Annotated in this window: 84 protein-coding genes and 2 tRNA genes (2 of these 86 cut by a window edge); 48 read left to right on the top strand and 38 right to left on the bottom strand. The window is 37.1% G+C overall.

Annotation, left to right across the window (positions count from 1 at the left end; all coding sequences use genetic code 11):
* The 3 genes in view from SFA27_RS23205 to SFA27_RS23195 are tightly spaced (at most 10 nt apart) and all read left to right on the top strand, a layout consistent with a single transcriptional unit that may run on beyond the window.
* Positions 1-228, top strand: the 3' end of a protein-coding gene (locus SFA27_RS23205; protein ID WP_264519429.1) for a prolipoprotein diacylglyceryl transferase. Its footprint begins 516 nt before the window's first position; the window shows 228 of its 744 coding nt (coding positions 517-744); the start codon falls outside the window, past its left edge; its stop codon occupies positions 226-228.
* Positions 225-461: a hypothetical protein gene (locus tag SFA27_RS23200; protein WP_047377907.1), complete on the top strand. Its 237-nt coding sequence runs from the start codon at positions 225-227 to the stop codon at positions 459-461. Before SFA27_RS23205 ends, SFA27_RS23200 begins: the two co-directional genes overlap by 4 nt.
* Positions 462-471: 10 nt before the next feature.
* Complete coding sequence (locus SFA27_RS23195; RefSeq protein WP_047377905.1) at positions 472-1,875, top strand: radical SAM protein; 1,404 nt, start codon at positions 472-474, stop codon at positions 1,873-1,875.
* 57 nt (positions 1,876-1,932) lie between these two features.
* On the opposite strand, the gene surE is transcribed toward SFA27_RS23195, so the two are convergent.
* Both surE and SFA27_RS23185 read right to left on the bottom strand, forming a co-directional pair.
* Positions 1,933-2,721, bottom strand: coding sequence for a 5'/3'-nucleotidase SurE (surE, locus tag SFA27_RS23190; protein WP_047377904.1), 789 nt, complete (start codon positions 2,719-2,721; stop codon positions 1,933-1,935).
* Positions 2,722-3,124: 403 nt separating this feature from the next.
* Positions 3,125-3,295 carry a lmo0937 family membrane protein gene (locus SFA27_RS23185; RefSeq protein ID WP_047377903.1) on the bottom strand — a complete coding sequence of 57 codons (171 nt, stop codon included), beginning with the start codon at positions 3,293-3,295 and terminating at the stop codon, positions 3,125-3,127.
* A 343-nt stretch (positions 3,296-3,638) separates the two neighbouring features.
* Here SFA27_RS23185 and SFA27_RS23180 point away from each other — a divergent pair, with 343 nt between their 5' ends.
* Entirely contained in the window at positions 3,639-5,768 is a 2,130-nt protein-coding gene (locus SFA27_RS23180) for a carboxy terminal-processing peptidase (protein WP_047377902.1), read from the top strand.
* Between the two features lie 52 nt (positions 5,769-5,820).
* Here the strand turns inward: SFA27_RS23180 and SFA27_RS23175 are convergent, their stop codons facing one another.
* Complete coding sequence (locus SFA27_RS23175) at positions 5,821-6,324, bottom strand: superoxide dismutase family protein (protein WP_047377901.1); 504 nt, start codon at positions 6,322-6,324, stop codon at positions 5,821-5,823.
* A gap of 238 nt (positions 6,325-6,562) precedes the next feature.
* Between SFA27_RS23175 and SFA27_RS23170 the strand changes: the two genes are divergently transcribed.
* The 15 genes from SFA27_RS23170 (at position 6,563) to SFA27_RS23100 (ending at position 64,617) form a co-directional block, all read left to right on the top strand.
* Positions 6,563-7,201 (top strand): 4'-phosphopantetheinyl transferase family protein, encoded by a 639-nt coding sequence (locus SFA27_RS23170; protein WP_407295236.1) that lies wholly within the window; start codon positions 6,563-6,565, stop codon positions 7,199-7,201.
* 173 nt (positions 7,202-7,374) lie between these two features.
* A complete protein-coding gene (locus SFA27_RS23165) occupies positions 7,375-7,941 on the top strand; it encodes a hypothetical protein (RefSeq protein ID WP_407295234.1) in 567 nt (188 codons plus the stop codon).
* Positions 7,942-8,236: 295 nt separating this feature from the next.
* A complete protein-coding gene (locus SFA27_RS23160; RefSeq protein WP_407295231.1) occupies positions 8,237-10,012 on the top strand; it encodes a hypothetical protein in 1,776 nt (591 codons plus the stop codon).
* A gap of 363 nt (positions 10,013-10,375) precedes the next feature.
* Complete coding sequence (locus SFA27_RS23155; protein WP_407295229.1) at positions 10,376-54,544, top strand: non-ribosomal peptide synthase/polyketide synthase; 44,169 nt, start codon at positions 10,376-10,378, stop codon at positions 54,542-54,544.
* Positions 54,545-54,556: 12 nt separating this feature from the next.
* Positions 54,557-55,279, top strand: coding sequence for a thioesterase II family protein (locus tag SFA27_RS23150; protein WP_264518991.1), 723 nt, complete (start codon positions 54,557-54,559; stop codon positions 55,277-55,279).
* 37 nt (positions 55,280-55,316) lie between these two features.
* Positions 55,317-56,531: a TCR/Tet family MFS transporter gene (locus tag SFA27_RS23145; RefSeq protein ID WP_407295222.1), complete on the top strand. Its 1,215-nt coding sequence runs from the start codon at positions 55,317-55,319 to the stop codon at positions 56,529-56,531.
* 214 nt (positions 56,532-56,745) lie between these two features.
* A complete protein-coding gene (locus tag SFA27_RS23140) occupies positions 56,746-57,648 on the top strand; it encodes a GyrI-like domain-containing protein (protein WP_407295220.1) in 903 nt (300 codons plus the stop codon).
* A 93-nt stretch (positions 57,649-57,741) separates the two neighbouring features.
* Positions 57,742-59,988: a TonB-dependent receptor gene (locus SFA27_RS23135; protein ID WP_407295218.1), complete on the top strand. Its 2,247-nt coding sequence runs from the start codon at positions 57,742-57,744 to the stop codon at positions 59,986-59,988.
* A 51-nt stretch (positions 59,989-60,039) separates the two neighbouring features.
* Positions 60,040-60,699 carry a hypothetical protein gene (locus SFA27_RS23130; RefSeq protein ID WP_047375886.1) on the top strand — a complete coding sequence of 220 codons (660 nt, stop codon included), beginning with the start codon at positions 60,040-60,042 and terminating at the stop codon, positions 60,697-60,699.
* Positions 60,700-60,840: 141 nt separating this feature from the next.
* Positions 60,841-62,154 (top strand): 2TM domain-containing protein, encoded by a 1,314-nt coding sequence (locus SFA27_RS23125; RefSeq protein ID WP_264518986.1) that lies wholly within the window; start codon positions 60,841-60,843, stop codon positions 62,152-62,154.
* Positions 62,155-62,158: 4 nt separating this feature from the next.
* Positions 62,159-62,464, top strand: coding sequence for a 2TM domain-containing protein (locus SFA27_RS23120; protein ID WP_047375890.1), 306 nt, complete (start codon positions 62,159-62,161; stop codon positions 62,462-62,464).
* 54 nt (positions 62,465-62,518) lie between these two features.
* A complete protein-coding gene (locus tag SFA27_RS23115) occupies positions 62,519-63,088 on the top strand; it encodes an isoprenylcysteine carboxylmethyltransferase family protein (protein WP_264518985.1) in 570 nt (189 codons plus the stop codon).
* A gap of 124 nt (positions 63,089-63,212) precedes the next feature.
* The gene (locus SFA27_RS23110; protein WP_047375895.1) at positions 63,213-63,509 is read left to right on the top strand and encodes a 2TM domain-containing protein; all 297 of its coding nucleotides are present in this window, start codon (positions 63,213-63,215) and stop codon (positions 63,507-63,509) included.
* 28 nt (positions 63,510-63,537) lie between these two features.
* Positions 63,538-63,813 (top strand): 2TM domain-containing protein, encoded by a 276-nt coding sequence (locus SFA27_RS23105; protein ID WP_185097817.1) that lies wholly within the window; start codon positions 63,538-63,540, stop codon positions 63,811-63,813.
* A 60-nt stretch (positions 63,814-63,873) separates the two neighbouring features.
* Positions 63,874-64,617 (top strand): LytTR family DNA-binding domain-containing protein, encoded by a 744-nt coding sequence (locus tag SFA27_RS23100; protein ID WP_255813272.1) that lies wholly within the window; start codon positions 63,874-63,876, stop codon positions 64,615-64,617.
* A 125-nt stretch (positions 64,618-64,742) separates the two neighbouring features.
* On the opposite strand, the gene SFA27_RS23095 is transcribed toward SFA27_RS23100, so the two are convergent.
* The 3 genes from SFA27_RS23095 to SFA27_RS23085 form a co-directional block, all read right to left on the bottom strand.
* Positions 64,743-65,969: a DUF6051 family protein gene (locus tag SFA27_RS23095; protein WP_407295213.1), complete on the bottom strand. Its 1,227-nt coding sequence runs from the start codon at positions 65,967-65,969 to the stop codon at positions 64,743-64,745.
* Between the two features lie 164 nt (positions 65,970-66,133).
* Entirely contained in the window at positions 66,134-66,331 is a 198-nt protein-coding gene (locus tag SFA27_RS23090) for a hypothetical protein (RefSeq protein WP_047375900.1), read from the bottom strand.
* Positions 66,332-66,462: 131 nt separating this feature from the next.
* Positions 66,463-67,359 carry a hypothetical protein gene (locus SFA27_RS23085; protein ID WP_047375902.1) on the bottom strand — a complete coding sequence of 299 codons (897 nt, stop codon included), beginning with the start codon at positions 67,357-67,359 and terminating at the stop codon, positions 66,463-66,465.
* A 133-nt stretch (positions 67,360-67,492) separates the two neighbouring features.
* Here SFA27_RS23085 and SFA27_RS23080 point away from each other — a divergent pair, with 133 nt between their 5' ends.
* Together SFA27_RS23080 and SFA27_RS23075 are read left to right on the top strand one after the other, a co-directional pair.
* Positions 67,493-68,227, top strand: coding sequence for a hypothetical protein (locus SFA27_RS23080; RefSeq protein ID WP_047375905.1), 735 nt, complete (start codon positions 67,493-67,495; stop codon positions 68,225-68,227).
* Positions 68,228-68,239: 12 nt separating this feature from the next.
* On the top strand, positions 68,240-68,590 hold the full coding sequence (locus SFA27_RS23075; protein ID WP_047375906.1) for a hypothetical protein: 351 nt from the start codon (positions 68,240-68,242) through the stop codon (positions 68,588-68,590).
* Positions 68,591-68,662: 72 nt separating this feature from the next.
* On the opposite strand, the gene SFA27_RS23070 is transcribed toward SFA27_RS23075, so the two are convergent.
* Both SFA27_RS23070 and mnmA read right to left on the bottom strand, forming a co-directional pair.
* Complete coding sequence (locus SFA27_RS23070; protein ID WP_047375909.1) at positions 68,663-68,863, bottom strand: hypothetical protein; 201 nt, start codon at positions 68,861-68,863, stop codon at positions 68,663-68,665.
* A gap of 134 nt (positions 68,864-68,997) precedes the next feature.
* Positions 68,998-70,185, bottom strand: a complete 1,188-nt coding sequence (gene mnmA / locus SFA27_RS23065) for a tRNA 2-thiouridine(34) synthase MnmA (RefSeq protein ID WP_047375911.1) — start codon at positions 70,183-70,185, stop codon at positions 68,998-69,000.
* A 194-nt stretch (positions 70,186-70,379) separates the two neighbouring features.
* Here mnmA and SFA27_RS23060 point away from each other — a divergent pair, with 194 nt between their 5' ends.
* Positions 70,380-70,907: a hypothetical protein gene (locus SFA27_RS23060; RefSeq protein ID WP_047375914.1), complete on the top strand. Its 528-nt coding sequence runs from the start codon at positions 70,380-70,382 to the stop codon at positions 70,905-70,907.
* A gap of 120 nt (positions 70,908-71,027) precedes the next feature.
* On the opposite strand, the gene SFA27_RS23055 is transcribed toward SFA27_RS23060, so the two are convergent.
* A complete protein-coding gene (locus SFA27_RS23055) occupies positions 71,028-73,565 on the bottom strand; it encodes an ATP-dependent Clp protease ATP-binding subunit (protein ID WP_264518980.1) in 2,538 nt (845 codons plus the stop codon).
* Between the two features lie 151 nt (positions 73,566-73,716).
* On the opposite strand from SFA27_RS23055, the gene SFA27_RS23050 reads away from it, so the two are divergent.
* Genes SFA27_RS23050 through SFA27_RS23035 form a run of 4 tightly spaced genes read left to right on the top strand, consistent with a single transcriptional unit; the run spans position 73,717 to position 76,476 of the window.
* The gene (locus SFA27_RS23050) at positions 73,717-73,941 is read left to right on the top strand and encodes a hypothetical protein (RefSeq protein WP_047375919.1); all 225 of its coding nucleotides are present in this window, start codon (positions 73,717-73,719) and stop codon (positions 73,939-73,941) included.
* On the top strand, positions 73,941-75,035 hold the full coding sequence (locus SFA27_RS23045; protein ID WP_264518979.1) for a glycosyltransferase: 1,095 nt from the start codon (positions 73,941-73,943) through the stop codon (positions 75,033-75,035). The genes SFA27_RS23050 and SFA27_RS23045 overlap by 1 nt, the downstream gene beginning before the upstream one ends.
* Positions 75,036-75,082: 47 nt before the next feature.
* Positions 75,083-75,502, top strand: a complete 420-nt coding sequence (locus tag SFA27_RS23040) for a SufE family protein (RefSeq protein ID WP_047375924.1) — start codon at positions 75,083-75,085, stop codon at positions 75,500-75,502.
* Between the two features lie 50 nt (positions 75,503-75,552).
* On the top strand, positions 75,553-76,476 hold the full coding sequence (locus SFA27_RS23035) for a glycosyltransferase family 9 protein (protein WP_052184659.1): 924 nt from the start codon (positions 75,553-75,555) through the stop codon (positions 76,474-76,476).
* Here the strand turns inward: SFA27_RS23035 and SFA27_RS23030 are convergent.
* The 4 genes from SFA27_RS23030 to SFA27_RS23015 form a co-directional block, all read right to left on the bottom strand.
* Entirely contained in the window at positions 76,466-77,587 is a 1,122-nt protein-coding gene (locus tag SFA27_RS23030; RefSeq protein ID WP_407295206.1) for a hypothetical protein, read from the bottom strand. The genes SFA27_RS23035 and SFA27_RS23030 overlap by 11 nt on opposite strands.
* Positions 77,588-77,706: 119 nt before the next feature.
* Positions 77,707-77,781: transfer RNA gene (locus SFA27_RS23025), tRNA-Val, on the bottom strand.
* A 33-nt stretch (positions 77,782-77,814) separates the two neighbouring features.
* Positions 77,815-77,889 (bottom strand) — tRNA-Val (locus SFA27_RS23020).
* Between the two features lie 42 nt (positions 77,890-77,931).
* Positions 77,932-79,176 carry a bifunctional folylpolyglutamate synthase/dihydrofolate synthase gene (locus SFA27_RS23015; RefSeq protein WP_407295203.1) on the bottom strand — a complete coding sequence of 415 codons (1,245 nt, stop codon included), beginning with the start codon at positions 79,174-79,176 and terminating at the stop codon, positions 77,932-77,934.
* A gap of 188 nt (positions 79,177-79,364) precedes the next feature.
* Here SFA27_RS23015 and SFA27_RS23010 point away from each other — a divergent pair, with 188 nt between their 5' ends.
* From SFA27_RS23010 to SFA27_RS22990, 5 genes are read left to right on the top strand one after another with little or no spacing between them, the layout of a single operon-like run.
* Entirely contained in the window at positions 79,365-80,687 is a 1,323-nt protein-coding gene (locus SFA27_RS23010; RefSeq protein WP_407295200.1) for a TolC family protein, read from the top strand.
* A 1-nt stretch (position 80,688) separates the two neighbouring features.
* Positions 80,689-81,282, top strand: a complete 594-nt coding sequence (locus SFA27_RS23005) for a SprT-like domain-containing protein (protein ID WP_407295197.1) — start codon at positions 80,689-80,691, stop codon at positions 81,280-81,282.
* A gap of 2 nt (positions 81,283-81,284) precedes the next feature.
* Positions 81,285-82,367 (top strand): mannose-1-phosphate guanylyltransferase, encoded by a 1,083-nt coding sequence (locus SFA27_RS23000; protein ID WP_047375939.1) that lies wholly within the window; start codon positions 81,285-81,287, stop codon positions 82,365-82,367.
* A gap of 32 nt (positions 82,368-82,399) precedes the next feature.
* Positions 82,400-83,062: a hypothetical protein gene (locus SFA27_RS22995; protein ID WP_264518973.1), complete on the top strand. Its 663-nt coding sequence runs from the start codon at positions 82,400-82,402 to the stop codon at positions 83,060-83,062.
* A complete protein-coding gene (locus SFA27_RS22990; protein ID WP_047375943.1) occupies positions 83,031-83,564 on the top strand; it encodes a GNAT family N-acetyltransferase in 534 nt (177 codons plus the stop codon). The genes SFA27_RS22995 and SFA27_RS22990 overlap by 32 nt, the downstream gene beginning before the upstream one ends.
* 79 nt (positions 83,565-83,643) lie before the next feature.
* On the opposite strand, the gene bcp is transcribed toward SFA27_RS22990, so the two are convergent.
* Positions 83,644-84,093: a thioredoxin-dependent thiol peroxidase gene (gene bcp / locus SFA27_RS22985; protein ID WP_047375944.1), complete on the bottom strand. Its 450-nt coding sequence runs from the start codon at positions 84,091-84,093 to the stop codon at positions 83,644-83,646.
* 33 nt (positions 84,094-84,126) lie between these two features.
* On the opposite strand from bcp, the gene nth reads away from it, so the two are divergent.
* From nth to SFA27_RS22955, 6 genes are all read left to right on the top strand, one after another.
* Positions 84,127-84,747, top strand: a complete 621-nt coding sequence (gene nth / locus SFA27_RS22980) for an endonuclease III (RefSeq protein WP_047375946.1) — start codon at positions 84,127-84,129, stop codon at positions 84,745-84,747.
* Positions 84,748-85,053: 306 nt separating this feature from the next.
* Entirely contained in the window at positions 85,054-85,833 is a 780-nt protein-coding gene (locus SFA27_RS22975; protein ID WP_407295193.1) for a GLPGLI family protein, read from the top strand.
* Between the two features lie 23 nt (positions 85,834-85,856).
* On the top strand, positions 85,857-87,473 hold the full coding sequence (locus SFA27_RS22970; protein ID WP_407295190.1) for a vitamin K epoxide reductase family protein: 1,617 nt from the start codon (positions 85,857-85,859) through the stop codon (positions 87,471-87,473).
* A gap of 80 nt (positions 87,474-87,553) precedes the next feature.
* A complete protein-coding gene (locus SFA27_RS22965) occupies positions 87,554-87,736 on the top strand; it encodes a TIGR04149 family rSAM-modified RiPP (RefSeq protein ID WP_047375950.1) in 183 nt (60 codons plus the stop codon).
* 66 nt (positions 87,737-87,802) lie between these two features.
* The gene (locus SFA27_RS22960) at positions 87,803-88,633 is read left to right on the top strand and encodes a DUF6625 family protein (protein ID WP_047375952.1); all 831 of its coding nucleotides are present in this window, start codon (positions 87,803-87,805) and stop codon (positions 88,631-88,633) included.
* A gap of 30 nt (positions 88,634-88,663) precedes the next feature.
* Positions 88,664-88,843: a TIGR04149 family rSAM-modified RiPP gene (locus SFA27_RS22955; RefSeq protein WP_047375954.1), complete on the top strand. Its 180-nt coding sequence runs from the start codon at positions 88,664-88,666 to the stop codon at positions 88,841-88,843.
* 56 nt (positions 88,844-88,899) lie between these two features.
* Here the strand turns inward: SFA27_RS22955 and SFA27_RS22950 are convergent, their stop codons facing one another.
* The 5 genes from SFA27_RS22950 to SFA27_RS22930 are packed head-to-tail and all read right to left on the bottom strand — an operon-like array spanning position 88,900 to position 93,029.
* Positions 88,900-89,517 (bottom strand): hypothetical protein, encoded by a 618-nt coding sequence (locus tag SFA27_RS22950; protein WP_407295186.1) that lies wholly within the window; start codon positions 89,515-89,517, stop codon positions 88,900-88,902.
* A gap of 40 nt (positions 89,518-89,557) precedes the next feature.
* A complete protein-coding gene (locus tag SFA27_RS22945) occupies positions 89,558-90,160 on the bottom strand; it encodes a hypothetical protein (RefSeq protein ID WP_407295183.1) in 603 nt (200 codons plus the stop codon).
* 54 nt (positions 90,161-90,214) lie between these two features.
* Entirely contained in the window at positions 90,215-90,661 is a 447-nt protein-coding gene (locus SFA27_RS22940) for a DinB family protein (RefSeq protein WP_264518967.1), read from the bottom strand.
* 7 nt (positions 90,662-90,668) lie between these two features.
* On the bottom strand, positions 90,669-91,226 hold the full coding sequence (locus SFA27_RS22935) for a hypothetical protein (protein WP_407295180.1): 558 nt from the start codon (positions 91,224-91,226) through the stop codon (positions 90,669-90,671).
* 6 nt (positions 91,227-91,232) lie between these two features.
* On the bottom strand, positions 91,233-93,029 hold the full coding sequence (locus SFA27_RS22930; RefSeq protein WP_407295178.1) for a DUF885 domain-containing protein: 1,797 nt from the start codon (positions 93,027-93,029) through the stop codon (positions 91,233-91,235).
* A gap of 169 nt (positions 93,030-93,198) precedes the next feature.
* Here SFA27_RS22930 and SFA27_RS22925 point away from each other — a divergent pair, with 169 nt between their 5' ends.
* The 4 genes from SFA27_RS22925 (at position 93,199) to SFA27_RS22910 (ending at position 95,870) form a co-directional block, all read left to right on the top strand.
* Entirely contained in the window at positions 93,199-93,660 is a 462-nt protein-coding gene (locus SFA27_RS22925) for a hypothetical protein (protein ID WP_264518964.1), read from the top strand.
* Between the two features lie 174 nt (positions 93,661-93,834).
* A complete protein-coding gene (locus tag SFA27_RS22920; RefSeq protein WP_047422081.1) occupies positions 93,835-94,539 on the top strand; it encodes a MotA/TolQ/ExbB proton channel family protein in 705 nt (234 codons plus the stop codon).
* Positions 94,540-94,551: 12 nt separating this feature from the next.
* Complete coding sequence (locus SFA27_RS22915; RefSeq protein ID WP_213277581.1) at positions 94,552-94,950, top strand: biopolymer transporter ExbD; 399 nt, start codon at positions 94,552-94,554, stop codon at positions 94,948-94,950.
* A 35-nt stretch (positions 94,951-94,985) separates the two neighbouring features.
* Entirely contained in the window at positions 94,986-95,870 is an 885-nt protein-coding gene (locus tag SFA27_RS22910; protein WP_047422083.1) for a hypothetical protein, read from the top strand.
* Between the two features lie 15 nt (positions 95,871-95,885).
* Here SFA27_RS22910 and SFA27_RS22905 read toward each other — a convergent pair whose 3' ends face one another.
* From SFA27_RS22905 to SFA27_RS22860, 10 genes are all read right to left on the bottom strand, one after another.
* Positions 95,886-96,278: a hypothetical protein gene (locus SFA27_RS22905; RefSeq protein WP_105700338.1), complete on the bottom strand. Its 393-nt coding sequence runs from the start codon at positions 96,276-96,278 to the stop codon at positions 95,886-95,888.
* Between the two features lie 41 nt (positions 96,279-96,319).
* On the bottom strand, positions 96,320-96,685 hold the full coding sequence (locus SFA27_RS22900) for a four helix bundle protein (protein WP_407295173.1): 366 nt from the start codon (positions 96,683-96,685) through the stop codon (positions 96,320-96,322).
* A gap of 57 nt (positions 96,686-96,742) precedes the next feature.
* Entirely contained in the window at positions 96,743-98,146 is a 1,404-nt protein-coding gene (locus tag SFA27_RS22895) for a nucleoside recognition domain-containing protein (protein WP_407295171.1), read from the bottom strand.
* A gap of 301 nt (positions 98,147-98,447) precedes the next feature.
* Complete coding sequence (locus SFA27_RS22890; RefSeq protein ID WP_407295169.1) at positions 98,448-98,957, bottom strand: DUF6973 domain-containing protein; 510 nt, start codon at positions 98,955-98,957, stop codon at positions 98,448-98,450.
* Positions 98,958-99,011: 54 nt separating this feature from the next.
* Positions 99,012-99,866 carry an acetyl-CoA carboxylase, carboxyltransferase subunit beta gene (gene accD / locus SFA27_RS22885; RefSeq protein ID WP_047095043.1) on the bottom strand — a complete coding sequence of 285 codons (855 nt, stop codon included), beginning with the start codon at positions 99,864-99,866 and terminating at the stop codon, positions 99,012-99,014.
* Between the two features lie 90 nt (positions 99,867-99,956).
* Positions 99,957-101,027 carry a class II fructose-bisphosphate aldolase gene (fbaA, locus tag SFA27_RS22880; RefSeq protein WP_047422087.1) on the bottom strand — a complete coding sequence of 357 codons (1,071 nt, stop codon included), beginning with the start codon at positions 101,025-101,027 and terminating at the stop codon, positions 99,957-99,959.
* A 70-nt stretch (positions 101,028-101,097) separates the two neighbouring features.
* On the bottom strand, positions 101,098-101,964 hold the full coding sequence (locus SFA27_RS22875; RefSeq protein WP_047375982.1) for an NAD kinase: 867 nt from the start codon (positions 101,962-101,964) through the stop codon (positions 101,098-101,100).
* 1 nt (position 101,965) lies between these two features.
* Positions 101,966-102,619 carry a CBS domain-containing protein gene (locus tag SFA27_RS22870; RefSeq protein ID WP_047375984.1) on the bottom strand — a complete coding sequence of 218 codons (654 nt, stop codon included), beginning with the start codon at positions 102,617-102,619 and terminating at the stop codon, positions 101,966-101,968.
* 187 nt (positions 102,620-102,806) lie between these two features.
* Positions 102,807-103,337, bottom strand: coding sequence for an RNA methyltransferase (locus tag SFA27_RS22865; protein WP_047375985.1), 531 nt, complete (start codon positions 103,335-103,337; stop codon positions 102,807-102,809).
* A gap of 5 nt (positions 103,338-103,342) precedes the next feature.
* The gene (locus tag SFA27_RS22860; RefSeq protein WP_407295164.1) at positions 103,343-103,963 is read right to left on the bottom strand and encodes a toxin-antitoxin system YwqK family antitoxin; all 621 of its coding nucleotides are present in this window, start codon (positions 103,961-103,963) and stop codon (positions 103,343-103,345) included.
* A gap of 55 nt (positions 103,964-104,018) precedes the next feature.
* Here SFA27_RS22860 and SFA27_RS22855 point away from each other — a divergent pair, with 55 nt between their 5' ends.
* On the top strand, positions 104,019-104,618 hold the full coding sequence (locus SFA27_RS22855; RefSeq protein ID WP_047376645.1) for a hypothetical protein: 600 nt from the start codon (positions 104,019-104,021) through the stop codon (positions 104,616-104,618).
* Between the two features lie 12 nt (positions 104,619-104,630).
* On the opposite strand, the gene SFA27_RS22850 is transcribed toward SFA27_RS22855, so the two are convergent.
* Complete coding sequence (locus tag SFA27_RS22850; protein ID WP_264518957.1) at positions 104,631-105,527, bottom strand: bestrophin family protein; 897 nt, start codon at positions 105,525-105,527, stop codon at positions 104,631-104,633.
* Positions 105,528-105,617: 90 nt separating this feature from the next.
* On the opposite strand from SFA27_RS22850, the gene SFA27_RS22845 reads away from it, so the two are divergent.
* Together SFA27_RS22845 and SFA27_RS22840 are read left to right on the top strand one after the other, a co-directional pair.
* Positions 105,618-105,782 (top strand): hypothetical protein, encoded by a 165-nt coding sequence (locus tag SFA27_RS22845; RefSeq protein ID WP_156118374.1) that lies wholly within the window; start codon positions 105,618-105,620, stop codon positions 105,780-105,782.
* Between the two features lie 136 nt (positions 105,783-105,918).
* Entirely contained in the window at positions 105,919-106,794 is an 876-nt protein-coding gene (locus SFA27_RS22840) for a cupin-like domain-containing protein (protein WP_047375990.1), read from the top strand.
* Positions 106,795-107,061: 267 nt separating this feature from the next.
* Here SFA27_RS22840 and SFA27_RS22835 read toward each other — a convergent pair whose 3' ends face one another.
* Positions 107,062-107,592 (bottom strand): GNAT family N-acetyltransferase, encoded by a 531-nt coding sequence (locus SFA27_RS22835; protein WP_047375992.1) that lies wholly within the window; start codon positions 107,590-107,592, stop codon positions 107,062-107,064.
* Between the two features lie 124 nt (positions 107,593-107,716).
* Between SFA27_RS22835 and mutS the strand changes: the two genes are divergently transcribed.
* Entirely contained in the window at positions 107,717-110,308 is a 2,592-nt protein-coding gene (gene mutS / locus SFA27_RS22830; RefSeq protein WP_407295159.1) for a DNA mismatch repair protein MutS, read from the top strand.
* A 30-nt stretch (positions 110,309-110,338) separates the two neighbouring features.
* Here the strand turns inward: mutS and SFA27_RS22825 are convergent, their stop codons facing one another.
* The 4 genes from SFA27_RS22825 to SFA27_RS22810 form a co-directional block, all read right to left on the bottom strand.
* On the bottom strand, positions 110,339-110,506 hold the full coding sequence (locus tag SFA27_RS22825) for a hypothetical protein (RefSeq protein WP_156118375.1): 168 nt from the start codon (positions 110,504-110,506) through the stop codon (positions 110,339-110,341).
* A 158-nt stretch (positions 110,507-110,664) separates the two neighbouring features.
* The gene (locus tag SFA27_RS22820) at positions 110,665-110,823 is read right to left on the bottom strand and encodes a hypothetical protein (RefSeq protein ID WP_156118376.1); all 159 of its coding nucleotides are present in this window, start codon (positions 110,821-110,823) and stop codon (positions 110,665-110,667) included.
* Between the two features lie 42 nt (positions 110,824-110,865).
* Positions 110,866-111,027, bottom strand: coding sequence for a hypothetical protein (locus tag SFA27_RS22815; RefSeq protein ID WP_156118377.1), 162 nt, complete (start codon positions 111,025-111,027; stop codon positions 110,866-110,868).
* Positions 111,028-111,139: 112 nt separating this feature from the next.
* Positions 111,140-111,970: a hypothetical protein gene (locus tag SFA27_RS22810; protein ID WP_407295157.1), complete on the bottom strand. Its 831-nt coding sequence runs from the start codon at positions 111,968-111,970 to the stop codon at positions 111,140-111,142.
* A 137-nt stretch (positions 111,971-112,107) separates the two neighbouring features.
* Here SFA27_RS22810 and SFA27_RS22805 point away from each other — a divergent pair, with 137 nt between their 5' ends.
* The 3 genes from SFA27_RS22805 (at position 112,108) to SFA27_RS22795 (ending at position 113,732) form a co-directional block, all read left to right on the top strand.
* On the top strand, positions 112,108-112,596 hold the full coding sequence (locus SFA27_RS22805; protein ID WP_264518954.1) for a TlpA disulfide reductase family protein: 489 nt from the start codon (positions 112,108-112,110) through the stop codon (positions 112,594-112,596).
* A 10-nt stretch (positions 112,597-112,606) separates the two neighbouring features.
* Positions 112,607-113,260, top strand: coding sequence for a thioredoxin family protein (locus SFA27_RS22800; RefSeq protein ID WP_407295154.1), 654 nt, complete (start codon positions 112,607-112,609; stop codon positions 113,258-113,260).
* Between the two features lie 70 nt (positions 113,261-113,330).
* Positions 113,331-113,732, top strand: a complete 402-nt coding sequence (locus SFA27_RS22795) for a DUF2809 domain-containing protein (RefSeq protein WP_047376004.1) — start codon at positions 113,331-113,333, stop codon at positions 113,730-113,732.
* A gap of 17 nt (positions 113,733-113,749) precedes the next feature.
* On the opposite strand, the gene SFA27_RS22790 is transcribed toward SFA27_RS22795, so the two are convergent.
* The 3 genes in view from SFA27_RS22790 to SFA27_RS22780 are tightly spaced (at most 5 nt apart) and all read right to left on the bottom strand, a layout consistent with a single transcriptional unit that may run on beyond the window.
* On the bottom strand, positions 113,750-114,670 hold the full coding sequence (locus SFA27_RS22790; protein WP_407295152.1) for a YARHG domain-containing protein: 921 nt from the start codon (positions 114,668-114,670) through the stop codon (positions 113,750-113,752).
* Complete coding sequence (locus tag SFA27_RS22785) at positions 114,667-115,305, bottom strand: DUF2306 domain-containing protein (RefSeq protein ID WP_052184624.1); 639 nt, start codon at positions 115,303-115,305, stop codon at positions 114,667-114,669. The genes SFA27_RS22790 and SFA27_RS22785 overlap by 4 nt, the downstream gene beginning before the upstream one ends.
* A 5-nt stretch (positions 115,306-115,310) precedes the next feature.
* Positions 115,311-115,343, bottom strand: partial view of a hypothetical protein gene (locus SFA27_RS22780; RefSeq protein WP_407295149.1) — the 3' end only. The gene runs 381 nt beyond the window's last position; only the last 33 of its 414 coding nucleotides appear in the window; its start codon lies beyond the right edge, outside the window; it ends in the stop codon at positions 115,311-115,313.

The raw sequence follows: 115,343 nt of genomic DNA, 5'->3' as shown, positions 1-115,343 counted from the left end.
ATTTTTCTTTGGATAGGATTAAAATATATTCAAAATCTTAAAAAGTATCCTTCCGGTTTTATTTTTCAATTGTTTATGCTCAGCTATTTTACTTTCAGATTCTTTTTAGATTTTATAAAACCAAGAGTTGAGATCGTAGGAAACCTTGGGATGATTCAAATTGTCTGTATCTGTGTTATTATTTACTATATTTATACTGTAAACACCAAAACTTTATATTTAAAATGAAAACCTTAACTATTTTGGAAGTAGGAAATCTGGCGGGTGTAGTCATAATGATTATTGGAGTGATTATTTTGGTAGCCGTGGTTTTTTCCCTTATCGTTACTGTTATCACAAAAATGATATATGAAAGGAAGGGAGACAGAAAATTCACTAAAAAACAATTTATCCAAACAATGCTTATCTGCCTTCTGGTCTGTGGATTGATCAGTGGTTATATTTGCGGAGGAGGAATTTAAACTTTTTGCTATGCCAGTAAGAAATTACACCTATTACGATTATACAATCAGTCTTTGTCCGGAATGTCTTAAAAGAGTCGGTGCTAAGATTATTATTGAGGATGAAGCTGTTTTTATGACCAAAAGATGTCCCGATCATGGTTTTTTTAAAACAAAAATAGCTTCTGATGTACCTTATTATAAAAACATAAGAAACTATAATAAAGCCTCAGAAATGCCTCTTCATTTCGGAACTGATGTAGAATATGGATGTCCCTATGATTGCGGGCTTTGTGTAGACCATGAGCAGCATAGTTGTCTTTCTATCGTAGAAGTTACAGATCGTTGTAATTTGACTTGTCCTACCTGTTATGCGATGTCTTCTCCGCATTATGGAAGTCATAGAAGTCTGGAAGAAATTGAAGCCATGTTTGATGTTATTGTAAAGAATGAAGGTGAGCCGGATGTAGTTCAGATCAGTGGGGGAGAACCTACGATTCATCCGGAGTTTTTCAAAATTATGGATATTGCAAAGTCGAAACCGATTAAACATCTCATGCTGAATACCAATGGAGTCAGAATTGCCAATGATCCGGGATTTGCTGAACAGTTGGCGACCTATGCTCCTGAGTTTGAAATATACCTTCAGTTTGATTCATTTAAACCGGAGGTACTGGAAGACTTTAGGGGAAAGGATCTTACTGCTGTAAGAATGAAAGCGTTGGAAAAACTCAATGAGCTTAATCTTTCCACTACATTAGTTATTGTCCTTCAAAAAGGCAAAAATATTGATGAAATTGGAAAAATTATAGAATTTGCCCTGAAACAGAAATGTGTGAGGGGAATCACGTTCCAGCCTGTTGAAATTGCGGGAAGAAACCGGGAAGATTCTGCTCATGAAAAGATTACTTTAACTGAGGTGAGACAGGAAATAATCAATCAGTTTCCTTTACTAAACTCTGATGATATTATCCCGGTTCCATGTAACCCGGATTCCCTGGCTATGGGATATATTTTAAAATTACAGGACGAGACGATTCCTTTGACCAGGTATATAAATCCTGCAGATCTTCTGAATAATGAATCAAGAAATACCATCGTTTACGAACAGGATAAAGGACTGCATATGCAGCTGCTGGATATATTCAGTACCGGGATTTCTGTAGATAAGGTACAGCCCAAAGTAAATCAGTTACTATGCTGTCTTCCGGAAGTTTGTGCCCCGGATCTTGATTATGATAACCTGTTTAGAATTATTATTATGAACTTTATGGATGCTCATGATTTTGATGTACGGGCAGTAAAAAAGTCCTGTGTGCATATTGTGAATAAAGACTTGAAGTTAATTCCTTTTGAAACCATGAACCTTTTCTATAGGGATGAAAAAAAGGCTTACCTCGAAGAACTTAGAAAAGAAGATAAAGTATTATTTTAATACATAAAAAAGCGTGAAATCAAATTTCACGCTTTTTTTACTTTTAATTTCTGATATTTATTTTTCTTCTTTCACATTTTCAAAGGTCATCACCTCTTCTAATGTTTTCATGTATTCGTATGCCGTAAGGTCAAACTTTACCGGAACAATGGAAATATATCCGTTAGCCAAAGCTGTTTCATCAGCATCTTCAGAATCATCCATATTGTTAAAATAACCAGTTAGCCAGTAATATTTTTTACCATGTGGGTTTATTCTTTCATCAAAGCTTTCTTCCCATTTTGCGTGAGCCTGTTTACATACTTTTACTCCTTTTATTTCTTCAGCCGGAAGTTTAGGAATATTCACATTCAGTACAATACCTTTTGGCATTGGGTTTTCCAGGGTTCTTCTTACGATATTCTGAATAAATTCTTTAGCCTGCGTAAAATCAGCTTCCCAACTGAAATCCAGTAATGAGAATCCAATTGCAGGAATTCCTTCTACCCCCGCTTCTACAGCAGCTGACATCGTTCCCGAATAGATCACATTAATAGAAGAGTTGGCTCCGTGGTTGATGCCTGAAACTACAATATCAGGTCTTCTTTTCAGAATTTTATCAAGAGCCATTTTTACACAGTCTACAGGGGTTCCGCTGCATGAAAAATCAATCTGCGGACCTTCCAGGGTAACTTCTTCGTAGCTTAGGGTAGAATTAATGGTAATAGCGTGGCCTTTTCCACTTTGAGGAGAGTTGGGTGCTACAACAACTACTTCTCCGATTTCATTCATAAAACTGATAAGATTTCTGATACCAGGAGCTGTAATTCCATCATCATTAGTAACCAGAATAAGCGGTCTTTCCATAAATTATCTTTAATATTTTTTATTCAAATAGGGTGAATTTGTTCATGTTAGAATTGAACAAATAGATTTTCAACACATCAAATGTAGGTAAAAATAAGACGTAATAAAACAGCTGTTTTATTATTAATTTTTCTGGATTCAGAATAGAGGCTGCCTTGTTTTTATTATAAAATGGGGCTGTGGGAATGGAAAAAGGAGAATTAAAGTTTAGAAAATAAATTAGGAATTAAGAAAAATTAATGCATTGATTTAATTTCAGGTTCCCCAAATTGCAATTTCTGTTTCATTAATAACCTCAGTACTTTACAGATGCTTTTTCAAACAGAATCTGATACCGTTTAGCTTAAAAGCACCTGCTAAGCCTGATGGTTGTTTAATTTAAGTGGTTGTACAAAATAATAAACTAATCAAGAGGTTTTCTGCCTGTAATGATGTTATAAAGAATAACAATAATGGCAATGACCAGTAGAACGTGAATCAAATAACCCGTGCTGATGCCCGGAACTATTCCTAACATTCCTAAAAGCCAAACAACGATGCAGATGACTGCAATTAACCATAATAAACTTCTCATGACGTTACATTTTAAAGTTATCTGGTTAAATATCAGCATATTTTGTGCCTTTATGCCTTGAAATTCATTTTTGTGGTATCTGTTTTTAGTTTTCAGTGAGAAATAAAATTGGGGATCTTCCTTGAAAACAGAATGATAATTACTGCATTTTGGAGCTAAACTGCCTGATAATAGGAAATGGCTAACACTGTTATTATTATTTGCGAATCTATTTAATAAAAATGTTCAAAACTTTCTGATAATTGCAAATAAGGTATTAAATTTGATCATTTGTAACAGTACCAAACTTACTGCTACTAATTATTATACTTATTTTAAAAAAATTAATAAATAAAGACAGTTTATGTGGAAAAATTTCAAACTGAATAAATTTTTACTTCTTATTCCATTAACCAGTCTGATGTTTTGTTTCAACTCGCCAAAGAATGACGATGAAAAGATGCAGACGATAATGGTGAGCGTAAAAAACACACTTTCTTATCTGCATTATAGCCCCAAATCTATCAATGATGCCTATTCGAAGGACGTTTATAAGCATTATTTCGAATTGGTAGATCCAGCGAAAAGATATTTTCTGCAATCTGACATGGATGAATTCAACAAGCATGAAACAAAGCTTGATGACTATATCAGCCAGGGTGATCTTACATTCTATAAGCTTACGATTGACAGACTATACCAGAGAGTGGATGAGATTGATAAAATAACACAGGATATTTTCAGTAAGCCAATCAATCTTCAGGAAGATGAAACCCTTACCCTTGAGCCGAAACTCAAAAAGGTACCAGCCAATAAGCAGGAACAGTATAATGAGTGGAAAAAATTCATCAAGTACAACATCCTACAGGAAGTAGAGTCGATGAACAGTAAAGAAGAGGCTCAGAAAGAAAAGAAAGACTCTGTTCAGAAATATAAGCTGAAAGATACAATCAAGTTTAAGCCTCTTACTCAGGACGAAAAGATCAAAAAAGCGACTGATGAAGTAAAAGATCTTGTAAAAGATACCTTTACCCGATTCAAAAAGAGAAAGAAAATGGATTGGTTTACCGTGTATATGAACGCTTACACAGAAGTATTCGATCCACACACCAATTATTATTCACCAAAAGATAAAGAAGATTTTGATACTCAGTTTACAGGAAAAGTAATCGGTATTGGTGCTTTGATCCAGGAGAAAAAAGGAAATCTTTATCTGGGAGCTCTTACCATTGGTGCACCGGCGTGGAAATCTAAACAGCTTTCAGAAGGTGATAAAATCCTGAAAGTAAGATCTAAACCGAAAGAAGATGCTGTAAATGTGGTAGGAATGCTTTCTGATGAAGCAGTACGATTGATCAGAGGTGAGAAAGGAACTCCGGTAACACTGACGGTTCAGAAAAAGGACGGAACGATCAAGGATGTAACAATGATCCGTGAAGAAGTCGCTATTGAAGATACTTTCGCAAGAAGTATTGTAGTAAATACTCCAAATGGAAAGAAATATGGTTTCATCAACCTTCCAAGCTTTAACGCTGATTTTGAAAATGCAAAAGGAAGAAATGCTTCGGATGATATTAAGAATGAGATCATTAAGCTGAAAGAACAAAATATTCAGGGAATTATTCTTGACCTTAGAAATAATGGAGGGGGTTCTTTAACTGAAGTAGGTGATATTATGGGGCTTTTCATGGAAGCAGGTCCTTACGTTCAGGTGAAAGACGGAAACGGGAAAATTCAGACTCTTAAAAATAAAAATGAAACTCCTATCTGGACAGGTCCATTGGTGATTATGCAAAACGAGCTTTCTGCTTCAGCTTCAGAAATCCTTGCAGGCGTAATGCAGGATAATGGAAGAGCAATGATTATCGGATCTCCGCAGTCTTTCGGAAAAGGAACCGTGCAGACTTTTGTTGATCTGAACAGATTCCTGAACACGGAGGATGATTTCGGATCTTTAAAACTGACTATCCAGAAGTTCTACAGAATTACCGGAGAATCTACACAGAGAAAAGGAATTGTTTCTGATATCCAGATGAAAGACTTCTTTACCTATGCTGAAGTAGGAGAGCGATATGATGACTATGCTTTGGCATGGGATAAAATTCCACCTACAAAATTCCAGAAACTGAACTATTTCAACATTCAGGCGCTGGAAAAAGCAAGTGCAGACAGAATGGCTAAAAACAGCAATTATCAGTTGTTATTAGAGTCTGCTCAGTGGAGAGAAAAACTGGACAAGGAAGAAAATATTACTTTGAATATCACTAAGTTCAATGAACTGATGAAGAACAGAAAGTCTCAGATTGAAAAGTTCAAGGCTTTAACTAAATTTGAGAACGGACTTCAGTTCATCATGTATCCAAGTGAAGTTGAAAGAGAGAAAAAAGATGAAGCTTTCAAGAAAAAATCTGAAATGTGGATCAAGAATCTGAAAAAAGATCTTTACCTGCAGGAAGCAATGAATATTGTATCAGATATGGGAGCTAAATCCTAAACATAAAAAAACCGCTAATAAAAATTAGCGGTTTTTTTATTGAGTAACGGGATTATTTAATTTCTACACATCCCACTCTTCCTCCTGCATTTCCGGTTGGCTGAGTATGGAAATCATCTGCAGCAGCATGTACAATAAGACCTTTTCCGATGATGTTTTTAGACTCATCTGTACAGCCCAGACACCATTTGTCTGTCTTGAAGGTCAATGTTGCAGTTCCGCTCTCATCAGCAACCAGGTTTCCTATATCTCCCATATGGAAATGTTCAGCACCCCATTTACCATGATCATTCTTGGAAGGATTCCAGTGGCCTCCGGTAGAAGTTCCGTCTGCTGCAGAGCAGTCTCCTTTTTCATGAATGTGTACTGCATGGATTCCAGGAGTAAGATTGGTGATATCCAGCTTCATGGTTACCTCATTTCCATTTTGGGTAAACTTCGCTGTTCCTCCTGTTTGTGTTCCGCTTTTGGCGTTTACAGAATACATTTTTGTAGTTCCGCATGAAGCGGCTAAAAATGCACACCCTGCCAATAATGCTAATGTTTGTACTTTCATTTTTTAAATGATTTATAGTGATTTTACCCCTAAATTATGAAAGATTTTTCAAAGCGCTTTATGATTTCAGTCTTTTTTCAAAAACATACTGCGCAGTAAATCCGAAATTCCATACGTTTCAGCCTCAGATTCTGCAATTTTTGAACGGGAAAGGGTAATTGCTTTAAAAAGGGTAAAAAAACTTATTTTTAACGTGAAAGTAATTATTACTCTCACGTATTAAAAGAAGAAATAGAAAATGATTATTCTATATACACTCATCAGCGAAGAAAAGCACCAGTCTCTCATTGACCGGTATCTGCCTGTTTTTTCTGAGGATATTAAAAGAGATATTCTGAGATACAGAAGATGGCAGGATGCACAGCTTTCTTTGCTTGGAAAGATTTTGTTACTGCAGGGTTTGAGAACCTATTATGATATTTCTGATGCAGAAATTATGGTTAATTCCAATAATAAACCTTATTTAAAAGGGAATCCTGTATACTTTAACATTTCTCATTCCAAAGATCTTGTTGCCTGTATCATTGCTGAATTTCCTGTGGGAATTGATGTTGAGTTTTTCGATACTTCTATAAACTACCTTGATTTTGAATTTCAGATGACCACTAATGAGTTTAAAAAAATTAATGAGGCAGAAGACGGGATCAAGAGTTTTTTTGCCTATTGGACTGCAAAAGAGGCTGTTATAAAAGCACATGGTGATGGAATGATGATCCCTTTAGATTCCTTTGATGTCTCAAATAATGAAGCTCTCATTAACGGTGAAAAATTCTTTACAAAAGATATTTTTATTGATAAAAATTACTGTAGTTGTATTGCTTCAAATGACATCAAAATAAATAACATAGTGCCTTTTATTGAATATCTTGAAATTTAAATGGGTTAAATTTTTTTTACTATATGTGCTTGTATTACAGTATTTTTTTAACCTAATAAAATCATTGTGTGGTGATTAATGTTGTTTTTTTTGTGCATTTTTCTTTGGAGAATCCAAAATAACATATATCTTTACTCGCAGAAAAAAAATTATTTTAAACACACAAGACAAAAATGAAAAAAAATGTATTTCTGCTGGTTACATGCTGTTTCAGTGTGCTTTCTTTTGCACAAGTGGGTATCAAAAAAGACAACCCCAATGCCAGCACTGATCTTGAATTGGGATCAAACAACAAAACACTACTTTTAAACAGAGTTCCCAACACCAGTTCAGTTGCAAATCCGGTTAATGGTATGATGATCTATGATTTGTCCGAAGAATGTGTAAAAGCATATCAGGCAGGCAAATGGTCCAAATGCCTGGGTAAAGGGTTAAGTGGAAAAAAAGCTCTTAATAGCCTTGTTTCTTTATCTTGTACCTCCGCTACTATTTCTCCAAGTCCTGTTGCCGGACAAGCTTTCAATGGTACACTGACGATTCCCTACACAGGTGGGAACGGAGAAACTTATGAGGCACAATCTATTAAGGCCAATGGACTGAGCGCTGCTTTACCCACTGGAAGATTTGCCATGGGAAGCGGAAGTTTACTATACCATATTACAGGAACTCCGGACCGGACCGGCAATATTACATTTAATGTAACTGCTGCAGGAACTTCTTGTTCTGTTACTTCAAAATAATATATTAGGTATTTCCAGATGACCAGTTTCAAACCATTGCAGCGTATTTCTTAAGTAATTTCTGTGTATTCTATGGTAATTGGAATTCATAACAGTTTTGTTTATCAATTATAAATTAAACTGTTATAAAAACCGCCAATACTCTAATTTATACAAGGTTTCTCTATTTTATCTTGCAACTATACAGACACTTTTTGAATCTGCTTACTGGAATTTGCTGTTCTTTATTTTTATTACAACTTCAATAAAGAATATTTATATAGACAAATTTTATTAAACACAACAAAAATTTAAAATGAAAAAAAAGTTATTATTACCTATCTATCTTAGTATTAGTACTTTTTCCTTTGCTCAGGTAGGGATTAATCAACCTAATCCTAATTTAAGTGCAGATCTCGAACTGGGATCTAAGAATAAGAGTTTATTATTAAACAGAGTTCCCAATACAGGGGCTATTAATAATCCGGTAAACGGAATGCTAATCTATGATGTATCAGAGCAATGTGTAAAAGCTTTTCAGGGAGGTGCCTGGTCACAATGTTTCTGGAAAGAAAGCTCTTCTTTTACATTAGTATGTTCATCTGCGGTATTTAATCCTGCTTCCGCAACTCAGAATCAACCATATACAGGGACATTAACAATTCCTTATACAGGAGGTGACGGAAGTGCTTATACTTCACAAGTTTATCAGGCCAATGGATTAACTGCTACATTAGCTCCGGGTAATTTTGTGATAGGAAATGGCACTTTACAGTTTAATGTATTAGGAACTCCGGTGAGTGCAAGTCCTGCAGTATTTAATATTACTGTAAATGGAAGTACTTGTTCTGCAATTTCTCTTCCGGTCAATAACGGAACTCCGGTAATTCCTCCCACAATTACTGTCCAGGAAGGAATATATTTTATAGGTTCAGTATATGATAATGATTATGCTCCTTATACAGAGCCTACAGGACCTGCTACAACTGCCAGACCTGTAGCGGCAGATGGTGTTCTGGATAAACTGGCAGATTATCAAGGTTTCATTCCTACGTCAGGACTGGACATTTTTATTCCTGTTACCACTACAGGAACTGGTTCTCTTAGCGCGTGGAGTTCAACAACAACGGTTCCTGCTAATCTTACAGAAGATGGAATTTCCAGACAACTTACACTTTCATGGGCAGCACAGACTTATGATTCTAATACTAAATCAATAAAAGCAAAGCTTACAGCTATAGGGGGAACTTTGAATGCCAAAAAACTGGATATTAATGCAGGAATAGGAAATGACTATCTTGGAGTATTAATGGCAAGGTTCCAGTTCCCTTCTAATAATACCGGAGCTTCAAAAAATTATGATGTTCGTATTCTACCTGGTATTCCAGATAAAATGTTTGGTATGACTGACGCAGGAGGATCCAATAACAGACATAATTTCCTTTATCTTCCTGTTCAGGCTGAAGATGGCTATACATGGTTAAACAATAACCTTGGAGCAGATTATACCAATACTAACAGTCCAAACTTCAGTATTGCTCAGCAGGCAACCGGACCTAAAGATTTTAAAGCTTATGGATCAATGTTCCAATGGGGAAGAAAACCAGATGGGCATGAGTTAATGATTTGGACTGCAAATAATGCAGGAACACCTGTTAATCCAACAGTTAATCCAACAGCAACCGATAATCCAACAGATACCAGGTTTATTGGAACAGGTGGAGGCTGGAGAGTAACAGCAGATGGTACATTGTGGCAGAATGGATCTGCTCCGAATAATCCTTGTCCTAAAGGATTTAAAGTTCCTTCAGCAGCTCAGCTAACTAATTATATAGCAGCAGTTAAACCTTTAGGATTAGGTGGTGGAATTAATGCGGCAGCTTCCAGCAAACTGGCTTTTCCTGCGGCAGGAAAACGTGATGCTTCATTTGGAACGATATCATCATCTTATTCAGGAAGCAGCGGCTTCTATTGGGGAAGTGGAGCGTCCGGCCAGTCCGGTGATATCTTCCAGATTTCAGAATTTGGAGAACATGGTGTTTCAAGCTCAGGAACAGCACAGGGAAGCTCAGTTCGTTGTATCAAAGAATAAGTAAAATTTAAAATAAATGATTATTTGATGGCCGCCAACATTGTTGGTGGCTATCAGTAATTACTGAATCTAATACCATTAATAAAAATAAACTCCCTCTGTCAGACCATATTATGTATTCAATACTATATTCTGATTAAAATCATGATAAACACATTTAAACTAAACAAAGCTTAATGTTCTTTTACTTAAGTAAGAGAATCTCAGTAAACCTATTACAATTATTTCACTCTCATAAATTCAATATTTTCAAGATTTTACCAAAATTGCTTGGGTCCGGAAGTATTTAAATGAAGACATTAAGAATAATTAAAATGGTGAAAAAACGACTTAAATCTAACCTACCTAATATCTCTTTATCCTATGGAAGCATTTCCTATGAAGCTGACCCCATACCAGTCAATTTTTTTTAATGAATGGATGCTTAATCCTTCCCGAAGTGATTATAATATTATATTTGACCAGTCTATGGCTGGATCTATAGATATCCAAAGACTGAATATAAGCCTGATAAGATTTGTTAATAATCAATTGTTGGTAAACAGTAATGTGATCTCCAAATCCGGGGAGCTGTTCTGGAAACGTAGGCCTTTACTTTCAGAAAATGATCAGATATTAACATTTATTCCTCGGGAACTTGGCCTTGAAGAAATACTGGATTTTGCATTACAACCTTTTGATCTGGAAAAAGAGCAGTTAGCCAGATTTTATGCAATTCAGTTAGATAACGGAGGCTATAGGATTATCCATATCTTTTCACATATTCTAGTGGATGGGCTGAGTGCTAACAGTATCTATACAGAACTGAGTACATATTACAACGATCCTGTCTATGAAAACCCAATCAACATTACTGAACAGACAAAACTATATGACAATTTAAGAATCCAGCTTGAAGATACTTTAGCAAAAGGAAAATCAGAAATGTCAAATTTCTGGAAAACCAATCTGAATGAGGTAGAGAATATTGGTTTTAAATTTTTAAAGACCAGACCTTTAGAATCAGCATCTGAAAAAAATAAAGCACTTCCGAAAAACCCGGTAAGTGAGCTTCGTTTTAGTATTTCCGAATCTATATTTTCTAACGTAAGACAATTAACATCAAAATACAAACTTACGCCTTATACATACGGGCAATTGGTATTAGCTGTCTTACTGCATAAAATTTCAGGAGTAGATAATCTTGTGATTAATTATCCGGTTGGAATTACAGAAGGCCAGGATTTTATCTTTGGAGCTCATATTAATACGGTTTTAAAAGGATACCGATTCAATAAAGACACTTCTCTTCAGGACCTGATTGATCAGAATATAGAATACACCAATCAATTAAAAATAAGCAAAGCACGATACCTTCCAGTTGAAGAGTTGATCAGCTATGCTCCTACATCAGATATTTTAGAATATGGATTTGTACAAACCAGTCTTAAAGACGTGGTGATTCATTATGAAGGAACAAGTGATGTGATTATCAACAGTGATCTGAATGTCGATCTGGTGGGTAAATTATCATTTGAACAGGAAGTACGAAACGGACAGCTTAATTATAAGGTTCGGTATGCCAATCAGGATCTTAGCACAGAGTTGATATTCAATTTTACTAAAATCTATCAACGATTATTTGTTGAAATCCTTGATGAACTTCTGGAAGGAAATCCTGGGAACTCAATAAGTAATTATAAACTTTTAGATACAGAAACCTTCCAAACGATTATTCATGATTGGAATGATACAGATTCAGATAATCCTTCGGATAAAACCATTCATCAGTTATTTGAAGAGCAGGTAGAAAGAACACCGGATCAAACGGCATTGGTATATCATGCAACTAAACTTTCTTATCGTGAACTCAATGAACGATCAAACCGCCTGGCGAATTATCTTGTTAAAACATATGATCTTCAGCCTGATGACTTGATTCCATTATGTTTGGAGCGTTCTGAAAATATGCTGATTGCCATTCTCGCGGTATTAAAATCTGGAGCAGCATATGTACCAATAGATCCGTCATACCCTTCAGACAGAATTGAACATATTCTTCAGGACACCCGGGCAAAAATAATACTGACCCAGAATTCCGCAATAGATAAGGTACAGACTGCTATTTCAGATATAATCGCGCTGGATGATTATGCTTTTCAAAATATATTGGAAGGTATGAATCCTGACAACCTTTCTATACAGGTTAATCCGGATAATCTGGCTTACGTAATCTATACCAGCGGAACCACGGGACTGCCTAAAGGGGTAATGATAGAACATAGGAATGTAATAAATCTGGTGAATCAGGTACAGGATGCTTATGGCTATAGCAAAGGAGAAAAAATCACAGCATACACTTCCTATGTTTTTGATGTATCCGTATCAGAATTTTTCAATGCTTTATTGTATGGAAACGAACTGCATATACTGGGAGAAAATATCAAAAAAGATGCAGATTTAATAAGCCGTTATTTAATTGATAATCAAATAGCTTATGCCTACCTTCCACCGGTAATGCTATCTGTATTACCACGCATAGAATATCCATCCTTAAAAGGGTTACTTTATGCTGGTGAACCCTGTGACTATGAAACAGGAAAATACTGGTCAGAGTATACGAAACTTTATAATCTGTATGGGCCTACAGAAGCTACTATTTATGCTGTTTACAAACAGATACAGCATGGAGATGTACATCTTATCGGGCGTCCTGTAGGTAATACAAAGGCTTATATTCTGGATAATGATTTTCAGCCTGTTCCTTTAGGAGCAGTAGGTGAGCTTTACCTTGGTGGAGCGGGCATTGCAAGAGGTTACCTGAACCGCCCGGATTTGACAACCGAGCGTTTCATAAAGAATCCTTTTCAGGGTGAAAATGAAAGACTTTACAAAACCGGAGACCTTGTACGCTGGCTTCCTGATGGGAATATCGAATATATCGGACGTAATGACTTCCAGGTAAAAATCCGGGGATACAGGATTGAGCTGGAAGAAATAGAAAATAAACTTCACCAGTTTCCGGGAGTAAAACAATCTGTAGTTCTGGTGAAAGAAAACAAAACCGGAATGAAGTATCTGGCAGGGTATTATGTTTCTGATGAAGAATTAAATATTGAAGAACTGACTGTCTTCCTTTCGGAATCCCTTCCGGAATATATGATTCCCGGAGCTTTTGTACAACTGACGGAACTTCCGCTCACTGTTAACGGAAAACTAGACAGAAAACAGCTTCCAGAGCCTGAATTTACAGGAAACAGAGAATATACGGCTCCCCAGAATGAACTGCAGGAAAGACTATGTCAGATCTATGGTGAAATACTTGGATTGAATAGTGAAACCATCAGTATCTATGATGATTTCTTCCGTTTGGGAGGAAACAGTATCATGGCAATAAAGCTGATCAGCAAAATACAGTACGAACTGAAGCTGCAGGCTAATGTATCCATGGTGTTTAGCCACAAAACCATTGTTTCTTTAGCTGAGGTTTTAAGCGGAGAAAATAATATTGATAAACAAGAGAAAATTGTCCCTTTAGAAGTGACTTCAGAGGAAGATCAACGATTATCCTTTGCTCAGGAAAGACTTTGGTTTATTGAAAAATTTGAAGAAGGGAGTAATGTTTACAATATTCCAATGGTATTTAAGCTTGGAACCCATGTTCAGACAGAATTTCTTCAGCAGTCTTTTGAAATGCTGATTCAGCGTCATGAAGTCTTGCGCAGTATGATCCGTTCTACGGAAGAGGGAATAGGATATCAGGTAGTTACAGACCAGAATATTCAGCTTTCTGTAAAAGAGGTTCAAACGAGAGAAGAGCTTGATGAGGAGATCAATAATGCCAATAATAAAATTTTTAATTTAGAGGAGGAACTTCCATTGAATGTAGTCCTTTTCAGGTTGAAAGATCAGAAATATGTATCCGTTGTAGTTCACCACATCGCTTTTGATGGATGGTCTACAGATATTTTTATCAAAGAAATTAACAGTATTTATCACTGCCTTGCAGAAGGAAAAACACCGGAACTTCCAGTTTTAAATATTCAATATAAAGACTTTGCATTATGGCAGAGAAACTATCTTAAAGGAGATACACTTGATCAGCAGATTATTTACTGGAAAGATAAACTTAATGAATTTCAGACGCTTGATCTTCCATTGGATTTTAAAAGGCCGGCACAAACCTCTTACGAAGGAGCAACGGAATATTTTAACTTGCCAGCCGATCTTGTGACAAACCTGAGAGAGCTTTCAAAAGAGCTGGGAGTAAGTTTATACAGTGTGATGCTTAGTGGTTATTCACTGATGTTGTCCGCTTATTCAGGTCAGGATGACATTATTGTTGGAAGCCCTGTTGCCAACCGTCATCATGCAGGTCTTGAAAATATCATCGGTCTCTTTGTTAATACATTGGCTCTAAGAGAGAAAATTGATCCCAATCAGGAGCTTAAAGACTTTATTTTACAGGTTTCCCAATCCGTAATGGAGGCACAATCTCATCAGGATCTTCCTTTTGAAAAGCTGGTAGAAGAGTTGAAAATAGATCAGGATATGTCCCGCCATCCGATTTTCCAGGTTATGTTTGGACTTCAGAACTTTGAAGAAGGAATTTATTCTGCCCATACAGATGAAGCGATTCTTCTTCCTTTTGACGGTAATATCAATTATCAAACGGCAAAGTTCGATTTAACCATGATGATTGATGATCATGGAGAAGAAATACGGGGAATATTCAACTATGCAGCATCACTTTTCAACAGAGATACGATTTTGCGTATGAAGGATACTTATGTACTGCTTCTTGAACAGCTTGTTGATCTCAGAAATAAAAAAGAAGAAAGCAGTAAGATCAATGGTCTTTCTTTTATGACAAAAGAAGAGCATAAAAAGATCATAGTAGATCAGAATACATCAGAAAGCTGCCCTGAAACGTATACTATTCACAGATTATTTGAAGATCAGGTACAAAAAAATCCGGATCGTACAGCATTAGTATATCAGAATATTCGATTATCTTATCAAGAGTTGAATGTGAGAGCAAACCGTCTTGCCCATTTTCTTATTGAAACCTATAATCTTCAGGCCGAAGATATGGTTCCTTTATTTTTGGAGCGGTCTGAAGATATGATTATTGCTATTCTTGCTGTTTTAAAAACCGGAGCAGCCTACGTTCCTATGGATCCGTCTTATCCGGCAGACAGAATAAGACATATTTTGGATGATACGAATGCAGAAATTATTCTTACTCAGGAAAAAATATCAGAAAAAATCCAGAATATAGACCTTACCAAGAACATTATCTCATTGGATGACGTTTCTTTCCGGGATGTCATTGAAAAAAGCAATGCAGAGAACCCTGAGACTGAAAATAATTCAGATAAGCTGGCTTATGTGATCTATACCAGTGGAACAACGGGAATGCCTAAAGGGGTAATGATTGAGCACAGAAATGTGGTAAATGTAGTGACTCAGATCAGAGATGCCTATGGTTTCAGTGAGAATGAGAAGATAACAGCGTTTACTCCTTATGTATTTGATGTATCGGTATCAGAATTTTTTAATACTCTATTGTACGGAAATGAACTGCATATCTTAGATGAAACCATTAAAAAAGATGCAGATTCAATAAGCAGATATTTACTTGATCATCAGATAGCATATGCGTATCTGCCTCCGGTAATGTTATCTGTTCTTCCTCGTATTGAATATCCTGACCTGAAAGGATTACTGTATGCTGGTGAACCATGTGATTATGAAACCGGAAAGTACTGGTCAGAATATACAAGCCTTTATAACCTTTATGGACCTACAGAAGCTACAATTTATGCAACTTACAAAAAAGTAGAGCATGGTGATGTCCATTTGATCGGACATGCCGTAGAAAATACTTCAGTGTATGTACTGGATGGTCTTCATCGCCCGGTTCCCGTAGGAGCTGTTGGAGAACTTTACCTTGGAGGAGTTGGAATTGCACGAGGCTATCTTAACAGACCCGAGCTGACTTCAGAACGCTTTATTCTGAATCCTTTTCAAACAGAAGAACAGAAAGTATACAGTAAGAACGGAAAACTTTATAAAACAGGAGACTTAGTAAAATATCATGCCGATGGAGAGTTGGAATATATCGGAAGAAATGACTTCCAGGTAAAGATCCGCGGCTATAGAATTGAGCTTGGGGAAATTGAAAACAAGTTGCAGCAAAATCCGGTAATTCGCCAGTCGGTAGTTCTTGCTAAAACCAATAAAGCAGGAATGAAATATCTTGTTGGATATTATGTATCTGATGCTGCGATAGAATCTCATGAAATTTCAGAATTTCTGGCAGAAACCTTGCCGGAACATATGATTCCGAGTGTGTATGTACATCTTGAGAAGCTTCCATTGACCATTAATGGGAAATTAGATAGAAAGCAACTCCCTGAACCGGAATTTACGATAAGCAGTGAATATACAGCCCCTGAAAACGAATTACAGAAAAAGCTATGTCAGGTTTATGCAGACGTTCTTGGTCTGAACACTTCAGTCATTGGAATTCATGATGATTTCTTCCGTCTTGGAGGAAACAGTATCATGGCCATAAGATTGATCAGCAGTATCAAAAAAGCTTTGAATGTATCAATAGGAGTAGCGGTTGTCTTTACTCATAAAACAGTAGCCTCTCTGTCTCATGTCATTGGCAGCAAGGTTGATGCAGGGTATCAGGAAAATATTGTTCCGATAAAAGTATCTTCTCCGGAAGAACAGCTGCTATCTTTTGCTCAGGAAAGACTTTGGTTTATTGAAAACTTTGAAGGTGGAAGTAATGCCTATAATGTTCCAATGGCCTTCAGATTAAACAAAGAAATACCGTTGGATGTTCTTCAGAGATCATTAGAGACGGTTGTAATGCGACATGAAGTGCTTCGTTCCGTAATCCGGACTGCAGAAAGTGGAATCGGTTATCAGGTTGTTACAGATCTTATCCCTGAATTCAAGTATAGAGAAGTTGGAACCAAAGAGGAACTGGAGAAAAAAATAGATCAATGTGCCCATAAAGTATTCCGTCTGGAAGAAGAAATTCCGGTAGAAACTACTGTTTTCAGGTGGGAAGAAAATCATTATCTGTCTGTTGTAATTCATCACATTGCATTTGACGGATGGTCTGCGGATCTGTTTTTAAAAGAAATACAAACAGTATACAATGCTCTTGTTAAAGGGGGATATCCTCAGCTTCCGGAATTAAAAATTCAATACAAAGACTTTGCTTTATGGCAGAGAAACCATCTTACGGGTGAAACCTTAGAGAAGCAGATCAGTTATTGGAAAAACAATCTTGAAGACTTTGAAGCTCTTAGCCTTCCTTTAGATTTCAAAAGGCCAGCTAACATCTCTTATGACGGTGCTACAGCCCATTTCAGTCTTTCCCTGGAAGTAGGTTCTGGATTGAGAAAACTTTCCAGAGAATGGGGAGTGAGTTTGTACAGTGTGATGTTAGGAGGATATTATTTGATGCTTTCGGCTTATTCAGGCCAGGATGATATTGTCGTAGGAAGCCCTATTGCCAACCGTCATCATGAAGGTCTTGAAGATATGATCGGTTTCTTTGTGAATACATTGGCGCTGAGAGAGAAGATCAATGCAGAACAGGATCTTAAAGATTTTATTCTTCAGATTTCAAAATCAGTAACAGATGCCCAATCTTATCAGGAACTTCCATTTGAAAAACTAGTGGATGAACTGGATATAGAGCAGGACACTTCAAAACACCCGGTTTTCCAGGTAGTGTTCGGAGTTCAAAGCTTTGGAATGAATGCAGATCATGAAGCTGTGTTTACTCCTCTGCACCATGAAGTCAACTATCAGGCAGCTAAGTTTGATCTGACCACTATGATTGATGACGGAGAAGAAACGATCAGGGGAATATTCAACTATGCAACCTCTCTTTTCAAAAAAGAAACGGTTTTGAGAATGCAGGGTACTTATCTTCTGCTTCTTAATCAGTTGGCTGCAATAGGAGAGAACAGTGATAAAAAGATAAAAATCAACGAATTCCGTCTTCTGGAAGATTCAAATTACAGTCAAATCACAGAAGGGTGGAATGAAACGATTTCTGACTATGCTTCTGATAAAACAATACAGCAATTGTTTGAAAATCAGGTGGTAAAAACACCCGATGCTACAGCTTTAGTGTATCAGAATATTGAATGGTCTTATCAGGAACTGAATAAAAGATCAAACCGTTTAGCGAATTATTTAATTAGTACTTACAATCTGCAGCCGGATGATTTAATTCCTTTATGCTTGGAACGCTCCGAAAATATGCTGATGGCTATGATGGCTGTATTAAAAGCCGGAGCCGCTTATGTTCCAATGGATCCTTCCTATCCATCAGAAAGAATTGAACATATTCTTCAGGATACGAAAGCAAGGCTTATTTTAGGTCAGGAAAGTACAATGAAACAGTTGAAAAACAATGCTGTTGATGTTATTGCTTTGGATGAGGTTGTCTTTCAAGCAGCACTTGAAACCTTTGATATTAACAACCCTGTTACCAATGTTAAGACTAATAATTTAGCCTATGTCATTTACACTAGTGGAACAACCGGAATGCCTAAAGGCGTACTGATAGAGCATAAAGGAGTGGCCAATCTGATACAGCAGCACGCAAAAGAATATGGATTTCTATCAGATCAGTGCATTCAGCAGAAAAATTGTCTTTGGTATGCGAACTATGTATTTGATGCCCATGTAGCTGAGCTTTATCCGGCTCTTGTGCATGGACAATCTGTACATCTTCTGAATAAAGAAACACAGGCGGATCTTGTTGGATTACAGCAGTATATTAAAGAAAATAATATAAGTATTGCTACGATTCCTCCGGTTTTACTAACCAAAGAATACATTCTTCCGTTGAAAACACTTTTGGTTGCCGGTGACATCACAAATCCACAGGTAATGGCCCTGTATAAAGAGCATGGAATAGACCTGGTTAATGCTTATGGACCTACAGAAAGTACCGTATGTGCAACTTTACACCACTACAACGAGGATGAAAATCCATTAAATATCGGAGGCCCGATCGGAAATGTGAGTGTTTATGTTCTAGATCAACATGTAAGACCGGTTCCGGTAGGAGCAGTGGGAGAATTATACATTGGAGGAGCTGGAATTGCAAGAGGGTATCTGAACAGACCCGAACTTACAGAAGAACGTTTTATAGCCAATCCTTTCCAGACTTTAGATCAGAAAACAAAAGGAGAAAATGAACGTCTGTATAAAACAGGAGACCTTGTACGCTGGCTGCCGAATGGCGAGCTGGAATATATCGGAAGAAATGATTTCCAGGTAAAGATCCGTGGTTATAGAATTGAATTAGGTGAGATTGAAAATAAGCTGTTAACCTACCCTGGAATCCGTCAGTCAGCTGTATTAGCTAAGGAAAACAAAGGAGGGTTAAAATATCTTGCAGGTTATTATGTCTCTGAAAATCCTATAGATTCAGTACGTCTTTCAGAATATTTATCCGAATCATTACCAGAATATATGGTTCCGGGAGTATTTGTTCATTTAACTTCTTTACCATTAACAGTCAATGGAAAATTAGACAGAGGAGCATTACCTGAACCCGATTTTACAGGAAATAAAGAATATACACCTCCGGAAACAGAGTTGCAGAAAAAATTATGTCAGATTTATGGTGAGGTTTTAGGCCTTTCTTCAGATAGCATCAGCATTCATGATGACTTTTTCAGACTGGGAGGAGATAGTATCATCAGCATTCAGTTGGTAGGAAGAATCCGCCAGCAATTGGAAGTGAGATTGAGTGTTAAAGAAGTCTTTGCTGCCCGTACTACAGCTTCTCTGGCCTTACTGATAGAAAATAAAAAGACTGAAGAGGAAACTCATATTGTAGCGGAACAAGGATTGTTGCAGGGGGAAGTTCCATTTTTACCCATCCAGGAATGGTTTTTCCATCAGATAGAATCAGGATATCTGGAAGATTTCAATCATTGGAATCAGGCATTCCTCATTAATGTTCCAAAACTTGATAAAGAACTGCTGGAACAATCTGTGAAATATCTGATAGAAAGGCATGATGCCCTCAGACTTCAGTACCACATTCAAGAGGGAGAATACATTCAGGAGTATGGAGAAATAAAAACTCCTTCAGTCAATTATCTCAATATTTCTGGTTTGAATCAGGAAGAATTATCAACGATTTTTACCCATTGGCAGTCTCATTTTAATATTGAAAGGGGTGCGTTATATAATGTCGGATATATTGATGGTTATCAGGATAGTAGTGCAAGGGTTTATTTTGCATTTCATCACCTGATTATTGATGCTGTAAGCTGGAGAATTATCACCGAAGATTTAAAAAACATTTATCAATCCCTTGAAAAAGGAGATACAAAATCCCTTGCATCCCATATCAAAGGAACCAGCTACCGTCAGTGGGCAGAAGCTGTAAAAACGTACAGATCAGAATCTCAGGAACAGGAGCTATTGTTTTGGAACACTATTGCAGAAACAGTTGAAGAGAATAATAGAAATCTGGAAAATTTCATAAGTGAAAATTACCAGGAGAATCAATTGATTATATCCGAAGAAACAACCCAAAAGTTAATCAGAGGTATTCACCATGTTTACAATACGCAGATCAATGATGTGCTGCTTTCTGCATTATCTCTTTCACTTTCAGAATTAACAGGACATGAAAATCATTCCGTTGTTTTGGAAAGTCATGGCCGTGAAGAAATATTCAGTCATCTTGATATTACGGAAACAGTAGGTTGGTTTACTTCTATGTATCCGGTGCTTTTAAAGAAAGGTGATGATTGGGCAAATACTGTAGTGGAGACTAAAGAAACACTCAGAAGCATTCCTCACAACGGAATTGGTTACGGTAGCTTGATGGGCTATACAGAACATGAATTGCCTAAAATCAGTTTCAATTACCTGGGACAGCTGGATCAGGAAACCGGAGAAAAAAGCTGGTTTATTGCTGCAGAAGACAGCGGTTTAAGTATTGGGAATAAAAACAAAGACACTTACTATATCAGTATCAATGGTGCTGTAATAGACGGTAAACTTCAGTTTAAGGTTGCGGGTTATCTGAAAGATGATCAGATAAGTTTGTTCTCAGAATCTTTTAAAACAAAAATAGAGGAAGTTGTTCATCAGCTTTCCCAAACAAACAGAAACTTCCTGACTCCATCTGATGTAGATTATAGAGTTGAAGAAGCTCAGCTTGCAGACATTCAGAAGGAAGGAGAAATTGAAGGAGTTTATTTGGCCAACAGTTTACAGGAAGGGTTTGTATATCATGCTTTAAATCAAGGGGAAACAGATGATGCTTACCGTGTACAATTAATCTGGGATTATTTTGCCGAAATCAACGCTGAAAAACTCAAAAAATCATGGGAACTGACACAGGAACGCTATCCCGCACTCAGAATAAGATTTAACTGGAATGGAGAAATCGTTCAGGTTATTGATAAAAAAGGAAATCTGGATTGGAGATATCAGGATATCAGCGGGATCAATGAAGAAGCTCAGAATGGTCTGATTGAAAAAATAACACAAAAAGACCGCTTTGAGGTTTATGATTTATCCAAAGGCAATCTATTCAGAGTTTACCTTTTCAAACGAGGAGAAAGCCATTACAGCTGCTTGCTTAGCAACCATCATGCGATTCTGGATGGATGGAGCTTGCCTGTTATTCTGAACAGCGTTCATGAATCATATCTTCAACTGAACAAAAATCATCAGCCTGAACTTATTGCAGATACAGCGTATACAGATACCCAAAAATACCTGCAGCAAAATAAAGAACTCAGCAGAAGCTTCTGGAAAAGCTATATGGATCAGGTTGAAGATCAGGAGGATCTGACTAATTTATTGAAAGAAAGTCAAAGACATACAGATCTGGGTATTTATAAACATATCAAAGATCATCAGGATGTAGAACTTTTGATAGAAGGAGAGCAGTATCAACAATTAAAAGAATTTACCCAAACAAATGGCTTTACTGTAAATGCTGTTCTGCAGTATTTATGGCATAACCAGCTGAAGATTTATAGTAATTCTGAAGTGACTGTCGTAGGAACTACTGTATCCGGAAGAAACCTTCCTATTAACGGAATAGAATCTTCTGCAGGACTTTATATCAATACGCTGCCATTGATTGTTAACCATGAAGAAGGTAAAATAAAAGACCATATAGTAAAGATTCAGGAGAATATCAGTGAGCTTAATGGCCATAGTGATGTTAACCTGGCAAGTCTTCAACGTGATGGGCGCAGAATTTTCAGCAGTTTATTTGTCTATGAAAACTATCCTGTTCCTCAGGGAGAAAATAACAACGATCTAGGTTTTGTATTCAGGGATGCAGTAGAAAGATTGGATTATCCGCTTGGAGTAACAGCTTTTGAACGGGATGAGAAGGTTTCTCTTGTGGTAAGTTATGAAGGATATCTGTTCGGGAGAAAGATGATGAATCAGCTGCTTAAAGGCATGCAAACGACGCTGAATCAGTTGTTGGAAAAACCTGAAATGGCCTCTGAAGATCTGTCTTATATCACCTTAGAAGATCAGGAAAAAATAACAATAGACTGGAACAATACCTGGACTGAATTCCCAACAGGTAAAACGATCCAAAGCATGTTTGAAGCTCAGGCAGCTAAAACACCGGATCGTATAGCTTTGGTATATCAGGATGTAACTTTATCCTATAAAGAGCTTAATGAACGTGCAAACCACCTTGCCAACTATCTGAACAACCATTATGATCTTCAGCCGGATGATCTTGTTCCTCTATGCCTGGAACGTTCAGAAAATATGCTGATTGCTATTTTAGCTGTATTAAAATCAGGAGCAGCTTACGTTCCGATGGATCCAACCTATCCAACCGATAGAATGGAGCATATTCTTCAGGATACACAGGCAAAAATAGTTATTACCCAAAATAGTGTTGAGGCAAAATTCAATGAAATTCACTCAGAAAAAGCAGAAATTCTGTTATTAGATGATGAAAAACTGATAAAAAAGCTTGAAAACAGAAGTATTGAAAATCCCGTTACTCAAACTCAGGCAGACGATCTGGCTTATGTGATCTATACCAGTGGAACAACAGGGATGCCTAAAGGAGTAATGATAGAGCATACAGGGGTGATAAACCTGGTTAGCGACCTTTATGCCCGTTACGACCTGAATGAATCCGAAATCATTCTTCAGTTTGCCAACTATGTATTTGATGCCTCCGTAGAGCAGATTTTCTTAGGCTTATTGAATGGATGTCAATTGCTGTTCATAGACAATCAGGAGATGCTGAATGAAGAGGAATATATCAGGAAATTAAAGGATTATAAAGTAACCTATCTGCCTTTTACCCCTTCCGTACTGCAAAATATAGATGTTACAACAGTAGAAAGTGTGCGGACATTAGACTCCGGAGGAGAGGCTTTACCGGCAGATCTGCATAGCAAATTGAAAAATGGAAACTTCCTGTTTGTTAACTCTTATGGGCCTACAGAAGTTACCATTACGTCCCTTGTCAATACCAATCGTGAGATCAACTGCATTGGACGTCCGCTTAATAATACAAGTGTATACGTTCTGGATCAGTTTTACCGTCCCGTTCCTGTAGGCGCTGTAGGAGAGCTTTATATCGGAGGAGTTGGGGTGGCTCGTGGGTATCTGAACAGACCGGAGCTTACAGAAGAACGTTTCATCAGTAATCCATTCCAGACAGAAGAACAGAAAAGCAGAGTTGAAAACAGCAGAATTTATAAAACTGGAGACCTTGTACGCTGGCTTCCGGACGGAAATATTGATTATATCGGAAGAAATGACTTCCAGGTAAAAATAAGAGGATTCCGTATAGAATTAGGAGAAATTGAAAACAGATTGCTTCAGTATCCGGAAATCCGCCAGGGAACAGTTCTTGTGAAAGAAAACAATGCAGGACTGAAATATCTTGTCGGCTACTATATTGCTGATGGAAGTATAGACACCCATCTGATTTCAGAATTTATGTCAGAAACACTTCCTGAATACATGGTTCCTGCTGCATTTGTGCATTTAACAACATTACCACTGACAATCAATGGTAAACTTGACAGAAAACAGCTTCCTGAACCTGAATTTACCATAAATAAAGAATATACAGCCCCTCAAAGTGAACTTCAGAAAAAACTTGTAGAAATCTATGGAGAAGTACTGGGACTATCTGCTGAGAATATCAGCATTCATGATGATTTCTTCAGATTAGGAGGAAACAGTATTATGGCGATCAAGCTTATCAGTAAGATCAAACAAAACATAGATTTGCAGGTAAATGTTACTAAAATATTCAGCAATAAAACAGTTGTGGCCCTGGAAAAAGTCCTGATGGATGACAATAATCCTACTGAACAGATAAGCATACAGCATGTTGAAGTAAATACTCCGGAAGAACAGAGATTATCCTTTGCTCAGGAAAGACTTTGGTTTATAGAAGCTTATGAAAAAGGAAGCAATGCCTACAACATTCCAATGGCGGCTGTTCTGGATGATAAAACAGATATTGAGGCTTTATGTACAGCTTTAAAAGCCGTTGTAAAACGTCATGAAGTACTTCGTTCAGTTATCAGAACCACAGAAGAAGGAGTAGGATATCAGGTAGTTACAGACTTGCTTCCTGAAATTAAAACCACAGAAGTACACACCAGAGAAGAACTTGATCAGCATATCAATCAATGCGCCAATAAGATATTCAGCCTGGATGAAGAAATTCCGGTACACATAGAGCTCTTTACATTTGAAAATCAGCATTATGTATCTATTGTCATTCACCATATTGCTTTTGACGGATGGTCTGCTGATATATTTCTAAATGAGGTACAAACTATTTATAACAACCTGATTAAAGGGGAAACCTCGGAGCTTTCAGTCTTAAAAATCCAGTATAAGGACTTCGCTTTATGGCAAAGAAATTACCTTACAGGAAGCCGGATGGAGCAGCAGATCAGTTATTGGAAAAACCAGCTGGAAGACTTCCAGAACCTTGATCTTCCTACAGACTTCCGAAGACCTTTGCAAATATCGTATGAAGGAGAAAACGTATACTTCAACCTGACTACCAAACAGGGAGAAAAACTCAGAAATCTATCCAAAGATCTAGGAGTAAGTCTGTACAGTGTGATGCTGGGAGGTTATTATCTGATGTTATCTGCCTATTCAGGGCAAGATGATATTGTGGTGGGTAGCCCGATTGCAAACCGACACCATGCCGGCTTGGAAGATATTATAGGATTCTTTGTCAATACACTTGCATTAAGAGAAAAAATAGACCCGAAACAAAGCCTTAAAGATTTTATTCTTCAGGTATCAAAGTCCGTTACAGATGCACAATCTCATCAGGATCTTCCGTTTGAGAAGCTGGTAGACGAACTGGGAATAGAACAGGATACTTCAAGACATCCGGTTTTCCAGGTGATGTTCGGATTACAGAATGAAACAGTACTTATCCAAAATAATGAGGCTATATTTTATCCGTTTGACGGACAATTAGGCTATCAGGTAGCAAAGTTTGATCTGACCACCATGATTGATGACAATGGAGAAAATATCCATGGAATGTTCAATTATGCCAAAGCAGTATTTTCTAGGGAAACAATTCAGAATATGATTGATTCTTACTTGTTTTTGCTGAATCAGATCGCAGAAACTGATGAATATGAAACAACACAGCTTTCCGAATTAGATCTAGTTCCGCAGGAAAATTATAAAAAGATCACTGAAAACTGGAATGCTGCCCGTAAAGAATATCCATCAGAAATGACTATTCATGAGCTGTTTGAACAGCAGGTTGAAAAAACACCACATCAAACAGCGTTGGTATACCAGAATGTTAAGTTGTCTTACAAAGAATTGAACGAAAAAGCCAACCGCTTGGCAAACCATCTTATAGAAGCCTATGACCTTCAGCCTGATGATTTGATTCCCTTATGCCTTGAGCGTTCAGAAAACTTGCTGATTGCCATTCTGGCGGTATTAAAAGTTGGTGCTGCTTATGTACCGATGGATCCTTCCTATCCTGCAGACAGAATCCGTCATATTCTGAAAGATACTGGAGCGAAAATTGTAGTGGCAGAAGAAAATACGGCTGATAAAACAGAACATTCAAATGTAATCACATTGGATGAGGTTAGTTTTAAAGCTTTACTTGAAACAGCTGATTCTAATAATCCTGTAACCAGTACAAAATCTACTGATCTGGCCTATGTCATTTACACCAGCGGAACAACGGGACTGCCAAAAGGGGTAATGATTGAACATCGAGGAGTGATAAACCTCATTGGATCAATGATAAAGGCTCACCGACTTGAAGAATATAAAGAAGTAGGCTGCTATTCAAATTATGTTTTTGATGCCTTTGTTTATGACGCGTTCCCCGTGCTTTGTAACGGGAATACCTTATGGTTATATAGCAATGATCTCAGAACTTCAGTAGGAGAACTAAATGAGTATATCAATGAAAATAAAATAGAAGTTTCCTTTATTCCACCAGTTTTGTTAAGAGAAATTGTGGAGAACGGAACAAGCTTACAGTTGATTTTCGCAGGAGGTGAAAGCTTCCCGGCTTTAGATCAGAATATTGATGATATTATCCTGATTAACGAGTATGGTCCGACAGAAGGAACCGTATGTTCTACCTTGCACTATTACAAAGAAGATTATAATCCATTAAACATTGGTGGTCCTATAGACAACATGAGTGTTTATGTGCTGGATCAGCATCTTCGTCTCGTTCCGGAAGGAGCAGTAGGAGAGTTGTACATCAGCGGAGCAGGAATTGCCAGAGGATATCTGAACAGACCGGAGCTTACTGAAGAACTTTTCATCGCAAACCCTTTCCAGACTCGGGAACAAAAAGAAAGAGGTGAAAATAACCGTTTGTATAAAACCGGAGATTTAGTACGTTGGCTTGCTAATGGAGAATTGGAATACATCGGAAGAAATGATTTCCAGGTTAAAATAAGAGGACACAGAATCGAGTTAGGAGAAATTGAAAATACACTGCAGCAATATCCTGAAATCAAACAAACTGTAGTCTTAGCTAAAGAAAACCAGGCAGGATTGAAATATCTTGCAGGATATTATGTGTCTGAGTCAGTGATAGATTCTGATGTGCTTTCAGACCATTTATCAGCTTCATTGCCGGAATATATGATCCCGGCAGTATTTGTTCATCTGAACTCTTTACCTCTGACAATCAATGGTAAACTGGATAGAAGAGCTTTGCCAGAACCGGAATTTACCGGTGGAAAAGAATATACAGCGCCTGAGACTGATCTTCAGAAAAAATTAACTGAAGTTTATGGTGAAGTTTTAGGTATTCCATCTGAAACAATCAGTACTCATGAAGATTTCTTCAGATTGGGAGGAAACAGTATCATGGCCATTAAACTGATCAGTAAGATCAGACAGGTTTTGGGAGTACAAATTGCTGTAGCAGCTGTTTTCAGTCATAAAACCATTGCTTCACTTTCTCATATATTGGCAGATGAAAATAATACTGCAGAACAGATTGTCATTACTCCTGTCACGGTAGATTCTCCGGAAGAGCAGAGATTATCCTTTGCCCAGGAAAGACTTTGGTTCATCGAAAATTATGAAGGCGGAAGCAGTGCCTATAACATCCCGATGGTTTTCCGTCTGGATGCGAAAACCGATCTTCAGGCATTATGTAAAGCTTTGGATGCCGTTGTAATGCGTCATGAAGTCCTTCGCTCCGTGATCCGTATGACCGATGATGGCTTAGGCTGGCAATCCGTGGTAGATGATATCCCTGTAATCCATCAGCAGGAAGTAAAAACAATGGCTGAGCTGGAAGAAAAAGCAAGTCATATCGCCAATAAAATCTTCAATCTGGAACAGGAACTGCCTGTAAATATTCATATTTTCAAGCTTGAAAATGATTATTATCTGTCTGTTGTCATTCACCATATTGCATTTGACGGATGGTCGGCAGGGATATTCCTGAAAGAAGTCATTCACATGTATGAGGCCATCAAAGAAGAAAAAGCCTATAATCTTCCGGCTTTAAAAGTGCAGTATAAAGACTTTGCTTTGTGGCAGCGAAATTATCTGACGGGGGAACGCCTTAATACTCAGGTTAATTATTGGAAAAATAAACTTAGTGGCTTCCAGAACCTTGATCTGCCATCAGATTTCAAGAGACCGGCTCAAATGTCTTATGACGGAGACAGCATTTATTTCCATATCAGTGAAGAGCAAAGCCAAAAGCTGAGAGAACTGTCAAAAGATCTTGGTGTAAGCTTATTCAGCATCCTTTTAGGAGGATATTATCTGATGCTTTCTGCCTATTCCGGACAGGATGATATTGTGGTAGGAAGCCCTATTGCGAACCGTCACCATCCGGGATTGGAAGACATTATCGGGTTCTTTGTCAATACTTTAGCTTTAAGAGAAACAATTGATCCGGAGCAGAATATTAACGATTTTATAAGGCAGATAGCCACTTCAGTAACTGAAGCACAGGCTTACCAGGATCTTCCTTTTGAAAAACTTGTGGAGGAACTAGGTGTAGAGAAAGATACTTCTCGTCATCCCGTATTCCAGGTGATGTTTGGTCTTCAAAGCTTTGGAGAAAACCTTTCCGGTAATCAGTCAATCCTTCATCCTTTTGAAGGAAAAATGGATTATGAAGTCGCTAAATTCGATATTACCACGATGATTGATGATAGTGATGAGACCATTCATGGAATGTTCAACTATGCTCAATCAATCTTCTCCGGAGAAACAGTTAAGAATATGATGAATTCCTATCTGTTTATGCTTGAACAGATAGCAGATACTAAAGGAAAACAAGAGTTTACATTAGCACAGCTAGCCCTTATTTCTCAGGAACAACAGCAATCCGTATCAAAATTATGGGCTTCTGAAACGTATTATTCAGATCAGAATACCATTCATGGCTTATTTGAAGCACAGGCTGAAAAAACTCCGGATCATACTGCTGTAGTGTATCAGGAGGCGAGATTATCCTATAAAGAACTTAATGAACGGTCCAATCGCTTGGCGAACTATCTGATTAAAAATTATGACCTTCAGCCGGATGATTTAGTTCCATTATGTCTGGAGCGTTCCGAAGACATATTGGTGGCTATTCTGGCTGTTTTAAAAGCAGGAGCAGCCTATGTTCCAATGGATAGCTCGTATCCGGTGGAAAGAATTAAACATATTCTTGATGATACGGGGGCAAAAATAGTATTGGCACACCATAGTTCAGCCCAAAGTGTTAAAGAAGCTTGCGGTGGCGCTGCAGCCATGCTTATATTAAACAGTCCGGAAGTAGTGGAAACGCTTCAAAACAGCAGTATTTCCAATCCGGTAACTCAGGCAGAACCCCATCATATGGCTTATGTGATCTACACAAGTGGAACAACCGGAATGCCTAAAGGTGTAATGCAGGAACACCGAAACGTGGTGCGTCTTTTCAGTGCAACTGATCATTGGTATCAGTTTAACGATCAGGATGTTTGGAGTTTATTCCATTCCTATGTATTTGATTTCAGTGTATGGGAGATCTGGGGAGCGCTGCTATACGGAGGTAAACTTTTAGTGCCGTCTTCAGAACAGACCAAGGATACCAACTTATTCTTCAGCTTATGCCTGAAAGAAGGGCTTACTGTATTGAATCAGACGCCAACTGCTTTTTATCAGTTTATTGATATAGCCCTTCAACGTGAAGAACAACTGGCAGAACTACGTTATGTAGTATTTGGAGGAGAGGCTTTAAATCTTGCCTCTTTAAAACCATGGTATGAGCGTTATCGTTCAAAACCTGAACTGATTAACATGTATGGAATTACCGAAACTACCGTCCATGTTACCTATAAAAAATTAAGTGCAGAAGATCTGAATAAAGCCTCTCTGATTGGAGAAAACATCCCTGATCAGGCGATGTATATACTTGATAATCATCTTCGTGCCGTTCCTGTTGGAGCTGTTGGAGAACTGTATGTAGGTGGAGCGGGAATCGCCAGAGGATATCTGAACAGACCAGAGCTGACAGCCGAGCGCTTTATAAAGAACCCTTTCCAAACTTTAGAACAAAAAGAAAGTGGGAAAAACAGAATTCTTTACAAAACAGGAGACTTAGTACGCTATCTGCCTGATGGAGAATTGGAATACATCGGAAGAAATGACTTCCAGGTGAAAATCCGTGGCTACAGAATTGAGCTGGGAGAAATAGAAAACAGATTGCTGGAGTATCCGGAAATAAGACAAGCCGTAGTTCTTGACAAAGAAAATAAAGCAGGAATGAAATATCTGGTAGGGTATTACGTTTCTGATGCTGCTTTGAAAGTAGAGAAAATCACAGCATTTTTATCCGAAGTGTTACCGGAATACATGGTGCCGGCAGCCTTTGTTCATTTAACTTCATTACCATTGACCATCAATGGAAAGCTGGATAGAAGACAACTCCCCGAACCTGAATTTACAGGAGGAAAAGAATACACTGCTCCGCAGAATGGGCTTCAGGAGAAATTATGCCAGATCTATGGTGAGGTCCTTGGCCTGGATGCTTCAGGTATTGGTATTCATGATGATTTCTTCAGATTAGGAGGTGACAGTATCATCAGTATTCAGCTGGTCAGCAGAATAAGACAGCGCTTAGAGAGAAGAATCAGTGTTAAAGATGTATTTGCTTCAAAATCAGTACAGAATATTTCTGAATTGATCGAAAACAAAGCAAAAGAAGAGCAAACCCGTATTCTGACAGAACAAGGACAATTGACAGGACATTTAGCTTTCCTTCCAATTCAGGAATGGTTCTTCCAACTGGTAGAAGAAGGCTATGTTGGAGATCTGAATCACTGGAATCAATCCTTTTTGATTAAAGTTCCTGAACTGAACAGAAATCTGCTGGAGCAAAGTGTAAAATTGCTTATCGAAAAACATGATGCTTTCAGAATTCACTATCCGAAAGAAAACGGAAAATACACTCAGCAATACGGAATCAATACGATACCGGAAATAAAGTACCTGGATGCTTCAGAAGCACAACTGGAAGAACTTTCAGGTATCCTTACGGAATGGCAGGCTCAGTTTGATATAGAACAAGGGCCATTATTCCAGATTGGATATATAGCTGGCTATGAAGATGGAAGCGCAAGGATTTTCTTTGGTCTTCATCACCTTATCATAGATGCTGTAAGCTGGAGAATTATTACCGAAGACTTAAAAAATATTTATCAAACCCTTGAAAAAGGAAATACCCTTGAAGTTCCTGTAAAAGGAAGCAGTTACCGTCAATGGATTGATGCCATAAAAACCTATAAGCTTGATAATCCGGAATCCAGAGAAACGGAGCATTCTTATTGGAGAGCCATTACAGATACGGTTGCAGAGAGCAATACTATTCTCACAGCATTATCTTCTCCTGAATATCATTCTTCCAGCCTTATTCTGAATGCAGGATATACAGAAAAACTGATCAGGGAAGTACATCACATATACCATACCCAGATCAATGATCTACTCTTGTCTGCACTGGCTTCTGCGCTTTCAGACCTTACAGGAGTATCAGCTCATGCTGTTCTGCTTGAAGGGCATGGGCGTGAAGATGTATTTGGAAATATGGATATTACAGAAACTGTTGGTTGGTTTACTTCTATGTATCCGCTTCTTCTAAAGTCAGGAAATGATGTAAAAGATACTGTAATTCTGACCAAAGAATCTCTGAGAAGCATTCCAAATAATGGAATTGGGTACGGAAGCCTTGTTGGATATACAGAAAGAGAACTTCCAAAGATCAGTTTCAATTATCTTGGACAGCTTGACCAGGAAGAAAGTACAGGAGAGAAAACCTGGTATATTGCCGGAGAAGACAGCGGAAAATCTATGGGAGACAAGAACCGTGATAATGATATCATTACGGTGAACGGAGCCATTACAGACGGACAGCTTCGATTCGGAATTTCAGGATATCTTTCACAGGATCAGATTGATCTTCTGGCAGAAAGACTGAAAGAATACATTCAACAAACGGTTGATGAATTAACAACCGAAAAAAGAAACTGGCTTACCCCGTCAGATACTGGAAATATTGTTGGAAAAGAACAATTGATGCAAATCCAGGAGTCAGGAGAAGTTGAGGGCGTTTACCTTGCCAACAGTTTACATGAAGGATTTGTATATCATGCCTTAAGTCAGGGAGATAAAGATGATGCTTACAGAGTACAGATTGTATGGGATTATCTTGCTGAAATCAACCCTGATCTCCTTAAAAAAGCATGGTCATATGCCCAGAAACAGCTTCCGACACTGAGACTTAGATTTGAATGGAGTGAAGAGATTGTACAGGTTATTGATAAAAAAGGAATATTGGACTGGCGTTATCAGGATATTCAGGACATGACTGAAGAGGATCAGGAATCTTTAATTACAAAAACGACTCAAAAAGACCGTTTTGAGATATATGATCTGTCCAAAGGAAGTTTGTTCAGAGTCTACCTGTTCAAACGCTCAGACAAACGTTATACCTGTTTGTTCAGCAATCACCATGCTATTCTTGATGGCTGGAGTATGCCCGTATTCCTTACGATGATTCATGAAGCATACCTCGCATTAATCAAAGGAAATACTCTTTCTCCGGCTCTGGATACAGCCTATGCCGAAGCGCAAAAGTATCTTCAGGAGAATAAAAACAGGAACGGAGACTTCTGGAAAAACTATATGGGACTTCTTGAAGATCAGGAAAACCTGAATTGCCTGGTTAAAGAATCCCAGAAACATATTGATCTTGCTGAATATAAGCATATTGTAGACCATCAGGCAGTGAAGATGCTGATTGTAGGCGAGCAATATCAAAACCTGAAAAAATTCACCTCTGATAACGGGCTTACAGTCAATGCTGTACTCCAGTTCTTATGGCATAAACAGCTTAGCTTATATAGCAATAGTGCAACAACTGTTGTAGGAACAACTGTATCAGGACGAAGCATTCCGGTAGATGGAATAGAATCCTCTGTAGGGCTTTACATCAATACATTGCCATTGATTGTGAACCATGAAGATGGCAAAGTAATAGATAGTATTGCAGAAATTCAGCACAGAATCAGTGAATTGAATACCCATAGCGGTGTCAACCTGGCAAGTCTTCAGCATGATGGACGCAGAATTTTCAGCAGTTTATTCGTGTATGAAAACTATCCGGTACCTAACGGAGAGGATGATAATGAGCTGAAAACATTAGGATTTGTATTAAAAGAATCCGTGGAACGACTGGATTACCCATTAGGAATTGTCGCTTATGAAAATGAAGATGAGGTACTGTTAAAAATCAAATATGACAGTTTCTTATTTGAAAATGAAATGATGGAGCAGCTGCTTCAGGGAATGGAAACAGTTCTTGAACAGCTCCTGAAATCTTCCGATATCAAATCAGAAGAACTGTCCTACCTTACTTCAGAACAGCATCAGAAGGTAACAATAGATTGGAATGCTACAGAAATAGCTTATCCTGAAGAATATACCATTCATAAAATGTTTGAAGAACAGGTAGAAAAAACTCCGGATAATACTGCATTGATCTTTCAGGATATAAAACTTTCCTATCGGGAACTAAATCAAAGAGCAAACCGTCTGGCTCATTATCTTATTGAAACTTATGATCTTCAGCCTGATGATCTGGTTCCGTTATGCCTTGAACGTTCAGAGCACATGCTGATCGCTATTCTGGCTGTTTTAAAAGCCGGTGCAGCCTATGTTCCGATGGATCCAACCTATCCGGTTGATAGAATTGAACATATTCTTCATGATACCGGAGCAAAAATCCTCCTTACTCAGAAAGAAATAGGAGAAAATCCGCAAATGTCCCGAATGGCAGAAACAATTCTGCTGGATAGCCAAGAAATATTTGATAGACTGGAACATTCAGGGGCTGAAAATCCTGTCACTCAGACTAAGTCAAACAACCTTGCCTATGTTATCTACACCAGTGGAACTACAGGATTGCCAAAAGGAGTAATGGCGGAACACAATGGAGTTATCAATCTTATTGAGGATCTGTTCTCCCGTTATCAGCTAGGAAATGAGGAAGTAATTCTTCAGTTTGCCAACTACATATTTGATGCATCTATCCAGCAGATATTGCTTGCAATATTGAAAGGAAACAGTTTATTATTTATTAAAAATCAAAAGATACTCAACGAAGAAACGTTTATACAGACCCTTAATCAGCATAATGTTTCTTATATACATCTTACACCAACGGTATTACAAAGCATAGACTTTACCCGGGTTAAGAATCTGCGTACTCTGATTTCTGGGGGAGAAGCGATGCCGGCTGATCTGTTTAAAAAATTAAGCGGAAGAAACTTCAGGCTGGTCAATTCATATGGGCCTACAGAAGTTACTATCACATCAATTGTTAATCCCGAAGGAAAGAATACCAATATTGGACGACCGCTTAACAATACCACGGTATATGTATTAAACAATTATCTTCATCCTGTGCCTGTAGGGGCGATTGGGGAACTTTATATTGGTGGAGAAGGAATTACCAGAGGATATTTGAACAGACCTGAGCTTACAGCAGAACGTTTCATCAGCAACCCATTCCAGACCATAGAACAAAAAGAAAAAGAGAAAAATGGAATCCTTTACAAAACGGGAGATTTAGTACGGTATCATACCAATGGAGAACTGGAATACATTGGAAGAAATGACTTCCAGGTGAAAATCCGTGGTTACAGAATAGAATTGGGTGAAATAGAAAACACGCTATTGCAATATTCTGGTATCAAACAATCTGTAGTATTGGCCAGGAACAATAATGCAGGAATGAAATACCTGGTAGGATATTATGTTTCAGAAATGGCTATAGAACCGGATCAGCTTACAGCATTCCTTTCCGAAGCCTTACCAGAATATATGATTCCTGCTGCCTTTGTGCATTTGGAATCCCTTCCGGTAACCATCAATGGTAAATTAGACAGAAGAGCACTTCCGGAACCGGCTTTTACAGGAGAAAAAACTTATACAGCTCCTAAAAATGAACTGCAGGAAAAACTATGTCAGATCTACGGGGATGTTCTTGGATTAAATGCTTCAGGCATTGGTATTCATGATGATTTCTTCAGATTGGGAGGAAACAGTATCATGGCTATCAAGCTGATTAGCAATATCAAAAGAGTGTTGGATATAAGAGTAAATGTAACCGTTGTATTTGCTCATAAGACAGTAGCTTCTCTTTCGGATGTGTTAGCTGGTGAAAATGTCAATGAGCAGGAAGTTATTGTTCCTGTAAAAGTATCTTCTCCGGAAGAACAAAGGCTCTCATTTGCCCAGGAAAGGCTTTGGTTTATTGAAAACTACGAAGGCGGAAGCAATGCATACAATATTCCTATGGCTGTTCGTCTTGATGCAAAAGTCAATATTCCGAAGCTATGCACAGCCCTTGAAACCATCGTAATGCGCCATGAAGTGTTACGAAGCATTATCCGTTCCACAGATGAAGGAAAAGGATATCAGATTGTAATGGACAAAGCTCCTGAAATTCATACCCGTCACGTTTATTCAAAAGAAGAACTGAATGAGGCGGTAAATACGGCTTCAGGCAAGATCTTCCGTCTGGATGAAGAGTATCCTTTAGCCATCAACCTTTTCAGATTAGAAAGCGATCATTATCTGACCGTAGTTATTCATCATATTGCATTTGATGGATGGTCTACTGATATATTCCTGAGAGAGTTACAAACAATTTATCATGCTTTAGTTAATAATCAGGATTATGAACTTCCGGAATTAAAGATTCAGTACAAAGACTTTGCATTATGGCAGAGAACCTATCTTTCTGGAGAACGTCTTGACAGCCAGGTTGGATATTGGACAAGAAAACTGGATGATTTCCAGACTCTGAATCTTCCAACAGATTATAAAAGGCCTGCTCATGTTTCTTATGAAGGAGATACTGTTGATTTTATCATTGATCAAAAAGTAGCTGCTGGTCTTAGAAATACATCTAAAAAGCTGGGAATAAGTCTATACAGCGTGATGCTGAGCGGATATTACCTGATGTTGTCAGCCTATTCCGGTCAGGATGATATTCTGGTAGGAAGCCCTATTGCCAACCGTCATCACGAAGGACTCGAAGATATTATCGGATTCTTTGTCAATACCTTTGCTTTAAGAGAAAAAATAGATCCGGAGCAGAACCTTCAAGATTTTATTCTTCAGGTATCAGCGTCCGTTACAGAAGCACAGTCTCATCAGGACCTTCCTTTTGAAAAGTTGGTAGAAGAGTTGGGAATAGAAAAAGACATGTCCCGCCATCCTGTTTTCCAGGTGATGTTTGGATTGCAGAGCTTTGGAGGAAATTCAGATAGCAGAGACGTATTATTCCATCCTTTTGAAGGAAAGACAGAGTATCAGGTGGCCAAATTTGATCTTACGGCTATGATTGATGATGGAGAAGAAACGATAAAAGGCTTCTTCAATTATGCCAAAACCCTTTTCTCAAGAGAAACGATTAGTAACATGATCAATTCTTATGTATATCTTCTTGATCAGGTTTTCGGTGTTGATGATATCAATTTGGAAAATATCAGGTTAGGTGCATTAAACTTAATTTCTGCAGAAGACAATAAAAAGATTGCTGAAGAATGGAATTCAACAGAGAATGTATATCCCTCAGAAAAAACAATTCAGAACCTGTTTGAAAGCCAGGTTGAAAGAACCCCTGACCGTACAGCTTTAGTATACAAAGATATTAAGCTTTCTTATCAGGAACTGAACGAAAGATCAAACCGATTAGCAAACTATCTGATAGCTACTTATAATCTTCAGCCGGATGAACTGGTACCATTATGCTTAGAACGTTCCGAAAATATGCTGATTGCTATTTTAGCGGTCTTAAAATCCGGAGCGGCGTATGTTCCAATGGATCCTTCTTATCCTATAGAGCGAATAGAACATATTCTTCAGGATACCGGAGCAAGGCTGATTTTAGGCCAGGAAAGTACATCAGAAAAGTTGAAAAACCTGGCAGCAGATGTGATCTCTTTAGAAGAGATTACCTTTAAAGCAACGCTTGAAACAGAATCAATTAATAATCCTGTTACCAATACTCAACCCAATAATTTAGCATATGTTATTTTCACGAGTGGAACGACCGGGCTGCCTAAAGGCGTAATGGTTGAGCACAGAAATGTATCCAACCTGATTCATCAGGAAGCTAAAGAATTTGGCTTGCTTGAAAACAGAGTTCAAAAGAACAGTCTGTGGTACGCAAACTATGTATTTGATGCTCATGTCTGGGAATTATACCCATCCATTACCCATGGACATACCATCTATATTTTAGAAAAAGAACTTCAGACAGATCTGTTTTCTTTAAAAGATTACATAGAAGAAAATAGCATCAGCATAGCAACCATTCCACCGGTATTATTAACCAGAGAATATATTTTACCATTAGAGAAACTTGTGGTAGCAGGAGACGTTACCAATCCACAGGTTATGGCCGCATACAAAGAATATGGAGTTGATCTGATCAACGCTTACGGCCCTACAGAAACTACGGTATGTGCTACGCTACATCATTATAACGAAGATGAAAACCCTGTAAATATCGGAGGACCGATTGGGAATATGACAGCTTACGTATTGGATAAATACCGCCGTATTGTTCCTTTGGGAGCTGTAGGCGAGCTGTATATCGGCGGAGCCGGAATTGCAAGAGGATACCTGAACAGGCCGGATCTTACAGAAGAACGTTTCATCATCAATCCTTTCCAGACAGCAGATCAGAAACAGAAAGGAGAGAACGGACGTTTATACAGAACCGGAGATTTAGTACGCTGGCTATCCAATGGAGAGGTGGAATACATTGGAAGAAATGACTTCCAGGTGAAAATCCGTGGTTATAGAATTGAATTAGGTGAGATTGAAAACAAATTGCTTGGTTATCCTGGAATCAGCCAGTCAGCAGTTTTAGCCAAAGAAAATAAAACGGGGTTAAAATATCTTGTAGGTTATTATGTTTCTGAAAATGATATAGATTCATCTTTGTTGTCAGAATATTTGTCAGAATCATTACCAGAATATATGGTTCCCGGAGTATTCGTTCACTTAACGTCTTTACCATTAACCATCAATGGTAAACTGGATAAAAAAGCGTTACCTGAACCTGAATTTACAGGAAACAAACACTATACAGCACCTGAAACAGAGCTTGAAAAGCAGCTTGTAGTAATTTATAGTGAAGTATTGGGAATCAATGCTAAAACCATCAGTATTCATGATGATTTCTTCAGGTTAGGAGGAGATAGTATCATCAGTATTCAGCTGGTGGGGAGAATAAAGCAACGCTTGGATATAAGAATCAATGTAAAAGAAATCTTTACATCAAGAACTCCGTCAGTATTAGCAAAACTTATCGAAGAAAAGAAATCTGCAACACAGATTGAACTGCTTACCGAACAGGGAATTCTTACCGGAAACGTTCCGCTTTTACCAATTCAGGAATGGTTCTTCAGTCAAATAGAATCTGGATATCTTCCGGATTTTAACCATTGGAATCAGTCGTTCTTATTGAATGTTCCGGAATTGGATAAAGAAATTTTTGAGCAAAGCATCAAATTGTTGATTGATAAACATGATGTATTCAGAATGCAGTATCCAAAAGAAAACGGGACTTACAGCCAGGAATATGGAGACCAGAAAGCTGCAGCCGAAATCAGTTATCTTGACGTTTCATCAATACATCCGGATGAATTATCCGGAATATTGACAATATGGCAAAAACAATTTGATATAGAAAAAAGTCCGTTGTTTCATATAGGCTATATTACAGGATATGAAGATCATACAGCCAGAATTTTCTTTGCTTTCCATCACCTGATTATAGATGTGGTAAGCTGGAGGATCATCACAGAAGACCTAAAAAATATGTATCAGTCTCTTGAAAAAGGAGGGACTTATAAAATACAGAAAGGAAGCAGCTACCGCCAGTGGGCAGAAGTCATAAAAGGGTATAAATCCAAAAACTCAGAAGCAGGAGATCAGGAATTATCGTACTGGAACAGAATTACAAAAACAGTTAACCAAACCAATAATTCATTGGAAGCGATTTCTGTTCAGGAACAAAACCATGATATTCTGGCTCTGGATAAAGAATATACTGAAAAACTGATCAGAGGAAGCCATCATGTATATCAAACCCAGATCAACGATCTTCTATTGTCTGCATTAGCAAGATCACTTGGAAATCTGACAGGAGATGTTCATCATGCTATCTTACTGGAAAACCACGGGCGTGAAGAAGTATTTGGTAATCTGGACATTACAGAAACAGTGGGTTGGTTTACTTCTATGTATCCATTATTGTTGGAGAATGGAAAAGATGTGAATGATACTGTAATTCTGACCAAAGAAGCACTGAGAAGCATTCCAAACAATGGTATTGGTTATGGAAGCTTGGTAGGTTATACGGATCAGGAACTTCCAAAAGTGAGTTTCAACTACCTTGGACAGCTTGATCAGAAAGAAAATTCAGGAGAAAAAACTTGGTTTATTGCTGCTGAAGATAGTGGCGTTTCCATTGGAGAATCTAACCTTGGTAGCTATCTTATCGGAATCAATGGGGCTGTTGTAGATGGAGAACTTCGTTTTAGAATTTCAGCCCATTTGGAGCAGGAGCAGGTAACGCAGTTTGCTCAGAATTTTAAAAATCAGATTGTTACCATTATTGATGAATTGTCTAAAAATACAAGAAGCTTCCTTACCTCGTCAGATGTAGATTATATTATAAGCGATAAGCAGCTTTTCAATCTTCAGGAATTAAATGAGATTGAAGGTGTATATCTTGCTAATAGTCTTCAGGAAGGGTTTGTATATCATGCATTGAGTCAGGGAGATAAAGATGACGCTTACCGTATACAGCTAATCTGGGATTATCTTGCTGAGATCAATACAACTAAGCTTAAAGAAGCGTGGTCACATACTCAGCAGCAGTTTCCTGCATTGAGACTCAGATTTGACTGGAGTGAAGAAATTGTTCAGGTTATTGATAAAGAAAGTCCGCTGGATTGGCGCTATCAGGATATAACCGGAATAAATGAAGAAGAGCAGGATAAACTGATTCAGGAAATTACCGGGAAAGACCGTTTTGAAGTATATGATCTTTCAAAAAGCGGATTGTTCAGAATATACCTGTTCAAACGTTCAGAGAAACATTATACCTGTCTGTTCAGTAATCACCATGCGATACTGGATGGATGGAGTATGCCTATAATTCTGAAAAGAATCCACGATATATACCTGAGTTTGATAAAAGATCAGCAATCAGAGTGGATAACCGATCAGGCATATGTCAATACTCAAAAATACCTTCAACAGCATAAAGATATCAGCCGAAACTTCTGGAAAGATTATATGGGAACCCTTGAAAATCGGGAAGACCTGAGCGGCCTGATTAAAAATTCTCAAAAGCATATCGATTTAGGAACTTATCGTCAGATCAAAGAGCATAGCCTTGTGACGATGACGGTAACAGGGGAAGAATATCAGCAGTTGAAAAGATTTACGACTGAAAACGGGTTTACTGTAAATGCTGTTCTCCAGTATCTGTGGCATAATCAATTGAGAATATACAGTGGAGTGGAAACTACCGTTGTAGGAACCACTGTTTCCGGGCGAAGTTTGCCTGTAGATGGGATAGAATCTTCTGCAGGGCTATTCATCAATACACTTCCATTGATTGTACAGCATAAAGAAGGTTTGGTAGCTGATGTTATTTCAGATATTCAGCAAAGAGCGAGCGAGTTGAATACCCATAGTGATATGAGTCTTGCTGAGCTTAATCAGGATTCAAGCCGTATATTCAGCAGTTTATTTGTATATGAAAATTATCCGGTACCTGAAGCAGGAGAAGATAGCAATGAAGTAGGATTTGCCTTCAAAGGCGGAGTAGAAAAACTAGATTACCCATTAGGAATCATGGCGTTTGAACACGGTGAAAGCGTAATTATGAAGATCAATTATGAAGGAGCCCTCTTTGAACAAAAGACAATGGAGAATCTGATGGAGGGGATGAAGAATATTTTGGCTCAAATGCTGGAAAACTGGAAAATTACATCCGGTCAGCTTTCTTATGTTTCAAAAGAGCAATTCAAATTAATGCAGAGTTGGAATTCAACAGAGAATGTATATCCCTCAGAAAAAACAATTCAGAACCTGTTTGAAAGCCAGGTTGAAAGAACCCCTGGCCGTACAGCTTTAGTATACAAAGATATTAAGCTTTCTTATCAGGAACTGAATGAAAGATCAAACCGATTAGCAAACTATCTGATAGCTACTTATAATCTTCAGCCGGATGAACTGGTACCATTATGCTTAGAACGTTCCGAAAATATGCTGATTGCTATTTTAGCGGTCTTAAAATCCGGAGCGGCGTATGTTCCAATGGATCCTTCTTATCCTATAGAGCGAATAGAACATATTCTTCAGGATACCGGAGCAAGGCTGATTTTAGGCCAGGAAAGTACATCAGAAAAGTTGAAAAACCTGGCAGCAGATGTGATCTCTTTAGAAGAGATTACCTTTAAAGCAACGCTTGAAACAGAATCAATTAATAATCCTGTTACCAATACTCAACCCAATAATTTAGCATATGTTATTTTCACGAGTGGAACGACCGGGCTGCCTAAAGGCGTAATGGTTGAGCACAGAAATGTATCCAACCTGATTCATCAGGAAGCTAAAGAATTTGGCTTGCTTGAAAACAGAGTTCAAAAGAACAGTCTGTGGTACGCAAACTATGTATTTGATGCTCATGTCTGGGAATTATACCCATCCATTACCCATGGACATACCATCTATATTTTAGAAAAAGAACTTCAGACAGATCTGTTTTCTTTAAAAGATTACATAGAAGAAAATAGCATCAGCATAGCAACCATTCCACCGGTATTATTAACCAGAGAATATATTTTACCATTAGAGAAACTTGTGGTAGCAGGAGACGTTACCAATCCACAGGTTATGGCCGCATACAAAGAATATGGAGTTGATCTGATCAACGCTTACGGCCCTACAGAAACTACGGTATGTGCTACGCTACATCATTATAACGAAGATGAAAACCCTGTAAATATCGGAGGACCGATTGGGAATATGACAGCTTACGTATTGGATAAATACCGCCGTATTGTTCCTTTGGGAGCTGTAGGCGAGCTGTATATCGGCGGAGCCGGAATTGCAAGAGGATACCTGAACAGGCCGGATCTTACAGAAGAACGTTTCATCATCAATCCTTTCCAGACAGCAGATCAGAAACAGAAAGGAGAGAACGGACGTTTATACAGAACCGGAGATTTAGTACGCTGGCTATCCAATGGAGAGGTGGAATACATTGGAAGAAATGACTTCCAGGTGAAAATCCGTGGTTATAGAATTGAATTAGGTGAGATTGAAAACAAATTGCTTGGTTATCCTGGAATCAGCCAGTCAGCAGTTTTAGCCAAAGAAAATAAAACCGGGTTAAAATATCTTGTAGGGTACTATGTTTCTGAAAATGAGATAGATTCATCTTTGTTGTCAGAATATTTGTCAGAATCATTACCAGAATATATGGTTCCCGGAGTATTTGTTCACTTAACTTCTTTATCGTTAACCATCAATGGTAAACTGGATAAAAAAGCGTTACCTGAACCTGAATTTACAGGAAACAAAAACTATAGAGCACCTGAAACAGAGCTTGAAAAGCAGCTTGTAGTAATTTATAGTGAAGTATTGGGAATCAATGCTAAAGCCATCAGTATTCATGATGATTTCTTCAGATTAGGAGGAAACAGTATTATGGCCGTTAAACTAATCAGTAAAATCAGACAGAATCTGGATATACAGGTCAATGTAGGAATGGTATTTAATCATAAAACAGTGGCCTCCCTTTCCAATGCTTTATCTCATGAAAATCATAACGAAAATCAAATAAACATAGTTCCAGCCAAAGTTAATTCCCCTGAAGAACAACGATTATCTTTCGCTCAGGAAAGAATATGGTTTATAGAATCCTATGAAGGCGGAAGCAGTGCTTATAACATTCCAATCATTACAAGAATAGATGATCGTATTCAGCTGAACCTTTTTGAGGAATCTTTGAGAAGGGTGATAATGCGACACGATATACTTCGTTCAATGATCCATACCACTGAAAATGGAGTAGGATATCAATTGGTTACAGACCTTATTCCCAAGATTAAAACATCGAAAATAAGCAATGAGAAACAATTGGAAAAGGCAATCAATAAATGTGTGAATAAAGTTTTCAGCCTGGATAAGGAGATTCCTGTAGAAATCAATATTTTCAAACTTGCAGGACATATTTATCTGTCTATTGTTGTTCACCATATTGCCTTTGACGGATGGTCTATAGATGTTTTCTTAAAAGAAGTAGCTTCCGTTTATTTTGCCCTTGTTGAAGGAAAAGAACCGGAACTTCCCCCTGTAAAAGTTCAATATAAAGACTTTGCATTATGGCAGCGAGAGTATCTTTCAGGAGAACGGCTTGAAAATCAGATCAATTATTGGAAAAATAAACTGGATGACTTCCAGAATCTGGAATTACCTTCAGATTTCAAAAGGCCCAATCAAATATCCTACGAAGGAGAAAACTTATATTTCAATCTGAGTGCAGAACAGGGGCAAAAGCTTAGAGCCCTTTCCCAAAAGTTAGGCGTAAGTCTGTATAGCGTAATGCTGGGAGGCTATTATCTGATGCTGTCTGTCTATTCCGGGCAGGACGATATTGTGGTGGGAAGCCCGATTGCTAACCGCCACCATGCAGGTCTTGAGGATATTATCGGTTTCTTTGTCAATACATTAGCTTTAAGAGAAAAAGTAGATCCTGCACAGAATATCAGTGATTTCATTCGTCAGGTATCAAAATCAGTAAATGAGGCCCAGTCTCATCAGGATCTTCCATTTGAAAAGCTGGTAGATGAGCTTGGAGTGGAGCAGGATACTTCAAGACACCCTGTTTTCCAGGTGATGTTTGGACTTCAAAGTGCGGATGGAGACGTTAAAGCCAATAAAGATGAAGCATTATTCCATCCTTTTGCAGGAGAAGTAGATTATAAAGCAGCGAAATTTGATCTCACCACGATGATTGATGACAATGGAGAAACCCTCCGAATCATGTTCAATTATGCAAAAGCGTTGTTTAAAGAAGAAACTATTACCCGAATGGCAGGTTCTTATCAGCTTCTTTTGGATCAGATCATAGAAACCAATCCGGATCATACACCAATCCGTAATCTTTCACTGATATCAGAAGAGGAAACTCAGCAGATCATAGCAGATTGGAATGCCACGCAGGAAGATTATCCATCAGAAATGACCATTCACAAGGTATTTGAATATCAGGCTGAAAAAAATCCTGATACCATAGCTTTGGTATACAATGATGTCAGACTTTCATATCGTGAACTTAATGAGAGATCGAACCGCTTAGCAAATCATCTGATCCATCAGTATCAAATTCAGCCAGATGATCTGGTACCGTTATGCCTTGAGAGATCAGAAAATATGCTGATTGCAATCCTTGCGATATTAAAATCGGGAGCTGCTTATGTTCCAATGGATCCGTCCTATCCTGCAGATAGAATAGGGCATATTCTGGAAGATACCCAGGCAAAATTGGTCATTGCACAGGAAAGTACAACAGAGAAACTGCATAATATAGAAGTCATTTCACTGGATGATATTACCCTTAAAGCAGCACTTGAAACAGAAGTGACTGGCAATCTTGTTACAGAAGTTCATTCAGGGAAGCTTGCTTATGTAATCTATACCAGTGGAACTACAGGACTTCCTAAAGGAGTAATGATTGAACACAAAGGAGTAATAAACCTCATCAGATCAATGATTAAAGCACACCGGCTTGAAGAATATCAGCAAGTAGGATGCTACTCCAATTATGTATTTGATGCCTTTGTGTATGAAGCATTCCCTGTATTGTGCAATGGAAATACCCTATGGTTATACAATAACGAGCTTAGAACTTCAGTGAGTGAGCTTAATGATTATATTAAAACCAATGCCATCGAAGTTTCATTTATTCCACCTGTCTTATTGAGAGAAATTGTGGAGAACGGAACAAGTTTAAAACTGATATTTGCAGGAGGAGAAAGCTTCCCGGCATTAGATAAAAATATTGAAAATATTACCCTTGTTAATGAATATGGGCCAACAGAAGGAACTGTATGTGTCACTCTTCATGATTACAAAGAAGATAAAAACCCGTTGAATATTGGTGGGGCTATTGCTAATACAACTTTATATGTTCTTGATGCTCAATATCGCCCTGTTCCTGTAGGAGCTGTAGGAGAGTTGTTTATCGGTGGAGCAGGCATTGCCAGAGGGTATCTGAACAGACCTGAACTTACGGAAGAACGTTTCATGGCAAATCCATTCCAGACAAAAGGAGAGAAAGAAAGAAATGAAAACAGCCGCTTATACAGAACCGGTGACTTAGTTCGCTGGCTTCCTGACGGAGAATTGGAATACAGAGGTAGAAATGACTTCCAGGTGAAGATCCGTGGCCATAGAATTGAATTGGGTGAGATTGAAAATACCTTACTCCAATTTGCAGATATACGTCAGGCAGCAGTTTTAGCAAGAGAAAATAAATCAGGCTTAAAATACCTGGCAGCTTACTACGCTTCCGATTCAGCGATTGAAGCCAGCCTGCTTTCTGAATATGTATCAGAATTTCTGCCGGAATATATGGTCCCAGGTGCTTTTGTTCATTTGGCTGAACTTCCGGTTACCATTAATGGTAAATTAGACAGAAGAGCATTACCTGAGCCTGAATTTACTGGAGGAAAAGAGTATATAGCCGCTGAAACAGAGCTTCAGGCCGCACTTTGCCAGATTTATGGAGAGGTGCTTGGACTTGATTCAGAGATTATCAGCATTCATGATGACTTCTTCAGATTAGGAGGAGACAGTATTATCAGTATTCAGTTGGTGGGGAAGATTCGCCAGCAGTTAGAAGTAAGACTAAGCGTGAAAGAAGTCTTTACTGCCAGAACAGTAGCCTCGTTATCCCAACTTATAGAAGACAAGAAACAAGGAAGTGAAGCCAATATTCTTACCGAACAGGGAATCCTGACGGGAGAAGTTCCGCTTCTGCCGGTACAGGAATGGTTCTTTGAACAAAAAGAATCCGGTTATCTTGCGGAATTTAACCACTGGAATCAAGCATTTTTAATCAATGTTCCGGAACTTGATAAAGCTCTCTTTGAACAGGCTATAGAACAGTTGCTGATGAAGCATGATGCATTCAGATTAGGATATACCGGACAGACTCAGGAATATAAATCAAGAAAGAATGCGCCTGAAATCAATTATCTCAATGCTTCTGGTCTGAAACCGGAAGAGCTTGCTATTATATTCACAGATTGGCAGTCGCATTTCGATATTGAAAACGGACCGTTATATCAGATAGGATATATCAACGGTTATCAGGATGGAAGTGCAAGGATATTCTTTGCTTTCCATCACCTTATTATTGATGCTGTAAGCTGGAGAATTCTTACCGAAGACCTGAAGAATATCTATCAGACCCTTGAAAAAGGAGCAAACTATCAGGTTCAGAAAGGAAGCAGCTACCGTCAATGGGTAGAAGCCATCAGAAACTATAAAAAAGAGAATCCGGAATCCAGAGATCAGGAAACCACGTATTGGAATCATATCGCTGATACTGTTGAGGAAAGCAATTCAACATTATCTAAACTGATTACAGATGAATATCATCATGGTCATCTTCAATTGGATAAAGAATCCACCGGAACGCTGATTCGTGGAGTACATCATGTATATCATACCCAGATCAATGATTTGCTATTGTCTGCCTTATCACAAGCTCTTACTGATGTCACCGGAGATGAGCACCATGCCATTCTATTGGAAGGCCACGGCCGTGAAGAAGTATTCAACCAGCTAGACATCACTGAGACGATGGGTTGGTTTACCACCATGTATCCGGTACAGCTGGAAACAGGAAAATCATCAAAAGATACAGTTATCCTGACCAAAGAATCTTTGAGAAGCATTCCGAATAATGGAATCGGCTATGGCAGTCTGGTGGGATATATAAACCGTGAATTACCGAAGATTAGCTTCAACTACCTGGGACAGCTTGACAAAGAGGATGTATCCGGTGAGAAAACATGGTTTATCGCGGCAGAAGATACCGGAGCGGGAGTTGGTGCTTCCAACCGTGACAGCCATTTTGTAAGCATCAACGGTGCAGTGGTTGACGGACAGCTTCGCTTCGGAATCTCAGGATACCTTTCAGCAGAAAATACTACACTCTTATCCGAAAGCTTCAAACAGAACCTGAAATCTATTATTAAGAACCTTTCAGAAGAAAGCAGAAGTTATCTTACTGCATCAGATGTAGATCATGTAGTGGAAAAACTTCAGCTTTCAGCCATTCAGGAGAAAGGTGAGATAGAAGGAGTGTACCTTGCGAACAGTTTACAGGAAGGATTCGTATATCATGCCCTGAACCAGGGAGAGACAGATGATGCCTACAGAGTACAGCTGATGTGGGAGTATCGTGCTAAAATAAATACAGAAAAACTAAAAAATTCCTGGAATCTAACCCAGGCACAGTACCCATCCCTGAGACTCAGATTCGATTGGAATGGAGAAATTGTACAGGTCATAGACAAAAAAGGAAAACTAGACTGGAGATATCAGGATATCAGCGCCCTGTCTGAAGAAACACAGGAAGAACTGATTAAAGAAATTACTCATAATGATCGTTTAGAAGGATATGATCTTACTAAAGGAAATCTGTTCAGAGTCTATCTTTTCAAAAGAAATGAGGAATATTATAGCTGTCTGTTCAGTAATCACCATGCGATACTGGATGGCTGGAGTATGCCTGTAATGATGAATACTGTTCATGAGGCTTATCTGAGCCAGCTTAATAATGAAGAATATGTACTGTCAATAGATCATGCGTATGCCGACAGCCAGAAATATTTACAGGCCCACAAAAAAGCAGGGCGCAGCTTCTGGGATAGGTATATGATGTTACTTGACGATCAGGAAGACCTGAAAAGTCTTGTAAAAGAAAAACAAAGACACATAGACTTAGGAACTTATCGTCATATCAAAGATCATCAGAAAGTAACTATGCTGATCAGCGGAGACAGATACCACAATCTGAAAGACTTCACAAAAGCTCATGGATTAACAGTGAATGCAGTATTGCAGTACTTATGGCACAGCCAGTTAAAGCTGTACAGCGGATTGCAGACAACAGTAGTAGGAACCACTGTTTCAGGAAGAAGCTTACCTGTTGATGGTATAGAAACATCAGCCGGATTGTATATCAATACCCTGCCGTTAATTGTTAATCATGCAGATGGGCGTATCATAGATCATATCATGGAAATTCAGAACAGAATCAGTGATCTGAATACCCACAGTGATATCAATTTGGCAACCCTTCAACGGGATGGACGAAGAATATTCAGTAGCTTATTTGTATATGAAAACTATCCTGTTCCAAAAGGAGAAGGAAGCAATGAATTAGGTTTTGCATTCAAAGATTCCGTTGAAAAACTGGATTATCCGTTAAGTATAATGGCATCGGAGCAAGGAGATCGTGTAACCCTTAAAATGAACTATGAGAGTGTTCTTTTTGAATCCGAAACAATAGAAGATTTGGTAAAAGGAATGAATTTGATGTTGGATCAGATCATAAAAGTTTCTGATATGAATTCAAATGAAATTTTATATATTTCTGATAGCCAATCAGAATTATTACATTCCTGGAATGATACAATAGATTTGGATCCTTCATTTTATACAACAATTCATCAACGATTTGAAGAGCAGGCCACAAAAACAGCCAATCATATTGCACTGGTTTACAAAGATATTCGATTATCTTATGAAGAACTGAACCACAGATCAAACCGCTTAGCCAACTACCTGATCCAAACCTACAATCTTCAGCCGGATGATCTTGTTCCACTATGTTTGGAACGTTCAGAAAATATGATGATCGCTATTCTGGCAGTATTAAAATCCGGAGCGGCATATGTTCCAATAGATCCCTCATATCCCACAGATAGAATAGAGCATATTCTTAAAGACACGAATGCTAAAATCATCATAAGCCAGGAAAGTATAAAATATAAAGCGCAAATACTGGATAATACTGAGATTGTTTCCTTAGATGATATTGATTTACAGGTAGCTGTTGCTGGAATGTCATCAAAAAGTCCTGTTACCTCAGTAACTCCGGAAAATTTGGCCTATGTGATCTACACCAGTGGAACCACGGGGCTTCCGAAAGGAGTAATGATTGAACATAGAAATGTAGTCAATGTTGTAGATCAGGTAAGAGAAGCCTACGGTTTCATTGGAGAACAAAAGATAACAGCTTATACCTCATATGTTTTTGATGTTTCAGTGTCTGAGTTTTTCAATACTCTGCTGTTCGGAAATGAACTTCATGTATTGGATGAAGAAACAAAGAAGGATGCAGATTCAATAAGCAGATACCTGCTGACCCATGAAATAGATTATGCTTATTTACCACCAGTAATGCTTTCTGTATTGCCACGCATAGAATACCCAAACCTTAAAGGATTATTGTATGCAGGAGAAGCTTGTGAATATGAAACCGGTAAATACTGGTCAGAATATACTCAACTTTATAACCTGTATGGCCCAACTGAAGCAACGATCTATGCAACTTATAAAAAAGTAGAGCATGGTGATGTACAGCTTATCGGCCGTCCTGTAGGGAATTCCACAGCCTATATTTTGGATGAAAATAGTCGTTTACTTCCTGTAGGAGCAATTGGAGAACTATATCTTGGCGGTGCAGGAATCGCCAGAGGTTATCTGAACAGAGAAGACCTTACAAAAGAGCGATTTGTTGATAATCCTTATCAGACAGAAAAGCAGAAAAAAAACAGAGAAAATGCACGTTTATACAAAACCGGAGATTTAGTTCGCTATTTAGCGGATGGAAACATAGAGTATATGGGTCGTAACGATTTTCAGGTAAAGATTCGGGGATATAGAATAGAACTGGGAGAAATAGAAAACAGACTTTCTCAATATCCGCAAATAAAACAATCTGTGGTATTGGCTAAGGATAATACAAATGGAATGAAATATCTTGCCGGATATTATGTTTCAGATACAGCATTAGAGATAGAAAAGCTTACCGCATTTTTATCGGAAACATTACCGGAATATATGATTCCTTCTGCCTGTATTCACTTAAAATCATTACCATTAACCATCAATGGTAAGCTTGATAGAAAACAGTTACCTGAACCTGAATTTACAGGAGGTAATGAGTACACGGCCCCAATGAATGACCTTCAGGAAAAGCTTTGTACCATTTATGGAGAAATATTGGGAATTAACCCAGATTATATCAGCATCAATGATGATTTCTTCAGATTGGGTGGAAACAGTATCATGGCCATAAAGCTTATCAGTAAAATCAGACTGACATTAGATATGCAGACTAACGTTGCTATGATATTCAATCATAAAACAGTGGCTTCTTTATCTGGAGCTTTGTCAGAAAATGTCTTAGAGGATCAGATAACCCTGTCTCCTTTAAAAGTAGATAACCCGGAAGATCAAAGACTGTCCTTTGCTCAGGAAAGACTTTGGTTTATAGAATCCTATGAAGGCGGAAGCAGTGCTTATAATATTCCAATGACGGTTACTCTAAGTATAAAAACTGATATTCCGTCCTTATGCACAGCTTTAGAAACAGTAATACAACGCCACGAAGTACTTCGTACATTCATTCTGACTACAGAAAACGGAGTGGGTTATCAGGTAGTTACCGATCTTCTTCCGGAAATCAGAACTATAGAAGTCAGAAGCAGGGAAGAGTTGGAGGAGCAGGTAAACAAAAGTGCTCATAAAGTATTCCATCTGGAAGAAGAGATTCCTGTTGCGATCAATATTTTCACTTTAGAGAAAATCAATTATCTGTCAGTAGTTATTCATCACATTGCTTTTGATGGATGGTCTACAGATATATTCCTGAAAGAAGTGGCAGAAGCTTATCATGCTATTGCTGGAGGACAACGGCCAGAACTTCCCGAATTAAAGATCCAATACAAGGATTTTGCATTATGGCAGCGAAACTATCTTACAGGAGAACGCCTTGATAATCAAATTAACTATTGGAAAACAAAACTTGATGATTATCAGAGTTTAGATCTTCCTGTAGATTTCCATAGACCTGCTGAAATTTCTTATGAAGGAGATACTATCAGGTTTAATATCCCAGAAAAAACAGCATTAGGACTTAAAGAAACTTCTAAAAATCTTGGAGTAAGCTTGTACAATGTAATGCTGAGTGGTTATTATCTCACTCTTTCTGTCTACTCAGACCAGGAAGATATTATAGTAGGAAGTCCTATTGCCAACCGTCATTATGCAGGCCTTGAAAACCTTATCGGATTCTTTGTGAATACATTGGCACTAAGAGAGAAAATTGATCCTAAACAAAATATCAGGGACTTCATTCTGCAGGTGTCAAAGTCAGTGACAGATGCCCAGACACATCAGGATCTTCCATTTGAGAAACTGGTGGAGGAGCTAGGTGTAGAACAGGATACTTCAAGACATCCTGTATTTCAGGTGATGTTTGGTCTTCAGACAAGTCATGGTGGAGATACTGCAACTCAGGAAAAAGAGATGGTCTTCCAGCCTTTTGATGGTGATGTAGACTATCAGGCCGCGAAATTCGATCTTACAACCATGATTAATGAAAGTCCTGAGGGAGTTCACATGACCTTCAACTATGCAACGTCTCTATTTAAAAAAGAGACCATAAACCGTATAGCAGAAACCTATCAATATCTGTTAACTCAGATTTTACAGATTGGAAAATCCGATGCTAGCGACTTGAAAATAGGAGAAATACCTCTTCTGTCAGAAACAGAAAGAAGAGAGATCACAGAACTCTTAAATGATAACCGAAAAGAATATCAGGATCAAACAACAATTCATCAACAGTTTGAGTCTCAGGTTTCCCTAACGCCTGATACTACAGCTTTGGTATATCAGAATGTGAAACTATCCTATAGAGAATTGAATGAAAAGGCCAATCAGTTGTCAAATTACCTGATCAAAGAATACCAGCTGCAGCCTGATGATTTGGTACCATTATGCCTTGAAAGATCCGAAGATATGCTAGTGGCAACCCTTGCCGTATTAAAGGCCGGTGCAGCTTATGTACCGATGGATCCTTCATATCCCGCAGAAAGAATCAACCATATTATAAAAGATACAGGAGCTGAGGTTATCATTATTCAGGAAGAAGTAAGAGGCAAATTCAACGAGATTTCTTTAGAATTGAACCTTGTTTCATTGAATGATAGAGAATTAATTGAGGAATTGGCAACAGCAGAGACTCACAATCCTGTTACCCAAGTATCTGCAGACCATTTAGCCTATGTAATCTACACCAGCGGAACTACAGGACTTCCAAAAGGAGTAATGATTGAACATAAAGGAGTTATCAACCTGATTGATGCTATGACAGATATCCATCAGCTTGAAAAATATCAAAATGTAGGAGTGTACTCCAATTATGTATTTGATGCCTTTGTATATGAAACATTCCCGTCTTTATGCAACGGAAACACCCTTTGGTTATATAGTAATGAGCTTAGAACCTCAGTAAATGAACTTAATGAGTATATCAAATCTAATACTATAGAGGTTTCCTTTATTCCACCAGTCTTGTTGAGGGATGTTGTAGATAACGGAACAAGTTTACAATTGATTCATGCAGGAGGAGAGAGCTTCCCGGCTCTGGATAAAAATATTAATAACATTACCCTTATCAATGAATATGGGCCAACAGAAGGAACAGTATGTGCTACGCTTCATCATTATAAGGAAGATAAAAACCCGTTGAATATTGGTAGAGCTATTGCGAATACAAGTTTATATATTCTTGATAATCAATGTCGTCTTGTCCCAACAGGAGCGGTAGGAGAGCTGTATATTGGAGGAGCGGGTATTGCCAGAGGCTATCTGAACAGACCTGAGCTTACTGAAGAACGCTTTATGCTAAACCCATTCCAGACGGAAGACCAAAAGGAAAGAGGAGAAAACAACCGTTTATACAGAACGGGAGACTTGGTTCGCAGATTAGCCAATGGAGACTTGGAATATATAGGAAGAAATGACTTCCAGGTAAAGATTCGCGGTCATAGAATTGAGCTGGGTGAAATTGAAAATACTCTGCTTCAATATGACGGTATTCGTCAGGTTGCAGTTGTAGTGAAAGAAGACAAAGGAAATATGAAATACCTTGTCGGATACTATATTTCCGATTCGGTAATTGATCCACGCCAATTGTCAGAATTCTTGCTGAAATCACTTCCGGAATATATGGTGCCGAATGTTTTTGTTCATTTAACGGCCTTACCATTAACTATTAATGGCAAACTGGATAGAAAACAACTTCCAGAACCTGAATTTACAGGAATATCAGAATATGCCGCTCCGGAAAATGAACTTCAAAGACAGATGGCGGTAATCTACGGTGAAATATTAAACCTTGGTCCTGAATCTATCAGTATTCATGATGATTTCTTCAGATTGGGAGGAAACAGTATCATGGCTATAAAGCTGATTAGCAAAATACAGCAGGTATTAGATGTTAAAGTGAAGATTGTAGATGTTTTCAAAGAAAGAACAATCAGCAAACTAGCTGCTCTTATTGGAAAATATGGCAAAGAATACAGAACTGTATCCATTCTGAATGCAGTTAATAACAATCCGAATATATTCCTTATTCACCCAGGGAATGGAGGAAGTGAAGTATATCAGTCCTTGGCAGAACGGTTGAAAACAAACTATGACTGTTATGGTGTGGATTCTTATAATCTCTACCATGAAGAAAAGATTGATAATCTGAACAAGCTTGCAGAGTATTATCTGGATCATATTGGACGGATACAACAACAAACTCAACAGGAAGAGTATATTTTGCTTGGTTGGTCTCTTGGAGGAAATATAGCTTTGGAAATTGCTTCCCAGCTTGAAAAAAGAGGGTGTAAAAAGATCAAAGTTTATCTGCTAGATACCATTTTCTACGCTTCAGATCAGCAGTTGGTCAATTTCCTTTCATTCCCTTCAGATGAAGAATTGAGCAGCAAACTGGAGGTTCCTGTAGATCACAGCCGTTTTATAGCGACTAAGAGCTTTATGTCAGCAGAATTCACCATTGCCAGAGAAAGAGTCTCTAATAATCTAAGCTTTACAAAAGTAGTTTTACTAAAAGCCATGTTAGGCGGAGATGGAGTTGATGAATCATTTAACAACTATATAATGGGCTGTACATACAATAATGTAGACTCAGTCATAGAAGATCAGAAGTTGTTATCAGTATATCCTATTGATGCCACACACCAGTTTATGTTGGAGAAAGAAGAAGAAATCATTGATATTATTAATAAAACAATTGGAGAATAAAAAGAAAACCCCATGAACAGAACCACATCACTAAAACCACAAATATTTTTGTTGCACTATGCCGGCGGAGACAGAAACTCTTTTCGCCCTTTAATAGAAAATTTGCAGCCTCATTTTCAGGTAGAAACTCCGGAACTTCCGGGAAGAGGAGACCGAATGTCAGAACCTCCTTTGAAAAATAAGAATGAAGCTTTAACGGACATACTGGAACAAATAAAACAAGCACGGAATAAAAATGTTCCCTATTTGATTTACGGTCACAGTATGGGAGCTATATTGGGATTTGAAATTTGCGGAGCCCTAGAAAAAGATAGCGATGCACCCGTACATTTTGTAGCTACGGGATATCCGGGCCCAGGAATAAAAGAAAGTACACCAATTGCACATCTTCCTAAAACAGAATTTTTTGCTGAAGTAAGAAAACTGGGTGGAATTTCCGATGAGGTGCTGCAATATGAAGAATTATTAGACTTTTTTGAACCTGTTTTGAGAGGAGATTTCGGACTTCTGGAAAGTAAAAGTAACCAGATTCCTAACATAAAAATAAAAACTCCCATTTATGCAGTAATGGGGAAGAGCGAAAAATACGCACTGAATATAAGAAACTGGGCTAATTATACTGAAGCAGAATGTGAATGTCAGATCGTCAACGGAAACCATTTCTTTATCAATCAGAATTTCAACTATCTGTCGCAGGTAATCAAAAACCTCATGAATACTGCAGCAGCTAAATAATAAATATCTAATTCATTCATAAAGTAAAACCTTACCTATGCCTGGAAGAAAAAAACACGCATTAACCTTTATCTACATTACAGTCCTTATTGATATCATTGGGATAGGAATCATTGGGCCTGTACTGCCTACTTTGATTACAAAACTGTCAAATGCAGATAATATCAGTATCACTGCCCAGTATATTGGATGGTTTATATCCATATATGCTTTAATGCAGTTTTTGTTTGCCCCTGTTTTGGGTGGCTTAAGTGATAGATATGGACGGAGACCGGTGCTTTTATGTTCATTGTTGGGACTTGGAATAGATTATCTCATTCTTGCATTGGCACCTGATATTGCTTGGTTGTTTGTAGGAAGAATCATCAATGGAATAATGGGTTCCAGTATGACAACAGCGGCAGCCTATATTTCAGATATCAGTACTCCAGAGAAAAGAGGACAATATTTTGGCATTATGAGTGCCGTTGCCGGAGTAGGGATGATTATTGGGCCGGTTATAGGAGGAGCTCTAGGACAATATGGAGAAAGAATTCCTTTTTATGCCGCTGCCGGATTAAGCTTACTGAATCTGGTATATGGTTTTTTTGTTCTCCCAGAGTCTTTGTCAGAAAGTAACCGCCGCCCATTTTCCTGGAAAACAGCCAATCCGATTGGAGTAATAAAAAGTCTGGATAGAGAGATTTTAGCACCCTCATTTATCATTGCCTTTATTCTCATTGCCTTGGCGGGACATTCCGTACAAAGCTCGTGGAGCGTATATGTCATGGATAAATTTAACTGGAAAGAGGATATGATAGGTTATTCAATGGGATTTTTAGGACTGTTGATGGTTATCTTCCAGGGAGGATTAATTGGACTCTTTATCAATAAGCTGGGCCAGAAGAAATCAGTAATTATTTTCCTGGCATTCTTTTGTCTGAGCATGCTGCTATTCGGAATAACCAACAAAGGATGGATGATGTTTGTGGTAATTGCTATTTATGCCTTGGGAGGAATGGCATCTCCAATACTTCAGGCCATGATTTCCTCAAAAGTCCCAGATAATAAACAGGGGCTGTTGCAGGGAGGCCTTACCAGTGTCCTTAGCTTAACCTCTATTTTCGGACCATTGCTGATGACCTGGGTATTTGCTTATTTTACCTCTCCTCGGGCGCCGGTTCTCTTCAGTGGAGCACCCTTTATTTTAGGAGCCGTTTTAGCTGTCATTGGGAGCTTTTGTATATATCTTGCTATGAGAAAAGATAATTAATAAAAACGAATGAGTTTTTCAAGAAAATAAAAGAGAATCAATTACTTATTCTATGAAATATAAGCTTCCTAAAATCGATTGATAATCGAATTATTCTTAGCTTCCTAAAAATAAAATTTTGCATTTATAAATTTATGAAGCCGCATTATTTAGCAATAATAGACAACTGAAATGTGTTTAGGATCAATACCTTTGTGATTCTACACCTTTTATTTTGGAAGCATATAAAAAACGGATTGTAAAAACAATACAATACATTGATTCGAATCTTGACGCTGATCTTTCTCTTGAAAAAATTGCAGAGATCAGTGCCTATTCACCGTTTCACTTTCACAGAATATTTAAACTCGTTACCGGAGAGACCCTTCAGAGCTATATTATCAGAAAGAAAATAGAAAAAAGTGCCCTTCATCTGGCGGTGCATAAGAACATGGAGATCAAAGAAATTTATTGGAATCTTGGATTTTCAAACCACTCAGCCTTTTGCAAAACATTCAAAAAACATTACGGTCTGCCTCCTACAGAATTTCGCAGATCAGCTCCGGAAAAATTTCACAAGATTTTACAAACACATAGCAAGAACGGACAAATTGATACGGTTTTCAGCCAATACATTTGCAATATTGAAAACCTATTAAATTGGACCAATATGAATTTAAAAATCGAAGTAAAAGAAATGCCGGAAATGAATCTGGCATCTGTGATGAGCCTTGGAATTGCCAATGTGGAATCTTCTTTCAATGTATTAATAGACTGGGCTATCAGAAAAAACCTTTTTCCGCGGGAAAAAGTCAAAATGATTTCCGTTTATCATGACAGTTTCAAGGTAACTCCTGCCGATAAGGTTAGGATTCATGCATGTATGCTTTTGGATGAAAAATTGAATGAAACACAGGGAGAAGTTTTTTCAGAAGCCATAGAAGCCGGAAAATATATTGTTGGAAGCGGGGAAGTAACGCTCAAAGACTTCGAGCAATGCTGGGTTTCTTTGTTTTTATGGATGAATGAGAACAATTACACTACCAGAAGAACCTTTCCTTACGAAATCTATCACTCTAATTTTAAAGAGCATCCGGAAGGAAAAATGATCGTTGATTTTTGTATTCCGATTCACTAATTTCCCATTCGGTAGCAAAAGAATGCCTTTCGGTAATAAATTTTTTACAGAAGGGCATTTCTTGTACTATTTTTGACCCAGAAAACAATAAAAATGAAAACACAAGGACAAAACATACTGTTCCTGATTCTCCTTCTCGCTTCCATCATGGGATATTCACAGATAAAAATATCTGGAAAAGTATCTTTCAAAAACAAAGGAGTAGCTGAAGTAAACGTCACCCTGAAAGATACCTATGACGGTACCACCACAGATGCTCAGGGTAATTTTACATTTGAAACTTCAGAAAAAGGAGCTCACAAAATCACTTTTACCCATCCGAAATATGAAGACGTAGAAAGGGCTGTCACTATTGAAAACCAAGATATCTCTTTGAATATTGATCTTAAAGAACAGATCAGTGAAATTGATGCAGTAGTAGTTTCTGCAGGATCCATTGAAGCAAGTGATAAGAAAAGAGCAACAGCATTACTTACTCCCATAGATATTTATACTACAGCTGGTGCGGACGGACAGATTTCTTCAGCATTGACCTATCTTCCGGGAGTACAAAAGGTGGGTGGAACCGAAGGACTGTTCATTCGTGGTGGTACAGGAACAGAGTCTAAAATTTTTATGGACGGAAGTCTTATCAATAATTATTTTTCTAATTCTGTTCCGGGAATTGCAGGAAGAGACCAGTTCAATACCTCTCTTTTCAAAGGAAATATATTTTCAAGTGGCGGATATTCGGCGTTATACGGACAGGCTCTTTCAGGTGCTTTGATGCTGGAAAGTGTTGATCTTCCGGATGAGAGTTCTTACAGTTTAGGTGTTTCACCTATTTTCCTTAGTGCCGGATTTCAAAAGCTTGGAGATAATAAAAACTATTCCTACGGTGCTACAGCAGGATATTCTATTTTAAGTCTGATGCAGAAAGTCTTTAATTTTAATACAGATTTTGTTGAAGCACCACAAGGTCTTAATGGAGATCTGAATTTCAGATTTAAAACAAAATCTGGAGGCTTTTTCAAATACTATGGGATGTTCAATTCCAATAAAATGGGAGTAAGGTCAGAAAGCCTTGAACCCGGATATGATTTCAGTCTGGTAAAGCTTAACGGTAAAAACACTTTTCATAATCTCTCTTTTAAGCAGAAATTTGGGAAATATCTCCTGAATGTAGGTGGATCTTACTCTTACAACAGATCTGATCTTCATTTTTCTACAGAAACCAATGATGTTGAATCAAACAGAAGTCAGCTTCTTACAGATGGAAATTATCTGAACTTCAAAGCCGTTCTGGAAAGAAAGATCAACAGGATCAGTGCTGTAAGAGGAGGATTTGAACTGAACAATACTGATGAAAACCTGAACTTTGAAACGGTGCAGAAACATTATAAAGATTTGATTTCTTCCGCTTTTCTTGAAACAGATCTGGGTTTTAGCAATGCCTTATCAGCAAAAATAGGAGTAAGAGCAGAGCACTCTTCTTTTTTAGGAAAGAATAATATAGCTCCACGTTTTGCTATTGCTTACCGTCTGGCAAAAGACTGGACAACTTCCTTAGCTTACGGTCTTTTTTATCAGAATCCGGAAAGTAAATATATCAATGGTCCTGCAGACCTTGGCTTCCAGCAGTCTCAGCATTATATTTTTCAGGTTCAGAGAGCGTCGGAAGGCAGAACATTACGTTTTGAAGCATTTTATAAAAAATATGACCAATTGATTAAAACATTTAATGTTACACCGGATAAAGAACAGAATCAGCAGACTCAGACTGCATTAAACAACAATGGATACGGATATGCAAAAGGAGTGGAATTTTTCTGGAGAGACAATAAAAAAACGTTTGAAAATATTGATTATTGGATCAGCTACTCATATCTGGATTCCAAAAGAGATTTTCTTAATTACCCGGTCAGCCTGCAGCCAAGTTTTGCCGCTGAACACACCCTTTCTGCAGTAGCAAAAAGATTTATCCCGGAATGGAAACTTGGAGTAAACTTATCATATACCTATGCCAAAGGGCGTCCTTATTATGACATTGCCTCTACATTTGAGAATGGAAAAGCAATTAATTATACCCGGAATGAAGGAAGGTTAAAAGATTATAATGCGTTGAATTTCAGCATCAATTATCTTCCGAATATCGGTAAAAAAGATGCGAAAGCTTTTCCGGTATTTGTATTGAGTGTCAGCAATATTTTAGGATCAAAAAATGTATATGGCTATAATTTCTCAGCGGATGGTTCCAGAAACTCTGCAATCGTTCCGCCAGTCAATACTTTTGTATTCATAGGAGCATTTATAAGTTTTGGAGTAGATAAAACGGATGATGCTATCAATAATAATTTATAAAAAACATACCTTAGGGCAAACAAACATAACTAACTTTTAAAATTTGATATCATGAAAAAATACCTTTTAAGCTTTGCTTTAGCTTTTATGAGTTTAACAGCTTTTGCACAGGCAGATTACGACAAAATAATGGCTGAAAAAATTGGAAGAATAGAAGTCTGTAAAACAGCGGAAGATTTCCAGACTCTGGCCAATGATTTTCAGAGAATAGGAAGTAAGGAAAGCACAAAATGGCTTCCGGCATACTATTCGGCATTTTCTTATATCCAAAAAGGAAGAACATTGATGAGAGACGGAAAAATGCAGGAATTGGATGCTATTGCAGATCAGGCCGAGAAACAGTTATCAATGGCGCAGAATCTTGCCGGAGCAGATAATGCAGAAATTCATCTGTTAAGAAAAATGTCTTATTCTCTGAGAATGATGGTAAATCCGGCACAGCGTTATATGACAGACGGAGCCAGAGCTGCCGAAGAACTTAATATTGCAGAAAAATTAGAGCCTGCAAATCCGAGAATTGCCCTGATCAAGGCAGAAGATGTTTATTTTACTCCTGAACAGTATGGAGGAAGCAAAACCAAAGGATTGGAAATGTTCAAAGATGCACAGGCTAAATTTAAGACCTACAAACCTAAAACTGGTTTAGATCCTAACTGGGGAAGAGGTGAAGCTGATTATTTTCTAAGTCTTCCAGCAGAAAAAGCAAAATAGGACATTCTCTACTTTACATATAAATTAACCTTCATTCGTGAAGGTTTTTTTATACCGCTCAGGAAAGAAAATCAGCCCTTCGGTAAGAATTAATTTTTGATACCTTTAATAAAAACTAATTTTGAGTCAAGAAAACAGATCATGAAACGGAAATACTTTACCACATTACTTTGGACTTCATTAGGAACCACCTTGTTTTTCTTTTTGTTTTTTAATGATGAAAAGACTTTGCAGACTTTTTTGATCACCCTGCTTCTTTCAACGATGTATTCTTTTGTATTGGGATTTGGAAACGGGTTTATCAATGAATTTCTCAACAGGAAATTTCCCTGGTCAGAAGCTACCAGAACAAGAGCTGTTTTAAGTATTATTTCCATTATCATTGGCAACTTTATTCTGGTCTATTTCTGCAATTATATGAACTATGTGGTGATTCAGAAAACGGCAACCACTGAAGAGTTTTTTTCATCAAAGTATGGAGTTACCAATTGGTTCATGATCAATATTGCTCTTCTTATTTCAGCTTTTCTTCATGCTAAGAGTTTTATGGAAGAGCTGAAGAAGACTTCCAGAAAAGAAGTGGTAGAGCAGAAGCTTATCGCCAAATCAGCAAATGCTCAGTTTGAAAGTCTGAAGAACCAGCTGGATCCCCATTTTCTTTTCAATTCTCTGAATGTTTTAAGTTCCCTGATTGATGAAAATCCGCGGCAGGCCCAGAAGTTTACTGCTTCAATGTCAAAGATTTACCGTTATGTACTTGAACAGAAAGATAAAGAGCTGGTAACGGTGGAAGATGAAATAGAATTTGCAAGAACATATTGTGATCTTTTGAAAACAAGGTTTGAAGACAGTGTAGATTTTACTTTTGATGTTGCCGAGGAAGACTATCAGAAATATGTAGTTCCATTGGCTTTGCAGCTGCTGCTGGAGAACTGTATCAAGCATAATTTTGCTACATCATCAAAACCATTGGTCATAAGAATCTTTTCAGCAGGAAATACCCTCTGCATTGAAAATAATCTTCAGATAAGAGAACAGATTAAAGAAAGCTCGGGGATTGGTCTTGCTAATATTGTACAGCGTTATTCTCTGCTTACCGACCGAAATGTTTTCATAGAAAAATCTGAGGATCATTTTAAAGTAAAGCTTCCAATGCTGATGGCTAAGCCACAAGTTTCCACCTCAAAACCTGAGGATGATTCTGCTGCTTACAAACGTGCGCAAAAGAGAGTAAAAGAGATTAAAAGCTTTTATATGAACCTGATTTCTTACTGTACCGTAAGCGCCTTTTTAATCTTTATTAATCTCTTTACAAGCAGCAGAAATCACTGGTTCTGGTTTCCTGTATTGGGATGGGGAATTGGAGTTGCATCTCATGCATTTCAGGTATTTGGAGTAGGAGAATCATGGCAGGAAAAAAAGATTCGTGAAATTATGAACAAACAAAAAAAATAAAGCGATGGAAAGATTTGACGAAAATGATATTGAATATCAGCGTGCCAGAAGGCAGGTAGAAAGGTTACGTGGATTCTACGGACATTTATTCGCTTATATTGCAGTGAATGCTCTGATTGTTGTGTATAACTGTATGAATCTGAAACCAGGTGAAAGTTATTTTCAGTTTAAAAACTTTTTTACAGCCACTTTCTGGGGGATAGGGCTTGCAGCACACGCTGTTACAGTTTTTTTACCAGGTGTTAATTTTATCAGAAAATGGGAAGATAAGAAGGTAAAAGAACTTATGGATAAACAGAAAGATCAGTAAGGGGATTACCAATTTTTTAGCCAAAATACTTTTAACTTTAAAAACTCATTAAAAATGAATACTTTATCAACACTGTTCTACATTTCAATGGGTGCCTGGTTTGTTACTGAATTTCTTTACAAAAACATACTAAAATCCGGTAAAGAAGATCAAAAGAACAAAGATAAATCCACTCTGAATATCTTATGGCTAGCCATTCCTTTTTCTATCATGAGTTCGATATTTATATCTTATAATACTCATTTTACGATTGTTGAAGGAAGCTGGATTCTTTATCTTGGAGAGCTCCTTATTCTTATCGGAATTATATTCAGATATATGATTATCAGATCTCTGGGAAAATATTTTACGGTAGATGTGACCATCAGACAGGATCATAAAATCAAAAAAGAGGGGTTTTATAAATACCTGAGACATCCTTCTTATGCCTTTTCTCTGCTGACCTCTCTTGGGCTGGGTTTGTACCTGAATAACTGGCTGTCATTCATCTTTGCTTTTGTACCTCCGTTTTTAGCTTTTGCCTACAGGATTAAAATCGAAGAGCAGGCTTTGGTAGAACAGTTTGGTGATGAATATCTTGAATACAGAAAAAGTACAAAGAAACTGATCCCGTTTATCTATTAATTACCCGTTTTTACGATTCGGATAACATAATCTACCATTCGGTAATATAAAATTGATTTGAGCCCTTTTCCTGAGCTACCTTTGATTCAGAAAAAACAAATTAACCTTTTTAAAACAAAACATTATGGAAATTTTACCAAATAAAGAGACGATTGCTTACAGAAAAGCATCCAGAAGAGTAAAAGAACTAAAAGAATTCTATGGAAATCTTACTTCTTATGGTATTGTTATTCCATTTCTGGCAATACTGAACTTTGTGACTGCTCCCGGATATTTATGGTTTTTATGGCCGGCACTGGGCTGGGGAATAGGAATTGCGTTTCATGCAATAAGTGTATTCGGAATTGGAAAAAGCTGGGAAGAAAGAAAAATAAAAGAACTGATGGAGAAGGAGGAAAAAAGTAGCATCAAAAAATTTTAAAATATAATAACACCCAAAACTTATGATCATGAATTACGAAACTGCAAGCGAAAGAACAAACAAAATCAGAAAATTCTATAAAAGCATTTTTATATTCGCCATCTTTGCTGTTCTTATCATTCCTGATGACATTTTTGGCGAAAAGATGATTAATTTTCGATTGTTTGACAGATATACTATCCTGGGAATCTGGGGATTTATTATTCTTGTAAAAGCTGTAAAACTGTTCCTTTTTGATTCTGAATGGGAAAGACGTATGATCGAAAAAGAGCTTGAAAAAGAGAAAAAACCGATAAACTTTTAAAATTTGTCCGCTTTTATTTACCTTTATTTCCTAAAATCTGAAAACCAAAATTAAAGCTCAATGATCAAAACTGTCATTATAGAAGATGAAAAACCTGCTTCAAGGAAATTAGAACGTATGTTGAATAATTTTCCTGAAATTGAGATTGTTGCGAAAATAGAATCAGTAGAAGAAGGAGTTGCCTGGTTTTCTGAAAACGAACATCCACAGCTGATCTTTTCTGATATTGTTTTAGGTGACGGACTGTCTTTTGATATCTTTGAAAAAATTCCGACGAAAGGATTCATTATCTATACCACGGCTTTTGATCAGTATACGCTGAAAGCATTTAAGCTGAACAGCATCGATTATCTTTTAAAACCCATTCTTGATGAAGATCTGGAGGGAGCGGTGGAGAAGTTTAAATCTTTTATTCCTGCCAACAACACCAATGGCTCTCAGGATATCAAACAGCTGATCAGAAAAGAAAAATCTACGCTGTCCAGAATTCTGGTAAAAATAGGGTATAATCTTAAAATTATCCAGACCCAGGAAATAAGCTGTTTTTTCAGTGAAAATAAAATCGTTTATCTTCAGACAGAAGACCGTACATATCCGTCAGATTTTACGCTGGATGAGTTGGAAGATGTTCTGGATGAAAAAAAGTTTTTCAGAGTGAACAGACAGTTCATTGTCAGTTCAGACTACATTAAAAATATTCATACTTCACCTTACTATAAAGTGGATATGGAGTTTCAGCCCGAAGAAGAAATTACGGTAAGTAGAGACCGTGTTAAAGACTTCAAAGATTGGCTTGTCAGTTGATAAAAAAGGAAGACATTCGATCATGAACTGACTTCCTCACCATACCAAAAACAAATACCATGGATCTTATACTGTTGATTTTTAAATTGTTCCTTTCACTTTTTTATACCTGAAAACAGAAGCAATCAGGAGTTGTAAAAGTCACTGGCAGATTGTACAAACTGATGAAAGGCTTCTGTAACTTCTTTTTTATGTTTGTGAGCAAGAGGAAACGGAACCATATGGGAATATTCATAAGGGAAATCTTTGATTTCTATATCTACATTGATATTCCTGTAGCCTCCTTGTAAGGTATTCAATGCTTCCATTGGAGGGGCAACACTGTCTTTCTCCAATACATAAGCTTTTATCTGAGACTGAATTTCATGAATTCTTTCTTCCCTTTCCTTTTGGAAATAATTGTAACGGAGCATCTTTTTGAACCAGCTTTCCTGCGGATGCAGGTCATCATTCTGATAATGCTTCAAACGGGTATCTGATTTAAAATCAGAACTCAAAAGCTCTGTGAAGACAGACTGCATTTTAATAGTTGCCTGGGTATCCATGATGTATTTGGATATTGGAAACATCCGGTCAATAGTCATTCCTCCACAAAAACAGAAAACTTTAGACCGGGTAAAATGATGGTTAGGATCTGCCATTTTAATAATCATTGAAAGAAAAGCTCCTATGGAATATCCAAATAAATCCAGGTCTGCTTCCGGAGAAACTCCTTTTATCTTATGGTTTTTAATATCTTTCACTACTTCGGTAATATCAGAATAGGTCTGTAGTCCGGACCAGAAAATCCTTTGAGGATGAGCTTCCAATCTTGAACTTATCGCAGCATTTACATAGGAGAAATTCATATTTTCAGGATATTTTTTCTTCCTGAAACGAACTATTTCCATCATGTGATGGCGGTCACTCCAGATTGGCTCTGCACGATCCATATGAAAGGCAATAGGAAACAGAATAATGGCTTTTTGTGTTCTTTGGGCCAATTCATACGCCCATGGCAGATATTTGTCCCATTTCTTTTCATTCAGGCCATGGAAGAGAAAAATACATCCTTTGGCGGTTTCTATATCTGCTCTTTTCAGAATATAATATTCAAACTTTTTATTACATTCAATATCAAAATCCTTGGTGTCTACAGCGGGCTGGCCATAAAAATGATACCCTTTTTCGTTGACTTCCAATGATTGCTGATGTTTGCTGCAATGTTGATGTTCCGAGCCATAAAGCAGATCAGAAACCTTCGATTCAAAAGGAAAAGATTCAATGGTTATATTCAGTTCTTTGAGTTCAACCCTGCCTTCTCCGGAATCAAAATTACTTTTCAAAACTTCATACAATTCATAATATTCCATAGTAAGACAATTGAAGGGTTCCTATTTATGAACTATCAATTTAGAGAATTATTGCTGTAATCGGTTGATTTTTAATAGTTAAATGTATTCTAGGCATAGGAGAAAAAATAAACCCCGAAACAGTCTTATTCCGAGGCAGCAGATATATAAATTGATAAGGATGTTTATTCTTTTGCTTCTGGGTTTTCTCTATGTTTCTGAACGGTGATCCCTGTAAGGGTTATCATGATAATACATAGGATAAGATCTGCCTTTTCAGGGTGAAAGATTTCCTGGTAAATATTATACCCTGCAAGTATTGATACAAAAAAGATAAGGACGTTGTTAGCGGATGAATATTGATTTTTAATTGTTGTTTTCATAATAATTTTTTTTGTTATTTACTCAGTAAGTATGAGAATAAGAAATACGTTACAACAATTTTTAAAAATAATCAGCTATTCCCAAGTATTAGAGATTTTCAGCTTTTGGTCTTTCAGTTTAAATTTACTAACTATCTGTAATCAATCCTGTTAGATTCAGTGTCTTCAAGTTGTTTAAGGATAGATTCTGGAATTTCATCGCTGTCAATAGGGAAGCTGATAGAGTCTGAAATAAAGTTTTTCCTTTCTGCTTTCCTAAAGATTTCAAACAAAGCAATCGGCTCCTGATTGAAACTGATGCAGGTGCTTATGAAGTGGATTTCGTGTAGTTTATATTCCGGATTCTTAAGCTTTTCTTTAATGTCTTTTATTCTTGAAATAAAATGGCGCTGGCGGATAAAAGTATTGCTGTTCATGATGATAAAAACATAATCTGAATACGCCGTAACCTTACCAAAATACTTATGATGGTCACCGCCGCTCCTTTCAATAAAATATTCTCCTGTTGTTTCCGACTTATAAATTTCCATCGCGGAGCGCCATATACGGTCTTCCTTTGCCATTAAAGGATTGTCAGGAAGATTTCTGTTATAAGAATACCAACAGCCTACCAGGCGGTCTAGAAGAGCTGTATTCAGATTTACATTATTGAGATCAATTTTCAGGTCATTAAAATTGAATGACTCTGTAGTGGAATTAATGAAATCTATATAATTGGCGTAGCCCAGAACTTTGACAATGAGGCTCAGTTTTGCAAGGTTCGGTCTGCTCAGAGCAGCATTTTCATTCTGCCTGAATTTTTTCAGTTTATTGATAATCAGATGCTCATACAGGTAATTGGTCCCCAGAAGATCAGGTTCTTTTTTAATTTCTTTCTCAGAAAGGTCATTGATAATGAGCTCATTAAGTTCTGCACTGATATAGGACCATTCGGTTTTGGTAACATCTTCCCAATGGTTTTTCTTTAAAAAGTGGTGGCTTAAGAAATTCATTAGTTTTTCAAGGTGCAGTATATCTTCCTTTTTCATCTGTTTATTTTTAATGGTCAGATTAATTTTATAAGACTAATTTAAGATTTTTATCAAACCAAAAAAGACTTTTGAGGGACTTTTATATTTTAAAATCCATTGATATTTGAATAGAAAAACAAAATTTAAAACAATGGAAACAAGAGTGTTATTAAAAGATGAATCCCTTTGGAACCGAATACAGGGATTTTCTCTGGATGCTCCGGGTGTTGATTTCCCTTTTTCAAAAAAGCTGGCAAAAGAAGAAAGCTGGAGCCTTGATTTTGCAAAAAAAGCAATTGAAGAATATAAAAAGTTTGTTTATCTCTGCTGTATTCTTCCCAATGGAGCTTCTCCCAGCGAAATAGTAGATAAAGTATGGCATCTGCACCTGATCTATACTCAGAATTATTGGGAAGAATTCTGCCCGAATATTTTAAAAAGACCGCTCCATCATCACCCTTCTAAAGGAGGAAATACGGAAAGAGTGAAGCACGAGAATTGGTTTGCAGATACAATGTCAGGTTACAGAAACATATTTCAGCAGGAAGCACCTGAAGAAATCTGGAAAGGGATTGGGAAAAAATCTAAAGTAAGACTATGGATGAAGAAAATGACCTTTTTTGCTCCGATTTTTATTTTACTGTTGCTGTTCTCCTGTACAGAAGGAACAAGTTTCACTGGATTACTGGTTACAGCAGTGGTTTTTGCCATTATTTTTATTTTGGGAATAATAACCTCAATTATAGGAGATAATGAAGTCTCCGATCCCAATAGGAAGGATAAGCAAAGCGGTGATGGAGGAGGCGGAAGTTGTGGGGGATCGGGCTGCAGCGGAGGAGGTGGTTGTGGCGGAGGCTGTGGCGGTTGCGGGGGATGTGGTGGATAAAAACTAATCAATATGAAAAAACTAATCATTCATTCAGCTCCCATTGTAGTAAGCTTTATATGGCTTATAACAGTATGCCAGACTTTGAATCCAATTATTCTTAAAGGTCCGGATTTTCTAAAATTTTATCTTATCCTGGTTCTCGGATTCTATGCTTCAGTTTTTATTTTAAATTCCATGACAGATGCTATCTCGAAAACTACATTTTATTTTGTAGGCTTCATTTTTTTACTGGGAATAATAAAACTGATAAGAGGAATCATGTTGGGAAAACCCGTTGGATTTCTGGTGATAATTTTAATTCTGGAATGTATTGTGGCAGTGTTGCTTATCATGAGCCACATCAATAAGAAAATGAAATAAAAGTTTCGTAAAAACAAACCCGAAACAAAACTGTTCCGGGCTTTTATTAGTAAGGTGTTGAGATCAAATCTCTCACTTTTTTTCTTTTATGGGCTGGTAGCCATACTTTCTGACCATAACGGAGGTGATAACTACTAAAATAAGGCTGATAGCAATATTCGAGTTTTCCGGATGAACAATTGACTGATAGAAATTATAACCGAAAACTGCGGATACAATAGCGATCAGGATATTGTTTACATAAGCATAGCGGTTTCTTGTAGTTGTTTTCATAGTTGTTTTTTGTTATTTACTCAGTAAGTATGACAACTTAAAAAACGTTACAGAAAAATTTAAAAATTATTTCTTCAAAAGAAATCCCGCCATATTCTCAATCCTCGGATCTCGAAACCTGAACCTCATATTCCTTACGCAATCACACCGCTTCCTATAAGTTCCTCATCAATATACCATGAAGCAAACTGTCCTTCTGCAATAGCAGACTGAAGTTCATCAAATTCAACATACAAAGCATTTTCAAACTGAAATATTGTTGCTTTTTGCAAAGACTGTCTGTATCTGAATCTGGCCATTACTTCCATAGATTCTCCATTCTGAAGTTTCATATCCTCTCGTACCCAGTGTAGCTCAGAATTATCAATTTTCAGTGCTTTTTTGTGAAGTCCTGGGAAATGACTTCCTTCTCCCACAAAAATGATATTGTTTTCCATATCTCTTGAAACGATAAAGCAGCTTTCTTTATGACCGCCTATACCAAGACCTCTACTTTGTCCGATCGTAAAAAACTGGGCTCCCTGATGTTTCCCGATTACTTTTCCGTCAGATTTTTTATAATTGATTTTTCTGGATAAAAACTCAAGTTCCTCTTCTTTAGAGGTGAATTCCGGTTTTTCTTCCGAAAATAAAGGTGAATCTTTGAAAATTTCTACAATTTCTCCTTCATTAGGTTTTAATTGCTGCTGTAAAAACTGTGGCAGGCTCACTTTCCCGATAAAACATAATCCCTGGGAATCCTTTTTATCTGCAGTTACCAATCCGATCTCTTTTGCGATTTCTCTTACCTGAGGCTTTGTAAGTTCTCCGATAGGGAATAGTGCTTTTGAAAGTTGATCCTGGCTCAGCTGGCAAAGGAAATAAGACTGATCTTTATTATTGTCTTTTCCGGCAAGAAGATGGAAAATTTCTTTTCCGTTTTCGTCAAAAGTAGAATTTACCCTTGCATAATGTCCTGTTGCTACTTTATCTGCTCCTAATGACATTGCGGTCTTCATGAAAACATCAAATTTTACTTCTCTGTTACACAATACATCCGGGTTGGGAGTTCTTCCTTTTTCATATTCTGCAAACATATAGTCAACAATACGTTCCTTGTAAAGTTCACTCATATCTATCACCTGGAAGGGAATTCCAAGCTTCTGTGCCACCATAAGGGCATCATTACTGTCCTCAATCCAGGGACATTCATCTTCCAGGGTTACGGAAGCATCATTCCAGTTTCTCATAAACAAAGCCACTACCTCATGGCCCTGCTGTTGCAGCAAATACGCTGTAACACTAGAATCTACACCTCCGGAGAGGCCTACTACTATTTTCATTGTATTTCAATTTTACGAAACTCTTAACGGGAGTTCTTAGTTTGATGCGGCAAAAATACAACTAAATAAATTCGTAAAAAAACCATAATTTTAAACATTGATAAAAACGATGTTAATCGTAAACCCCATCGTAAGACGATAATAGCAAGTGATGAAAGGAGGTAATACCATCAAAAAACAAAATATATCTACATATGAAAAAGTTTATTATTTCTATGATGCTGATAGGATCAGGATCAGCATTTTCCCAGGTTTCGGTAGGAACTCCGGTGCAAGAAAACAGCAAATGGACCTTTGGAGGTGGAATTGGATTAGGATTTGGGAGTAACAGCGCTTTTAACCTGTCTGCTTCCCCAAGAGTGGGTTACAGGCTTACGGATGATCTCGAAGCGGGAGTTGTGGGAAGTGTATCCTGGCAGACTTCCAATTATTATAAATCTACAATGTTTGGAGTAGGACCATTTGTGAATTACTATTTTGCCAGATCATTTTATGTGGGAGCAAACTATCAGCATTATTTTGTAGATTATAAAGATAAATACTATGATTATAAATACAATACGGAAGAAAATGCATTATATCTGGGAGGTGGATATATGCAGAGAATCGGAAATAATTCTTTTATGCAGCTGGGATTAATGTATAATGTGCTTTGGAAGGAGAATTCCAGTGTGTTTTCAAGCGGCCTGATCCCGAATATCGGTTTCGTAGTGGGGCTTTAAATTGATTTTGTATCGTTTATCCCGTTTAATACAATATTGGCCCTAGACAAAACTTATAAAAACAAAAATCCCCGGGAATTTTCCCGGGGATTTTCTATTGAAATTAAATTATTTATTTAATTATGATTGAGAAGACTTCTCAGCAGCTGATTTTTTCGCTTTCTGCGTTTTTCCAATCAGTCCGTCCTTAGCATCATTAAGATCAAGAACCACGGTTTCTCCTTCATTCAATTGCTTGTTTACCAGCATTTCTGCCAATAAGTCTTCAATATATTTCTGGATTGCTCGTTTCAATGGTCTTGCACCGAAATCTTTATCCCATCCTTTTTCAGAAATAAAGTCTTTCGCTTCTTCAGTAAGATCCACTTTATATCCTAATTTTTCAATTCTGCTATACAATTTGTTCAATTCAATATCAATAATTTTCTTGATATCATCCTGAACAAGAGAGTTGAAGATCACAATGTCATCAATTCTGTTTAAGAATTCAGGAGCAAATGCTTTCTTAAGGGCACTTTCAATGGTGCTTCTCGCTCTTGTATCTGAGCTTGTCTTTTTAGCTGAAGTTCCGAATCCTACACCATCTCCAAAGTCTTTAAGATCTCTCGTTCCGATGTTGGATGTAAGGATGATAATCGTATTTCTGAAGTCGATTTTTCTGCCTAAGCTGTCTGTAACGTGTCCTTCATCAAGGATCTGTAACAGAATATTGAATACATCCGGGTGAGCTTTTTCAATCTCATCCAAAAGAACCACAGCATAAGGTTTTCTTCTTACGGCTTCAGTCAGCTGACCACCTTCTTCGTAACCTACATATCCCGGAGGCGCACCCACCAATCTTGAAACAGCGAATTTCTCCATGTATTCACTCATGTCAATTCTGATCAGAGATTCGTCAGATTCAAACAGCTCTCTCGCCATTACTTTAGCAAGCTCGGTTTTACCAACCCCGGTTGTTCCAAGGAAAATAAATGTACCGATAGGACGGTTCGGATCTTTAAGACCTGCTCTGTTTCTTTGAATTGCTTTCACAACTTTTTTCACAGCATCTTCCTGGCCGATTACTTTTCCGTTCAGTTTTTCATCCATCTGGGCAAGCTTGTCAAGCTCGTTTTTGCCAACTTTCGTTACAGGAACTCCACTCATCATAGAAACCACTTCTGCTACATTTTCTTCCGTTACGGTTTCTTTTTTCTCTTTTACATCTTTATCCCATTTTTCCTGGGCTGCATTCAGTTCCATTTGAAGACGTTCCTCTTCATCTTTAAGCTTTCTTGCTTCAAGGTAATCCTGAGCTTTTACAGCTTTCTGCTTCAGTTCTTTGATATCTTCAATTTTCTTTTCAAAATCAATGATTTCTGTAGGAACTTTCATGTTTTTGATATAAACACGTGATCCTGCCTCGTCCATCGCATCAATCGCTTTGTCCGGTAAGAAACGGTCTGTAATATATCTCGATGTCAGATTCACACACGCTGTAATAGCTTCAGGAGTATAAATTACATTGTGGTGTTCTTCATACTTATCTTTGATCTGATTCAGAATCTGAATAGTTTCATCAATAGAAGTAGGCTCCACCATTACTTTCTGGAATCTTCTTTCTAAAGCACCGTCTTTTTCAATATACTGACGGTATTCATCCAGAGTCGTTGCCCCGATGCATTGAATTTCTCCTCTTGCCAAAGCAGGTTTAAACATATTGGAAGCATCTAGACTTCCTGTAGAACTTCCTGCTCCTACAATCGTATGAAGCTCATCAATAAATAAGATGACATCCCTGTTTTTTTCCAGTTCCGTCATGATGGCCTTCATTCTTTCTTCAAACTGGCCACGGTATTTAGTTCCGGCAACTAAACTTGCCAGGTCTAAAGTGATCACACGTTTTCCGTAAAGAACTCTTGACACTTTTTTCTGTTGAATTCTTAATGCCAAACCTTCAGCAATGGCAGATTTACCAACTCCCGGCTCCCCGATAAGAAGAGGGTTGTTTTTCTTTCTGCGGGATAAGATCTGAGAAACTCTCTCAATTTCTTTTTCACGCCCGATTACTGGGTCTAGTTTTCCATCTCTTGCCAAAGAAGTAAGGTCTCTACCAAAGTTATCCAATGTAGGCGTTTTACTTTTTGCAGAACCTAGATTTCCTGTAGGCTTTCTCATTTGCTCAAATTCTTCTCTCTCATCATCATCATCGTAAGCACTCATCTGTGGAGACTGGCCTGAATTTTTAAGCATAGTCTGGTATTCTCTTGAAACTCCTTCATAGTCGATGTCATAAGCTCCCAGAATATTTGAAGTAGGATCCTCATATTTATAAAGAATACCCAAAAGCAGGTGAACGGTATTAATTTCATTGCTTTTATATTGACGGCATTCTAACTCTGCACGTTTAATGGCATGATCTGCCATCTTAGTGAAAGAAATATTGGTAACCTCTTCAGAAATAGGATTAAGACTCGCTGTATTTAAAGTTTCAATTTTTCTTCTGATTTGTGTTAAATCCGCATTAAGGTTTTGAAGGATTTCTTTTGCAGAGTTTTCCGTTTTTATAATACCTAAAAGTAGATGTTCTGTATTAAGAAATTCACTTTTCAGCCTTTTAGCTTCGCTTTTGCTTTGTTTGAACACCTGGCTCAAACCTTGTGAAAACTTATAATCCATAATATATCTCATTAGAACAAAGGCAACATTACCTTTTATTCATTATCTAAATTACAAATATTTTACCAAAAATCAATTAATGACTTTATGGCAGAAAAAATTTTATTATCTTATTGAAAATGATTAAGTTTGTTATCCTTAAATTTCCCCCATGAATACTGAAATTACCACCTACATCGGCTATTCTGCTTCTCTTTTTATCGTATTGAGTTTCATACTGAAAGATGTAAGAAAAATCAGAGTAGTCAACATGATCGGCTGTATTTGTTTTGTCATTTATGGTATCTTCAATGGAATGCTTTGGCCGGTTATCATTCCAAACGGGCTCATTTGTTTCATTCAGATCTATTATTTAATATTAGACAAGAAAAATTAATGAAGAAAAAAATACTAGTGTCTGCCTTTAGCAGTTTGTATACCGATCAGCGAATAGAAAAGGTATGCAAAACCCTTTTTGACAACGGATATCCCATTGAACTGATCGGAAACGATTGGGAAGGAAATGAGGCAATGGAACGTCCTTATCCTTTTTCAAGAATAGGATTGACGTCAAAAAGCCTGAAGACAGCTTATTTTGAGTTCAACTGGAAATTATACCATGAACTTAAGAAAAAAGCGGACAAAGATACTATCCTTCATGCCAATGACATTGATGCACTTCTGCCAAATTATCTCATTGCCAAAAAAATGAACATTCCGTTGGTCTTTGACAGTCATGAAATTTTTACAGAAATGCCATCGGTTCAAAAAAGATTCTCCCAGAAATTCTGGAGAGTGCTTGAACGAAAACTGGTTCCTCATATGAAACTGATGATGACGGAAAGTGAAAGCTATGCCGAATGGTTTCATGAAAAATATAATGTAAATCCCATTGTTGTCAGAAATATTCCGAGGAAAATCCTCTCTGCCCCCGAAATTCCGGAAAACCACCCTAAAATTATTCTCTACCAGGGAGCGATTAATCAATCCAGAGGAATAGAAAAAATGATTGTGGCAATGCATCATATTAAAGGTGCTGTTTTGAAAATTGCAGGCGACGGCCCAAAGAAAAAAGAATACGAAAATCTTGTCATTCAGGAGAAACTTCAGGATAAAGTATTTTTCCTTGGTAAGCTGAAACCTGAAAATCTCAGGGAAATAACCAAAACTGCTGATGCTGGATTCAGTCTTGAAGAAAATAACGGAGTAAGCTATTATTTCTCACTCCCCAATAAGGTTTGTGATTATATCCAATCCCGAGTACCGCTTGTCATGATAAATTTTCCGGAAATGCAGCGTATAAAGAATCAGTTTAATGTAGGTGAAATCATTACAGATCATCAGCCTGAAACGATTGAAAAAGCGATTAATCTGGTTCTTGAAAGAGGAAGACTGTATTATCAGAGCGAACTTAATAAAGCCGCAGATGTATTTTGCTGGGAGAACGAAGAAACAAAAATCCTTCAGCTTTTTGAAAAAGCATCCCGGTAATAAATTTTACAAAATTGGTTATCTTTGCAAAAGAAATTTTATTAAAAATGACCATTAAAGAAAAACAGCAGGAAATAATCGACGAATTCGCTTTTCTTGACGATTGGGAGCAAAAGTACGAGTACATTATTGATCTTGGAAAAGAACTGAAAGGGTTGCCGGAAGAAAGAAAAACTGAAGAAAATCTGATAAAAGGTTGCCAGAGTAAAGTTTGGATTGATGCTGAATTTAAAGACGGGAAACTTTTCTTTAATGCAGATTCTGACGGTATTTTACCCAAAGGAATCGTTTCTCTTTTAGTAAGTATCTATAGTGGGCATTCCACTCAGGAAATTCTGGATTCTGATTTTGATTTTATTGCTGAAATAGGATTACAGGAATTTCTTTCGCCATCCAGAGCTAACGGATTGATGGCAATGACCAAGCAGATCAAGTTTTATGCAGTTGCCTATCAACTGAAATCATAGCCGTGACAAAAATTTTAGCATATCGTTTTTCCGCATTCGGAGATGTTGCGATGACTGTACCTGTTTTCAGAGAATTTCTGGAGCAGAACCCCGGTGTGGAAATTATTATGGTGTCCAGGAAGAATTTTGAAGGCCTGTTTGCGGGAGTTCCTAATGTGACCTTTAAAGGGATTGATCTGGATGATTATAAAGGTCTGTTTGGATTGAGGAAACTGAGCAATGAACTGATCAAAGAGTTTAACCCGGATTGTATTGCCAATCTTCACGACGTGATCCGAACCAAGGTTTTAGATCGGATATATAGAAGAAAAGGGCTTAAAGTTTTTAAAATAGATAAAGGGAAAGAGGAAAAAGAACATCTTACGGATGTCTGGAATCTCGAGAAAGTACAGCTGAAGAAAACAGTGGAGCGTTATGCTGATGTATTCAGGAAAATGGGATTCAAAGTTGAGCTTTCACATCAGCTCAGACCAACTTCGGAACAAAAATCAGGGATTGGTTTTGCCCCTTTTGCTCAACACAAAGGAAAAATGCTTCCTCTGGAAAAATCCTATGAACTGGTCAGAATTCTGGCTCAGAAACATACGGTATATTTCTTTGGCGGAGGTAAAAAAGAAACAGAAACCCTTGAAAGATGGGAAAGTGAAATTCCCAACACCAAAAATCTTTCCGGAAAATTAAACCTTACGGAAGAACTCAATCATATTGCGAAGCTGGAACTGATGATATCCATGGATTCTGCGAATATGCACCTTGCCAGTCTTGTAGGAACAAGATGTGTTTCTATTTGGGGTGCTACCCATCCATATGCCGGGTTTCTAGGATTCGGACAGAGTGAAGAAGATGTTGTTCAGGTAAAAGATCTTACCTGCAGGCCGTGTTCTGTTTTTGGAGATAAAGAATGCTACAGGGGAGACTGGGCTTGTCTTGAGGAATTTAATATCCAGAAAGTGGTAGATCGGGTTAATTTTTAAAAATAACCTTTATAATCTGTCCGGCTTTAGCATGATCCGAGTGTATTTTTTCTAAGACATGCTTTCTTTTTTCAGTATCATCATAGTCTTTTTCGGCAGAGGAGACAATCTGTTGGCGGATTTCGGCCATATCAGCTCCATAAAGGCATAAATCCGTTAAAGCAGGATCATCTGTAATATTCCCATTAATAATCACAAAACGACTGTTGTAAAGGGTGTTGAAAAGCTTCACTTTGGTTCCTGAATTCTGGTAAGAAATCAGAATATTGGCATGGGCATTTTCCAGAAGGTGGCAAAGGTTTTCTGAAGTACGAATAGGAACGAGGGTGATATTTTCCACTGCAGATATTTTTCTTTTTATGTCTTCACTGGCACGATCGGAGGCAACAATCAGGTTATACTGAGGAAGAGTCTTGAATAAAGTAAGAGTCTCAGCCAGTGCTTGTTTGTTATCAGCCGTAGTGAGATCTCCATGAAAAAGAAAATATTTTCCTTTTTTATCTAGCTGCTTTACAGACTGATTACCATGAAAAATGTGGATTAACTGGGCATTTCCTGAATAAGTCTTCACTTCATTATATTCTTTTTCAGACAGGCAGAATACCGTTTCAAACTTCTTTAAAAGCTTTTTCTGATATCCTGCATACTTTAAAGATTCAATTTTGTAGACTATCTTTTTGAAGATATTTTTCTCTGAGACAGAAAGCCCTTTATAGTACTCTTTTTCGTTATTATGGTAACGGAGGTAGAGTTTGTGGTTATTACCTCTTATAAACCGCATAATATGGGTTGTTTGTAAGCCTTCGAACAATACAGGAGCGTTAGTCTTTTCAATATTTTTAAGAAGTAGATCGGAATCTCTTATTATAGCAGCGAAAGGCGTTTTTAAGAAATAAAGAAGAATATTGTTTTTCTTTTCATAAAAAAAGACATTTTCCGTAATCTCTTTGACTTCCGGATCAATCTTATCAGGGATTTGATCTACAAAACAGTGAAGGTGGATTTTTACTCCCAGATCAGACAAAGCCTTGATCTTATAATACACATCAATAATTCCACCATAAGAAGGAGGGTAGGGGTAATTGAATGATATGATATGGAGTTCCTTCATGTCAAGCGAAATTCAAATGCAGGCAAAGGTAGATAAATATAAGGAAAAGTGGAGGGAAGCTTTATTAATTACTTAGGATAAAAATAAAAAAATCTCCCAGAAATCTGAGAGATTTTTTGTGGGTCCTGAGGGATTCGAACCCCCGACCCTCTGGGTGTAAACCAGATGCTCTGAACCAACTGAGCTAAGAACCCGAATTTTTTTGAAAGGTTTCGTTTCCTTTTCTGTGGGTCCTGAGGGATTCGAACCCCCGACCCTCTGGGTGTAAACCAGATGCTCTGAACCAACTGAGCTAAGAACCCTCTAGACTTGTTCTCTTGTTTAGAGTGGTGCAAATATACGACTTATTCTTTAATCTCCAAATTTTTTTCTAAAAAATCTCCCACTACAAAGTTGCTTCCGCCGATAAAAATCATTTCTTCATTTGTACATTGTTCTTTTGCAGACAGATACGCTTCCTGTACGGAATCGAAAATTTTATAAAAAATTTTTGCCTCCTGAAGTAGATTTTCATAATCTTCCGGGTGTCTGCCCCTGTTGACAGATGGTTTTGCAAAATAAAACTCAGAATTTTCAGGAAGTAATTTCATCACATCATCTATTTTTTTATCATTCACAAACCCCAAAATGACATGCTTGTGTCTGTCAATTGAATTTAATTGTGAAAAAACATACTTCAAACCTGCCTGATTGTGTCCCGTATCACAAATTGTAAGCGGATTATTTGAAAATTCGAACCAGCGGCCTATAAATCCTGTATTCTGATGAACATGGAGGAGTCCATTTTCAAGATCATTGTCAGAAATATGTATTTCCAGTTTTCTTAATTCTTCTACGGCAGCCAGTACAACTCGGATATTTTTCTTCTGATAATTTCCTTTCAGATCAGAGGTAAGGGGTGTCTCAATAAGAGTTGCATCTATAAAAGGAGTATTTTCTTGTGTTGCTTTATTTCTGATGATATTTTTGACTATTTCATTTTCATCACCAGAGATAACAGGGATATTGTGTTTAACAATTCCGGCTTTTTCCGCTGCAATTTCTTCGATGGTATCTCCAAGAATATTCTGATGATCCAGTTGAACATTTGTAATTGCAGAGATCAGAGGTTTAATAATGTTTGTTGAATCCAGTCTTCCTCCCAATCCAACTTCAATAATGGCAAAATCTACCTGCTGCTGATAAAAATATTCAAAAGCCATGATTGTTGTAAATTCAAAGAAAGAGGGGCGGATATCTTCTGGAAGGGTTTTTAATTTTTGGATAAACTCAAAGACAAATTCCTTATTACAGTTTTTTCCGTTAACCTTGATACGCTCTGTAAAGTCTATCAAATGCGGAGAATTGTATAATCCGGTTTTATAACCAGCCTCCTGAAGAACCGATGCCAGCATATTGCTTGAAGAACCTTTTCCATTGGTACCGCCAATGTGGATACACTTTATTTTATCCTGGGGATTTCCAAAGAAAGCACAAAGCTTGATGATATTGTCAAGTCCAGGTTTATAAGCCTTCTGCCCATCTATCTGATAGTTGGGCATCTGCACGAAAAGCCAGTCAATAGCTTCCTGATATTGTTCATTTGTCATGATGCAAAATTCTCAAAAGTTTTATTAAAATGAAACTATTTTTTTCAATCTGTAACTTTTTTATATTTACTTCGTCTAATAGGGAAAAATCTTAATATGAAATCGCTGTGATTTGTAGATACAAATACTGAATGAAGATGACGTGATTCCATATGACCATTAAAAAAACAAATAAACATCTACATAATATGAAAAAAGTTTGGATTATCGTTTTTGGACTAAGCTGTCTGGGTTTAAGCGCTCAGAAGAAATGGTCCTTAAAAGAATGTGTAAGCTATGCAGTGGAGCATAATCTTCAGGTTATCCAAAATCAGTATAACAAACAAAATCAGGAATACAGCCTTAAAGCGGCCAAAAAAGAATATTTGCCTTCTGTATCGGGAAGTATGACGAATGGGGTGAGTTTCGGGCAAGGGTCATTGGGAGCCGGAAGCTTTAGAAACGATAGATTCAATAACAATGTTGGTCTGAGTGCTGATGTTTTGCTCTATAATAACGGGAGGTTAGAGAAGAATGTAAGAAAGGCCCAGTTTGATGTAGAAGCAAGCCAATATGACATTGAAACCATTAAAAATGATATCTCTCTTCAGATTGCTCAGCAATATCTGACTGCCCTGTTGAATAAAGAGATCGTTAAAATCTCTCAGAGTGCTGTGGGAAATGCTCAGAAACAGTTTGACAGAGCTAAAATCACGACTCAGGTTGGAACGACTGCTCAGACAGTCTTGGCAGAGGCTGAAGCTGCACTGGCAAGAGAAAAACAAAACCTTAAAACAGCAGAAGTCAATGTTGGACGTGCCTTGTTTGCCATCGCTCAGTTATTGCAGCTTTCAGATTATAAAGGTTTCGATGTGGAAGATGTAAATGTTCCGGAAAAACTTGATTTACAGCTTAATTCAGTGGATGAAGTGCTTACAACTGCGTATGAGATACAACCGCAGATCAAAGCAGCCGAAAGCAGAATACGATCTGCAGAAGCGCAAACTGAGGTAAGCAAAACAGCGTTCTGGCCTACATTAACAGCGAGTGCGGGTCTTAATACTTTCTATAACAGACAGTTTGATCCTATGCCGGGTACTGTGCAGGGAACTTTTTTTGAACAATATAAAGATCAGTTTGGACAAAATGTAGGGTTATCCCTTAATATCCCTATCTTTAATAAAGGGAAAATAAAGCTTCAGGTAGAGCAGTCTAAAATAAACGAAAGTATAGCCAAGAATACGTTAGAACAACAGAAGCAGACAGTAAGACAAAATGTTCAGAAAGCTCAGTTTGATGCAGATGCCAATTATGAAAATTATCTGGCCGCTGTAGAAGCAGAAAAAAGCTCCAAACTAGCTCTTGATTTTGCTGACAAAAGTTATGCTGCAGGAAGATCTACGATCTATGACGTAAATGTGGCAAGAAATAATTATGCAAATGCACAGGGATCAGTAGCGCAGGCAAAATATAATTATCTTTTTAGTCTTAAATTATTGAATTTCTATGCAGGAATTCCATTAAGTTTGTAAAATGCCAATTCAATCATTAGAAAAATATTTACCTCAAAATAATACTCTTAAATATTTAAGAATCTGGTTTTCAGATTACTATATACACATAAAAGTTACAAGAAACAGGAATTCAAAACTGGGAGATTACAGAAGACTTCCGGATAATTCCCATGAAATAACGGTAAACTCCACGCTTACCCCACAGCTTTTTTTCTTTGTACTGACTCATGAGCTTGCACACCTGATTGCGTTTGAAAAATATGGACGAAAAATTTCTCCTCATGGCAACGAATGGAAAGAAACCTTCAGAAATATGCTTCTTGAAAGCCTTGAAATTTATGATGAAGAGCTAAAACCTATCATTGTAAAGTTTTCAAAATCACCCAAAGCAAACTTCATGGCAAGCCCTGATCTGGTAAGGTATTTTCATACTGAGAAACAAGATGATACTCTTCATTTTATCGAGGAACTTCAGAAGGGTGATTTTTTTATATACCGCAACGAAAAGTATTTATTGGAAGGTCTAGTTAAAAAAAACTATCTTTGTAAGAACCTGGCTACTGGAAGGAAGTATTCTTTCAAGCCTTTAGCTAGGGTAGAAAAATGTAGCTAAGAATGTTAAAATCAGATAGATACTGCGTTATAATGGCGGGAGGAATCGGGAGCCGGTTCTGGCCGATGAGCACGCAGAAATTTCCAAAACAGTTTCAGGATATTTTAGGTACCGGGCGTACTATGATTCAGCAGACCTATGACAGAATCAGCAAGGTAATTCCTAAAGAGCAAATATTCGTGATTACGAATAAAGAATATGTGGCTCTTTCCCATCAACAGCTTCCGGAGATTCCTGAAGAAAATATTGTGGGTGAACCGCTTATGAAGAATACAGCTGCATGTAACCTGTATATGGCCAACAAGATTGCTGAGATCAATCCGGATGCAACAATGATTGTACTTCCGGCAGATCATCTGATCCTTAAAGAGGATGTATTTTTGGAAAAAGTGGAGCTGGCATTTGAAGTAGCTTCAAAACATGATTATCTGGTAACATTAGGAATTACCCCAACAAGGCCTGATACAGGCTACGGTTACATTCAGTTTGTAGAAAAAAAAGGTTCTGATTATTTTAAAGTCAAGACATTTACAGAAAAACCAATCCTTGAAATTGCCCAGAGCTTCTTAGAAAGTGGTGATTTCCTTTGGAATGCGGGTATTTTTATATGGAGCGTAAAAAGTATTCATCATGCTTTTGACCTTTATCTTCCGGAAATGATGCAGCATTTTATGGCTTGTGAATACAATTCAGAAAAGGAAAACAGCTGTATTGAAACCATTTATCCAAAAGTTCAGAAAATCTCAATTGATAACGGAATTTTAGAAAAAGCAAAGAATGTATATGTGATTCCATCAGATTTGGGATGGAGTGACCTGGGAACATGGACTTCTGTCTACGAAAATACTGAAAAAGATAAAGACGGAAATGCAGTGAAATTAAAGCATTTGCTTTCCTATAATTCAAAAGGAAATATTATCCGTCTTAGAAATAACAACAAGGCGGTAATCATTGACGGTCTTGAAAACTACATTGTTGTAGATACTGATAAAGCACTTCTTATCTGCCCGCGAGATAATGACCAGCTTATAAAGGATTATGTCCTTGACTTAAAAAACTTTAAGAAAGGAGATAAGTTTATGTAATATTTGGTATATTTTCTGCTGATTTTTAAATTATGATAAAAGCTGCAACCCAATTTATAATTCTTACATTCTTACTTTTGGGAACCTTAGGATATTCTCAGGAGAAGAAAAAATTTTCAGGCATTCCGAATATTTTACAGCAGATCAACCCTGGCAATAGGGTAGACTCATGGATATTGGTATACAACAGCTATGGAAAAGGTGAAGAAATAAAAATTTCGGGTAAGGTGAATTATACTCCTCAGTTCTCCGGATTTAATCTTTTTCCCAGTGAAGACAGCTTTTATTATATAGCTTATTCAGAAGGTGGTAAAGTAAATTATGTTACCGATGTTGAGGGACTTAAGAAATTCATAGACCGGATTGATAATGCTCAGGAAGCTGCTGTAATGCTGGCTGCTGAGGGATATATGGTAGATGAGGAGTTCAAGGACCTTGCAGGCAACTATCATGAAGACCAATCGAATTATTATCTGGACCTTGGAAAACTGACCTCAAAGGAATGTCCTTATCAGAAAACACATTATACTGTGACTGTAAATAAATCTACAGGTGCTGTAAGCAATGTAAAGGACAATGGAACCTATATTGAGCTTTACAATAAAAAATGTGCTAATAACCCGAGACTTTTAAAAATCGAAAAAAAAGAAGAGCCAAAGAAAGATGAGTCCAAAAAAACACCCAAACGCAGATAATACTTATGAGACTGAACGACTAATACTTCGTCCGATGTCCAGTGAAGACAAAGATTTTGTCTTTGAACTTTATAACAGACCAAAATTTATTCAACATATCGGTAATCGTAATGTTAATAGCATTGAAGATGCCGAAAATTATATCCTGAACAGATTTGCTCCACAGATTGAAAGACTTGGATTCGGAAACTATCTTTTGGTAACTAAAGATGGAAACGAAAAAGTAGGTGCTGTAGGAATCTTCGAAAGAGAAGGGCTTGATATTGTAGATATCGGGTATTCTCTACTGGAAGAATTTGAAGGTAAAGGATATGCTTTTGAAGCAGCTCAAAAGGTCAAATCTATCGGGATGGATGAGTTTGGATTATCAAAAATATCTGCTATTATTTCAAAAGATAACGTTTCATCCCAAAAACTGATCGAAAAGTTGGGATTAAGATTTAAAAAATATGTAACTCTACCTGGAGAAACTGAAGAATTAAACTATTACGAAACAGAATAAATAACAATAAAAAACTTTCACAAATAATATTTTAAATAGTGTTATTTGTGAAAGCCTTTGTGATATTTGTGTTAAAAAATTAACCTTCCAGAATCTGCTCAGCGGCAGTCTTTGAAGTCACCTTTTCAATTACTCTTGTACAAATGCCATTTTCATCAAAAATAAAAGTGGTTCTTACAATTCCCATATAGGTTTTTCCAAATGTTTTTTTCTCTTGCCATACCCCGAACTTTTCGATGATATTACGGTTTTCGTCAGCAATAAGATCATAAGGGAAAGCAAATTTGCTGTGGAAATTCTTCTGTTTTTTTACAGAATCACCGCTTATTCCCAGTAATTGAAATCCCGCTTTTTTAAGCTGAGTATAATTATCGCTCAGGTTGCAGGCTTCCACTGTGCAGGTGGGTGTATTCGCTTGTGGATAAAAGAAAACCACTAGTTTTTTTCCAATTAATTTTGATGAGGCTACCGTTTCTCCGTCTTGATTGAGTTCTTCAAATTCAGGTAATTTATCTCCAACTTTCAGCATAATGATTTAATTTTGTTCAAATTTAAGCGTTACATGACAAAAAAACAAAGAGCTGAGCTCGTTCAGATAGAACTGGATAAATTATATCCTACAACGCCTATTCCGTTAGATCACACCGATCCGTATACCTTGATGGTTGCTGTAGCACTTTCTGCACAAACCACAGATAAAAAAGTAAACCAGGTTACTCCCGATCTTTTTGCCGTTGCAGGAACGCCACAAAGAATGGCTAAGCTGGAAGAATTTGAAATCAAAGAACTGATCAAAGAAATAGGACTATCCAATACAAAGGCCAAAAACCTGAAAAGAATGGCTGAACTTCTGTTGGAAAGACACAATGGTATTGTTCCTCAGACTTATGAGGAACTGGAGGCCCTTCCGGGAGTAGGGCACAAAACAGCATCAGTAGTAATGAGTCAGGGGTTTGGGTTTCCTGCTTTCCCGGTAGATACACATATTCATCGTCTGATGACACAGTGGAAGCTTACCTCAGGAAAAAATGTGGTGGAAACAGAGCGTGATGCAAAGAGCTTATTTCCAGAAGAAGTATGGAATAAACTTCACCTTCAGATCATTTTCTATGGAAGAGAATATTCTCCGGCAAGAGGAAAAGGAGAGAAGGATTTTATTACAAAAATGATGTTTGAAAAATAAGGTTTAACATTATTTAAGATTTTTACAACTGTTTTTAGTTGACAATCGGGTCATATAAACACCATTTAGTGGTGTTTTTTTTTATTCCATAAATTAGTTTTTGCTGTTTTTTTTCACCGATAAAGGATATTTATAAATTTCTCTAAAAAAATATTTTTTTTGATAAAAAGATGTTATCTGTTTGATTTATAATATCATTTAGAGACAATAGTGTTGTTTTCAAATTTTTCTTTGCTGTAAATAATTTCAGAAGTATTGTATTTCCATAAAAAGAGATATATTTGGCTCAGTACCATGAAGACTTAAATGAAAAAAGTTAATCTTTTCGTTTTTTTTGTAGTTTTATTTTCCTGCACCTGTGCTGGGCAGGTTCATCGTTTTTACTATGAGCTTACGTATAAACCTTCTACAAAAAATAAAACCTTTAAGAAAGATCTTTTCTATCTGGACAGCCTTGATAAAGGATCCGTTTTCATGCGAAAGGAAAAATTCGAGTCAGACTCTCTATTGGCCGCACAGGCTTATTTACCTGTTTTATCATTGGAAACCATGAATTTTAAAGTGGTAAAAGACCTCGAAACCCCATCCGTTACTGTAAAAGATGATTTGTTCATAGGGACTGTTTCTTATAAAGAGCCCGTTGATATTCATTGGAAACTTTCATCAGAGAACAGAATCACAGGAAGACTGCATACACAAAAGGCAGAGGCAGATTATGGTGGTAGACATTGGATAGCCTGGTTTACTCAGGAGATTCCTGTTTTTGATGGTCCCTATATTTTTATGGGGCTTCCAGGGTTTATTGTAGAACTAAGCGATGCGGATAATGAATATCACTGGAAATTGGTGGGAAGTAAAAAAAATGTACGGGACAAGCTGTTCACCGAATCAATTATGGATGAGGCTGTGATGTCAAAAGAAGCCTACATTAAAAATAAAACAAACTTCATTAAAGATCCACTGCCTGTTCTAATGCAAAGTATGTCTGATGTCTCTAAAAATGAAGAGATGATGAGTAAAATGAATCATCAGGCCGAATCAATAAAAAAATATTACAGGGATAATGATAATACTATAGAGAGATAGTATAAATAACTCAAACTATAACCATGGAACTAAGAAAAGAAATTAATGCAGTTTTTTTATATCTGAAATCAATTGATATAAAGATTGATAAGAATGATTATATCTATCAGGTAGAATCTCACCCGGAAACGCCGAGTCTATTGGCTTTCAGTGATGCTCTTGGCTTTTTTGGTATTCCAAATGGGGCTTTTACAATTGGCTTTGAAGATTTTGATCATTTACCGGATACTTTTCTTACCATATTAGATGTGGGAAATAGACATTTGATTTTATCCTATATTGAAAAAAAAGGACAAAGCATTTTATATACTGATCATGAAGGAGTCCAAAAAAATATTCTCCTTTCTGAAATGCAAAGTTTATGGACAGGAGCAGTACTGGCTGCTGAAAACAATGGGGAGATCTCAAAATCAACTAATTCTTTTTATAACAAACTTTTACCAGCGTTTATCTTTTGTGCAGTATTGGTGATATTATATTTTATCGGCGGGTGGTTTTTAAGTGGTTTTGGAGCGATTACCATGGTGGGCTTATTCTTATCCTTTGAAGCTATAAAAACAGAATTAGGGCTGGAGTCAGGTTTTTCTTCACAGTTTTGTGATGGTAGTGAGAAGTCAAGCTGCAGCCAGATCATCAATTCTGAAAAAGGGAAGATTGCAGGATTCAAATTGAGTGATCTCAGTGTTTTTCTTTTTGGAACCCAACTTTTTTCATTGCTTGTTTTCAATCAGGAGCTTATCAATAACTATTATTTTCTGATTGCCGTTTCTTTGCTGGCATGCATTCCATTTACCTTGTATTCTGTTTATTTTCAGATGAAAGTAGAGCAGAAATGGTGCCCGATATGTTTAAGCATTATTGGGGTAATCTATGCACAGCTTATTTATCTGGCGTTTAATACGACAGTAATTCTAAATAACATGAACCTTGATCTTTCAATAGTTTTGATTTTGGCTGCGGTAATAATTGCGTTTGCAGGAACTTACTTTTTAATTAAGAAATCTTTAATAAACTACGGGAAATTAAAGAAAAACGCGGAGTTTGACTCAAGATACATTAGGCATTATCCTTATTTCAAAAATATTCTGACAAGTACAGAACCTCTTGTTTTAAAAGCAGATCCTATCTTACTGGGGAATCCGAATGCTCCGGTAACCATTACTTTTATTACAAGCCCTTTATGTGGATACTGCAGAGAAGCGCATGATTTTTTGCAGAGAGTTTACAATCAATATAAAGATCAGGTTAACATCAAAATCAGGTTTAATATGACAGGAGTTGTAACAGCAGAAGTAGAAGAAATGCTGATTCAATTACTGAATATATACCAAACAAAAGACGAACAGAAATTTATTGAGGTTCTTCATGATTGGTATAGCCACCGAGATGCAGAAAAATGGCTGAAAAAATACGGTACTACCCTGGAAAACAGAACATTTTTATTGAATAAGCTGGTTTCTGTTTCTTATGAAAATTTACAGAATAACCTGTTTTTCACACCGCATTACTTTATCAACAATTATGCATATCCTGTAAGACTCAATAAAAAGTATATGGAAGTATTTATGCCAGATCTTATTGAAGATGAATGGAATGAACAGCTTGATTCTGTAAAAGAACTGGAAGTAGAATACAGATAACAGACGAAATTATTATAATAATTATACAAAGAGGAAGCCGAAAATCTAAAGAGTAGGCAAACAAATTAAAACAAATTTCTATGAAAAAATTACAAAAGTTGAGCTTAAATGCCATGAAAAACGAAATGAGCAGAAACGAAATGAGAGTTATCAAAGCTGGTTCTGGAGGTGAGCCGGGAACTTGTAACTGTAACTCACAATACTGCTATATGAACGGTATGAGAGCTGTATGTGGTGGTGGATGGCCGGCAAAATGCTGCTAGTCAAACAAAAATAATTTATATTTTTTCTGTAATTGCAATTCTGCAATTACAGAATTTTTTTAGCCTATGAAAACACCAAGTTTAGTTTTAATTACCTGCTGGTATGGTAAATATCCCTGGTATATGCCCTATTACCTGCATTCCTGTGCTTTTAATCCAAGTGTAGATTTTATCATTATTACGGATAATGCCGAACCGGTAAAAAATGTTCCTGACAATGTTAAAATAGTTCATAAAAGCCTGAATGATATCATTGATGAAACCTCAAATAAGCTCGGGTTTACAATTAATATTGATTATCCTTATAAATTGTGTGATTTTAAGCCGGCTTATGGCTTCATGTTCCCTGAATTGATAGAAGGATATGACTTCTGGGGACACTGCGATCTCGATCTTATTTATGGAGATATAAGAGCTTTTTTTACCAATGAATTTCTTGGCAGTTATGACTATATCAGCGTAAGAGATGATTATACTACCGGTTGTTTTGGACTGTACAGGAATAATGAACTGCTGAATACTTTTTTCAAAAGAAGTAAGGATTTTAAAAAGGTATTTTCTATGTCAGACCACTTCTGTTTTGATGAATGCAACTTTGTTTGGGATGATCTTGCAGAAGGAATTCCTATTTTTGAGATTGAAACTGAGATTGAAAGCTTTACCCATATCATGAAAAATGCTGAAAGAGACGGACTTCTCAGAACCCATTTTGACTTTATTCTGATGGAAGGCTACACTGGCAGAGTAAAGTTTGATAACGGGAAAATTATTTATAAAAATAAATATGAAGCTATTATGTTTCACATGTTCTGGCTTAAAAAAGTATACAACCCCGAAAAAGTACCTTCAAAAATCCCGAACACCTATAATGTAAGTCCTACTAGAATTTATTGGTAATCACGATAATTATTAATTAAAAAAAAGACCATGAAAAAATTACAAAAAATAAGTCTGAATGTTATGAAAAATAACATGAGCAGAAGTGAAATGAGAATTATTAAAGCAGGATCAGGTCCATCATCATGTAACTGCAAGTCTGCGGCCTGTGCATCAAGAGGAAATGAACTGGCATACTGCAGCTCTCCAGGATATTATCAATGCTGTTAGATTCTTCTTTTAAAGTGAAAATATAGAAAGAGAGAACAAAATGTGTTCTCTCTTTTTTATTGAGCTAATACCAATTGTTTATATTTTTTCTGATAGAGCTGAAGGGTAATATCTGCAGTTTTAAAATAATGCTCAATATTTCCACGGATATTATTTTCTGCTGTAATGTCAGAATACCCAAAATCTTTCTGAACAGAAACAAAAGGATATAAAACCATTTTATGAGCTGTAAGCTGTGATAAAAAGTTATCTGCAGTATCTTCCGGGCCAAAATCAGCATTAAGAATCTGATCAAAAAAACGGCTGTATATCACCATGAATTGGGTACACCAGAAATGATTGATCCAAAATCTGTTTTCTGTAATAGGGACAACAAATCTAAAGCCTCCTCCAATACCTCCGGATAAGATATCGGCTCCCTGTTCATTAGATTCTATGATGTTTTCTATAAATGAATCCCTGCTATAATGTTCTGTAAAAACATGATCATCTTCTACAATGATAATGACATCATCCTCATTTTGAATCGCAATGTTTACTGTCTTTTTAATGCTTTCCCATAGGCCTATATTTCCTTTCTCGTGTACGCAGGCTTCTACAATACGGCAGTCAAATTCAGGTTTCCCATCAAATTCTTTTACAATACTTTCCCTTCGATCCTCCCTGTGTTTCATGTTAATAATATAAGTGGGGATCATTATATCTGAAAAATGATTATGACTCATAGCTGTAGTATTTTTTTATTTGAGAAAGCTCCTCCAGAAGATCTTCCGGATTTTCATTAAGGTTTTGAAAATCAATAGTATTTTCAAAGGAGTGCGTGTTTCCATCATTTTTATATAGAGAAATGAATGGGTGTATCAGAAAAACATCTTCCAGGTTTGATGACAGAAATACATCAAGAGGAATTTGCTCATTACAATCATTTTGTAAGAAAAGTGGAAACGTTTTATTGAAAATAATAAAAAATTGTGCTCCTTTAAAACCGTCAATCCAAAAAACATGGTCAGTAACCTCAATAACTTTTTCAAAGCTTAAAACACCTCCAAGAAGTACATCTCCATCCAGTTTTTTAACTTGATTAATACAATTCTGAATATATTCATCTGTGTAATAAGGACTGAAATGGTGTTGAGAAGTAGAAATGATCACATAGTCTTCTTCATGATTTCTTTTAATAACATTTTGTAGCGTACTTAAGAAGCTTTCCTGTTTATCAAGAAAAATAAATTCAGTTTCAAAATGTCTTTCTTCATATTGTTTAAAATCATTGGATGACTTTTCAGGCTGAAAAGAGAAAACAAAAATTTTCTTCATAACATGATTGGGTTTCGGTGGGTTAATTAGTTTTTGTAAAAATAGGGAATGGCATTAATTATCCAACAGCCTTCTGTGATAATTAATCTGTCCCAAATGGTAATCCAGATGAGCAATAAGGTGGATCAGGAAGTAATCTGTGGTCATTTTGCTTTCAAACACAACCAGAGGATATTCTTTTTTAAGATCTTCTTCAGACAATTGTGGCAAAACGGAATCTATCATAGCTATAGTAGCTTCAATTTTTTCAATAAGCTCAGCTCTTGGGATATCTTTTAGTGAAAACTCCAGCTCACGGTGTCTTATATAGCCTGTATTTCCGAGCTGTGCTCCTATAAAATGATTGATGTTTCCGACTAAATGAAGACAGAGATTACCCGCAGAATTGGCTATACTTTTCTCTATTTTCCAGAGATTTTCTTCATTTTGATAGGCTTCAATCTCTGTTTTTAATTTATTCAAATCTCTGTTGAAAAGAGATCTTAGGCTTTCTGTGATCATATCAGTTTTATTGTATTATAGTTTTAAAATATCCTCTGAAGTGTTTATAAACCAAACTATCAATGTTGCATTTATAATCTATAAAGCCATAAATACTATCATTTTTGTTGAAAGTGTTGGTGTTTAAAATCAGTTTCTGTTCCGAAACTTTTGATTTTATGAATTTTTTTTCGCCTTTTAATGTTTTAGGATCAATATCTCTTATATAAAATTGATTATTGAATACCTTTACCAAAACTCCATTTCCAAAATATCCATTATTGTTGTTCAGTAAAATATGTAGAGTATCGTTCTGATATTGAGCTTTGCACTTATAGTCATCGAAAAGGAATGATCCTTTAAGAAGACCATCATAATAAAATGCTTTCTGAACAATATAAGCTGTTCTTGTTTTACTTTCAACAATTTCACTGTTATACAGCTTCAGCTCTGGATATTTGGAAAGCTGCCGAATTGTATCTTGAGTGGGTAAGTTTTGATCAACAGTAATTTTTTCAAAATTTTGATCCTTTTGACAGCTTAGGGTAGTCAATAAAATAACTGCGAAAAACAAAAATAGTTTCATATGAAACTATTTTTGTTTTTGAGCCCAAAGCTCCATTTTTCTGTTCAGAACATCCAAAGGAAGACATCCCTGGCTTAAAACTTCATCATGGAAGCTTGCTAGATTGAATTTGTTTCCAAGTTCTTTCTGATATTTTTCTCTCAGCTCACGAATTCTTAAAGAACCTATTTTGTAGCCTAAAGCCTGTCCCGGCATAGCCATATATCGCTCTACTTCTGCAGTGGCAGATCCTTCATCATAAGAAATGTTGCTTAAGAAATATTTGATGGCCTCTTCACGTGACATTTTTCCGGTATGAAGTCCTGTATCTACTACCAATCTTACAGCTCTCAGCATCTGATCACTCAGATATCCCATTTTCTGATAAGGATCCGTGTATAAACCGAATTCAGGGCCTAATGTTTCACAATAATGAGCCCATCCTTCACCATATGCTCCAAACCATCCGAATCTCATGAATTTAGGAAGTTTGGTGTTCTCCTGTTGTAAAGAAACCTGATAATGATGACCAGGAATCGCTTCATGAAGGAAAAGAGACTCCATTCCTGAAGTAACATTAAATTTCGTCGGATCCGGCAGCGGAACATAAAAAATACCCGCTCTTTTACCGTCAGGAGTTCCCGGAATGTATTCTGCACTGGCACTTGCCTCTCTGAATTTCTCCGTCTGTCTGATTTCAAACTTTGTTTTTGGAGTTACGTTAAACATCGTTTTCAGTTTCGGAGTAATCTTCGTCAGAATACCATTGAAGGCATTTAAAACTTCCTTAGAGGTTTTATAAGGCATTGCCTTAGGATCCGTTTTTACAAAAGTGATAAATTCTTCCAGATTTCCGGTAAAACCTACCTGCTGTTTTACTTTTTCCATTTCTGCACGAAGCATAGCCACCTGCTGCAGTCCGATTTTATTGATCTCATCAGGAGATTTTTTAGTAGTTGTCCAGCTTTTTACATAATAGCTGTAGATTTCATTTCCATTAGGAAGACTGTTATATCCGTCTGTATCTCTTGCTTTTGGAAGATAGTCTTTTTCTAAAAAGACTCCCATTTTGGTATAAGCCGGAATAATTTTTTTTGTAATCGCATCCTTATAAAGTGCTGAAAATTTGTCCTTCTGTTCCTGCGTGAAATTTTTCGGGAAGTTTTTTATCGGTCCGTAGAAAATGTTTTTTTCCATATCAGACGTTGTGATTTCCTCGGCTTTCATCTGAGGAATCATTTTGGTCACCAGTTTTTTAGGAAGTACCACTTTATTGTTAATTCCTTCACGGAAGTTATCTGCTGCTGCATCCATCCATTCCGGGAATTTTTCCATTCTCTTCAGCCAGTCGCTGTAATCTTTTTCGGTTTTGAAAGGCTGGCTGCCCTGTCCGCTTCCATACAACGGAAAAGTAAGAGGAAGTCCCCCAAATTGAGTAAAAGGAATATATTCCGGATGATAGGCATAGGCCTCAATTTTATCTTTTAAAGTATAATCCAGCACATCATACACCACTTTATCTTCATCAGAAAGAGTTTTGTAATCTACATGTTCCAGCTGTTTCTGTACAGAATTATAAAAAGCTACTTCTCCTGAGATAAAATCTTTGTCTATATTGATCGGTAGCTGGTCGTTATATCTTGTATCTCCCTGAGAAGTAGCATCTAAAGGATAGAGCTTAAGATACTGCTCATAATAGTTGGAAGCAATAGAATCCAGATTGCTGGGAGTCACTTTCGTAAGGGGAGAATCAGATTTTTTGCATGAAGCAAGACCGACTATCAATCCCAATCCTAGAATACTCTTCAATATAATGTTTTTCATTTTCAGAATCTTTATGAAAACAAAAGTAAGTATTATTGGGATATTCAGACTTATGGTATGAGGTGATTTTAAAAAATTATTTTCAAAATCCTTTCAACTTTAAATCAATTTTTTATCTTTGTCTAAAACGTTTAACAATCATATTATTACAGTTCTTTTTTAAGAAAAAATGAAAGGGATTTTAAAAATTTACCATCCGGAGGAGACGCTAAAATACAATATCAGAAATACTTATTGTAAGGCAGTTTACAGCAACCAACAACATTTTTTAGAGGTTGAAGTTATTACGGATGACAGTTTGGATCACGTAGATGATGATTCATTACAGTACAACTTTCCGCAGCTTTCACTTGAAGTTTTTGATTTTCCTATCGAATCAGCGGAAATAGAAGGAAAAACTATCACAATCAATGACTCTGATGAGGAAACCTACACAGAAGTAGATCTTTTCGATGACGAAGAGGCCTATATCTATGATAATGAGCTTCTTTTCGAAAAAAATGAAGAAGGAGAGCTTCAGGTCATCTGGAAGGGTACCATTGATGATTTCTATACCGGATCAGATACACCGATTCCTTTTAGATTAAAATGCGAATTCAGGCAGGATGATATTGAGGTAGACGAGGACTAACAAAAGTTTCTATCTTTTTTAATACCGGATTTCTTTTCAAAATTATTTTTGGAGAGAAATTTGCTATTGATAGAATTGTAACAAATTTTAAGTTGTTTTTAAGCAATTTTTAAGAGTTCAATTCATAATATTCTACTACATTTGTCGTTGAAAATTTAATAAAATTTACATTTAATGCTGTTAACGGAACTTTCTCAGATTTTATTTGCACAAATCGCTACACCTGCAGTTGCTGCAGACAACTTAGAGTTCTCATTCTGGAAAATCATGTTCCACGGAGGAGCTTTCGCTAAAATAGTGATGGTCACGGTATTGCTGTTGGGAATATTTTCTCTGTATCTGTTTTTTGAAAGATTTTTCTTTATCAAAAGGCTGACTTCAAAAACGGATTCCAACTTTATGAACAATATTGAAGACTTTATCAAAGCTGGAAAAATAGAGGCTGCAACAGATTATTGCAAAACACAGAATTCTCCGGAAGGAAGAATTTTAGAAAAAGGAATCTCAAGATTGGGGCGTCCTGTTTCTGATATCGTAAGTGCTATGGAGGCTCAGGCTCAGGTAGAGGTTGCCAATATGGAGAAAAATCTGAACCTTTTGGCTGTAGTACCGAGTATTGCACCGATGTTAGGACTTTTGGGTACAGTAATCGGGATGATTATCGCTTTCTTTAATTTATCCCATGCCACAGGATCTTTCTCCCCGAAAACACTTTCAGAAGGTATTTATACCGCATTAGGACAGACCGCTGTAGGTTTGGCAGTAGCCATTCCTGCTAACTTCTGTTACAATATCTTATTGACAAGGATTGATAAATTTGTGCTGAAGGCTCAGAATATGTCAGGAGAATTTTTAGACCTTATCAACAAACCTTTATAAATCTTTCTTAAGATGAAAATTCAGAGAAGAAATAAAGCCAACCCGGAATTCAGTTTAGCAGCGATGACAGACGTTATCCTGTTGATGCTGATTTTCTTTATGATCACATCTTCTGCAGCCAATCAAAGTGCTATTGATGTGAATCTGCCGAAAGCCGGAGCTGTTGACGATAATATACCTAATCCTGTAACAGTAAGCATTAAGCCGGACGGCTCATTCTTTGTAGATGACAATCCTGTTAATAAAGGGGAACTGGAGAAAAGTATTGTAGATAAACTGGCTGGTCAGACCAATCAGTCGTTCACAATCAGAGCTGATGAAAACACATTGCATAAAGATGTTGTTTTTGTGATGGAAATTGCTGAAAAACATAAGTTTAATATTGCAATTGCAACCGTTAAAGATAAATAACAAATCCGGATTTCCGGAAAGAATTACCTGTTAAGATGAGAAGCTATACAGCAAACAGAAACGAAGAAAACAAAGATAGAATAAAGAGCGCCCTGCTTTCTGTTCTTATCTGGGCTGCTATTTTGCTTTTTGTTTTTTTGTATAAACTAAAACCTGAGTTGGATAAAGATCCTGAAGTGGTTACTACCATGCTGGTGAACTTCGGTGATAACAGAAACGGGAAAGGGATTGAAGAACCCGCAGAACAGCCGGGAAGTCTTGCCGCAGCTACAGAAGAAGTAACACCTGAACCTGCAGAAACACCTGTTCCGGAAACAAAAACTATTGTAAAACCAGAACCGGCACCCGAACCGAAGAAAGTAGAGGCAAAGGAGAAAGTTATCACAGGAAATAATTCAAAAGCAACAGTTCCTAAAAAAGAGGAATCAAAAAAAGCTGAAAAAAAAGAAGCAACAAGCACCAGTGCTTCTAAGAATACTAAAAAATCCGGAGCTGCCACTGCCAATTCAAAAACAGGAAATGGAGATGGAAAAGGAAATGCGGCTATTGGAAATCTGATCAAAGGAAGAGGAACAAAAGCAGGAAGCCAGGGAACAGGCGAGGGCATAGGAAACGCCGGAGATCCTTTAGGAGGTGACGGAAACGGAGACAGTAAAGTAGGAATAGACAGAAAGCTGGTAGGATATATTCCCGGGACAATGGGAAGAGGAGGTGCGCAACCTTCTCACAGCTGCACTGCAAGCGGATCAATTACCATTGCTTACACTGTAGATAAAGCAGGAAATGTGGTGTCTGCAAGAAGGGCAGGAGGTGTTTCAGATCCTTGTGTATCATCTACATCAGTGGCCTGGGTAAAGAAATATGTAAAAGCAGAGAAAGCCAATACTTCTTCCACCGGAACTTATAAAATTACATTCTAAAAATACAAAAGCACTTTATTCAAGTGCTTTTTTTAATTCATTTATTCTGTTAATAATCGGAAGGGCAAAAATGCCGCTGGTCTGAAGATACAACTCATAGAAAGTCTTTGCTTTATCCTGAAAATCCTTGTTCTGATCATGTCTGCTATTGAAATAGAAAAGGTTTCCCAGCATTTCATAATAATCTTTGTGATCCCTTTCCTGTCTTTCATTGACAATGGCAATCATTTCTTCTTTAGTTTTAGAAGAAACTTCGGTGAAGCTCATCTTGAAAATGTCTCTCATCAGAGTATCAAAATCCAGTTCTTTCTGCATTAAACTTTCTTCAGGTTTGTCCAGAATCAGTTTTTCCAATGCCTGGGTTAACTGGCGGATGAGTCTTAGGGTGAATTCTTTATCGGTAATCATAATAGGGTATTTTGTTGCTAGTTGCTAGTTGGTGGTTTGGATTAAGTTCGCCAGCTTAATTGGACGTATTTTATAAAGTTATTGATTTTTCCTCCTAAGAGTTTGTATTGTTCTGATTTTTCTTTAAAGTCTGAGCTTAAATCCGGATAGAGACGGTTGATTTTTGACAAGTGACAAACTGTTTCGTCACAACTTGCCTGAGAGTAAGTAAGAAATCTGATAAAGTCACCTTTGTAATTGTTTCTTCCATAACCTTCTGCAATGTTCGTAACAACAGAATCTGCAGAACGTCTCAATTGGCTTCCTAATTCATATGATTCATAGTTGGGTAGTTTGAGCGATAATTTATGTGTTTCAATAAACAATTCAAAAGCAATATTATAAATGTCAAGTTTTTCGTAACTCATTAATATCTTTTTTCACGGTTAAAAAAACTAGCAACCAAACAACTAGCAACTTTTTTATTAGGCAAAGAATAAATACGCCAATGCGATTGCTGTAATAACGCCCACCAAATCGGCCAGAAGCATAGCAATTACAGTGTATCTTGTATTCTTAACGGCTACGGCGCCAAAGTATACCGCAATTACGTAAAACGTCGTATCTGAGCTTCCCTGAAGTACGGCTGCCAATTTCCCCTGGAAACTATCAGCTCCGAAAGTACTCATCGTATCCACCATCATTCCTCTGGCTCCTGAACCTGATAAAGGCTTGATTAAAGCTGTCGGAAGCCCGTCTACGAATCTTGGATCCATATTCGCGACATTCGCAACCCATTTCATTCCGTCAATGATTACATCAAAAACTCCTGAAGTTCGTAAAAGTGAAATGGCAATCAGCATCCCAACCAGATAAGGAATAATCTTGACACAGGTCGTGAACCCTTCTTTTGCACCTTCAATAAAAGCATCAAAAACGTTGATTTTCTTATAAACAGCACCTAATACAATTGCAAGGAAGATAAAGAGAATAAGACCATTACTTAATACTTTACTGAAATCATCCAACTCGTCTTTACTCAACTGTACAAGGTACAGAACCAATAGAGCAATAATAGCTGAAATTCCCCCCACATAAGCGATGACTACCGGACGGAGAAGATTGATCTTCTGGTATAAAGAAACAATAATCATTGCCGCCAAAGTAGCTGCGAAAGTAGCAATCATACAAGGCAGGAAAATATCTGTAGGTGTTTTGGAACCCATTGAAGCTCTGATGGCAATAATGGATACGGGAATTAAAGTCATTCCTCCGGCATGAAGACACAGGAACATAATCTGTGAATTGCTGGCAGTCTCTTTATTTGGATTTAAAGTCTGAAGGCTTTCCATCGCTTTTAGTCCAAAAGGAGTCGCCGCATTATCCAGTCCCAGAAGGTTGGCACTGAAATTCATCAGCATATGCCCGAATGCGGGATGGTTTTTAGGAATGTCAGGAAATAATTTCGAGAAAAAAGGTTGAATCAGTCGGCTTAGAAGGTTGATACCCCCGGCTTTTTCTGCAATACTCATGAAACCCATAAACAACGTCATAATCCCGATAAGACCAAGGCAGATCTTCACCGCAGTTTCTGAAGTTCCAATTACTCCATCAGCTTCCTGAACACGGTAAACATTTACATTCTGTTTTAAAGAATCTGTTTTATAATGAATTCTGCTGTCTGCAAAATCATTCTTTTTCATCAGGCTGTCTCTTACAACAGGAGAGAGGCTGTTCATAGGCTGTGATGCAATCTTCACTGTATCACCTCCTTTTCCTACCACCATATCATTAAAAATGGTCTTGTAGTGACCTGACGAAACATATTTTATACTGGCAATGGCAATGGCAATGATAATGAAAGCCGACCAAATTCTGCTGAGAACCATCTGATTGATTTAATTGTTTAAACTTATCAAAAATACTTTAAACCACAAAAATAACTAAAGCCTTTTGTTATTCTGTTGCGAAATAGAATTAATGATAGCTTCAGACCTTAAAGCCATTTTAACGCAATGCACACAAAGGTTTTTAATGATGAAGTTTGATTTTTTCGTTCGCGAAGGCGTTCGCACTAAGCAAAGAGAATTTAAATTAGAGAACATTGCTGAATGAAATGCCCTTGCGAACGAAAAATATACATTAAGTTTTTAGATTTTCCTTGCGATCCCTAGTGTTTAAAATAAAGGATTACTCTTCCAGATAAACAAGATACCCTTTAAAATCATCATCAAGATTTTTCAGAACTTTAGCTTCATCCATTTTTTTGACCAGGGCTTCTACAAAAAAGCTTTTTTCAAAAAACTGGCGGTGAATTCCAGGTAAAAGTTCCATGAAATAATCCATTCCGATTTTGTTATTATGGAGATCCATTTTGGTTTCCAACGGCTCATTCGGGAAAAGTTCTTCATGCATATCTGTGATTCTTTTGCAGAAATCAAGCGCCTTTTTAGGAGAAGAAATTTTGCAGCAGTACATCATAATGAAGCAGCACCAGAGAGCGTGCCTGAATGCATTTCCAATTCCATTTGTGGAGGCTGTCTTAGGAAATTTTTTCTGAGCTATGGTAAACGCCTTTACCGTAGCATGAAAGCTCAGCAGGGCAAAAAGAGGATGGGGAAGGATAAGTGATAAAAGACGTATAATCTTTTTAAAACTCATACTTCTGATGGTATTGAAAAATATCTTAAAAGTCCTCATAAATAAAAATCTCTCCCTAATTAGAGAGAGATTGTATTGTTTTTGTTACAGATACTATGCTTTTACGGCTAATAAATTTACTGTTTTTGCAACAGTATCCTGAATTTCAGTTCTTTTTACGATGAAATCTACAAATCCTTTTTCCTGTAAGAATTCTGATGTCTGGAATCCTTCCGGTAAGTCTCTACCGATTGTTTCACGGATTACTCTTGGCCCTGCGAAACCGATCAATGCTCCCGGCTCTGCCATGATGATATCAGCGGTCATTGCGAAAGAAGCAGTAATTCCTCCGAATGTAGGGTCACAAAGGTAAGCGATGTATAAAAGTCCTGCTTCAGAAAGCTGGGCCAACTTAGCCTGAACTTTTGCCAACTGCATCAAAGAGTAAGTGGCTTCCTGCATTCTCGCTCCTCCGGACTGACAGATAATCATATACGGAAGTTTGTGCTTGATACAGTAGTCTACTGCTCTTCTGATCTTTTCTCCCATTACAGAACCTAAAGATCCACCGATGAAAGCAAAATCCATACAAGAAACTACCATTTCAGTTCCTTTTACAGTTCCTACAGCATTTCTGATAGAATCAGTAAGCTTGGTCTTTGCTTTTACTTCTTTCAAACGGTCTTTGTAAGGCTTTGTATCTTTGAAGTTTAAGATATCAATACTTTCAACGTTGGCATCCAGTTCGGTAAATTTACCACCGTCAAAAAGGATGTCAAAAAATTCCGCACTTCCTATTCTTACATGAAATCCGTCTTCAGGAGAAACATAGTTATTTCTCTTTAGTTCATCATGTTCCACAACTTTTCCGGATGGAGTCTGATGCCAAAGTCCTTTGGGAACGTCCTTTTTTTCATCAGTAGAAGTGGTAATGTTTTTTGCTTTTCTTTTAAACCAGTCGAATGCCATTTTTGCTTGTATTAATGTATAAATGTAAAATGTACCAATGTAAATGTATTTCTTATGAATACTTTTTACACCGGTACAAATGTACAGTTCTTATTTTAAAGTATTTACGTTATTTAAATCTTCAAATGCTTTCACCAATCTTGTAGAGAATGTTTCCTCACCTTTTCTTACCCAAACTCTTGGGTCATAGAATTTCTTGTTAGGTTTTTCTTCTCCTTCAGGGTTTCCGATTTGAGCTCTTAAATAATCAATATTGTTTACCATATAATCTCTAACGCCTTCTGTATATGCAAACTGAAGGTCAGTATCGATATTCATTTTGATCACTCCGTAGTCGATAGCTTCTCTGATCTCCTCTAAAGTAGATCCTGAACCTCCATGGAATACAAAGTTGATAGGTTTAGCAGCTGTTCCGAATTTCTCCTGAACATATTTCTGAGAATTGTCAAGGATTTTTGGGGTAAGAACTACGTTTCCTGGCTTGTAAACTCCGTGTACGTTACCGAAAGCAGCAGCAATGGTAAAGTTGTCAGAAATAGCTTTTAGTTTTTCATACGTGTAAGCTATATCTTCAGGCTGAGTATATAATTTAGAGTTATCAACGTCTGAGTTGTCAACACCGTCTTCTTCACCTCCTGTTACTCCGATTTCTACTTCAAGAGTCATCTGAAGCTTAGCCATTCTTTCGAAATATTGAGCTGAGATCTCAAGGTTTTCTTCTAAAGACTCTTCAGAAAGGTCTAACATGTGAGAAGAGTAAAGAGATTTTCCTGTCTGCTTGAAGAAATCTTCGTTAGCATCCATCAATCCATCAATCCAAGGAAGCAATTTCTTTGCACAGTGGTCTGTGTGTAGAATTACTGTTGCTCCGTAAGCTTCTGCCAGAGTGTGGATATGTTTTGCACCAGCGATAGATCCTAAGATGGCAGCCTTTTGTCCGTCATTGTTTAATCCTTTTCCTGCGTTGAATGCAGCTCCACCATTTGAAAACTGAATAATTACAGGAGAGTTCAATTTCGCTGCAGTTTCCATCACAGCGTTTACATTGCTTGATCCAATTACGTTTACTGCAGGTAATGCAAACTTGTTTTCTTTAGCATACTGAAAAATATCAGTAACTAACTGACCTGTGGCAACTCCTGCCGGAAAAATTCTGCTCATGTTTTACTTTTTGTTATAAATTTATTAGGTGTTTTAATTTCGTGTAAAGGTAATCATTTTTAAGAAATGACTAATTTCTTTTATCTCTTCCCCAAAGTAGCTTCTGACGGATCGTTTCATAGAAACTTAAACTGTTGGGCTGTACCAGAAGAAGCTGGAATGCTGCCTTTTTGATGATAATTTCCTTATCGGTTTCTATATGTATCAGTCGGGAGTCAAGGGAAAGCGAATATTGGGGAACACGGCTTTCTACCCTGAATTTTATTTCTACTTTGTCATTTACTACTAAAGGTCTCACGTTCAGATTGTGAGGGGCAATGGGAGTAATGACAAAATTTTCGTTGTTTGGAGAAATGATGGGTCCTCCGCAGCTCAAAGAGTAGGCGGTAGAACCGGTGGGAGTGGAAATAATAACACCATCACCCCAGAATACATTCAGAAACTCATCGTTGATGTAAGAATCTACCGTAATCATTGAGGTTGTCTCTTTTCTTGAAACGGTAACGTCGTTCAGGGCATAAGGAAAAGATCCTTCAAGCTTTGGAGAAACGACTTCAATGACCGAACGGCGGCTCGTCTTCACATTTCCTTTTAAAATGGAATCAAGTTCTTTAAAAGCTTCCTCTTTAGTGAAAAAAGCCAAAAAACCAAGTCTTCCGGTATTCACTCCTACGACAGGAATCTCAAGATCTTCAATGAACGTTAAAGAATTTACAATGGTTCCGTCTCCACCGAAAGTAAAAAACAGATCAACTTCCTTATCGAGAAGATCCTGCTTACAGTTGAAAGTTTCAAAAATTTTTGAGAACTGAAGCGCTTCAGCCATTTCATCATACAGAACAGATTTTACATCTCTGGCTTCAAGTTCAGAGATAAACTTGCTTAAATATAAAAAAGTATCAAGATCTTTTTTCTGAGAATATATGGCTGCCTTCATGTTATATTTCTATGAATTTTTGTAAAAAACCAAATCGGTCTTTAAACAGATCGGATTTCTCATCAGAATAATATTTCTCAACAATTCTGTAGTCATACCGGTCAAATGTAGAGTCTATCGAGGCCAGGTTTTCATTGCTGATCTTAATTGTGATTTGGACCACTTCTTCAGACATAAAGCTTATAAACCCTCCATAAAACTTCGAGTTGTTGCTTTCTACGATATTGGTAATTTCCGTCATAGAATATTTTCTGGCAGGAGTTTCTACAGTAAGAATAGCTCCTGTTTCTGAAAATAAAGGATAACGGGAAAGGTCCTGAAAAACATCTTCACAGGTAATATACCCCAGATATTTTTCGTTTTTATTAATCACCGGGATCACATTGCTGCTGAAGGTATAAAACAGACGGATACTGTCCATTATATTACTGTCTTCCAGGATAGCGAACCGTTCAATCTGGTGTTCAAGATCCTTCAAGGTTCCTCCATCTTCTTCATACAAAAAGTCCATTGCAAGAGCTCCGTAGAAGTGGTGGGATTTTTTGATGAAAACATGAGAATATCCAAAATCTTCCAACATATTTCTGGCCGACTCTATGGAGTCAGACAGGCTAAAACATGGAAAGTCTTTTGAGATATAGTCCTTGATAAACATTGTGCTAATTTATAAAAAATTAAATGAAACTTTTTCTGAAAACCCGACTTTTTTTAAGCTGAAACAAAAAAAATGCTATCAAAATTTGTTTGTAAAGAAAAATAAAGTACCTTTGTTGCCTTTCATTTTTACTTTTTATTAGATTTATTTCAAACTGCACTGTCTACTAATGACATATGCAGTTTTTTTATTTTAATGCTTTAGCAAATTCCCACATCACAATTCCGGCGCACACACTTACATTAAGAGAATGTTTGGTTCCAAGCTGCGGAATTTCTAAAAACACATCAATATTAGGAAGTACTTCATCGCTGATTCCCTCTACTTCATTTCCTAAAATCAAGGCATATTTTTTTGATCTGTCAATCGTAAATTCAGTGATAAGCTGACTGCCGGTAGTCTGCTCAATTCCGATGATTTCGTACCCTTTGCTTTTCAGATCAGCAATTGCTGTATTGGTTTCTGTTTCATGAGACCAGTCTACACTTTCTGTTGCCCCCAATGCCGCTTTATGAATCTCACGGTGAGGTGGCTGCGGTGTAATTCCGCAAAGAATGATTTTTTCAATTAAAAAAGCATCTGCTGTTCTGAAGGCTGCACCTACATTGTGCATACTTCTGATATTATCTAAAATGATGACCAACGGAATTTTTTCAACCTTCTTAAATGTTTCTACATCTATTCTGTTAAGTTCTTCCAGTTTTAGTTTCTGTACCAATTGTATTATTTTGTTGAGATTAATTTTCCGTCCTGATAGACCTCTGTTTTTTCTATGCTTCCGTCTTCACGGTAATGAACCCTGTTGCCGTTTCTCTTATCGTTGGCAAATTCAGTTTCACGCTGTAACTTTCCGGATGGATAGAATACTTTCCATTTTCCGGTAGCAAGGCCGTTGTCATACTGGCCGATGTCTTTCACCGATTTTCCATCTTCATGGAAGGTTTTGCTTTCACCCTGTAATTTATTGAATTTATAATTCGAAATTTCAGTTATCTTTCCGGCCGGAGAATAAAAAGTAGCCGTAAGGCTGTTATCATAAATATTCTTTTCTCCGTTTCTGAAAGACTCTTTGGATGTAAGTACTCCGTTTTTATCAAAATAGGACCATTCTTTTACTTTGAATCCTTTCTTGTATTCTCCTTTAGATTGTATTTTTCCATTATCATAATAAAAAACAGCATCTCCATCCAGCTTTCCCTTTTCCCATTCTACTGTATTTTTTACCTGCCCATTGTCATAGAATTCTTTACAGGCTCCTTCCTGCAATCCGTCTTTATATCCACAAGGTTTCTGTGCCATCATCATGACAGAAGTGGAAAAAAACAATAGAAACATGTACTTCATAGCTATTTTTATTTCAAAAATAGTAAAATACTTATATTTGACTCAAAAATATACTATGAAAAAATTATTCACATTATTCATGCTGATGTGTGGGTTTATGTATCTGAGTGCACAAAATACATATTATCCTCAAGCATTTTTCGATAAAAAATTAGCCAGAGACATGCTGGGATTCGGGAATTCTACGATTGAAGGTGTTGCTTCCACCAAACAAAAAAACAATTGGGGCATCAAGCCATTGCTTGGAGAAAAACATTATGCACCCAAAGGTACCGTTGTTATGCTTTTTCCTGTAACTCCTTATTTTGAGGAATTCTATGACATGAGAAAGAAATATGAAAATAAAAAAACAACGGTATATATGTCAGAAGAAGCTTTTAAATACAGAGTGGAAGCTTTAACAGATGATCACGGCAGATTTAAATTTGAAAAACTGAAACCTGGTAAATACTATCTTGAAACGATCGTCAATTTTACGGCAACGGCAAGTTATCAGCAACAGACAGGGACTTCAAATGCTTATAACGGATATGGAGCCTATTTATATTCTACTCCTATATACAGTACATTTTTCTATGGATATTCTGCTGCCAACAGAGAAAGTAAGTTTGTAGAGATAAAACAGGACGGCGAACTCAAAGAAATCAAGCTTTAAAAGCTTGATTTCTTATTTTCTGATCATAATCTGATGCACATTTTTTTCAATATTCTGTGCTAATGTTTCCATAGGAATATCATTTTCGTCATTGTTGAAAGGATCTTCAATTTCTTCTGCAATAAGCTCAAGGCTCATTAAAACATAATATACAAAAACCGTAAGCGGAATCATGAAAAGACCAATGGTGATCACATAAGCAATAGGCAAAGCAAAAACATACAGGATAATAAATTTCTTGATGAAAGAAGAGTAAGAATAAGGAATCGGAGTGTTTTTGATTCTTTCACAGCCTCCGCATACATCCAGAAATCCTGAAAGCTGGGTATCAAGATACAGCATTTCAATTTCTGAGATCTTTCCTTCTTTTTTTAATTGGTTCAATTTATGAGTGAGAAGGATAACCATTTCACTTGGGCCGTGATTTTTTAAAGAATTTTCAATTTCAGAATAATCCCCATCCAAAGCAAGCCTTGTAGATTCCTTTGAAAGATGTTTGGCTAAAAAGTGAGGGAAATATTTTAAATATCTTGCAATCTGCTCGGCATCCTGACGGTTGTCACCAAGAATAGTATTTATTTTTACCGCGAAATTTCTGGTATCATTTACCAATTTTCCCCAAAGCTTTCGGCCTTCCCACCATCTGTCATAGGCCGTATTGGTCCTGAAAACCAATAAAAGCGAAAGTACGAAACCCAGCAGAGAGTGAATCATTCCCACGTTACTGATTCCTGATTTTGAGGTAAGGTGCAGATATTCTACTTCCAGATACTGAATTCCCCAGGAGTACAATCCTATAAGAAGCATACTTGGAAAAAGAATTTTCAACGTATCACTTTTGTGTAAACTGAAAAGAATTTTAAGGAAATGTTTGGTATTGTAGACTCTCATAAATTCACTTGTTACCACAAATATAATTTTTTTTCATTTAGTGCTGATTTATGGAAAACCGTAATATTTATTTTGAGAGACCTCCTTATTTTGTATTAAAACTAAAATATGGGATATTATAGAAAAGGACACTTTAAAAAAAACGGAACCTGGGTAAGCGGTCATTATGTGAATAAATATGGCAGAAGAAGCTCTAAAGGCCCGCAAGGCTGCGCAGTTATTGTTTTGGGAGGAATTATCTCTATCATAATGTATCTATTGCCTAAGCTTTGAGTAAAATGGTAAGAAGACGTTGTTTTTTGTACTGTGGAATTGCACTAATTTTCTTCTTTAGCTTATTTCTCTTCTTTTTAAATTTTTACAAGTTTCAAAAAAACACTATTTTTATTTCGCATTAAATACAAAGTACATGATCCTCGAAAACGTAGATACTGTAAATGATATTAGTAAAGAAGATTTTCAGAAGAATTATTTTAAAAAGCAAAAACCTCTTTTGATTAAGAATTTTGCCAGCCGATGGGATGCTTTTGATAAATGGAACCTGGCTTACATCCGGGAAAAAGCGGGAGATCAGGAAGTTCCGCTGTATGACAATAAGCCTGCAGATGCAGCCAAAAGCTCTGATGCTCCGGTAGCCCAAATGAAAATGAGGGACTATATTGATACCATAAAAAGTAAACCTTCAGATCTGCGTATCTTTTTCTATATCATTACAGACAGGCTTCCCGAGCTGCTGAAAAATTTCACCTATCCGGATCTTGGAATAAAGTTTTTTAAAAGACTTCCAACGTTATTCTTCGGGGGAAGTGAAGCCCATGTTTTAATGCACTATGATGTTGATTTAGGTGATTTTATGCATATCCATTTTGAAGGAAAGAAAAGAATTCTTTTGTTTGATCAGAAACAGTCTCCATTTTTATATAAGGTTCCTTTATCAGTTCATACGGTTTATGAGGTAGACTATGAAAATCCTGATTACGAAAAATTTCCGGCACTGAAATATGCAAAAGGATATGAGATTTTTATGGAACACGGCGATGCACTTTTTATTCCGGGAGCTTTCTGGCACTTCAACAGATATCTGGAACCAGGTTTTTCACTATCATTAAGAGCTCTTCCCAATAAACCGAACGTATTTGCCAATATGCTGTATCACGTTTTCATTATGCGATACACGGATAAACTCATGCGTAAACTTTTTAAAGCCAAATGGGTGAATTACAAGCAGAAATGGGCCTACAAGAAAAGTTCAGATGCTTTGGAAAAACACCTTTCAGACAAATAAAACATTATACGTTTGACAATTTTAACGCATGAGCGCAAGGTTTAGGATACCTGCTGATAAAGGTTCGCAAGGGCGTTTCACTCAGCGAAGAAATTTTGTCAATTTTAACGCATTAAACGCAAGGCTCAGGGCTATCTGCTGATAAACGTTCGCAAAGTCGTTTCACTCAGCGGAACAAGCATTCAATAGCTAAATGAAATGCCTTAGCGAACGAAAAATAGGAAGAACCAATTCTCTTTGTCTCTTCGCGTTAAATTTAAGATCAATTTATTTATTGATAAGCCCGAAGATTGTGGCATCTACAAATTTTCCTTTTTCAAAAAAATAATCTTTCAACGTTCCTTCTTTGCTGAAATTTAATGAAGACAGCAGCTTTTCAGAAGAAATATTGGAAGGATCAATGAAAGCATCTACACGATGAAGTCTCATGGTTTCAAACCCATAAGTCAGAATGGGAAGGATGGCTTCTTTCATATAAGACTGCTGCCAGAATATGGGATTAAGCTCATAGCCGATTTCAGCTCTGAAATGTTCCCTGTACCAGTTGTGAAAGCCGCAGGTTCCGATGACTTTTCCACTGGATTTAAGTTCAAGCGCCCATCGGAATCCTTTCCCTTTTTCAAATTCACTGTTAAAGTGCTGAATAATGTGCCGGGCGTCTTCTTCTGTTTTGAAGGTTTCCAGATCATAATATTCCATGACTTCATCCAGAGAAAAATACTCGAACAGGTCTTGGGTATCATTGAAAGTAAGCTGACGTAAAATAAGCCTTTCAGTCTCTAAAACAGGAAATTCCATGAATGATGTGATTTGATGGTGAAAATACAATTAATTACTGATAAAGAAAAGTATAGAAGATTAACCCCTAAACAATTCTCTTACCCTGAATTTATTTTTCTAAATTTGGGGCTCATTTTTTACTATGGCAAAATCGAAGAAGGAAACCCCATTAATGACACAGTACAATACCATCAAGGGTAAATACCCGGATGCGCTTTTACTTTTCAGGGTAGGGGACTTTTATGAAACTTTTGGGCAGGATGCTGTGAAAACATCCCAGATCCTGGGCATTGTTCTTACCAAAAGAAACAATGGGGAAGGAAGTGTGGAACTGGCAGGTTTTCCGCATCATTCAATAGATTCTTATCTTCCGAAACTGGTAAGAGCGGGAATGAGGGTGGCAATCTGTGATCAGCTTGAAGACCCTAAAATGGTGAAAGGGATTGTAAAACGTGGTGTAACTGAATTGGTTACGCCAGGAGTTACTTTCAATGATCAGGTTTTAAATTCAAAAAAGAATAATTTCCTGCTTTCTTTACACAAAGAAAAAGAGAAATATGGAATTGCTTTAGTGGATATTTCTACAGGAGAGTTTCTGGTAAGTGAAGGAAACCTGGAAAAGCTGCTGCATATTGTCAATACTTTTGATCCCAGTGAGATAATTTACCAGAGAAGTGTACAGATTCCGGAGCAGATTAAGAATAAGAGTGCCTTTAAACTGGAAGACTGGGCTTTCCAATATAATTTTGCCTACGAGAAATTAACGAATCATTTTAAAACCAATTCTTTAAAAGGATTTGGCGTAGAAAACCTTCCGCTGGCTATTACTGCAGCAGGAGCTATTTTTGCGTATCTGGTAGAAGATACGCACCATAATCTTCTGGCTCATATTACAAAACTTCAGATCATTCCACAGGAAGATTATCTGATGATGGATAATTTTACCCTTAGAAACCTGGAAATTGTTTATCCAAGCAATCCACAAGGGAAATCACTGTTGGATATCATTGATAAAACCTCTACACCAATGGGGGGAAGATTGTTGCGAAGAAGAATCATTCTTCCTTTAAAATCAGTGGATGAGATTATGAGAAGGCTTTCCCTGATTGATTTCTTAAATGGAAATGACCATCTTAAATATGAGATCTGCCAGCTTCTGAAGTCGATTTCTGATCTTGACCGATTAATGGGTAAACTGGCTGCAGAGAAAATTTCACCTAAGGAACTGGGATATCTTCGCCAAAGTTTAATCAATATCCATAAAATCAAAGCGTTATTGCATCCTCATGCGGATGTACTGGCGTGGCTGGAACCCTTGTTTGATCTTGAAGAACTGATTAAGTTCCTGCAGAATCATCTTAATGAAGAGCTTCCGGTAAACATTGCCAAAGGAAATATCATTAAAGAAGGTGTTTCTGAAGAGCTGGACAGACTGAGAAATTTACAGAATAAGGGACGTGGTTTTCTGGATGAAATGTGCCAGAGAGAAATTGAAAGAACAGGTATTACAAGCCTTAAAATTGATTTTAATAACGTTTTCGGATATTATATTGAGGTTCGAAATACGCATAAAGATAAAGTTCCTGATGATTGGTTGAGAAAACAAACCTTAGTGAATGCTGAAAGATATATTACCGAAGAATTAAAGGAATATGAAAGCCAGATCCTGGGTGCCGAAGAAAAAATAGGGGTTCTGGAAACTTCGCTGTACAGAAACTTATGTACAGAAACGATGGTTTATATTGATCAGATTCAGGGGAATTCCAATATCATTGCTCAGCTTGATGTGGCTGCCGGATTATCTGAACTGGCGGTTTCTGAGAGTTATACAAAGCCTGTTTTAAATGACGGCTATGCTATCGATTTAAAAGAAGCCAGACATCCGATCATTGAGAATGCACTCCCACTGGGTGAAAAATATATCCCAAATGATATCTTCCTGGATAAAGATTCCCAGCAGATCATTATGGTGACGGGGCCGAACATGGCCGGTAAATCGGCAATTCTGCGCCAGACGGCTATTGTTTGTCTTTTGGCTCAGATAGGAAGTTTTGTGCCCGCAAAACATGCTGAAATAGGAATGTTGGATAAGATCTTCACAAGAGTAGGAGCTACAGATAATATCTCTGCAGGAGAATCTACTTTCATGGTAGAAATGAACGAGGCAGCCAATATTCTGAACAATATTTCAGAGCGAAGCCTGATTTTACTGGATGAAATCGGTCGTGGAACTTCCACTTATGACGGGGTTTCTATTGCGTGGGCAATTGCAGAATATCTTCATCAGCATCCAACGCAGGCGAAGACTTTGTTTGCAACTCATTACCATGAACTGAATGAGATGACAGTCAATTTTGAAAGAGTGAAAAATTTTCACGTTTCTATTCAGGAAAATAAAGGAAATATCATTTTCCTGAGAAAACTTATTCCGGGTGGAAGCGAGCACAGTTTCGGTATCCATGTGGCAAAACTGGCCGGAATGCCTGCTAAAGTAGTCAACAGAGCAAATGAAATTCTTAAAACCCTGGAAGCGAGCAGAACTCAGGGAAGCGGAGATACTTCTGAGAGTATCAAAAGAGTGACTGAGGAAAATATGCAGCTCTCCTTCTTCCAGCTGGATGATCCTGTTCTGGAAAATATCCGTGAGGAGCTGACGAAAATAGATATCAATACGCTGACACCAATTGAAGCTTTGATGAAGCTTAATTCGATAAAAAAAATGATTGGAGGGTAATCCAATCATTTTTTTTACTATTATTTTGTACTAGCAGCAGAATCCATCCTGCATACCAGGAACTCCATACCGATCTTCTCCGGTACGCGGATCTGTACAGCTTATGACTCTTGGGCAGATTGGTCTGTTAGCTCCACCGCTGATCTCTTTCAGTTCTGTTTTGTTTAATTTTCTTTTCTGATTTTTTAAATTTTTCATAATAATTTTAATTTGGTAAAAGCTAATTTACAAGTTATTTTATTATGTTCAAAATATTGTGAGTCAAATTGTTATATTTTTTTAGTTTAAAATATTAATTCAAAAAAAGATCGAGGGGCTGCCTCAATCCTTTATTATCTAACAAAGCTTTTTTGATATTAACAGCAATATCCGTCTCTTCCTACAGGTCCGATTACAAACTCGCCGTCACCTCTATCACAAAGTCCTTCCGGACATACGATAGGTCCGTTACCTCCGTTAATTTCTTTCAATTCGCTTTTTGTTAATTTTCTTTTTTGAATGTTTGATTTTTTCATGGTAATTTTAGTTTTGATTTGATTTTTCTTGAAATTTTTTGATTAGCAGCAGAATCCGTCTTTTCCTACAAGACCTGGTACCATCTCTCCTGAATCAGGCTGCATACAGAACCCGCGAAGACATCTTGGAGGAAGTGCCCCTCCGTTAATTTCTTTCAATTCGCTTTTTACAAGCTTTCTCTTTTGAGTGTTTGAATTTTTCATGGTATTTTTAGTTTGATTGAATTCAAATATATAAAAATGATTTATATAATTCTATTGGTTGTGAAAAAATTAACATATCTGCAAAAAAAAGAGCCTTAGAGGCTCTCTTGTATTATAAATGATTGTATTCGTAAGTATTAATGTCTGTGGAACCTGTAGCTGTGGTTCCTGTTTTATCATAATAGCTTCGGGTTTCTTTTGTAGGATAGCCGCTGGTATTATATTCAAAAATAGATTTAAATATTGTCCATTCAGTTCCGGTTCCATTATTGTAACTGATGATATGATTGTAGCTTAGCGTGTTATGAGCAGATCCGCTTTCATCTTCATTATCAACAATTTTCAGGTATCCGGTAATATTTTTCAAAGGAGCATTTTTTGTATCATATACCACAGTCTTTAAGGTAGAAGTTGCTGTTTCAGTAGTATTATTCTGAGTCCTTGAAAGAGTACCGGTCCAACTGCTCATTGAGCCATCAGCATTCAGTACAGCATTTCTTGTTTCACTTCTTGCTGATGCTGAAGTAGATGCAGTATATACTATTTTTACATTGTTGTTGGCCTGATAAGTGTAGTTAGACTCTGAATTCCATGCTCCGCCGAAATCAATCCCGTTAATTGTTTTTTTAGTTAATCTTCCACTTCCGTCATAAGTATATTTAGTCGTAAGAGAGGTATTTGAACCATTAACTACAGATTGTGAGATAAGATCACCAGAATAGGTAAATGTAGTTACACTTCCTTCAGTAAGATTTTTGATCTGATTAATTTTTGAACCGTTATAAGAAAACGTCAAAACATCTCCGTCCATCGTCATTTTCGTTACGAGAACCGGATTGTTATCATTGTTGTTTCCATTGTTGTTGGATGAATCATTATCATCGTTGCTGCTTGAGCATGATGCCAAAAAGAAAATTGGCAGAAGCAAATAAGTTTTTTTCATGGTTTTAATTTTGAGGCTGTAAAAATATTAAAAAAATGTTTTCTGATGAAAATAAGTTGTTCATTTGTCAATGATTTATGAGATAGGTAAATTTCATTTTTGTATATTGTTGAAATGTAATAGCTTATATTTTTAATATGAGAGACTTAATAAAAATATTCACTATACTTCTGTTTGGTATGGTTTGTAAAGCCCAGCAGACTGAAGTTCCTGTACTAAAATATGAAGATCTGGAGAAGAGAATTCAACAGGAAAAAGATAAATTGCTTGTGGTCAACTTCTGGTCTACAACCTGTGGCCCATGTGTAAAAGAGCTGCCTCACTTTATTGAAGTGAATACAAAATATGCAGATAATCAGAAATTTAAAATGATTTTGGTTTCACTGGACAGGCTGGCAGATAAAGAAAGAGTATTAAAATTCATTAAAAATAAAAATCTTACTGCTGAGGTCCTCTTACTGGATGATATTAAAAGAATGAATACCTGGATTCCAAAGTTTGAAAAAGACTGGGATGGGAATATTCCCGTAACACTGTTCTATAAAAACGGGGTGAAACTTCATTTCAATGACGGTGAAATGAGCAAAGAAGATCTTGAAAAAACAATTAAAGAAAATCTACAATAAATAATCTATTATGAAAAACCTGAAAATTTTAGTAACTGCACTGATTGTTGGGCTTGGATTACTGAGCTTTACAACAACAGATCATGATAAAAGCAAAGCTCAGAAAGAGAATATTTCTGCAAAAGGCTATGAAGTAGGAGATGAAGCTGCGGATTTTAAGCTTAAAAATATTGATGGCAAAATGGTTTCTTTAAGCGATTTTAAGAGTGCAAAAGGATTTATTGTTGTATTTACCTGCAATCATTGCCCATACGCCAAGAAATATGAAGATAGAATTATTGAGCTGGATAAAAAATATAAAGCTCAGGGATATCCGGTAATCGCCATTAATCCCAATGATCCTAATGTACAGCCTGAAGACGGCTATCAGCAGATGATAGAAAGAGCAAAGCAAAAAGGGTTTACTTTCCCGTATCTGGTAGATGAAGGGCAGAAAATTTATCCGCAGTACGGAGCCACAAAGACGCCACATGTTTTTGTACTGAAGAAAGAGAACGGAAAGAATATCGTGAAATATATTGGTGCTATCGACAATAATTATGATAATCCGAATGATGTATCCGAATATTATGCTCAGGATGCCGTAAATGCTCTGATCAAAGGAGATCCTGTAAAAATGACAAAAACAGTAGCCATCGGATGTACAATTAAAGTAAAGAAATAATATATTTGTTTTCCTAAAGATAAGTCGGTGTTCTTTGAGCACCGATTTTTTATGCCTAATCCATTTTGAAATGAAATTACAATTCAGCCTGAAATATCTTCTTCTAACCGTATTTATTTTTCTTGTAGAGGTGTTGATTGCCACCAAACTAAGTCATATTTTCTTCGTAAGAGCTTATCTGGGAGATGTTATTGTGGTGATGCTTCTTTATACTTTCGTAAAGAGCTTTGTAAAAGTAAATAATGAAAAGCTGATTCTGGGGATTCTTATTTTTTCCTTTTTGATAGAATTTGCTCAGTATTTCAATATTGCGGAAAAATTAGGCTTCCGTCCTGGAAGCCTGATGTATATTGTTATCGGTAATTCTTTCTCATGGATAGATAACCTGTGCTATGCCATAGGCTGCCTGATTCTCTATCTTATTGTAAGGATGACAAAAACTGAAAACTTAACCTCAACCCCTAATCCCTAACCCCTGCAACCTAGCACCTATCTCCCAAAACTGTCATATTTATCCTCTGCATATTTGGTAAAGCGGTTCAGTAAAGCCACATTTTCCTTTTCCATAGGAGAAAGATCATTGTCTACATTGCTGGAAACCGGAATGTACCAGTCTGTTTGTTCAAAGAAATTTCTGTAGGTTTCTTTTTTGAAAGAGTAGCCATGTCTTGCAAATACGGAATTTTTGATGATCTCAAGATCCAGTTTTCTTAAGTTTTTAAGATCTTTTTCAGTCAGTTTCTGTTTGGATGCATTCAGCTTGAAAATTGCCTCTGAGGCTATACGGTTTTTAGACGTTTTATAGCTTTCTGTCTTTCCGGTATCTTCATCTTTGTACTTTTCTGTAAACTCCTTAGGATTGGACCAGTCTACCAGATCAGAATCTTTATCCAACATAAAATTAGGGTTGTAAACAAACTCTTTTTTAGTCAGTTTAAGTGTTTTTGAAGGCGCTTTAACCGTTGTTTTATCAAAGGCATTCCACTTTCCGGTTAAGCTGTCGCCTTTCAGTTTTACTTCAAACCTTCCATCTGTGTTGTCATTTCCCGGTTCATCCAGTACAAAAGACGCTGATGCTTCATTGAAAACTCCTCTGAACGGACGCTGATTGCCATTAACGATACTTTGTCCGTAAACACTGTCCTTGGTGATTCTGTTGATCTTTAAAGAAATTCTTTTATAGTTATCTACATCATATTCTGAACCGTCTGTCTCGTCAACTACTTTTTCCATTCCGGCAAACTCACCGGTATAAATTCCGTAATATTCTTTGTGAACCTCAGGAACAACAACAGAGTCCTTTTTTGCGGTGAGAGAATCTTTCCCCGATTCATTGGTCTTCCCCTCTTTTTTGCAGCTTGCCAAAGAAACGGCCAGTAAGGAAATCAATGTGTAATTTACAATTTTCATAGATGTTTTTTTGTGATTAAATATTCAATAATAAGGATATTGGGAATCCAGCCCAGCCATGCAATGATCTGATACACATCCATAGGATTGGGATGAAATAAATATACAATAATAACTTTCCACATTCTCAGGGTAATAGCAGATAATGTAAAAGCGAAACTGCGCCACATCCATTGTTTGTGTTCTTTAAATTTTTTCTGTCTTGCCAGCTGATATGCTTTAAACGTTGAAAACCACCATAAAAAGCCTAAAATGACAAAAGAAATCTTCGATAGAAGGCCTCCGTTGGCAAAGATTCCCATATAAATTCCTGAAGGTGCAGCAGAGATCAGAATGAGAAAAATATACACTTTTCCCATATTCCGGTGGAAATTTTTCAGTCCGAAATTCCGTCTGAGAATAGTCAGAAATCCTGAAAGAAGGACAAAAATACTTGTATATACGTGAGTATAGAAAAATATAAGATATTCAGATCTTTCTACAACTTCCGTCTGCTTAATCATCAGAAAACTGACCTCAGGATTCAATGGAATATACTCTAAGGTAATTTTTAACATCAGCCAAAAGAAATATCCGAATCCTATGATAAGAAGGATTCTAAAGAAAGAAGAAATATTTCTTTTAGCCGAGAGCATCCTGATTATTCAAAATTGACAATGAAAGGAAGATTAAA

This window comes from Chryseobacterium sp. HR92 (genome assembly GCF_045689405.1).
GTDB classification, from domain to species: domain Bacteria; phylum Bacteroidota; class Bacteroidia; order Flavobacteriales; family Weeksellaceae; genus Chryseobacterium; species Chryseobacterium viscerum_A.
Note: the sequence above shows the minus strand (reverse complement) of the source record. Positions and strands in the feature narration are given on the sequence as shown.

Coding starts and splice junctions, on each gene's coding strand:
- SFA27_RS22910 (WP_047422083.1), top strand. CDS start 94,986: ATGAGAAGCTATACAGCAAACAGAAACGAAGAAAACAAAGATAGAATA.
- SFA27_RS23125 (WP_264518986.1), top strand. CDS start 60,841: ATGAAACGGAAATACTTTACCACATTACTTTGGACTTCATTAGGAACC.
- fbaA (WP_047422087.1), bottom strand. CDS start 101,027: ATGAGCAGAATTTTTCCGGCAGGAGTTGCCACAGGTCAGTTAGTTACT.
- SFA27_RS22945 (WP_407295183.1), bottom strand. CDS start 90,160: ATGAAGAAAATTTTTGTTTTCTCTTTTCAGCCTGAAAAGTCATCCAAT.
- SFA27_RS22785 (WP_052184624.1), bottom strand. CDS start 115,305: ATGCTCTCGGCTAAAAGAAATATTTCTTCTTTCTTTAGAATCCTTCTT.
- SFA27_RS23150 (WP_264518991.1), top strand. CDS start 54,557: ATGAACAGAACCACATCACTAAAACCACAAATATTTTTGTTGCACTAT.
- SFA27_RS22990 (WP_047375943.1), top strand. CDS start 83,031: ATGAGTCCAAAAAAACACCCAAACGCAGATAATACTTATGAGACTGAA.
- SFA27_RS23080 (WP_047375905.1), top strand. CDS start 67,493: ATGGAAACAAGAGTGTTATTAAAAGATGAATCCCTTTGGAACCGAATA.
- SFA27_RS22820 (WP_156118376.1), bottom strand. CDS start 110,823: ATGAAAAAATCAAACATTCAAAAAAGAAAATTAACAAAAAGCGAATTG.
- SFA27_RS22915 (WP_213277581.1), top strand. CDS start 94,552: ATGAAAATTCAGAGAAGAAATAAAGCCAACCCGGAATTCAGTTTAGCA.
- SFA27_RS22800 (WP_407295154.1), top strand. CDS start 112,607: ATGAAAAACCTGAAAATTTTAGTAACTGCACTGATTGTTGGGCTTGGA.
- SFA27_RS23075 (WP_047375906.1), top strand. CDS start 68,240: ATGAAAAAACTAATCATTCATTCAGCTCCCATTGTAGTAAGCTTTATA.
- surE (WP_047377904.1), bottom strand. CDS start 2,721: ATGGAAAGACCGCTTATTCTGGTTACTAATGATGATGGAATTACAGCT.
- SFA27_RS23110 (WP_047375895.1), top strand. CDS start 63,213: ATGGAAATTTTACCAAATAAAGAGACGATTGCTTACAGAAAAGCATCC.
- SFA27_RS23040 (WP_047375924.1), top strand. CDS start 75,083: ATGACCATTAAAGAAAAACAGCAGGAAATAATCGACGAATTCGCTTTT.
- SFA27_RS22840 (WP_047375990.1), top strand. CDS start 105,919: ATGATCCTCGAAAACGTAGATACTGTAAATGATATTAGTAAAGAAGAT.
- SFA27_RS23155 (WP_407295229.1), top strand. CDS start 10,376: ATGGAAGCATTTCCTATGAAGCTGACCCCATACCAGTCAATTTTTTTT.
- SFA27_RS22995 (WP_264518973.1), top strand. CDS start 82,400: ATGATAAAAGCTGCAACCCAATTTATAATTCTTACATTCTTACTTTTG.
- SFA27_RS22860 (WP_407295164.1), bottom strand. CDS start 103,963: ATGAAGTACATGTTTCTATTGTTTTTTTCCACTTCTGTCATGATGATG.
- SFA27_RS22805 (WP_264518954.1), top strand. CDS start 112,108: ATGAGAGACTTAATAAAAATATTCACTATACTTCTGTTTGGTATGGTT.
- SFA27_RS23130 (WP_047375886.1), top strand. CDS start 60,040: ATGAAAAAATACCTTTTAAGCTTTGCTTTAGCTTTTATGAGTTTAACA.
- SFA27_RS22870 (WP_047375984.1), bottom strand. CDS start 102,619: ATGTTTATCAAGGACTATATCTCAAAAGACTTTCCATGTTTTAGCCTG.
- mutS (WP_407295159.1), top strand. CDS start 107,717: ATGGCAAAATCGAAGAAGGAAACCCCATTAATGACACAGTACAATACC.
- SFA27_RS23095 (WP_407295213.1), bottom strand. CDS start 65,969: ATGGAATATTATGAATTGTATGAAGTTTTGAAAAGTAATTTTGATTCC.
- SFA27_RS22955 (WP_047375954.1), top strand. CDS start 88,664: ATGAAAAAATTACAAAAAATAAGTCTGAATGTTATGAAAAATAACATG.
- SFA27_RS22930 (WP_407295178.1), bottom strand. CDS start 93,029: ATGAAAAACATTATATTGAAGAGTATTCTAGGATTGGGATTGATAGTC.
- SFA27_RS22970 (WP_407295190.1), top strand. CDS start 85,857: ATGGAACTAAGAAAAGAAATTAATGCAGTTTTTTTATATCTGAAATCA.
- SFA27_RS22845 (WP_156118374.1), top strand. CDS start 105,618: ATGGGATATTATAGAAAAGGACACTTTAAAAAAAACGGAACCTGGGTA.
- SFA27_RS23200 (WP_047377907.1), top strand. CDS start 225: ATGAAAACCTTAACTATTTTGGAAGTAGGAAATCTGGCGGGTGTAGTC.
- SFA27_RS22975 (WP_407295193.1), top strand. CDS start 85,054: ATGAAAAAAGTTAATCTTTTCGTTTTTTTTGTAGTTTTATTTTCCTGC.
- SFA27_RS22935 (WP_407295180.1), bottom strand. CDS start 91,226: ATGAAACTATTTTTGTTTTTCGCAGTTATTTTATTGACTACCCTAAGC.
- SFA27_RS22965 (WP_047375950.1), top strand. CDS start 87,554: ATGAAAAAATTACAAAAGTTGAGCTTAAATGCCATGAAAAACGAAATG.
- SFA27_RS23030 (WP_407295206.1), bottom strand. CDS start 77,587: ATGAAGGAACTCCATATCATATCATTCAATTACCCCTACCCTCCTTCT.
- SFA27_RS23000 (WP_047375939.1), top strand. CDS start 81,285: ATGTTAAAATCAGATAGATACTGCGTTATAATGGCGGGAGGAATCGGG.
- nth (WP_047375946.1), top strand. CDS start 84,127: ATGACAAAAAAACAAAGAGCTGAGCTCGTTCAGATAGAACTGGATAAA.
- SFA27_RS22920 (WP_047422081.1), top strand. CDS start 93,835: ATGCTGTTAACGGAACTTTCTCAGATTTTATTTGCACAAATCGCTACA.
- SFA27_RS22960 (WP_047375952.1), top strand. CDS start 87,803: ATGAAAACACCAAGTTTAGTTTTAATTACCTGCTGGTATGGTAAATAT.
- SFA27_RS22795 (WP_047376004.1), top strand. CDS start 113,331: ATGAAATTACAATTCAGCCTGAAATATCTTCTTCTAACCGTATTTATT.
- SFA27_RS23160 (WP_407295231.1), top strand. CDS start 8,237: ATGAAAAAAAAGTTATTATTACCTATCTATCTTAGTATTAGTACTTTT.
- SFA27_RS23085 (WP_047375902.1), bottom strand. CDS start 67,359: ATGAAAAAGGAAGATATACTGCACCTTGAAAAACTAATGAATTTCTTA.
- SFA27_RS22875 (WP_047375982.1), bottom strand. CDS start 101,964: ATGAAGGCAGCCATATATTCTCAGAAAAAAGATCTTGATACTTTTTTA.
- SFA27_RS23100 (WP_255813272.1), top strand. CDS start 63,874: ATGATCAAAACTGTCATTATAGAAGATGAAAAACCTGCTTCAAGGAAA.
- SFA27_RS23180 (WP_047377902.1), top strand. CDS start 3,639: ATGTGGAAAAATTTCAAACTGAATAAATTTTTACTTCTTATTCCATTA.
- SFA27_RS23050 (WP_047375919.1), top strand. CDS start 73,717: ATGAATACTGAAATTACCACCTACATCGGCTATTCTGCTTCTCTTTTT.
- SFA27_RS23015 (WP_407295203.1), bottom strand. CDS start 79,176: ATGACAAATGAACAATATCAGGAAGCTATTGACTGGCTTTTCGTGCAG.
- SFA27_RS23195 (WP_047377905.1), top strand. CDS start 472: ATGCCAGTAAGAAATTACACCTATTACGATTATACAATCAGTCTTTGT.
- SFA27_RS23035 (WP_052184659.1), top strand. CDS start 75,553: ATGACTGTACCTGTTTTCAGAGAATTTCTGGAGCAGAACCCCGGTGTG.
- bcp (WP_047375944.1), bottom strand. CDS start 84,093: ATGCTGAAAGTTGGAGATAAATTACCTGAATTTGAAGAACTCAATCAA.
- SFA27_RS23070 (WP_047375909.1), bottom strand. CDS start 68,863: ATGAAAACAACTACAAGAAACCGCTATGCTTATGTAAACAATATCCTG.
- SFA27_RS23115 (WP_264518985.1), top strand. CDS start 62,519: ATGAATACTTTATCAACACTGTTCTACATTTCAATGGGTGCCTGGTTT.
- SFA27_RS23105 (WP_185097817.1), top strand. CDS start 63,538: ATGAATTACGAAACTGCAAGCGAAAGAACAAACAAAATCAGAAAATTC.
- mnmA (WP_047375911.1), bottom strand. CDS start 70,185: ATGAAAATAGTAGTAGGCCTCTCCGGAGGTGTAGATTCTAGTGTTACA.
- SFA27_RS22940 (WP_264518967.1), bottom strand. CDS start 90,661: ATGATCACAGAAAGCCTAAGATCTCTTTTCAACAGAGATTTGAATAAA.
- SFA27_RS22900 (WP_407295173.1), bottom strand. CDS start 96,685: ATGAGTTACGAAAAACTTGACATTTATAATATTGCTTTTGAATTGTTT.
- SFA27_RS23170 (WP_407295236.1), top strand. CDS start 6,563: ATGATTATTCTATATACACTCATCAGCGAAGAAAAGCACCAGTCTCTC.
- SFA27_RS22810 (WP_407295157.1), bottom strand. CDS start 111,970: ATGAAAAAAACTTATTTGCTTCTGCCAATTTTCTTTTTGGCATCATGC.
- SFA27_RS23165 (WP_407295234.1), top strand. CDS start 7,375: ATGAAAAAAAATGTATTTCTGCTGGTTACATGCTGTTTCAGTGTGCTT.
- SFA27_RS23145 (WP_407295222.1), top strand. CDS start 55,317: ATGCCTGGAAGAAAAAAACACGCATTAACCTTTATCTACATTACAGTC.
- SFA27_RS23045 (WP_264518979.1), top strand. CDS start 73,941: ATGAAGAAAAAAATACTAGTGTCTGCCTTTAGCAGTTTGTATACCGAT.
- SFA27_RS22835 (WP_047375992.1), bottom strand. CDS start 107,592: ATGGAATTTCCTGTTTTAGAGACTGAAAGGCTTATTTTACGTCAGCTT.
- SFA27_RS22950 (WP_407295186.1), bottom strand. CDS start 89,517: ATGAAACACAGGGAGGATCGAAGGGAAAGTATTGTAAAAGAATTTGAT.
- SFA27_RS22790 (WP_407295152.1), bottom strand. CDS start 114,670: ATGAAAATTGTAAATTACACATTGATTTCCTTACTGGCCGTTTCTTTG.
- SFA27_RS23060 (WP_047375914.1), top strand. CDS start 70,380: ATGAAAAAGTTTATTATTTCTATGATGCTGATAGGATCAGGATCAGCA.
- SFA27_RS23055 (WP_264518980.1), bottom strand. CDS start 73,565: ATGGATTATAAGTTTTCACAAGGTTTGAGCCAGGTGTTCAAACAAAGC.
- SFA27_RS22855 (WP_047376645.1), top strand. CDS start 104,019: ATGAAAAAATTATTCACATTATTCATGCTGATGTGTGGGTTTATGTAT.
- SFA27_RS22890 (WP_407295169.1), bottom strand. CDS start 98,957: ATGAGGACTTTTAAGATATTTTTCAATACCATCAGAAGTATGAGTTTT.
- SFA27_RS23005 (WP_407295197.1), top strand. CDS start 80,689: ATGCCAATTCAATCATTAGAAAAATATTTACCTCAAAATAATACTCTT.
- SFA27_RS22925 (WP_264518964.1), top strand. CDS start 93,199: ATGAAAGGGATTTTAAAAATTTACCATCCGGAGGAGACGCTAAAATAC.
- SFA27_RS22895 (WP_407295171.1), bottom strand. CDS start 98,146: ATGGTTCTCAGCAGAATTTGGTCGGCTTTCATTATCATTGCCATTGCC.
- SFA27_RS23185 (WP_047377903.1), bottom strand. CDS start 3,295: ATGAGAAGTTTATTATGGTTAATTGCAGTCATCTGCATCGTTGTTTGG.
- SFA27_RS23010 (WP_407295200.1), top strand. CDS start 79,365: ATGAAAAAAGTTTGGATTATCGTTTTTGGACTAAGCTGTCTGGGTTTA.
- SFA27_RS23120 (WP_047375890.1), top strand. CDS start 62,159: ATGGAAAGATTTGACGAAAATGATATTGAATATCAGCGTGCCAGAAGG.
- SFA27_RS22815 (WP_156118377.1), bottom strand. CDS start 111,027: ATGAAAAATTCAAACACTCAAAAGAGAAAGCTTGTAAAAAGCGAATTG.
- SFA27_RS23175 (WP_047377901.1), bottom strand. CDS start 6,324: ATGAAAGTACAAACATTAGCATTATTGGCAGGGTGTGCATTTTTAGCC.
- SFA27_RS23090 (WP_047375900.1), bottom strand. CDS start 66,331: ATGAAAACAACAATTAAAAATCAATATTCATCCGCTAACAACGTCCTT.
- accD (WP_047095043.1), bottom strand. CDS start 99,866: ATGGCATTCGACTGGTTTAAAAGAAAAGCAAAAAACATTACCACTTCT.
- SFA27_RS22825 (WP_156118375.1), bottom strand. CDS start 110,506: ATGAAAAATTTAAAAAATCAGAAAAGAAAATTAAACAAAACAGAACTG.
- SFA27_RS22905 (WP_105700338.1), bottom strand. CDS start 96,278: ATGATTACCGATAAAGAATTCACCCTAAGACTCATCCGCCAGTTAACC.
- SFA27_RS23135 (WP_407295218.1), top strand. CDS start 57,742: ATGAAAACACAAGGACAAAACATACTGTTCCTGATTCTCCTTCTCGCT.